This is a genomic window from Castellaniella hirudinis (assembly GCF_042651965.1).
Lineage (GTDB): Bacteria > Pseudomonadota > Gammaproteobacteria > Burkholderiales > Burkholderiaceae_B > Castellaniella > Castellaniella hirudinis.
Window position 1 is genome coordinate 1 of record NZ_JBHSDY010000011.1, and the last position, 115,343, is coordinate 115,343.

Sequence of the window (115,343 nt, forward strand, 5' to 3'; positions counted from 1 at the left end):
CCCGGTAGAATTTGAGAGACGCCATTTTTTGAAAACCGGGACTGTCTAGAAAATCCGGGTCGATTCAAAGCATGAGTTAAAATAACTCACGTCCCTCTAGCATGGGGCAGTAGTGTAGGCTACAAAATCGCTGCGGGTCGGGGCTGGAACCCCCTCTCGCAGCACTCTCAAAGACACAGACGTCTAGGAAAATCCCTGTACGTCCAGCCGTGTCGCCACAACTCTACCCGCAAACAAAAAATCCTTCAGCGACACTTGCGTCGCCGTACCCCCTCGATGTGGGGTTAAACATGGGGTTAAATTCCCACAATAAAAAAACCGCCTAGGTTGTTGGCCCCTAGGCGGTTTCTAACCTGTTGAAACAACAGGGTAATTCTGGCGCGGCTGGCAGGATTCGAACCCACGACCCCTTGGTTCGTAGCCAAGTACTCTATCCAACTGAGCTACAGCCGCTAAAGAAGCAAGATTATAACGTGCTTTTCAAGGCTTGTCATCTCGCTGTTGCCGGTGCTTTTTCAAGCATGATTTCCGGCATTTTTTCCAATTATCCCAGGCGGATCAGGGTGCCGTCATCCGGCGCCATCAGCCATGCCTGAACTGGAAAGCGCGAAATCATACCACGGATCGTGTCGGCGGGCATTTGGGCAAAGGCCGTGGACAGCGCATCGGCGGTCGTGGCGTCGGGCGCGCGCACGGTGACGCTGCGCCAGCGCGGCGTGGCCTGGCCCGTGTGCGGATCGAACAGGTGCGTGTAGCGCCCGCCGGCGTCCAGCGGCGTGCCGTAGCCGCCTGAGGTGGCCAGCGCCTGATTCGACAAGTCGATGGTCTCCAGGACGCGGCTGGGTTCCCGGGGGTCGGCGATACCGGCGCGCCAGGGGCGGCCGGGTCCGGGCGAGCCCAGGCTCCGGGCTTCGCCCAGGTCGATCATGGCGTGTTCCAGGCCGTTGGCGCGCAGCAGTTCAGTCACCCGGTCGGTGATGTAGCCCTGGGCGATGCCGTTCAGGGTCAGCGCCATGCCGGGGCGTTCCAGCACGATGGCGTCCGCCTCGATGCGGATGGCGCGGTAGTCCACCTTGGCCAGCGCGGCCCGCAGTTCGGCGGGATCGGGAGGCAGCGGCAGGCCGGCGAGCACGCGGGCGGCGTACAGGTCCCACAGTGTCTGCACGCTGGGGTCGAACAGGCCGCCGGTCCGGTCGCCGAAGGCGATGGACTGGGACAGCAGGCGGCTCAGGTCCAGGGGCGGCGCGTCCAGGCGGCCGGCGCGATTCAGGCGCACCAGGGCGCTGTCCTCGCGGTACAGGCTGAAGACCTGTTCCAGGCGATGGACTTCGGCCACGGCCATGCGCACCAGCCGTTCGGCGTGGGCGCGGTCGGGGTGCAGCAGTTGCAACTGCGCGTCGGCGCCCAGCGCGACGCCGCGCCAGGTGACCGGCTCCGGCAGGGCGCCCGGGGTGTTCAGGGCGGCGCGCAGAGAGCCCGGTCCGACCAGGGCGGCGCTGGCGGCGAGGATGCCGAGGAAACGGCGGCGAGGGGTGTTCATGAGGAGGCTCCGACGGGTTCCAGGTCCGCGCGGGGGGCGAGTTCGGGGGCGCGCAGGACATAGTCTTCCGGCATGTTCTGGAAGCTGACGATGCGCCCGCCGTGCCGCTCGGCGAAGGCGCGGGCATCCTCCAGCCGGGCAAAAGGCAGGGCGTCGGGCGCGCCCATGCCGCCCACCGCGCCGCTTTCGATCAGGTAATGGGCCGTCGTGGCGTCGATCCAGGCGTCCGCAGGCGGATTGCCGTCCGCGCCCGCGCGGCCCATGTCCTGCACGTAGATGGCGAGGACGGTCTTGGGCTCTTCGGGCAGGATGGTGTAGGCAAAGACTTCGCGGATGGTGGAAAACCAGACCGGGACGTCCCGGTCGCGCAACAGGATCTGGCCCTTGGGACCGATGTGTTCGTAGAGATTCATGCCGCAATAGTGGCCGACAGCCTCATCGGTCATCGCCACGGGAGTAGGTGGGGGAGAGGACGCGTCCTGCCGGCCGCCGCAGCCGGCCAGCAGGGCCGCCAGCCCCAGCGCCGCACCGGCCAAAGCCAGCCGCAGTGCGCCCGACGGGTGTGATGAAGCAGGGGCTTGATGAGCAAAAGTCACAGCGCCCTCCGGTTGAAAGCCAGGGACGCCAGGCCGAAGGGGACCGCGATCCACAAAAGCTGGGCCAGCAGCAGGACGCTGGTGGACAGCGTCGCCTGCTCGCTCAGGCCGGCCATGCCGGCGAACATGGCGATGTTCTCGTGGCCGGTCAGGTTCAGCAGGCGATAGACGTCGGTCGGGTTGAACAGCAGGATGGCATTGAGCAGCGGGGCCGTGATGACCCGGCCCTGGTCGGCGACCAGCACGCCCAGCAGCGCCATGTCGTAGATCACCACCAGGAACAGCCAGACGCCGATGGCGATGCCGGCGGCCGTGGCGCGTTCCTGGACCAGCGCGCTGATCAGGTAGCCCAGCGACAGAAAGCAGGCGCCCAGCAGGATGCTGGCGAGGATCAGCAGGGCGAAGGGCGTCCAGGCCGCCAGGTCCAGCCCGCCGTGCGCCAGTTGCAGCGTCAGCCCGGCGATGCCGTAGCCTGCGCCCGTGGCCAGCGCCAGGATGGCCAGGTGGCCCAGGAACTTGCCCATCATCACCTGGCGGCGAGCGACCGGATAGCTGAGCAGCAGGGCCATGGTGCCGCGTTCGATCTCGCCCACGATGGCGTCGTAGGACAGCAGCATGGCGATCAGCGGGATCAGGAAGATCGACAGGCTGGACAGGCTGACGACCGTGACGGTCAGGGGATCGACCTTGACGGTGCCGGTCGGCGCGCTGCCCAGGAAGCCCAGCGACAGGGCCAGCATGGCCAGCAGCGCGGTGATCGCCAGCACCCAGCGGTTGCGCAGGCCGTCGCGGATTTCCTTGCGGATCAGGATCAGGGTCGGATTCATGCGTCCTCCCGGCGCAGGAATTGCGCGTACATTTCGTCGAGCCCGGGATGTTCCAGTTCGATGTCGCGGATGTCGGGCATGGCCTGGGCGTCGCGCAGCCGGCGCAGCTTGTCGGCCTCGGCGCAGGTGAGTTCGATGCGGCCGGCGCCGAGGCGCCGCCAGCCTTCGGGGAGCTGGATGGGATCCGTGTCCAGCGTCAGGCGGATGCGGACCGGCAGGTCGGCTTCGCGGCGCAGATCGCCCAGAGAGCCGTCGGCGATCTTGCCGCCCTTGCGCATGACGATGACGCGGTCGGCCAGTCCTTCGAGTTCGGCCAGGGCGTGGGTGGACAGCAGGATGGCGGCCCCGGCGTCGCGCAGTTCGCGCACGATATCGTAGAACAGCAGCCGGGAGGCCGGGTCCAGGCCGGTGGTGGGCTCGTCCAGCAGCAGCACCCGGGGTGAACCGAGCAGGGCCTGGGCCAGGGCCAGGCGCTGGCGCATGCCTTTGGAATAGCCGCCCACGCGCCGTTTGGCGGCTTCGGCGATGCCGACGCGCGACAGCAGGGCGGCGTTGCCGTCGGTGGGCAGGCCTTTCAGGCGGGCGTAGAAGGCCAGGGTCTCGGCGCCCGTCAGCGAAGGATGCAGGGCCACGGTTTCCGGCAGATAGCCGATGTGGCGGCGGGCGCGGGCGGCGGCCGGCGTGCCGGCGGTTTCACCCAGGACGCGCACCGAGCCGGCCTCCGGACGGATCAGGCCCAGGATCAGCTTGATCAGGGTGCTTTTGCCGGCGCCGTTGTGGCCGGCCAGGATCACGCATTCGCCGGGTTCGATGAACAGGCTGACGCTGTCCACGGCCTTCAGCGCGGCGTAGCGTTTGGTGACCGATCTCAGTTCGATCGGGGGCGCCGTAACGGTCATGGCAGGGCCTCGAATTTTTTCAGGGTCGGCGTGGCCGGCACCCCCATCAGGGGGGCGCTGTCGATCACGCCGCCGGGCAGGATCGCGGGAAACTGGGACTGGGCCCAGCGGACGATGGACACGGCCGGGCTGTTCAGCAGCAGCCGCGCATTGGGCGCGCGCCAGACGACCTGATCGATCAGGCCGTTGGGGCGGTAGGCGGTGTCGGCGATGCCGTCACCATCCAGGTCGAAGGCGGACAGGTCGGACCAGTAGTTGCCGCGTCCTTCCTGCGACCATTCCAGGAAGCGGGTGCCGACGTATTTCACCTGGTTCTGGTTGCCGACGAAGGCATTGCCATGGATGCGGTTGCCCTCGGAACCGGTGTAATGCACGCCGATGCCGCAGTCCTGGAAATGGTTGTCGGCCAGTTCGTTCAAGTTGGCGTTGTAGACGAACACGCATTTTTCGGCGCGCACGATGACGTTGCCGTCGATCACGGAATCGTCCGTGGCGTTGAGCATCAGGCCCTGATGCGCGTTGTCGACGGCGATGTTGCCGCGCACGGTCAGGCGGCGCGAGAACATGATGGCGTAGCCGATCTCGTTGCCGCGCGACACGTTGTCGCTGACCTCGCTGTCGTTGGTGTACATATAGTGCACCGCGTAGCGCAGCTTGTGGAAGACGTTGCGGCTGAAGGTGTTCTCGCGGCTGTTGTTCGAGAAGATGCCGTCGCGGCCTTCGGAAATATCGTTGTCCAGCACCTTGGAGCCTGGGGCGTTCCAGACGGTCACGCCGTTGCCGCGTTCGTTGACGCGCAATCCGGTGTTGCCGACGATGCGGTTGCGTTCCACCAGGGCGTCGTGCGCGCCCCACAGGTAAACGCCGACGGAGTTGTCGATGATGTCGTTGTCCGCGACGTGGGCGCGGGCAGCGGTCTTGTCCAGGAAAATGCCGGCGTCCATGTCGGGCAGGCTCAGGCCCGAATGGCGGACGGTCAGGTGGCGCAGGGTGACGTCCTCGGCCTGGACCCAGATCGTGCGGCCGGTGCGCTCGCCCAGGATGCGGGCGCTGCGGTCCTCCGGGCCTTGCAGGGTCAGGGGCTTGGCGATCACCAGGTTGCCGGAGTAGTCCCCCGGCGCCAGACGCAGCACGTCGCCCGGCGCCGCCGCCGCGACGGCGGCCCGCAGGTCGGAACCCGCGGGCACGTCGATCTCGGCAGCGGCCGCCACGGCGCTGGCGATCGAAATCATCAGCGCAGTCGTAACAGAAACCAGGGCGGTCGGGTGACGCATGGACATCAAACCTTCAATGAACATCAGGCCTTCTTCGGCTTCACGTACATCTGGCCCGACATTTCCATGTGCAGCGCGTGGCAGAACCACTGGCAGTAGTACCAGTGCACGCCGGGGCGCGAGGCCGTGAAGGTGACCGAGGACGTCGCCTGGGGTCCGATTTCCATGGCGATGCCGTAGCCGGTCATGGTGAAGCCGTGGGTCAGGTCCTCGATGCGCTCCATATTGGTGACCACGACGGTGACTTCGTCGCCCTCGTTGACCTCGAAGCTGGGCAGGCTGAACACCGGCGCGATGGCGACCATGTAGACGCGCACCTTGTTGCCGTCGCGGATCACGTTGGCGGCGGATTCCAGGGTGACGCCGTCCTTGGCGGCCATCTGGCGGGCGTCTTCCCACATGGGGTCGTTGCGGTCCCAGATGTGCAGCGGGCGGACCTTGGAACGGTGCACCAGCAGCATGTCGTGCGGCTCGGCGAAGCTGGGGCCGTCGTGCACCAGCTTCATCTCGTCGCCGGAGATGTCGATCAACTGATCGTTTTCCGGCTTCAGGGGGCCGACGTTCAGGAAGCGGTCCTTGGAGAACTTGTTCAGCGACACCAGCCACTTGCCGTCGGCTTCCTTGGTTTCGCCCATGGTGGTGTGGTTGTGGCCGGGCTGGTAGTGCACGTCCAGCTTCTGGATGATGGGATCGACCTTTTCGCCCTGGTAGGCCTGCTTGGCCTTCTCGATGTTCCACTTGCACATCTGGCTGTCGATGAACAGCGTGGTGTAGGCGTTGCCGCGGCCGTCGAAGGCCGTGTGCAGGGGGCCCAGGCCCAGTTGCGGTTCGGCGACGACCACGTCGCGTTCCTTGATCTTGCCGGCGAACAGGTCGTCGAGCTTGCGCACGTCGATGACGGTGACGGTGGGCGAGAGCTTGCCGTTGAACACCACGTGGATGCCGTCGGGCGCGGCATTGCAGCCGTGCGGCGAGTTGGGCACCGGGATGTAGCGCGTGTATTTCGAGCCCTTGCGGCCGTCGATGACGGGCACGCCGTTCATTTCCTTGTAGTCGCCGTTCTTGACGGCTTCTTCGATGAGCTTGATGTTGAACACCACCGCCCAGTCCTGCTCGTTGGCGGACATCTCGGTGACGCTCAGGCCCTTCTCGGAGTTGTAGCAGGTGGCGAAGGAGTACTTGCCCTGGTAGTCGGCGTCGCCGTTGTCCAGGTTGCCGTCGACCATGACCTGCCAGGCCACTTTCATGGTCTCGCCGTCCACGGCGGTGTAGATGGCCCAGAAGTTCTTCTTCGGGTCGTCCATCACGGAGCCGTCGTTGGGCAGCGGCACGATGTGCTCGCCGTTGCAGAAGACGTAGCCGGTCTTCGGATAGCGTTGCGGACGCAGGCCGTGGATGCCGTCGGCGTTGGGGATCTCGATGATCTTGTCGGTCTTCATCACATCGCAGCGGATGCGGGCCACGCGGGTGTTGGCCTTGTCGTTGATGTAGATGTAGCGACCATCGTAGGTGTTGTCCGTGAAGGACATGTGGGGATGGTGCGCGTCGCCGTTGGGCAGCACGCCGCCGATGGACTCGGAGAACTTGAGCGTGGCCGGCGTCAGGCCCTCGTTCAGGATCTTGCGGCTTTCATTGGTGCGGCCCCAGCCCGTGGCGCTGCACATGTTGAAGACCGGGATGCGCATCAGTTCGCGCATGGACGGCAGGCCCAGGATGCGGACTTCGCCCGACTGGCCGCCGGAATTGAAGGCATAGTATTCGTCCAGATCACCGGGGGCGACTTCGACGCTCTGATGGCCTTTCTGCTTGTCGTCCTTGGCGTTGGCCGTCAGGTGGGTGGCGCCGACGGCGGCGGCCCCCGTCAGTGCGGCGGTGCCGAGGAATCCTCGCCGGCTCAGGCCGGATTTGTCGCTGGTGTGGTCGGACATGGTGTACTCCCTAGGGTTGTAGGCATAGCGTCCAGGCTCGGTGGCCGGGTGCGGGCGCTATGGGTTCGACGAAACGGGTTCAGATTCGGACGGGTCGCGCGGGCGCACGGTCGGCTTGCGGCTGGCGACGATTTCGCCCGGGATGCCGGCGTCCGGCGGCGGCGCCTTGTGGCGCTTGAGCTTGGCGTTCTTCTGGATCAGGTGCGGGCAGCGCTTGTCGTTGTGATAGAGCTGCTGGCAGTTCAGGCACTGGATGCACTCGTTCGGGTTGATGTCGCCTTCCGGGTTGATGGCCTGCACGGGGCAGTCCACGGCGCAGAGCTGGCAGGGGTTGCCGCAGGTCTTGTAGCGGCGCAGCCAGTCGAAGATCCGCAGCCGCGCCGGGATCGCCAGGGCCGCGCCCAGCGGGCACAGGTAGCGGCAGTAGAAGCGTTCGATGAACAGCCCCGCCAGCAGCAGCACGGCGGCGAAGATCACGAAGGGCCAGTCGCGCACGAACTTCAGGATGATCGCGGTCTTGAAGGGTTCGACTTCGGCGAATTTTTCCGCCGTGCCCAGCTCGTACAGCGAGATGCCGAACAGCACCAGGAAAATCAGATACTTCAAGCCGGCCAGCCGGGTGTTCAGGCCGTGCGGCACCTTGATCTGGGGCACGCGCAGTTTCCGCGCGGCCTGGTTGGTCAGCTCCTGCAGGGCGCCGAAGGGACACAGCCAGCCGCAGAACGCCCCCCGGTTCCAGAACAGCAGGGACATGGCCGTGGCGATCCACAGGATGAACACGATCGGGTCCATCAGGAAATATTCCCAACTGAAGTCCGTGCGCAGCGAGGTGGTGAAGGTGAGCACGTTGACGACCGAGAGTTGCGCCTGGGCGTACCAGCCGATCCAGAACAGCGTGAAGATCAGGAACACTGTGCGGAAGCGCCGGTAAAAGACCTCGTGCTTGACGATCTGGTTCTGGAAGAAGAACACCATGATCAGGGTCAGCAGCGCGATCGAGACGATGACGATCTGCACGGTCTTGGCGACCCAGATCTGTTTCCACAGCGGCGGCGCTGCGTCGGCTTCGTCGTCGGACGGAGCGGCCTGGGCGGCGTCCGCCGGGGCGCCGGCCTGCGCGGCCGGTGCCGGCGCCACCGCGTCGAGCCTGGTGTAGGCCTGCGGCAGGGTGTAGTTCAGGTTGAAGGCGGTGAACGCCTTTTCCTTGACGTTGATGACGCGTTGCACCATCAGTTGCAGGCGCCAGGGCTCGGTCGGGTCGAAGACGGCGTCCGTGGGTACGGTGAACAGCGCGATTTCCTTGAACCGGGGGACGCCGGCCGCCATCAGATCGGCCAGACGCTGGTGATCCAGGTCGGTGAAGTGGAAGCTGTTTTCTTCCTGGACGACCTCGATGCGGTCGAAGACCCCGCCGCGCACATAGCCCGAACCCTTGAAGGAATAGGGACCGTTGCCGGCGATCAGCACGGCTTGCTGGCCGGGCTTGAGCCGGTCGCGCAGGTAGTTGTATTCGGCGTCGCCCAGCAGGCTGCGGCCGATACCGGGGGCGCTGACCAGGGCGGCGTACAGGTCGATGAAGGTGTCGTCGGGTTCGCCCGGCTCGGGGCGGTCGGCGGCGCCCGCGCGGCCGCTTTCCTCGAAGGCGCGGTTGACGTCGGCCACGCTGACGCGCAGATTGGACACCGCGCCGGCGGCCAGCAAGGCGTCCCAGGACTGGATGTCCGCCTTTTCCATGTCCACACTGCGCTTCTGTTCCGGCGCGGCCTGGGCGGCGCCGCCTTCGCGGCCGATGCCGTGGTGGCGCGCCACGGCCATGACCGATCGCGTCAGGCTGTCGCCGATGACCATCAGGGTCACGGTGGCGCCGCTGATGATGTCCACCGGCGGCGGGGCGCCCGGACGCGGCGGCTCCTTGACGTAGTTCTTGCCGACGTAGCCGTCGATGAAGGCCTGCACTTTGGTTTCGGGGATGCCGATCAGCACGATGGGCTCGTGGTGCTCGACCAGCCGGGCGCTGAGGATCGTGCCGTCCGGGGACAGTCCCACCAGCACGTCGATGGGCTTGCTGGAATAGCCCCGGGTGTTGACGGCGTCCGTGGTCACGTAGGCGTAGCCCGCCAGGGTGTCGCCCTTGTAGGCGCGGGCGATCACGGGCTTGCCTTCCGGCGGGCCGAAGCGGTCCGCGCCCGGGACGATGTCGCCGGGCTGGAACTTGCCCAGGAAGGCCTCCAGCCGCGAGCCGACGCCGACCGAGGTGCCGCTCTGGCCGAACTTGTATGCCTGTTGCGCGCCGGGGGCCGCGGCATGGGTCGCCCCGGCCGGCGAGGCGATCATACAGGACCACAACAGGAGCAGGGAGGCGGCCCAGATCAGGCCGGAGGACCATGACTGTCGAGGTGTGGCGAAGCGGCGCATGAAGGGAGGCGGATGGGTGACTGGAAGATGTCACCATCCTAGCCTTGGGGGTTAACCCTGGCCTTGCGCCGGATCAAGAAAGTCTTAAACGGGGCTGAATGTGCGGGTCGGGCGCTCGACGGAGGGCGCCCGCGGGCTACCCCGCGCGGGGGCGCCTCTTACCCTTTGTTTTTCGGCTTCGGCGCCCGGCTGACGGCCGGGTGGCCCGGCACGAAGAAGCGCAAGGGCTTGGCGGCCCACTCGCCCGCGTAGTCCACCCCGATGCGCGGGCCGGCGGCGACTTCGGCGGGCGCGGGGGCGTCGTCCCGGGCGAGCCACAGCGTGTCGCCGCACAGGTCGATGCCGTAGTGGTCCATCGTGACGCCCATGGCGCGGCACAGCCGGCCGGGGCCGCTGGTCGAGGCGTCCAGGTCCTGCACGGGAGCCAGGGCGCGCAGCAGTACGGCCGTGCCGCTGCCCTCGGGGCCGGTGACCACGTTCATGCAGTGGTACATGCCGTAGATCAGGTAGACGTAGGCGTGGCCCGGCGGGCCGAACATGGCTTTGGTGCGCGCCGTGCGTCCGCGCGAGGTGTGGGCCGCCAGATCACCGGGGCCCAGATAGGCTTCGACCTCGACGATGCGGCCGATGCGCCGGCCGTCCGGCGTGGCGTGCACCAGCAGGCGGCCCAGCAGGTCGCGGGCCACGGTTTCGGCGGGGCGGTCGTAAAACGTACGGTCCAGCCGCAGGCAGTCGCCCTGGATCGGGTCGGCAGGCGTGACGAGCTTGGCAAGCTGGGCGGGACTGAGCATGATGTGTCCGGGGGCGTGAATCTTAGCTTTGGCCTGCTGCGATCGACAGCCGATCCAGCAGACCGGCCTGTTCGGCCGGCGGCAGGAACGAGGCTTTCAGACTATTGGCGGCCAGCGTGACCAGTTCGTCGCGCGACAGGTCCAGGGCGTCGGCGCTGGCGATGTAGTTGTCCAGCACGTAGCCGCCGAAATAAGCCGGGTCGTCGGAATTCACGGTCACGACGGCGCCCGCCCGCAGCAGCTTGGCCAGATTGTGGTTGCGCAGATGATGGACCACGCCCAGTTTCAGGTTCGACAGGGGGCAGACTGTCAGGGGCACGCGGCGCCGGATCAGGTCCTGCAGCAGCGCGGGGTCTTCGCTGCTGCGCACGCCGTGGTCGATGCGGGCGACCTTGAGGGTGTCCAGGGCGCTGCGCACGTAGGCGGGCGGGCCTTCTTCGCCCGCATGGGCCACCAGACGAAAGCCCAATTCGGCGCAGCGGCCGTAGACCCGGGCGAATTTTTCCGGCGGATTGCCGCGTTCGGACGAATCCAGGCCGATGCCGATCCACAGATCGGCGTAGGCCTCGCGCAGCGGCAGGGCGGCCTCCAGCGTGGCGAAGGCCTCGTCCTCGGACAGGTGGCGCAGAAAGCTGAGCAGCAGATAGCTGCTGATCCCGAGCGTGTCGCGGGCCTCGCGCAAGGCGCGGGCCAGTCCGGCGAACACGGTCTCCAGCGCGATGCCGCGTTGGGTGTGGGTCTGGGGGTCGAACATGAGTTCGGCGTGGACGACGCCGTCGGCCTGGGCGTGGCGCAGATAGGCCATGGTCAGGTCGTAGAAGTCCTGCTCCGTGACCAGGACGCCGGCGCCGGCGTAATACAGATCCAGGAAGGACTGCAGGTCCGTGAACTGGTAGGCGTCGCGCACGGCCTGGACGTCGGCGTAGGGCAGGACGATGCCGTTGCGTCCGGCCAGCTCGAACATCATTTCCGGTTCGAGCGTGCCCTCGATGTGCAGGTGCAGTTCGGCCTTGGGCAGGGCGCGCAGCCATGCGTGCCATTCGTGATCGGGAGAGGCGGCCATCGGAGCTCCAGTCGGGCTAGACAGGGTTTTATTATAGGCAGGGGGAGCGACAGGCCGCCCAGGCGAGCGTCAGCCAGGACATGATCATCAGCAGTCCGCCGATGGGCGTGACGGCGCCCAGGGCGCGCAGGTCCGTCAGCACCAGCGCGTACAGGCTGCCGCTGAAGACGATCAGGCCGGCCAGCATCAGGCCGCCCGCCCAGGCGGCCGGCGTCGGGGCCAGGCGCGGCCACAGGGCGGCGATCAGCAGCAGCCCGGCGCCATGGATCAATTGGTAGTGGGCGGCCGTGCGCCAGACTTCCAGCAGATCGGGCGCGACCAGACGTTTCAGCCCGTGGGCGCCGAAGGCGCCGGTCGCCACACCCAGCGCCAGGGCCAGGGCGCCGCACAGAATCAGGATACGAGGAGTCACAGCAAGTCTCCGGGACGAAGGACGGATCGATTGTATCCGCGTCCGTATCCGCGCCTGTCGTGAATGCTTACGAGACGGGGCGCCGCAGCCTGGGCGTCGCCGGGGATCGCGGGTAGACTGGGGTCGTACATGGCAGGAGGACATCGGATGCATCTCGAAGACAGGGCGGCGCAGACGAATGGGGCTCAGGCGGCGTCCGGGGCCGGCCAGCCCGGGACCGACAATCAGGTGCCGGATCTGCCTGATTGCAATCTGTACCTGACGGACGAGGCCCTGGTCGAAGGCGTGCGCCGCGAAGGGGCCGGGGACCGCGAGGCCGAACTGGAAACCTGGGGCGCCCGGCTGGGCCGCGCCGATCTGTCCAGGCTGGCGGCCGAGATCAACCGCCAGGAGCCGGCGCTGCGGTCCTTCGATCGCCGGGGCGCGCGTATCGACGTGGTGGACTTCCATCCCGGGTGGTCGGAATTCCTGTCCCTGGCCTTCGCCCAGGGCATGCACGGCAGCGCCTGGACCGAACCGGGGCCGGGCGCCCAGGTCGCCCGGGCGGCGCACTACCTGATGCACGGCCAGATCGAGGCCGGTTCCTTGTGTCCGGCGACCATGACCAGCGCCGCCATTCCGCTGCTGGCGCGCGAGCCCTGGTTCGCCGCGATCCAGCCCCTGCTGGCCAGCCGCGAGTATGACGGGCGTGACGTCCCGGTGACTGAAAAACGCGCCATGATGATCGGCATGGGCATGACCGAACGGCAAGGCGGTTCGGACCTGCGCGCCAATCTGAGCCATGCCGAGCCGCTGGGCGAGGGCTGGTTCCGCCTGACGGGCCACAAATGGTTCCTGTCCTCGCCCATGTCGGACGTCCATCTGGTGCTGGCGCGCGACGGCGACGGCCATTCCTGCTTTTACATGCCCCGCTGGCTGGACGACGGCCGTCGCAATCCGGTGCGCCTGCTGCGGCTCAAGGACAAGCTGGGCAACCGTTCCAACGCCAGCGCCGAGGCCGAATTCGAGGGGGCGGCGGGGCGCCGGGTCGGCGAGCCCGGCCGGGGCATCGCCACGCTGGTCGAGATGGCGTCCTACACCCGCCTGGACTGCGTGTTGGGCAGCACGGCGCTGATGCGCCAGGCGCTGGTCCAGGGCATCCACCATGCCCGCTATCGGCGGGCTTTCGGCCGCCTGCTGATCGACCAGCCCCTGATGCGGCAGGTGCTGGCGGATCTGGCCCTGGAAAGCGAGGCCGCCACCGCCCTGGCGCTGCGCCTGGCGGGCGCCTTCGATCGCCCTGAACAGCCTGCCGAACAGGCGCTGCGCCGCCTGTTGGTGCCGGCGGCGAAGTTCTGGGTCTGCAAGCGGGCCATAGCCGTCACCGCCGAATGCATGGAAGTCTGGGGCGGCAACGGCTATGTCGAGGACGGCCCCATGCCTCGCCTGTACCGCGAGGCGCCGGTGAACTCCATCTGGGAAGGCTCCGGCAACGTCATGTGTCTGGACGTGCTGAGGGCCGCCCGGCAAGAGCCGCAGTTCGTCGCCCAGGCGGTCGACGGGCTGGCGCGGGCGCATGCCGGCGAACCGGCCCTGCGGGCTGCTGCCGACCGCCTGCTGGCCGTCCTGGCGCTCGATGCGGACGGGCAGCAGGCGATGGCCCGGATGGTGGCCCGGGATCTGGTGCTGCTGGTCCAGGCGGATCTGCTGCTGCGCCATGCGCCGCCGGGCGTGGCGCGGGCCTTCGTGGACAGCCGCCTGGGCGCGGATGGCGGGGATGCGTTCGGCGCCCGGCCGGTGATGCTGGCGTCCGACACACTGCTGCGGCGGGCCTGGCCGGATTGACCATTACAATGGGCGCATGATTTCTTTTCTGCTTCCATGCGCCCGACGCCCCGCCGCTGTTCCGGCTTTGGCGTTGCTGAGCGCCGGTGTGTGCATCGCGCTGGCGGTTCCGGCCGTCTTTGCGGCGGGACCCTATCCCTTGTCGGGCCGGGTCGTGGACGTGTCCGACGGCGACACCCTGACACTGCTGGTCGGGCGGGACCGTCATCGGGTGCGGCTGGCGAGCATCGATGCGCCGGAAACCGGCCATGGCCGCAAGCGGCCCGGCCAGCCCTATGGCCAGGCGGCCCGCAAGGCCCTGGCTGATCTGGTGGCCGGCAAGACGCTGACGCTGCAGTGCTACGAGCAGGACCGCTACGAACGCGACGTCTGCGACGTGCCGTTGCCTGGCGGCCGCACGGCCAACCGCGTCATGGTCGAGACCGGCCTGGCCTGGGCCAACCAGCAGGGCGGCGGCAAATACCTGCGGGACGACTCCCTGTCCGACCTGGAGCGCCAGGCGCGCGATCAGCGCCTGGGTCTGTGGCGCCAGGTCGGCGCCATCGCGCCCTGGGAATGGCGCTGGCAATGCTGGGATGCGCTTGAAAACGGCCGACCCACCTCCATCTGTTGATCATGGCACTCAAAGTATTCGACCTCTCGTGCGAGCATGACCACGTCTTCGAAGGCTGGTTCTCGTCCCAGGACAGCTACCAGGACCAGTTGTCCCAGGGGCTGGTGCGCTGCCCTGTCTGTCACAGCGATCAGATCACGCGCCGGGTTTCGGCGCCGCACCTGAACGTCAGCCACCTGCGGGCCGAACCCGCGCCGCGTGCCGGCCAGGCTCCGCGTGAGGAATCCGCGCCCCAGGGACGGGCCGCCGTCGCGGCGCCGTCCGGCGACCAGATGACCCGCCTGCAGGCCGAAGTCCTGCGCCAGATCCGCCGCATCGTGCGCCAGACCGATGATGTCGGCGCCGGTTTCGCCGACGAGGCCCGCCGCATGCACAGCGGTGAAATCGAAGAACGCCCCATCCGCGGCACGGCTTCGGCCGAGGAATGCCGCGAACTGGTGGACGAAGGCATCTCCATCATGCCGATCCCCGACATCCTGGACGACGATCGGCTGCAGTAGGCCGGCGGGATGCGCGGCTGGCCTGAGCGGGTCTGCCGCACGCCGGATCGCCATGAAAAAACCGGGCCTGGGCCCGGTTTTTTTACGCACAACGCAGCGATTACATCACGCGGCTGCGGTATTCGTTGGTGCGGGTGTCGATTTCGATCTTGTCGCCGATGTTGCAGAACAGCGGCACGGCCAGTTCGTAGCCGGTGTTGATCTTGGCGGGCTTCAGGACCTTGCCGGACGTATCGCCCTTGACGGCGGGTTCGGTGTAGGTGATCTCGCGCACGATGATGGTGGGCAGTTCCACCGAGATGGCGCGGCCGTCGTAGAACACGACTTCGACCGTCATGCCTTCTTCGAGGTAGTTCAGCGCGTCGCCCATGCTGTCGGCTTCGACTTCGTGCTGGTTGTATTCCTCGTCCATGAAGGCGTACATCGGGTCGGCGAAGTAGGAATAGGTGCATTCCTTGTTTTCGAGCATGACCTGCTCGAACTTTTCGTCGGCCTTGTAGACGGATTCGCTGGCGCTGCCGGTCAGCAGGTTCTTGAACTTGAGCTTGACGACGGCGGCGTTACGGCCGGACTTGTTGTATTCGGCTTTCTGGACGACGAGGGGATCGTTGCCGACCATCACGACGTTGCCAACGCGCAGTTCCTGTGCGATTTTCATGGGAAAACTCCGGGGATATCTGCCCCGAGCCAAAACGCATTCCGAGGCAATGCTGAAAAAAAACTAACTATATATTCTAACCGAAGGCGCGCCGTGGGGGCGATTCCTTAGGCAAAAATCCAGCAAATCTTGACCCAGATCGGGTCGATCGGCCAGTTCGGCGCACCAGGTGCGGCTGCGCGCGCGCCAGTCGGACCAGGCCGGTTCCGCCAGCGCAGCCGGCAGCGCCCGGGCCACGGCCGCGTCATCCAGCCGGTTCCAGGAGCGGATCAGTTCAGCGGCGGGGGCGGGCCAGCGCGCCCGGTCCAGCCAGGCCTCCAGCTTGTCCAGATGGGCGTCTTCCGCCTGGCGGTAGATCTGCCAGACCAGGGGCGAGCCGGCCCAGAGCGCCCGCACCAGGGAATCCTCGCCGCGCACGAAATTCAGGTCGCAGCAGCCCAGCAGCTCGTCGAAGCGGGCCTGGGGCACGAAAGGAATGGACACAATGCGCAGGCCGCCCTGGTCGCGCAGTGCAGCCGGGGGGCGGTCGCCGGGGGAGAGCAGCCGGACGGGCCGCTCCAGCCCGGCCAACGCCGCCTGCAGGCCCGCCAGCGGCGCGTCGGGGTAGCAGAACAGCAGCACGGTCAGGGCGTCGTCATCGGCGGGGGGCAGCGCATCGGCACGTCCGGTCAGCGCGCGCAGGCGTTCGCCGCGATCCTGTGCCTGCGCGGCTTCGTGCCGCGCCAGCAGGTCCGGTTCGCGCAGCAGCCCGCCGGTGGCCGGCGTGAAGCCGGGAAAGAAAAAGAATTTCGGCACTCCGTTGGCCTGCGGCGAGGGCAGGCCGTGGCAGCCTTCCACCCAGGGTTCGGCGCTGAGGTATTCCAGATTGATCCACAGGCAGTCGCGTCCGGCCATGGCGGCCTCAAAGGCCGGGGGCAGGGCGCAGGCAAAGGCTTCGATCACGACGCCGCCCCGGGGCGGCCGGGCCTGCCCGGCCCGGTCCCAGGCGCTGATCTGCACGCCGTCCAGGGTCTGCACGGCCGCCTGCGCGTCCAGCGCCGGCAGCAGCCGCGCCAGGACCTCGGGCCGGTCGATCCACAGGCGCACGGACTGGCCCAGCGCGGCCAGCCGACGGGCCAATCGCCAGCACACGCCTGCGTCGCCGAAGTTGTCGACGACGCGGCAGAACAGGTCAAAAGACAGAGAACCAGACACAGTCAGCCTCTACGGGTGAATCTGTGCCTGCCGAATCCGAGCCGCCTGCAAGCGATCAAGAGGGATGTCACGACCGGACGCCGTCTCAGTGAAACTGAACCGGCTCCGGATCGATTTCTTCCGGCAGCTCGGGATGCTGCATGTCGCCCAGCATATTGGGGAAGTAGGGCGTGCCGCAGTCCTCGCAGAATTCCATGGGCTGCAGGCCGGGCAGGCGGCGGATGTCCTGGACGCCGCATTCGCGCAGCAGGGCCGCGATCGTATCCCAGGTGTCGGCCTGGCCTTCGACGTCCACGTCGGGCTGGGATTCCTCGCGGCTGAGCGCGGGCCAGACACAGCCGTAAATCACGTCATTGCTCTGGCGGGTGCAGAAGCCGATGCGGTATTCCTCGATGGTCTGCTCGCCGCAAGCGATCAGTGCGGCGCGCAGGTCCGTGCCCGGGATGTGGGCGGCGGTCTGCAGCCAGGTGGCCGCGGCCTTGAGGGTCAGGGGGCGGATGCCCTGGTCGGCCTGGCGCGTGCCGGTGTAATAGGCCTCGGGACGCAGGTATTCCAGTTGGCAGCCGGTGAAGGCAGGCTCCAGGATGCGCGCGCAGCCCTCGGCCCAGCGTTCGGCGACGGCGTCCTGGGTGAGGGATTCGGCGGGCAGGGGGGATTGCCATTGGAAGACGGCTTCGCCGCGCGGCACGACCACGGCGCCGACCAGGAAGAACACGTCGGCCAGGAGGTCTTCCGGGGCTTCGGCGTCGCGCAGCGTGGGGCCGTCGCGACGCTGCCCCAGGGCGCGGTGTGCCAGCGCCTGAGTCCACGAGCGGGTTTCCTGGAACGATTGCGGCAGACGGTCGAAGCGGATCAGCGAGGGCAGCAAGGCAACCCGGGCCTGGGCGCCCAGCACGATTTCGCCCAGCAGGGTTTCGAGCGCCTGCAACTGGTCCGCGCTCAATTGGCCGTTCGGCAGCCGGTAGCGGGTCCAGGCCAGGACCGGCGCCGAGATCAGCAGCGTGTCGCAGTCCTGGTCGTCCGGACCGGGCATCAATGATTCGGAACGGGCTTCGGCCAGTTCGACCAGGATTTCGTAGGCCGCCGAACGCTGTTCGAGCAGCACGTCCAGCGCGGATTCCACGGCGCGCCCGTGACGCGCGCCCAGGGCCTTGTCCAGGGCTTCGCCCAGGCGGCTTTCCCAGTAGGTGTCTTCCAGGTGGCTGCCCGAGCGCGACAGCGACTCAGCCAGGGAAATCAGGGTCTGCGACGTACGTGACAGAGAGGATGAGCGGGAACGAGGGGCCATGGTGAACCGACAAACAGAGTAAACCTTAGTGTACCTGTACTGGGTTCAGGCTGAAGGGCGGGCCGGGTGCGTTTCATGCCGCTGTTGCCCCTTTCCTGATCCGAGGCCGGTCGCTAGAATCTTCAAAGCCATCAGCGGGATAACCGAAGCGCCAGCTCGAAACCCGATGTCCACAGTGTGCCGGCCCGGGGCCGGATCGTGCATCGGAGGATTTCCATGAGTATCCGCGTCTGGCTGCTCGCCCTGACGACTTTTGTGACCGGGCTGGCGGAAAATATCACGGTCGGCATTCTGCCTGCCTTGTCCGGGGGGCTGCACGTGACCCTGGGCGTCGCGGGCCAGCTCACCACGATCTTCTCTCTGGGCTTCGCCGCCGCCGCGCCTGCCGCGCCGTTGTTCGCCGGCCGCTGGCCCTTGCGCAATGTCTTGGGGGGCGCGTTGCTGCTGTTTGCCCTGTGCAATGTGGCGGCCGCACTCGCGCCCGGCTACGAGGTGCTGCTGGCCGCGCGCATCGGGATGGCGGCCGCCAGTGCGCTGACCTGCTGGGCGGCCACGCTGTTGGCCACCCGGCTCGTGCCTGCCGCCTATCGCGGCCGCGCCATCGGCGTGATTTTCATGGGGATCAGCGGTTCCCTGGTGCTGGGGGTGCCGGTGGGCATGCTGCTGGCCGAGGCGCTGGGCTGGCGCAGCGTGTTCGCGGGCCTGGCCGGGCTGGCCTGCGTCGCGTTGTGCGTGACCCGGCCGGGCTTGCCCGACTGGCGCGGCGGCGAGCGGATCGCGGCCTCCGTCTACGTGCGGCATCTGCGTGACGGCCGGCTCGCGGGGGCGCAGGCGGTTTCAGTCCTGATGATCGCCGGCCATTTCACCGTGTTCGCTTATCTGGCGCCCTATGCGGTGCGGGTGGCGATGGTGCCGGAGGCCTGGCTGGCGCTCTTGTTCGCCGCCTTCGGCGTTGCGGGGGTGTCGGGAGGCTATCTGGGCGGATGGCTGGCCGATGCGCTGGGTCCGCGCCGCGCCGTCGTGCTGACGCCGCTGCTGTATCTGTCCAGCCTGCTGGCGCTGCCCTGGTGCGCGTCGACGCCGTGGGCCTTTGTGCCCGCAATGATGGTCTGGGGCGGCCTGAGCTGGATGATCTCCCCCGTGGTGCAAAGCTACCTGGCGGCCGCGGGGCCTGCCACGCTGCAGGCTGGTCTGAGCCTGAACCTGTCCGCCATGCATCTGGGCGTAGGGCTGGGCACGGCGGCCGGCGGTCTGGTCGTTACCTATGCGTCCTTGTCGTCAGTCCCTTGGACAGGCGCCGCGCTGGCCGCCGTGGCGGTGATGTGCGCCGCCACGGCGGCGTGGTCGACGAATCCGGGGCGTGGCGCTGAAGATGCCGCTGTGGTCCGGAAATGAAAAAAGCCCGGAACCGAGGTTCCGGGCTTTTCAAGGCGCGGCCTGAAAGAATCAGGCGTCCACGGTATTGGCCACCGCCGTGAAGTCTTCGATCTGGTCGAAGTTCATGTAGCGGTAGATGGACTCGCTGTCCTTGCTCAGCAGGCCCATGGACTCCAGGTATTCCTCGCGGGTGGGGATGCGGCCCAGGCCGGAGCAGATCGCGGCCATTTCGGCCGAACCCAGGAACACGTTGGAGTTCTTGCCCAGACGGTTGGGGAAGTTGCGCGTGCTGGTCGAGAACACCGTGGCGCCTTCGCGCACCTGGGCCTGGTTGCCCATGCACAGCGAGCAGCCCGGCATTTCCATGCGCGCGCCGGCCGTGCCGAAGGTGCCGTAGTGGCCTTCCTTGGTCAGTTCGCTGGCGTCCATCTTGGTCGGCGGGGCGACCCAGAGCTTGGACGGCAGGTCGCGCTTGCCCTTGAGCAGCGTGGCGGCGGCGCGGAAGTGGCCGATGTTGGTCATGCAACTGCCGATGAAGACCTCGTCGATGGCGGTGCCGGCCACGTCGGACAGCGTCTTGACGTCGTCCGGATCGTTCGGGCAGGCCACGATGGGCTCGTGGATGTCCGCCAGGTCGATGTCGATGACGGCCGCGTATTCGGCATTGGCGTCGGGTTCGACCAGTTGCGGGTCGGCCAGCCAGGCTTCCATGTTCTTGATGCGGCGCGCCAGGGTGCGGGCGTCCTGGTAGCCGTTGGCGATCATCCACTTCAACAGCGTGATGTTGCTGTTCAGGTACTCGATGACCGGTTCCTTGTTCAGGCGCACGGTGCAGGCGGCGGCGGAGCGTTCGGCCGAAGCGTCGGACAGTTCGAAAGCCTGTTCGATCTTCAGGTTCGGCAGCCCTTCGATTTCGAGGATGCGGCCGGAGAAGATGTTCTTCTTGCCCTTCTTTTCGACGGTCAGCAGGCCTTGCTTGATCGCGTACAGCGGGATGGCGTTGACCAGATCGCGCAGCGTGACGCCGGGCTGCATTTCGCCCTTGAAGCGCACCAGCACGGACTCAGGCATGTCCAGCGGCATGACGCCGGTGGCGGCGGCGAAGGCGACCAGACCGGAGCCGGCCGGGAAGCTGATGCCGATCGGGAAACGGGTGTGCGAGTCGCCGCCGGTGCCGACCGTGTCGGGCATCAGCATGCGGTTCAGCCACGAGTGGATGATGCCGTCGCCCGGGCGCAGCGCCACGCCGCCGCGCGTGCTGATGAAGGCGGGCAGTTCGTGGTGGGTCTTGACGTCCACGGGCTTGGGGTAGGCGGCGGTGTGGCAGAAGGACTGCATCACCAGGTCGGCCGAGAAGCCCACGCAGGCCAGGTCCTTGAGTTCGTCGCGGGTCATGGGGCCGGTGGTGTCCTGGCTGCCGACCGAGGTCATGCGCGGTTCGCAGTAGGTGCCGGGGCGCACGCCCTGGCCTTCGGGCAGACCGCAGGCGCGGCCGACCAGCTTCTGCGCCAGGGAATAGCCCTTGCCGCTGTCGGCGGGGGATTCGGGCAGGCGGAACAGCGTCGTGGGCGGCAGGCCCAGGGACGCGCGCGCCTTGGCCGTCAGGCCGCGGCCGATGATCAGCGGGATGCGGCCGCCGGCGCGGACTTCGTCCAGCAGCACGTCGGATTTCAGTTGGAACTCGGAGATGACCTGGCCGTTTTTCAGGGCCTTGCCTTCGTAGGGGCGCAGTTCGATGACGTCGCCCATGTTCATGGCGGACACGTCCAGTTCGATGGGCAAGGCGCCGGAGTCTTCCATGGTGTTGTAGAAGATCGGGGCGATCTTGCTGCCCAGACAGACGCCGCCGAAGCGCTTGTTCGGCACGAAGGGGATGTCTTCGCCGGTGTACCAGATGACGGAGTTGGTGGCCGATTTGCGCGAGGAACCGGTGCCGACCACGTCGCCGACGTAGGCGACCAGGTGGCCCTTGGCCTTGAGTTCTTCGATCAGCTTGATCGGACCGACCTGGCCCGGGGCGTCGGGCGTGATGCCGTCGCGCGGGTTTTTCAGCATCGCCAGCGCGTGCAGCGGGATGTCCGGGCGGCTCCAGGCGTCGGGGGCGGGCGACAGGTCGTCGGTATTGGTTTCGCCGGTGACCTTCAGCACGGTCAGGGTCAGGCTTTGCGGGACTTCGGGGCGGCTGGTGAACCACTCGGCGTCGGCCCAGCTTTGCAGCACGGCCTGGGCGTGGACGTTGCCGGCCTTGGCTTTTTCTTCGATGTCGTGGAAGGCGTCGAAGACCAGCAGGGTCTTTTTCAGGCCTTCGGCGGCGACCGGCGCCTGGTCGGCGTGGTCCAGCAGTTCGATCAGTGCGCCGATGTTGAAGCCGCCCAGCATGGTGCCCAGCAGTTCGGTGGCGCGGCGGGCGTCGATCAGGGGGCAGGATTCTTTGCCCAGCGCGACGGCGGCCAGATAGGATGCCTTGACCTGGGCGGCGTCGTCCACGCCGGCGGGGACGCGGTGCGTGAACAGGTCCAGCAGGAATTCGGCTTCGCCGGCGGGCGGGTTTTTCAGCAGTTCGATCAGGTCGGCGGTCTGCTTGGCCGTCAGGGGAAGCGGCGGGATGCCGATCGCCTCGCGGGCGGCGGCTTCGGTGCGGTAAGAGTCCAGCATGGAATAATGCCCCAGGAGAGAGGGTTGGAGAACGCGGCTATTTTACCGGTAAGCCCGGTGATCAGGCAATAGTCTTATATAAGATATAAGACCGAAGCCATGAACCGCAGCCTCCAACCCGCCGGGGGCTATTCCAGGCTGCTTAGAAGCGGTAGCCGACCCCGACGGTGGCGACCCAGGGGTTGATCTTGGCCGTGCCGATGTCCGTGCCGTTCAGGTGGACCTTGGAACGGATGTCGATGTAGCGCAGATCGGCGTTCAGGAACCAGCGCTCGTTCAGCTTGTAGTCCACGCCGACCTGAGCCGCGACACCCCAGGAATCCTTCAGGCTGAGGTCGTTGCCGGCCAGCGCGCCGTGGGTCTTGGTGTCGAAGAAGGTCGTGTAGTTCAGACCCACGCCCACATAGGGTTGGAAGGTGGCGTCCGGCAGGAAGTGCCATTGCAGGCTGAGGGTCGGCGGCAGATGCTGGGTCGAGCCGATCTCGCCCATGCCCTTGGCGTTGATGGAGTGCTTGAAGGGGAAGGCGCCCAGCAGTTCGATCCCGATGTTGCGCGTGGCCATGTAGGTCAGGGTGAAGCTGGGACGGGTGCTGCCGTCGATGTCCAGCTTGACCGTGCCGCCGGCCAGGGTGCCGTTGTCGGACTTGGGTTCGACGTGCGTGACGCCGACCTTCAGCAGGATGTCACCCGCTTCGTGGGCCAGCGCGGGGGCGGCGGCGATCGAGCCGGCAGCCAGGGCGCAGGCGAGGGCGGTGTGACGAAGGCGGAATGACATGGGGTTCTCCCTACATACGGTGTGGTTATGGAAAACCGTATTGTGGGGAAACCCCGAACTTGATGACTTAATCAGGATCAAGGAAACAGTGATTTTTCGCTTATTTATTAGCGTTTAAAGATTCAAACCACCAGATCCTGATATTCCGGGTGGCGCCGCACGAAGGCAGCGACATACGAACACACGGGGCGGACCCGCCAACCGCGCGCCCGGGCCGTGTCCAGCCCGAAGCGCGCCAGGTCGGCGGCAATGCCGCGACCGCCCACGGCGGCCGGTACCCCCGTGTGCGTGAACGACGCGACCGTGCCGTCCAGGACGTAGTCCAGCACGCAGAGATGACCGTCCTCCGTCCATTCGAAACGGTGGGCGGCCTCGTCGTGACGGATGGCGCGGGCGGGGGCCTCAGATGACATACAGATCCACGTACTCGTGCACCGGCATGGCTTCCAGTTTCGCCTGGTCCAGCGACACGTCCAGGATGCGCTGCTGCTGGCGGGCCGGGAACTGGCGGGCCAGGTTCGTGCGGAACTTGGCTTCCAGCAGCGGGATGCCGTCGGTGCGGCGGCGCTTGTGGCCGATCGGGTATTCGCAGACGATCTCGTCGAGCCTGGAGCCGTCCGTGAATTCGACCGTCAGCGCGTTGGCGATGGAGCGCTTTTCCGGATCGTGGTAGTCGGCGGTGAAGGCCGGGTCTTCCACGCAGACCATCTTGTCGCGCAGGGCGTCGATGCGCGGGTCGGCGGCCACGGCGTCCTCGTAGTCGCCGGCGGTCAGGCGGCCGAACAGGATGGGCACGGCCACCATGTACTGGATGCAGTGGTCACGGTCGGCGGGGTTGTCCAGCGGGCCCTTCTTGTCGATGATGCGGATGCAGGCCTCGTGGGTGCGGATCGTGATCTTCTTGATGTCGGCGTCGGTCTTGCCCAGGGACTTCAGCTTCGCGTGGATGTCCATGGCGCATTCCACTGCGGTCTGCGAGTGGAATTCGGCCGGGAAGGAGATCTTGAACAGCACGTTTTCCATCACGTAGCTGCCGTAGGGGCGCTGGAACTTGAAGGGCTGGCCCTTGAACAGCACGTCGTAAAAGCCCCAGACCGGCGCGCTCAGCACGGACGGGTAGCCCATTTCGCCGGTGCGGGCGATCAGCGCCAGGCGCACGGCGCGGCTGGTGGCGTCGCCCGCCGCCCAGGACTTGCGGCTGCCGGTGTTGGGCGCGTGGCGGTAGGTGCGCAGGCTCTGGCCGTCCACCCAGGCCAGGGACACGGCGTTGATGGCTTCTTCGCGCGACAGGCCCAGCATCTGGGACACCACGGCGGTGGAGGCGACCTTCACCAGCACCACGTGATCCAGGCCGACCTTGTTGAAGGAGTTTTCCAGCGCGATGCAGCCCTGGATTTCGTGCGCCTTGATGATGCCTTCGAGCACGGCGCGCATGGTCAGCGGCGCCTTGCCGGCGGCCACGGCGTTGCGCGACAGCCAATCGGCCACGGCCAGGACGCCGCCCAGATTGTCGGATGGATGGCCCCATTCGGCCGCCAGCCAGGTGTCGTTGAAGTCCAGCCAGCGGATCATGCAGCCGATGTTGAAGGCGGCCTGCACCGGGTCGAGCTGGAACTGCGTGCCGGGGACCTTGGCGCCGTTGGGCACCACGGTGCCGGGGACGATGGGGCCCATGAGCTTGCGGCAGGCCGGGTATTCCAGGGCTTCCAGACCGCAGCCCAGGGTGTCGATCAGACAATTGCGGGCGGTTTCGAGCGCCAGTGCGCTCTCGATCTTGTAGTCGAAGACGTAATCGACGATATCCACCAGGACCTGGTCGGGTTGGGGACGGACGTTGGAAATGGGTGCAGACATGTGGGTTCCTGAAAGAAGTGCGGCTTACTTGCGCTTGGACAGGGGAACGAACTTGCGGTCTTCCGGACCGACGTAGTTGGCCGTCGGGCGGATGATCTTGTTGTCGATGCGCTGCTCGATGATGTGCGCCGACCAGCCGGCGGTGCGGGCGATCACGAACAGGGGGGTGAACATGGCGGTGGGCACGCCCATCATGTGATAGGACACGGCCGAGAACCAGTCCAGGTTGGGGAACATCTTCTTGGCGTCCCACATCACCGACTCCAGGCGCTCGGCAATGTCGTACATCTTGGTCGAGCCGGCGGACTTGGACAGTTTGCGGGCCACGGACTTGATGACCTGGTTGCGCGGGTCGGACACGGTGTAGACCGGGTGGCCGAAGCCGATCACGACTTCCTTGGCTTCGACGCGGCGGCGGATGTCGGCCTCGGCCTCGTCCGGGGTGTCGTAGCGTTTCTGGATTTCGAAGGCGACCTCGTTGGCGCCGCCGTGTTTCGGGCCGCGCAGCGCGCCGATGGCGCCGGTGATGGCCGAATACATGTCCGAGCCCGTGCCGGCGATGACGCGGCCGGTGAAGGTCGAGGCATTGAATTCGTGTTCCGCGTACAGGATCAGCGAGGTGTGCATCGCATGGACCCATTCCTTGGACGGGGTCTCGCCATGCAGCAGATGCAGGAAATGGCCGCCGATGCTGTCGTCATCGGTCTCGACGTTGATGACGCGGCCGTTGTGGCTGTAGTGGTACCAGTACAGCAGGGCCGAACCCAGGCTGGCCATCAGGCGGTCGGCGATGTCGCGCGCGTCCGGCAGATTGTGGTCGTCCTTTTCAGGCAGCACGCAGCCCAGCACCGAGGCGGCGGTGCGCATCACGTCCATCGGGTGGCTGGCGGCGGGCAGGGCTTCCAGGGCGACCTGGACCTGGGCGGGCAGGCCGCGCAGACGGCGCAGCTTTTCCTTGTAGGCCTTGAGTTCGGCCGAGGTCGGCAGCTTGCCGTGGATCAGCAGGTGGGCGACTTCTTCGAATTCGCAGGTGTCGGCGATGTCCAGGATGTCATAGCCGCGATAGTGCAGGTCGTTGCCGCTGCGGCCGACCGTGCACAGCGCGGTGTTGCCGGCGACGATGCCCGACAGGGCGACGGATTTCTTGGGTTTCGGGCCGGCGGGTGCCGCGGGTGCAGCGGCGGGAGCAGCAGCGGCAGCGGCCTGGACGGCGGGCGCCCTGGGCGTAGCGGGCTTGCGCGCAGGGGCCTTCTTTGCCGCCGGGGTTTTCTTGGCAGTCGCGGTGTTCTTGGTCGCCATCAGCGATCTCCTTGGATGAGGTGTTCGGTTCGGAGGCGGGGTCCGGTCAGGACGCCTTGTTCTTGCCCTGCTGGAACAGGGCGTCGAGCTGGTTTTCGTAGCGGTGGTAGCCGATGCGGTCGTAGAGCTCTTCGCGCGTCTGCATCTGGTCGATCACCGCGTGCTGGTGGCCGTCGCGGCGGATGGCCTGGTAGACGGCCTCGGCCGCCTTGTTCATGGCGCGGAAGGCCGACAGCGGATAGAGCACCATGCCGACGCCGGCGCCCTTGAGTTCTTCGACGGTGAACAGCGGCGTCTGGCCGAATTCGGTGATGTTGGCCAGCACCGGGACGTTCAGGCTGCCGGCAAATTTCTGGTAGGTGCCCAGATCGTAGGATGCTTCGGCGAAGATCGCATCGGCGCCGGCTTCGACGCAGGCGTGCGCGCGCTCCAGGGCCGCGTCCACGCCGTGGACGGCGATCGCGTCGGTGCGCGCGATGATGTAGAAATCGCTGTCGGTGCGGGCGTCCACGGCGGCCTTCACGCGGTCGGCCATTTCTTCGGTGCTGACGATTTCCTTGCCGGGCCGGTGGCCGCAGCGCTTGGCGCCGACCTGATCCTCGATGTGGCAGCCGGCGGCGCCGAACTTGATCAGGGATTTGACGGTGCGGGCGATGTTGAAGGCCGAGGGCCCGAAGCCGGTGTCGATGTCCACCAGCAGCGGCAGGTCGCAGACGTCGGTGATGCGGCGCACGTCGGTCAGCACGTCATCGAGCGTGTTGATGCCCAGATCGGGCAGGCCGAGCGAACCGGCGGCCACGCCGCCGCCCGATACGTAGATGGCGCGGTAGCCGGCGCGTTTGGCCAGCAGGGCGTGATTGGCGTTGATGGCCCCCACGATCTGCAGGGGGGATTCTTCGATCAGCGCCTGGCGCAGCAGTGCGCCGGGAGAAGCGGGACGGGTCATGGTGGACGCTCCGGTGGGCCGCCGTCTCCAGGCGCGCCCGGGTTTGCGGCAAGACGCCCCGGGTAGGGGCGGGTTCCGGTCAATGGCAGGAGCATTCTGGCCGCACGGGCCCCGCCTGTCTGTCATCGGCCGGACATTCGGCGGCGGGCGCGGCGGCCGGGCCGCTGCGCGTCCGCCGCCAGGGGCTTACTTCAGCAGGTCGGCGACGCCGTCGCGTTCTTCGAGCAGTTCGTTCAGGGTGAAGTCCATGCGTTCGCGCGAGAATGCATCGATCTCCAGACCGGCGACACGGGTGTATTCGCCATTGGCCGTGGTGACCGGCACGCCGTAGATGATGCCTTCGGGGATGCCGTAGGAGCCGTCCGAGGGGATGCCCATGGTGACCCACTTGCCGTTGCTGCCCAGCACCCAGTCATGGATGTGGTCGATGGCGGCGTTGGCCGCCGAGGCCGCCGAGGACAGGCCGCGCGCAGCGATGATGGCCGCGCCGCGCTTGCCCACGGTGGGGATGAAGGTGTCGGCGATCCAGGCGGCATCGTTGACCAGGGCCTGGGCGGGCTGGCCGCCGATGGTGGCGAAGCGCGTGTCCGGGTACATGGTGGGCGAGTGGTTGCCCCACACGACCAGCTTTTCGATGTCGGCCACGGCCTTGCCGGTCTTGGCGGCGAGTTGCGACAGCGCGCGGTTGTGGTCCAGGCGCAGCATGGCGGTGAAGTTCTTGGCCGGCAGGTCCGGGGCGGACTTCATGGCGATGTAGGCGTTGGTGTTGGCCGGGTTGCCGACCACCAGCACCTTGACGTCGCGGCTGGCGACTTCATTCAAGGCCTTGCCCTGGGCGGTGAAGATCTGGGCGTTGACCTGCAGCAGGTCTTTGCGTTCCATGCCGGGGCCGCGCGGGCGGGCGCCGACCAGCAGGGCGACGTCGACGTCCTTGAAGGCGGTGCGCGGATCGCTGTGAGCGCTCATGCCGGCCAGCAGCGGGAAGGCGCAGTCGTCCAGTTCCATCATCACGCCTTGCAAGGCCTTTTGGGCCTTTTCGTCGGGAATTTCCAGAAGCTGCAGGATGACGGGCTGGTCCTTGCCGAGCATTTCGCCCGAGGCGATGCGGAATAGCAAGGCATAGCCGATCTGGCCGGCGGCGCCGGTGACCGCGACGCGCATGGCGGGTTTGGACATGGTGATTCTCCGATAGGGTGAGAGGATAGCTGGGGGTGTACGAAATCGCCGAAAAGAGTAGTGTATTCCACCCCTCAGCGTCAAGAGTCTTATATCTTATATAAGACACAAGAGTATTAGACATCCGGCCCCGGAAGTGCGAAAATGCGTCGTCTCATCTTGTAGCATAGCCGCACTGCAGCATTCCTGACCGACATGTCCGAATCCCCCCCGATTGATCGCCAGCAGACGCCGAGCCGCGCTCCCCACAGCGCTGCGTTCAGCCCGCTGTATCAGCAGATCAAGGGCCTGATCCTGCAGGGACTGGACCGGGGCGAATGGAAGCCCGGCGAATCGATCCCCAGCGAACTCGAGCTGGCCGCCCGTTTCCAGGTCAGCCAGGGCACCGTGCGCAAGGCGATCGACGAACTGGCCGCCGAAAACCTGCTGATCCGCCGCCAGGGCAAGGGCACTTTCGTCGCCACGCACAACGAAGCCAAGGTGCGCTACCGTTTTCTGCGGCTGACGCCCGACGAGGGCCGGCCCGGCGTGTCCAGCAGCCAGATCCTGGACTGCCGCCGCGCCAAGGCATCGGCCGAGATCGCCGCCGCGCTGGATCTGCGCGCCGGGGATGCGGTCGTGAACATGCGCCGCGCGCTGTCTTTCGACGACGTGCCCACCATTCTGGACGATATCTGGCTGCCCGGCAGCATCTTCAAGGGCCTGACCCTGGAATCGCTGCTGCGCTATCGGGGGCCGGTGTACGCCCTGTTTGAAACCGAATTCGGCGTCAGCATGGTGCGCGCCGAAGAAAAAATCCGTGCCGTGGCGGCGACCGAGGCTCAGGCCGAACTGCTGCGGGTCCAGCCCGGCAGCCCGCTGCTGCAGGTCGAACGCATTGCCTATACCTATGGCGACCGTCCCATGGAGTTGCGCCGCGGCCATTACGTCACCGAGCGCTACCATTACCGCAACAGTTTGAATTGACACGCGGATGGGCGAAAATGCCAGGTGTATCCCGAATTCTTTCCATCTTCCAACTACGAGGCCATCATGTCTGAATCAGCTTCAAAGCCGCGCCCGCAGTTCCGTAACCTGGGGTTGAGCGACCTCATGAGTTACCGGCTGCCTCCGGCTGCCAAGGCATCCATCCTGCACCGGGTCAGCGGCGCGCTGCTGTTCCTGGCGCTGCCGCTGGTGATCGTGCCGCTGTTCGCGCAAAGCGTGCAGTCGCCCGCGACCTTCGCCGCCATGAAGGAATGGGTCGCCAACCCGGTCTGTAAGATCGTGCTGCTGGTGCTGATGTGGGGCTACTTCCACCACTTCTGCGCGGGCATCCGCTATCTGACGCTGGACCTGCACGTCGGCAACGCGCGCGAACCCTCGCAGCGCTCCGGCGCCCTGGTCATCGGCGTGGCGCTGGCACTGACCGTGGTCTTCGGTCTGAAACTCTTTGGAGCATGGTAATGGCTCAAGAACGCATCGGTCGCAAGCGCCTGGTCGTCGGCGCGCACTACGGCACGCGCGACTTCATCGTCCAGCGCGCCACCGCCGTCATCATGGCGGTCTACACCCTGGTCCTGGTGCTGTACGCAGTCCTTGGCAGCAGCCTGGATTTCGAATCCTGGCGCGCCTTCTTCGCCTTCACCGTCGGCACGCTGCCGGTCGGGCAACTGCTGGCCACGCTGGCCTTCCTGTCGCTTGCCTGGCACGCCTGGATCGGCGTGCGCGACATCTGGATGGACTACGTGCATTCCGACGGCCTGCGCCTGTTCCTGCAGGTCCTGACGATCCTGTGGCTGGTGGCCGCAGTGATCTTCTTCGGTCAAATTCTCTGGAGTCTCTAACGTGGCCGCTGTCAATAAATCCCTTCCGCGCCGCCAGTTCGATGTGGTGGTCGTCGGCGCCGGCGGAGCCGGCCTGCGTTGCGCCTTGCAATTGGCCCAGGCCGGCCTGTCCGTGGCCGTGCTGTCCAAGGTCTTCCCGACGCGTTCGCACACCGTGGCCGCCCAGGGCGGCGTCAGCGCTTCGCTGGGCAATATGAGCGAAGACCACTGGCAATGGCATATGTACGATACCGTCAAGGGCTCCGACTGGCTCGGCGACCAGGACGCGATCGAATTCATGGTCCGCGAAGCGCCCAATGCCGTGTACGAGCTCGAACACTTCGGCATGCCCTTCGACCGCAATCCGGACGGCACCATTTATCAACGCCCGTTCGGCGGCCACACCTCGCACTTCGGTGAAAAGCCCGTCCAGCGCGCCTGTGCCGCGGCTGACCGCACCGGCCACGCGATGCTGCACACGCTCTACCAGCGCAACGTCGCCGCCCGCACGAACTTCTTCGTCGAATGGATGGCGCTCGATCTGCTGCGCAACAACGACGGCGACGTGCTGGGCGTGACCGCCATGGAAATGGAAACCGGCGAAATCTACGTCCTGGAAGCCAAGCACACCGTGCTGGCCACCGGCGGGGCCGGTCGGATCTGGGCGGCTTCGACCAATGCCTTCATCAACACCGGCGACGGCCTGGGCATGGCCGCGCGTGCGGGCATCCCGTTGCAGGACATGGAATTCTGGCAATTCCACCCCACCGGCGTGGCCGGGGCCGGCGTGCTGATCACCGAAGGCGTGCGCGGCGAAGGCGGCATCCTGCTGAACAAGGACGGCGAGCGCTTCATGGAACGCTACGCGCCGCAGCTCAAGGACCTGGCGCCGCGTGACTTCGTCTCGCGCTCGATGGACCAGGAAATCAAGGAAGGCCGCGGCTGCGGCGATGGCAGCTACGTGGTGCTGAAGCTCGACCACCTGGGTGCGGAAACCATCCAGAAGCGTCTGCCCTCGATCCGCGAAATCGCCATCAAGTTCGCCAACATCGACCCGATCAAGGACCCGATCCCCGTCGTGCCGACGATCCATTACCAGATGGGCGGCATTCCGGCCAACTATCACGGCCAGGTCGTCACCCGCGTCAACGGCCAGGAAAAGATCGTCAACGGTCTGTACGCCGTCGGCGAATGCGCGGCGACCTCGGTGCACGGCGCCAACCGCCTGGGCACCAATTCCCTGCTGGACCTGATCGTGTTCGGCCGCTCGGCCGGCAACTTCATCGTCGATCAGCACCCGGAACGCACGCACAGCCACCAGCCGCTGCCGGACACCGACATCGAGGCCTCGCTGGATCGCGTCAACCGCCTGGAAACCCGCACCTCGGGCGAAAAGGCCCAGGACGTGGCCAACAAGATGCGCATGACCATGCAGGCCCACTGCGGCGTGTTCCGCAAGCTGGATCTGCTGAAGGAAGGCGCGGAAATGATCGCCGACCTGGTGCCGGAAGTCCAGGACATCTATTTCGCCGACAAGTCCAAGGTCTTCAATACCGCCCGCATCGAGGCCCTGGAAGTCTCCAACATGATTGAGGTGGCCCGCGCCACGACGACCTCGGCGGCCGCCCGCCTGGAATCGCGCGGGGCCCACGCCCTCGAGGAATACCCGGAACGCGACGACGTGGACTGGCTCAAGCACACGCTGTGGTTCGCCGGGGACAACCGCCTCGAATACACTCCGGTGCGCATGCAGCCCCTGACCGTGGACAGCATCCCGCCCAAGCCGCGTACCTTCTAATCTGGATATCGTCATGAGTCAAAAACGCATCGTGAAATTCGAGATCTACCGCTACGATCCGGACAAGGACGAACGGCCTTACATGCAGAAGTTCGAGGTCGAGCTGCAACCGACCGACAAGATGCTGCTGGACGCGATCCTGCGCATCAAGAACGATCTGGACGACAGCCTGGCCCTGCGCCGGTCCTGCCGCGAGGGTGTGTGCGGGTCCGACGCCATGAACATCAATGGCAAGAACGGCCTGGCCTGCACGACCAACCTGCTGTCGCTCAAGGAGCCCATCGTCCTCAAGCCGCTGCCCGGCCTGCCCGTGGTGCGCGACCTGATCGTGGACATGACCTTCTTCTTCGACCAGTATCATTCGATCAAGCCGTTCCTGATCAACGACACGCCGCCGCCCGAAAAGGAACGCCTGCAGTCGCCTGAGGAACGCGAGGAACTCAACGGTCTGTACGAGTGCATTCTGTGCGGTTCCTGCTCCACCGCCTGTCCGTCCTTCTGGTGGAATCCGGACAAGTTCGTCGGCCCGGCCGGCCTGCTTCAGGCCTACCGCTTCATCGCCGATTCGCGCGACGAAGCCACCGGCGAACGTCTGGACAACCTGGAGGATCCGTATCGCCTGTTCCGCTGCCATACGATCATGAACTGTACGGACGTCTGCCCCAAGGGCCTGAATCCGTCGGCCGCGATCGGCAAGATCAAGGAAATGCTCGTGCGTCGCACGGTCTAGGATTCGGACATGTCCGGCGACCTGACCGTGTTGGATCGCGCCCGCCTGCGTTGGCGGGCACGTCGCGGCCTGCTCGAAAACGATCTCATCATCACGCGCTTCCTGGATGCCCACGAAACGCAGTTGACCGAGACCGACGTGCAGGCCTTGACGCTGCTTTTCGAAATGGTCGATACCGAATTGCTCGACGTCCTGTTGGGACGTACGGACCTGTCGGGTCCCTACGACACGCCCGACATCCGTCGGCTCGTCGAGCAGATGAAAGCGCTGTAACTTAAAGGAAGATTCACATGCAGCTATCCGATAAAAAAGCCACGCTCTCGTTCTCCGACGGCAGCCCCTCGGTTGAATTCCCGGTTTACCAGGGTACGGTCGGCCCGGACGTGGTCGACATCCGCAAGCTTTACGGTCAGACGGGGATGTTCACCTACGACCCCGGCTTCATGGCGACGGCCGCCTGCGAATCCGCCATCACCTACATCGATGGCGACAAGGGCCAGTTGCTGTATCGCGGCTACCCGATCGACCAGTTGGCGACCAACTGCGATTTCCTGTCGGTCGCCTATCTGATCATGAACGGCGAACTGCCTTCGCCGGACCAGAAGCGCGACTTTGACAATCTGGTCACGCACCACACCCTGGTGCACGAGCAGATGCACACCTTCCTGCAGGGCTTCCGTCGCGATGCGCACCCGATGGCGGTGCTGACGGGTCTGGTGGGCGCGCTGTCGGCCTTCTATCATGACTCCACCGACATCACCAACCCGCGTCACCGCGAGGTCTCCGCGATCCGCCTGATCGCCAAGCTGCCGACCCTGGTCGCCATGGCGTACAAGCATTCCCTGGGCCAGCCCTTCATCTACCCGCAGAACGACCTGTCCTACACGGGCAATTTCCTGCGCATGATGTTCGCCACGCCTTGCGACGACTACCAGGTCAACGACGTGGTGGAACGCGCGCTGGACCGCATCTTCATCCTGCACGCCGACCACGAACAAAACGCCTCCACCTCCACGGTGCGTCTGTGCGGTTCCTCGGGCACCAATCCGTTTGCCGCCATCGCGGCCGGCGTGGCCTGCCTGTGGGGCCCGGCGCACGGCGGCGCCAACGAAGCCTGCCTGAACATGCTCGAAAGCATCCAGGCCCAAGGCGGCGTGGCCAAGGTCGGCGAGTTCATGGAAAAGGTCAAGGACAAGAATTCGGGCGTGCGCCTGATGGGCTTTGGTCACCGGGTCTACAAAAACTATGACCCGCGCGCCAAGCTGATGCAGGAAACCTGCCGCGAAGTCCTGGGCGCCCTGGGCCTGGAAAACGACCCGCTGTTCAAGCTGGCCATGGAACTGGAACGCATCGCCCTGGAAGACAAGTACTTCGTGGATCGCAAGCTGTACCCGAACGTGGACTTCTACTCGGGCATCGTGCAGCGCGCCATCGGCATCCCCACGTCGCTGTTCACGGCGATCTTCGCCCTGGCCCGCACGGTGGGCTGGATCGCCCAATGGAACGAAATGCTGTCCGATCCCGACTACAAGATCGGTCGTCCGCGCCAGTTGTATACCGGCGCCGCCGTGCGCAACGTGAAGTAATCCAGCGTCACCCTTGGGCCTTCAGGGCCCAGGTCGGGTCGATGGCCGCCAGTTCGCGCAGGGCTTTATGCGCGGCTTCGCGGGCCCTCTCGATCTGATCATCGTCCTGGCCCGCGTCATCGCGGGCCAAAATTTTTCGGGCCGTCTCCAGGTGCAGTTGCCAGGCCTGCCGGGCCAGTTCCGGCTCCCAGTCGGCCAGTTTGCGCTGCCGGCATTCGTGGGTCAGGGACGCCGCCAGCGCCAGCGGATCGGGCAGCGTGTCGTCGGACAAGGCCAGTTCGGCCTGCCATAAGCGCGCCTGGAATCGGTCGCGCCCGCTCCAGCTGGATTCGACCAGCGTCTGGTAGCAGGCCGCCGCTTCGTGGCGGCGACCCATGTCCAGGGCGGCGCGCGCCTGCCGCCGAGCCTGTTCCAGGCGGCTGGCGGGCAGGCCGGCTTCGCCGCCGCCGGCCTGGCGGCAGTCTTCCAGCCATTGCCGCGTCGCCTCGTCGGCGAAGGGCATACCGTCCGAAAAGCTCAGGAGTTCGATGCCGGGCAGCCGCTTGACGAAGGCCAGGGTGCTCTGGATGATGGCCTGCTGCATGGCCAGGCCCGCCGGGCCCAGCAGCGCATAGCCTCGGGCCGATTCGCGGTCCAGGTCCAGCCAGCAAGGGTGCATGGCGATGCGCGATTCACAGAATTCGATCAAGCCGTCGGCGTTGCCGCTGCGGATGATGGTGCCGAAGGCATCGCTGATGGCGACCGGCGGGGGACTCAAGGCGGTCAGGCCGTCTTGCGCCGGCGGCGGGGCGAGCAGCGGGCTGCGTGCGGCAAAGCGCACCATGTCGATCGTCAGCGGGTTCAGGCGGTCAATGGCGCGCAGGGCGCTGGCGATTGTGCTGATGTGGCTGAGCGCCGGTGCCAGCGCATTCAGCACGCCGTCCAGGTCTTCCAAGGCGCCCTGGGCCGGCGCATAGGTCGGAACGGGCGCCGGCGCGGCGCGGGCCGGCGCGGGGGCTGCCGCCGGCGCGGCCGTCGCGGGGCCGGCCGTGGAGGCCGTGCCGGGCGCGTCTGCCGATGCCGCCGCCGGAGCGTCTGTTGCGGGCTGCAGGGCGGGATCGGCGGCCGGCGCCGGGTCGGGCGAGGGCGCCGGCTCGATGACGGCCAGGCGGCGGATCTGCTGCACGAACGGTCCCAGCGGCTCGGAATCGGGATCCAGCTCGGCCAGCCGGCTGTCCAGGGTCTCGGCGGCCTGCACCAGGCTTTGGTGGGTTTCCTCGCGCAGCGGCGGCACATCGATGTTTTCGAGCCAGTTGCCGGCGCGCTCGATCCACCAGGACAAGGCGTTGCGCCGCCCTCGCAGCCGTTTGACGGGCGGTTGGGCGGTTTCCCAGTAGTGGCTGACCAGGCCTTCCTGGAGGATCAGGCCGGCGCCCAGGCCCTCGATCCCGTAGCGCATGGTCCAGGCGGTGGCGACCCAGGCGGCGACCATGAAGTCCTTCCCCTGGCTGCTGAACAGTCGTGTGCCCAGGTTTTCGACCTTTTGCCAGTCGATCTGCCCCGAACTGGTGGGGCTGGACAGTTTCTCGATTTCGGCGGCGATGGTCTCGTAGTCGGGGGTATCGCGGATATCGGCCCCGCCGGGTTCTTCCGGCGATACAGGCGCAAGCAGAGGGGTGACGTCGATGATCATCTTGGGATTCGGCGGGGTGGTGAGGACGGCGGATCACCCCAGGGCGATGAGGCTGACGGCATCGGGCTCGCCTTCAGGCAGCATGCCGCAGGCCAGCACATCGGGTTCTCCATCCAGGCGCGTGTAGTAGCTGGATTCGGGCTGCAGGCTGTTTCTGAGTCCCCAGGCGTGGAAGGACTGGCCGGCCGCCTCGAATTCGAGGCCCTGCAGTTCATATTCGTTGTGGGTGCGATCGGGCAGCCGGCCCGCAGGACCTACGGCATGGAAGTCGATGCGGGCCTGCTCGCCGGCGACGCCCGTCAGGGCGCCGCTGGCCGTTTGACCCGGCGCGGGATGGGATTCCAGCCAGATGCCCAGGCGCTCGTGGGCGTGCAGTCCCAGCCGCACCGGCCAGGCCGGCGCCACGGGGGCATGCAGGCGCGCCACCACCCGGGCCTGCCAGCGTTCGGGCTGGACGGCGGTCCAGTCGGCCAGCAGGGCGGTGCCGGGCAGCGCGGTGGGAGCCTGGGGACCGGACAGCAGGGTGTAGCCGTTGACGACGCGGCCCAGGCGGGTCTGCAGCGACAGCCGGAACAAGGCCAGGCCGCGCCGCAGCGCCGGCTGCGCGTAGCGTTCGGCCGAGCCGGTCACCAGCACCACGCCGGCATGGGCCTCGGCGGCTTCCTGGGCCGAGACCAGCCAGGACTGGGCCTCGTCGGGCCAACGTTGGCCCTTGATGGTCAGGCCGTAGGCCTGCAGTTGCGAGGCCGCCAGGCGGGCTGCCTGTTCGTCCTCGTCCAGACGGATCATCCAGACAGTGGGGGTCGCCATGGGGTTCCTATCTCTATTCGAAGCGGGCCGTGAACTGGCCGTGTGCGTCCGTATCGAGCACGGCGCGGCTGAGCGTGTCGGCCTCTGACATGCGCTCCAGCAAGGTGTTGGACAGCAGCGGCAGGATCGAGCCCCGGAGGATGAAGTCGATGTTGCGCGCGCCGGTCTCGACCTCGGTGCAGCGCTGGGTGATGGCCTGGATCGCGGCTTCGGAAATGTCGAGCGTGATCTTGTTGTTGCGCTGCATGCGCTGGACCAGCTTGTGCAGCTTCAGGCGCACGATGCCTTCCAGGGCATCGGCCCGCAGCATCATGTAGGGCACGATGGTCATGCGCGCCAGCAGCGCCGGCTTGAAATGATGGGACAGGATCGGCCGGATGGCCGCCTGGATGGCTTCGATGGGGGCCGGCTCGTCGCCTGCGCACATCTCGGTAATGACGTCCAGGCCCAGGTTGGAGGTCAGGAAGACCACGGTGTTGCGGAAATTGATCTCGCGGCCCTCGCCGTCGGAAAGCACGCCCTTGTCGAATACCTGATAGAACAGGTTGACGACGTCCAGGTGGGCTTTTTCGACTTCGTCGAGCAGCACGACGGAATAGGGACGCTGGCGCACGGCTTCGGTCAGCACGCCGCCTTCGCCGTAACCGACATAGCCCGGGGGAGAGCCCACCAGGCGGCTGACGGTGTGCTTTTCCTGAAACTCGCTCATGTTGATGGTGATCAGCGATTGCTCGCCGCCGAACATCAGATCGGCCACGGACAGCGCGGTCTCGGTCTTGCCGGTGCCCGAAGGTCCCACCAGCAGGAAGATGCCCATGGGCTGATCGGGATCGCGCAGGCCCGAGCGAGCCGATTTCAAGACTTCGGCCAGGGTGGCCATGGCGGTGTCCTGCCCCCGGATCCGCTGTTTGAGCGTGTCTTCGAGGGCCAGGGCCGTGCTGGCCTGGTCGCGCAGCATCTTGCCCAGCGGGATGCCGGTGCGGTCGGAGACGACCTTGGCGATGGTGTCGGGCGAGACGTCGATGAAGATCAGTTTTTCGTCGGCCTGCAGCGCCTCGAAGGCCTGTTCGGCCTGCACCAGTTCGGCTTCCAGGGCGGCGGCATCACGCGGCGTGCCAGTGTCCTGGCCGGCGGCGTCCGCGCCGCTGTCCTGCGTCCCGGCGCGCTGCGCGCGCAGGCGCAGAATGTGTCGGGCGGCGTCGAACTGGGCCTGGAAGCGGGCCTGCAAGGCGTCGAGTTCCGCCTGGGTGCGGGCGGCGTGCTCGTCGATTTCCTGCAGCCGGTTCGTATCGACGGCGATGCGGTTCTCGATGTCGCGCTGCAGGCCGCGTTTCTCGCGCTCCAGCATCTGCAGGGTGCGCTCGCGGTCCTCGATGAAATCGGGCTTGGACGACAGGTTCACCTTGATGCGGGCGCAGGCGGTGTCCAGCAGGTCGATGGCCTTGTCGGGCAGTTGGCGGCCCGTGATGTAGCGATCGGACAGTTCGGCGGCGGCGTGCAGGGCGTCTTCGCGGATGATGACCTGGTGCACCTGTTCGTAGCGCTCTTTCAGGCCGCGCAGGATCTGCACGGCCATGCCCACGCCGGGTTCGTCGAGTTTGACGAGCTCGAAGCGCCGGGCCAGGGCCGGATCCTTTTCGAAGTACTTTTTGTACTCGCTCCAGGTGGTGGCGGCGATGGTGCGCAGTTCGCCGCGCGCCAGCGCGGGCTTGAGCAGATTGGCCGCGTCGCTGGTGCCTGCGGAGCCCCCGGCGCCGATCAGCGTGTGGGCCTCGTCGATGAACAGGATGATGGGCGTGGGCGAGGCCTTGATTTCGTTGATGACGCCGCGCAGGCGGTTCTCGAATTCGCCCTTGACCCCCGCGCCCGCTTCCAGGGCGCCCAGGTCCAGGCCCAGCAGGGTGACGTTGCGCAGCAGTTCCGGGACGTCGTCTTCTGCGATGCGCAGCGCCAGGCCTTCGATGACGGCGGTCTTGCCGACCCCGGGGTCGCCGACGCAGATGGGATTGTTCTTGCGCCGGCGCGCCAGGATGTCCACCATCTGGCGTATTTCGGCATCGCGGCCGAAGACCGGATCGATCTTGCCTTCGCGGGCCTTGGCGGTGAAATCCTCGCAGAAGCGCTGGATGGCCGTGCCCTGGCGCTGGCCGTCGGCGCCCGCCTGGGCGCCCGGCGCGCCGCCGCTGCGCACGGCTTCGCCGGATTCGCGCGAGGCGGCTGCAACCACGCCCAGCAATTCCAGGATGCGGGGCTTGTCCAGGTCCTGCAACAGCCCGGCGTAGGTCGTGCCGGCGTAGAACGAGGCGCGCTGGACGAATGCCGCCAGCAGGGCGCCGGAACGGATGGACTGCTCGTAGAGATCGACTGAAGCGATCATCCAGGCATCGCCGAACAGGTCGGGCAGCAGGGGGGAGAATTGCGGCCGCCCCGTGTTGCCCGCCTTGAAACTTTCCAGGGCCTGGTCCAGGGCCCGCAGAACCCGGCCCGGGTCGATGTCGGCCTGTTTCAGGATCAGGTGCAGGTCGCTGCCCGGATCATCGAGCAGGCGCGCCAGCATGTGCTCTATCGTGATTTCGTAGTGTGTGCGGTTCAGGCAGAGACCGGCGGCGTTTTCCAGCGCGTCGCGGCAGGTGGGGTTCAGTCTGCTGACCAGGGACTTGAACTCGACGATAGGCATGCTGCCCCCAAAGGAATTGAGCATACCGGGCGGCGATCCGACCGTGTCCGTGCCGGGATCGCCGCCCGTGTGAGCGTGGGAATGGACGCTGCGCCTCGCCGGAACCTATGTTCCGGCGGCGCGGCGCATGGGGCGGCGGAGGTGTTGCGGCGCCGCCGCCGATGCGGGATCAGGACTTGGGCGCGTTCCAGGAATCCTGGGCTTCGATGCCGTCCGGCGTGAAAGTCTCGATGATGGTCTCGTAGGTGAAAGAGACCGCTTCCATGTGACCCATGGACTTGTTCGCCGGGTCGAGGCACATGGGGACGAATTTGTGCATCGAGGTGATGATGGCGTTCTTGATTTCGACGGTGTAGTAGAGCTCTTCTTTGCCCTGGGGCGAGATGCGGTAGTACTCGAGCTTGGCGTCGGTGAGCTGTTCACCCGAAGTCAGCGCCTGGAACAGCTTGGGCGAGGACTTGTCGATTTCCTTGGTGATGGTGAGCGGCCCGTGGATGCGCTTGCCCGTCGGCAGCCCGGTCTGGATGGACTTCGGGATCTCGATGGTGTGATCGACGGCCTGGACCAGGATCGTGTCCTCGTGGCCCTGGATGGTGCAGCTTCCGTCGATCTTGCCTTGGGTTTGTCCCGTCAAAGTGAAGTAGCCTGGCATTGGCATAGTAATGGTCTCCTAACCGTATTGCTCGTAGCGTGAGTGCTGCCTGTTGCGCAGCGAGGGTGGACGCCGGGGGGCATCCGTCATTTGCGGTCCAGCTTGCCCACCAGCGAGAGCGTAAAAGAGGCTCCCATGTACTTGAAGTGGGGGCGCACGAGCATGGACACGCGATACCAGCCGGGGTCGCCTTCGACGTCCTCGACGTTGATCTGTGCCGTGCGCAACGGCCGACGACTGCGGACTTCAGGCCCCGGGGCGTCCATGTCGGCCACGTACTGACGGATCCAGTTGTTGAGCTCGCCTTCGAGGTCGGCGCGTTCTTTCCAGGTGCCGATGTTTTCGCGCTGGAGCACTTTGATGTAGTGCGCCAGGCGGCTGACCACGAAGATGTAGGGCAGTTGCGTGCCCAGCTTGTAGTTGGTTTCGGCTTCTTTGCCTTCCTTGGTGTTGCCGAAGAATTTCGGTTTCTGGCAGGAATTGGCCGAGAAGAACGCCGCATTGTCGCTGTTCTTGCGCATGGCCAGGCCGATGAAGCCTTGTTCGGCCAGTTCGAATTCGCGCCGTTCGGAAATCAGGACCTCGGTGGGGATCTTGGTCTGGATCTCGCCCATCGCTTCGTAGTTGTAGATGGGCAGATCGCCCACCGTGCCGCCGCCTTGCGGGCCGATGATGTTGGCGCTCCAGCGGTAGTCGGCGAAGCTGGCGGTCAGGCGGGAGGCGAAGGCGAAGGCCGCGTTGCCCCACAGGAAGGCGCCGTTGCCGGCCGAGACGTCTTCCTCGTAGTTGAACTTCTTGGACGGCGTGGTGTCGTTGCCGTAGGGCGTGCGCAGCAGGAAGTGCGGCAGCACCAGGCCGACGTTGCGCGCGTCCTCGCTTTCGCGAAAGCCGTTCCACTTGGTGTATTGCGGCATTTCGAAGATCGAAGACAGATCCTTCAGGTCGGGCAGCTTGGCGAAGTCGTCCAGGCCGAAGAACTGGGCGCCCGCTGCGGCGATGAAGGGCGCGTGCGACATCGAGGCCACGCTGGCGCAGTATTGCAGCAGCTTGACGTCCGACGAGCCGGGACCGAATTCGTAGTTGGCGATGATGGCGCCAAAGGGCTGTCCGCCGAACTGGCCGAATTCCGCCGTGTAGCAGTTCTTGTACAGACCGGATTTGGTGACCTCGGGCGAGTCTTCAAAATCACTGAGCAGATCGTCCTTGCTGACGTTCATGATCTGGATTTTGATGTTCTCGCGGAAGTTCGTGCGGTCGATCAGGAATTTCAGCGAGCGCCAGGAAGATTCCAGCCGCTGGAAGTCCGGGTGGTGCAGGATCTCGTCGACCTGGCGGCAGAGCTTTTTATCGAGCTCGGCGATCATGTCGTCGGCCAGCGAGGCCGTGATGCGGTCCGTGGCGCGGGAAGGATCGAGCAGGGTGGAGATGAAGGTCTGGATGCCCTGGCGGGTGATGGCGTAGGATTCGTCGCCCGGGCGTACCCGGGTGGTTTCCAGAAGCTGGTCGATGAGAGAGCCGCTGGAGGCCTCGCCGGCCGCGGCTTCTTCTTGTTTGGTGGTTTCGTCGCTCATTGTCTCAATCCTGTGTTACGCGCCGTGCTTGGCGGTGTGGTGTGCAGTGGACCGCGGCATCATTTGTCTTCGATGCCGAGTTCCTTGAGCAGCTTGTCGCGCGCGCCTTCGTCCTGAACGAGTTCCTGGAGTTTCTTGCGGAAGTCGGGGATGTTGCCCAGGGGACCCTTGAGGGCCTTGAGCGCGCCGCGCAGTTCGACGATGCTGCGCAATTCGGGGACTTTCTCGACGATGCTGTCGGGTTGGAAATCCGCCAGGGAGTCGAATTTCAGGTTGACCGCGATGTTGTCCTCGGAGTCGGGTTCGAGGCGGTTGGCCACCGAAAGGTCCAGCGACAGGTTCTGCGCCTTGAGGACGTCGTTGTAATTGTCTTTGTCGACGTTGATGGGCGCGCGGTCCTCGACACTGCGGTCATCCTCGCGCTGGGTGAAATCACCCAGGATCAGCAGCTTGAGGGGGAGCTCGACCTCGGTCTGGGCATCGCCGGTCGCGGGTTTGTAGGTGATGTTGACGCGTTCCTTGGGGGCGACGGATCCTTCTGTGGCCATGACGATCTCCTGTTCGTGGCGTGCCGGATCGGATGCCGGGATGCGTGGTTCCTGCGTGGAAGCCAGGCAATCCCGCTGGCATTCGGGCTTATTTGTGGGTGTATATGCTTTGTTTCACTGGTTGAATTTTGTCGTATGCAGTACAGAGTGTCAATGTTTGAAAACTAAACCAGAGAAAACCCGAATGCCTCAAGAGGCGCGGGCAGGGCCGGTTTCGACGGGGCCGGCGGTTGCGCCTGCGGGCGGCAGTTTCAAGATCTGGCCCTTCATGATCAGGTCCGTGTTCTTGAGGTGGTTGAGCTGCTGCAAGGTCTGGACGTCGGTTTCGTATTGGCGCGCCAGCGAATACAGCGTGTCGCCGTCTTTGACGCGGTGGGTGCGTTCGGGCATCTGCTTGACGACCGGCGGCGGGGGCGGGGGCGGAGCGATGCGCTTCTGGGCGCGTTGCTGGATGTACAGCGGCAAGGGCGTGGCGGTCTTTTCGGGCGGACCTTCGGTCCAGCACTGGCCGATCCGCTCGGGCACCTTGATGGCCAGGCGCGCGGGCGTGGCGCCGACCACGGGCGTCGAGGTGTCGGCCAGATAATCCAGGTTGCTCGCCATGTTCAGCAACTGTTCCTGACCCGAGAAGTCATAGCGCACATGGATGGTGCGCACGTCCAGGGCTTCCAGTTGATCGCTCACCTGAGGGAAGTCCTCGGGGGTGAAGATGCGCTCGCCGTCCTGGAATTCGGCGATGAAGCGCGCCATGCCCATCGGACCCGGATAACGCTGGGTCAGCGTGAGGTCGTCGATGAAGATGCGCAGGGTCACGTCGCCGCACTGGTCGGGTGACCAGTCGAAGCTGTTGGTCACCGACATATTGAAGTTGTCGAGCGTGATTTCCTGCTGGGCGCACTGGATCGACAGGGTGACCGAATAAGGCTTGGCCTTGGCGCCTTCGTTGACGCCGATGGGCCGGGCGGTGATCAGGATGGTGGCGGATTTGCCCTTGGAGGATTCGGCCAGTTGCGAACGCACGACGGCTTCGACGCGGGTGTCCACCGAGCGGTTGAGGAAGGGCATGAAGGTGCTGGAGAACGGCAGTTCGTAGTCCTGATGGCGGGCCGGGACGAACTGGCTGGCCTTCTGCAGGACGAAGGGCTTGGCCGGTCCGTCCACAAAGGCCCAGACCGATCCTTTGTCGCCGAAGAGCTGGTCGTTGGTCTCGCGGGCGCTGACGGCCATCTGGGTCTTCCAGAGGACTTTTTCTTCCCATTCTTTCTGGGCGTAGCACGAAGCCTGTTCCAGCGCGTAGCGCGTCAGGACGCGCAAGGGACCGCCGATCAGTTTCCAGATCACCTGGTCGTCGGGCAGGTCAAAGCCCGAGGCCTTGCGGAAGGCGTTCAGGCTGTCCTGCGTGGTCTGCAGCGCCGAGGTGGTGGTCTCGGGGTTGACGCCCAGATTGAAGTAGTCGGCCATCATCTGGTAGGACTGGCCGGTGCCCTGCAGGGCCAGCGAGGCGGCGATGTCGAACTGGTGCGCGTAGTCGGCATAGGCCTGGACCCCCCGGATGGAGCGCCGGATGGTCGAACTGGCCGAGGCCGAGCGGTTGCCGCTGATCGGGCGCACGACGCGCTCGCCCACGGTGTTGATGGTCTCGACCAATGCCTTGGCCTTGTCCACCGACACCCCCTGGCTGGCTGCGCGCCGCATGGCCGGGAATTCGCGGGCGAACAGCATCAGGCCGGGCAGGTCTTCGTCCGGGATGCCGGCGAATTCCTCGCGCAGCCGGTCGATGAAGGCGTAGTAGGGGCTGGTGTCGGTATCGACCTTGGTGACCAGGTCGCGCCAGGCCGGTTCGTTGGCCAGCAGCAGTTCGCCGTCGTCGAAGGACCAGGCGAAGCTCTGCCAGGCGTTGAAGCGTTCGGTCTGGTACCAGGCCTCGAAGGCGCCGCGCTTGAACTGATAGTTGGTCGAGTTGCTCAGGGCCTGCTCGATTTCGTTCAGGAAGCCTTCGATCTTGCGCCGGCCCGCCAGCGTGAGTGCGGGCGGGATGCTGACGGCATTGGGGCCCTGGGACCCCGGCAGCCAGAATGCGCGCAGGGTCACGGGGCGGAGGTCCCGCTGCTTGTTGGCCCAGGTCACCAGCCACGCAAAACGCTCGGTCTGGGTGATGGCGCTCGATAGCGCCCTGCGGTCGGCCTCGAGGCCTTGCAGCAGCACGGGATCGTCGGGATCGCTCCAGGCTTTGTAGGCGGCGGACATGTGGGCCGGCGCCTGGGTCAGGTTGGCCGGCAGCTCCAGCCCGAGTATTTCGGAGAGCTGCTCGGGGGCCTGCGGCATTTTCAGGAGCTGATCATAGTCCGCGCCGTCGATGCGCGCCTGCGTCATGTTGATGCTGCGCGTCAGGGTGAGCAGGGCCTCGGCGTAGTCGGTCGAGCCCTCTGCCGTCTTGTCCCGCAGCGTCGGCAGAATGTCTTCGAGACGGTTTCTCTGCAGCAGTTCACGGAACCCCCGGACGTAGGTGGCCTTGATGTCGTCCTCGAGCTGTCTGAGATCGGGACTGAACGCCAGCCAGCGGGTTTGCCAGTTGCGCTCATGATTTTCGATCAGCTCGATCAGCCGCAGCAGTTCCTGGAGGGTGACCAGGCGCTGTTCGGCGGGCTGGTCGCCGATCAGGACGCCCATGGGGTAGGCGTCGCGGATGTTGGTCAGGCTGCTGCGTGTCTGGTGGTAGGACAGCATCAGGAACAGCAGGGCGGCCGCGAAGGTGCAGATCCAGAACACCGCCGCCAGATTGCGCGTGGCCAGCCGCCAGCGGTCGACGATGATGGTGGGGCGGAATGTGCCGCGATCGGCGGGCAGCACGCGCTCGAAAAAGTCCTGCAGGAAGGTGCCTTTTTCGGTGACCTGCGGCGCGTCCGTATTCTGGATCAGGCTGCCGAGCAGGCTGGGCAGGACCCCGCCGTCCTGGCGCGCGCTGCTCAGGAACAGGCCGCGCAGCAGGGGCTGCTCGAGATAGGGATTGTTGCCCATGCAGGCCGCCAGGAATCGCTTGAGCCCGCCCCGCAGGCGTTCGATTTCCTCGGGCAGGAGCAGCAGGGGGGCGCTCAGTTCGACCCCCTTGACGCCCATGTCCAGGCGCAACTGCTTCAGGCGCGCGGTGATCTGGTCGAGCGCCTGATCCGAGAAGCGGGCCTCGGCGCCGTCGCCGTCTTCGAGCGGGCCGACGTAGCCCATGGCCTGTCCCAGCGCTTCGGCGGGCAGGGTCTGCGCCCACTGCTCGAAGCCGTAGATCCGGTCGCACTTGGTGATCAGCAGGAAGATCGGGAAGCGTTTGTCGAACAGGCGGATCAACTGGTCGATGCGTTCGCGGATCACGTGGCCGTGGTGCTCGAGCGCATCGTCGCCCTGGAGCAGTTGTTCGGCGTTGATGGCGAGCACGAGACCGTTCAGGCCCTCTTTGAGGCGGTACTTGGCGAGCAGTTCGAGCATGCGCTCCCACTCGGCGTGGTCCTCGGGCGTGCCCGAGGCCGACACGTAGCGGCCCGCCGTGTCGATGACCACGGCCCGGTTGAAGAACCACCAGTCGCAGTTGACGGTCTGCGTGATCGGTTCGAAGTGGTGGCCGCCTTTGTTCAGCGAGCCCAGGCGCGAACGGGTGAGGGCCGTGGTCTTGCCTACGCCCGATTCGCCGATGACCATGTACCAGGGCAGGGCGTAGACGGGGTTGCCGAAGCGCCGCAGGCTGGAGCGCCGCAGCGTGGCGATGGCCTCTTTCCATTTGTGCGTGAGATCGGCTTGTGCGTTGGACTTGTCCTGCACGAGCCGGCCCGCCGCCTCGGAGGCGGCGAGCTTGACCCGCGAGCGCGACACCAGCCACAGGCGCTTGGCCAGCTTGATGCCGAAATAGGCGCCGATCACGCCGAAGAAGATCGCCAGGCCGCCCCAGGCCGGCCAGGACAGATACAGCATGACCACCCAGCTGAACAGGGCCAGGGCAATGAGCTGGAGCAGCCTGAAGAGCAGGTTCTTCATAGATTGACCGCCTCGCGGAACGTCTGGACCGCGTGGGTCAGGTTGGCGTGCATCACCAGCCCGACCGCGAGCAGGATCAGCGGCGGCAGGAGGATGAACAGGATGCGCCGCATGGGCAGGCGATCGAAGAATCCGCGGGAACCGGTCGCGGCGCCGCCCTTCTGGTTATAGGCCAGCGGGAAGAGATCGTGGCTGTTCTGGGCCAGGGCGGGGTCGTGCTGCTGCAGCAGGCGGTATTGTTCGATCCGGATGCCGGCCAGGCCGGAGGCGTCGGGCGAGATGCTGTAGCGTCCCTCGAAGCCCAGGCAGAGGCACAGCAGATAGACTTCGCGCAGGGCCGAGTCCTTGGCCTCGATGCCTTCGAGGCGTTCGAAGAATTCGCGGCCCGCCAGGCCGGTCTTGAAATAGCGTCGTTGCAGCAGGAAGCGCTGCCAGGCGTGCTCGTTGTCCCAGGCCCGCGAGCGCGCGATGCGCTCGTCGATCCAGGCGGCGACTGCGAACAGCGCGTCCTGGAAGCGGGACAGTTCGATGCCGTCCTTCAGGGCCCGCACCCGGGCCTGGTTGATGAGCCCGTCGATTTCGCCGGACAGCGCTTCGGGCGTACGTCCCGAGCCCGGGCCGAAGGCCTGCACGAAGGCGGTCAGCGGGATGAAGTAGTCGGTGAGCGTCATCGGTCAGCCTCGCAGAATGACGACCTGGGCGCGCAGATCCGCCGGGGACTCGGGCCAGAACAGGCCGATCTCGGCCGCCTGTTCGATGAGTTCCCATTCGTCGCTCATCTGTTCGATGCGGAAATAGCGCGCATTGGCGCGCTTGGGCATGCCTTGAGGCGGCGTCGAGACCTCGATCATGTCGATGCCGGGCAGGGCGTGGTCGATCATCTTGGGCAGGGCCTCGGGGGTGGCCAGGCGCGCGACCCGGAGGAAGTCCTGGCCGCCGTCCTCGCCGATTTCCGAGGTCTGGATCACGAGGTAGAAGCGGTTGCGCGAGCCGAAATATTCGCGCGGGATGGCGCCCACCAGGTAGTTGTCCTGGGGTTCCAGGGTGACGCGGAATTCGGGGCCGACGGAGATTTCGCTGAGCAGGCGGTTGATCAGGCGGCGCGCGGCGTGAAAGCAGGCGTACAGCCGCTGGTGATCGTAGGGCGGCAGGCCCTCTGCGTCGCCGGGCGCGTCGCGGCGGCGGCCCACGGCGTCGTACTGGTCGGAGAAGGTGCTGATCTCGCCCACGCATTGCCGCAGGATGCCATAGACTTCCCAGGGGTGGATCTGATCGGTCTCGGTCAGATGGATCAGCGTGGGCACCATCCGGTTCAGCGCCTGCAGCGATTGCATCAGGATGAAGAAGTCGGCGTCCAGGTCCTGATGCAGCATGTCGCGCGGCGCCTTGTATTCGGCGAGCTGGCGCATGCGCCCGGACATGTCGTCGCGGATGTCTCGCACCAGATCCTGCAGGGCTTGGGAGCCCGACATGGCGTAGCAGGGCGGCACGCTGTCGGCGCTGAGCTTGACCGTTTCGTTGTCGCGGATCAGGCTGCCGATCGGAATCAGGTCGTATTCGTCCAGGGCTTCGAGTTCGGGGCCGAAGAAAATGCGCACCGCGTTCATCACCACGGGAATGTGCGCGGTCGGACCTTCGCCGTAGAAATCGGGCGTGGGCTGGCCGTTGGCTTCGGAGACGTAACGCGTCTGGACGGCAGCGGCGTCGCTGAACGTATCCACGACGGTGGCGTTGGGCGTGACGATGGAAAATTTCTTCAGGCCCAGGTAGACGTCGAGCGGCTGGTCGGTGTTGGTCCAGATCTTGTCAAAGGACCGCGGCGGAATGACGGCGTTGCCCGGGAATTCGACGTAGGTGTTCTGGGCGAAGATCAGGCGGGCGCGGCGGACCTCGACCGTGTGGGCCGACAGGGACTCGGGCGCGCATTCGAGTTCGCCCACGCCCCAGAAATGCGGGGTGATGAGGTCGAACAGGGGCTTCTTCAGGAATTGCTGGTGCAGTTCCTGGCGCTGGAAATGCTGGGGCTGCAGAAACAGCCCCTGATGCCAGTAAGTTGCCGTCCGGAAGTCCATTGAAGATCCTTATTCTTTCCTGAGCTTTCTGGCGGCGCCGGTGGATGCTTCGGCGTCGGTCAGGGTTTTTTCGTTGACTTCGATTTCAAGTGTCGCGGTCTCCAGCGGCACGGTTTCGACATTGGGTTTCTTGTCGGCATCGAAGGTGAGGCTCTGCGCATTGGCGATGCGCGCGCGTCCAAGCTGCAGACGCAAGGCCAGATGTGCCGGTTGAGCCGTGTAGGTGGTGCTGACCCAGCCGCTGCTGTCGATATTCAGCGGGATGCGAAAGAGCCGCGCCGAAGTCGCCGGGTTGAACACGTAATATCCCGCCACGATACCCACATATTTGGCGTCTTGCACACGGTCGATATCCAGGATGGTCCGCTTGCCCGGACTGACGACGTAGCGATCGAGCTGGAGGACGTCCTGGCCCGCATCGCCCGTGGCAAGGATGGTTTTCAGTTTGTCGGCATTGCCCAGCAGCGCCATGAAGGCCTTGGCGTCCTCGATCTGGAACACGCCCATGACCAGCGTGTGCGGCTGGTTGACGTAGGCATTCAGGTTGTCGTCGGAGGCCAGTTCGATCTGGATGGCTTTGGCGGCGTACTCCCAACTGACTTCGGCCTTGGCTTCTTTCTGGGTATTGCCGCCCATGGCGGAATTCACGCTCGAACAGCCCTGGACCAGGAGCAGCGTGCCGGCCAGGGCGAGTAACAACAGTTGTCGTTTGTCAGGCATTCGAGTCGGAAGCTTGCAAGGTCCGGGGTATGAAAATAAACTGCCTTGGTACTGGAATTCGCCCCCCGAGTGAGTGGGATTATAGCCCATGCCCATCCGCCGTATCCCCAGCCTCCGGCATCGCACCCTAGGGAAATCATGTATTTGCATGATTTACTCGATGTCTTTTCTAGCTTTGAGCACGGCGGCTGCACAGACCGGTCCGGGCCCGGCGTACGGTGCGCGACAGATTGGGCCGGACGGCAAAGTGCCGGTCCTGGCGGTCACACATGAAACAATCGCCAAAACACGGAAAGAAGATGTCTGCTGGGATACCATCGTCAGCGACCGCGAGCGGGCTCGACAGCAATACGAGAACCAGTCCTGGGCGGTCAAATACTGGAAACCCATCCTGGGCGGTGTGCTGGGCGGCCTGGTCGGCTTTCAATTCACCCGCAATTACACCGATCACAGCAAAAAATGGATCTATCCGACGGTGGCCGGCGGCATCGGCGTCGGCGCGGTCGCGGGGCCGGGCATGGTGGCCGGTTCCTATGGACTGGGGACATTGGCCTATACGTACTGGCCGGGCAAGCTGCCCCTGGTGGCCGCAGCCTCGCTGATCGGCGGGATCCTGGGCGACGGCCTGTTCAACTGGCTGTTTCCGGACGATCCGTCCAAGGACCTGATGGCGCCGACGCAGCCCGGGCAGTTCCTGGCCGAGCAGCGTTTCTACATCCAGACCACCTGCGTGCCCAGGGTGCGCGTGGAATACACCGTATCGCCTTTTTTTCGCGTGACCTACGAATATCTGGGGGAACGCCGCAGCGCGCTGTTCCATCACTATCCCGGTGACAAGATTGCGCTGGACGCCGCGGGCCGGCCGGTCAAGGAGTTCAGGCCCGAACCCTGAGAGGCACCCGGGGATGCCGGGGACGGCGCCGCCGGGTCTGCGCGGCGCACGGCTGATCAACTGCAGTCGACCTTGAACTGGCTGGGTTTGATCAGCGTGCCGAAGGTGTTGCCTTTGTTTGATTTGGCGCTGTCGCCCAGGCGCACCACGGGCTTGCCCTGGAACTTGACCTTGAAGCTGGCGGTGACGAACTGGCATTCGCCCATGATGCCGCCCGAGACCAGGCCGCCGCCGGCGGTGCCGGCGGTGTCGCCGTTGCTCAGGGGGATCTTGGAGGACTTGACGACGGCCGGCGCCCCGTCGACCAGCACCTTGGTGGTGGGCGGGTTGGCCAGGCTCGTCATCGCCTGATTGGGATAGGGGAGCGGGATGGGGCCGGCCGGCGACGGCGTCTTGCAGACGTCGGGGAAGCAGAAGATCTGGGCGGATTTGATGGTGGCGGCGAAGGGCATGGTGTGTTCAACCCAGGTCGATTTTCTGGCCGTCGATCTTGACGAAGCCTTTGGCTTGCGCGGTGATGTGGCCGGCCTTGAGCCGGTGGTCGTCGCGCACCGTGGTGCGGCTGCGGCCCGCGCGGGTCTCGTCCAGGCCGTCGACGCTGCGGAAGCTTTCGAGCGCGCGTGACAGCAGCCGCCCTACCTTGGACGACAGGGTCTTGGCCGCGTATTCGATGCGCACGGCGCGGGCTTCCAGGGTGTCGAACCAGCCTTGCCAGTGCTTGACGGTGGTGTTGGCGCTGACGGCGGCGACGTCGAGGTGGCCCGTCTGCAAGGACAGGGTTTCGCGGCCCGCCAGTTGCAGGGACTTGGTCTGCCAGCAGACCTCGCCGTCGCGGCTGTGGATGTGGCCGCCGCCCGGCAGGTTCAGGCTGGAGTCCTGCGGCCCCGGGCGTTCGAGGATGGCGAGGATGTGGCCGTTGTCCTGGGCCGGGTCGTGGGACAGCAGCACGGTATCGCCCGCCCGGGGTTCGATCAGGCAGCTATAGGCTTGCCGGGCCTGGGGGCAGGCGGGGTCTTCGAGCAGGAACACGCCGTCCCGCACGTCACTGACGCGGGTGCTGAAGGTGCGCGTTTCCGTGGCGTGGCGGACGGGTCTGAGGGAATGAACGTTGGCGGCCATGGTGGACTCCGGCGGCGATTACTGTGGGGGCGCCCAGTGGTCCTGGGGAGGTGCCCAATTTTCAGCTTGGAGGCGCTCCGGGTTGGTGCGAAGCGCGTCGTTGAATGTGGTGCCGTCCCAGAGGGTTTTTTCTTCTGACAGTCCGTGCAGGTTGCAGATGTTCAGTGCGCCGTTGCGGAAACTGGCCTGGTCCAGCACCATGTGCGACAAATCGCAGAGCTTGATCGAGGCCCCGTCCCAAACGCTGCTGCGTGCCTGGATGCCGACCAGGGTGCAGGTGGTAAAGCGGGTATCGGTGCAACGTGCTGCGTTGAGGGTCGCCTGGGTAAAATCGCAGAGTTCAAACTGGGCGTCGGAGAGGTCGGCGGCGCTCATGTCCGCCAGCGCCAGGCTGACGTTTTCGGCATGCACGCCTTTGAAGCTCGCGCCCATCAACTTGGATTTGGCGAATTGCGTCTGAGACAAGGAGGCATTCGAGAAATCGGCATTTTGAAGATCGGCCTCGATGAAGAGCGTCAAGGTCAGGTCGCACTCCGGGAAACGCTGGCCCGCCAGCCGCGCATTCATCAACATGGCCTGTTCCAGTGTGTTGCCCCGGAAGGTCGCCTGGCTGAGATCTGTCTCGATCGCCATGAAGCGTGCCATATTCGCGCCCGAGAAATCGACGGCTTCGAGCGTGCTGCGGTTGATCTTGGCCAAGGACAGATCCGCCCCGCCGAGAGTGGTCCGGCGCAGTTCGCATTCGTCCAGCATGGCGGCGGATAAATCGGCTTTTTCGGCCTGGACATCGTTGAGGCTGGTCCCGGCCAGGCTGGCGGTTGTGAAACTGGCCTCTGTCAGCCGTGTCTGGTCGAGCCGGCATGCGACCAGCGAGGCCCCTTCAAAATTGGCCTGTGTCAGGTTGGCACCGGTAAAGTCGCAGTTCTGCAGATCGGCGCCACTGAAATTGGTCTCGCTGAGATCGGCATTTTTGAAATCGACCTGACGGAAGATGATGGTCGAGAAGTCGGTACGGGCCAACAGGGCGTCGGACAAATCGGCATTTTCGAGCACGCCGTCAATGATCCGTGGAGCTGGAGTGGGAGGCATGGCAGTTTTGATCCGTTGAGTTCGTCGGCTCAGAGACTGAGAGTCGTGGCGCCCAGATTGGCGTCTTGCAGGTTGGCTTCGTCCAGGATGGCGTTCATGAAGTTCGCAGCATACAAATTGCTGGCCTGAAGCGCGCAGTGGCCCAGGTTGGTGTGGATGAACGAAGCTTCCATGAGGTTGGACCGGCTGAGATTGGCGTGGCGCAGATCGGCGCGATCAAATACGGCTGAACGCAGGTCTGATCCATGCATGAGGACACTGGTCAGGGAGGTGTCCGAGAAATCAGCCTGTTGGGCTTTGATGCCGACGAGCGTGGCGCCATCCAGGGTGGCGCCCATCCAACAGATCTCGTCCAGGATGGCCTCTTGCAGATTGGCCCCTGACCATATGGTGCCTGGGCCGGCCTGGCTCGCACTGAGGTCACAGCGAGGGAGGCTGGTGTTGGTGAGATCCGCCTGTGTAAAGTTGCCGGCGACGCAACTTGCATGGTCGAATCTGGCCTGCTTCAGCCGGGTTCCCGAAAAATCCGCCCGGTCGAGGCTGGCGGATTGGAAATCGGCGCCTTCGAGATTGGCGTGAGAGAAATCGGCATTCGTCGCCTGGACTCGGGCGGCCTTGACGCGCTGGAGCCAGGCCCGGCTCAGGTTGGTCTGATGCAGGCTGGCGCCCGTGAGATCCGCGCCGGAGAAGTTGGCTTCATTGCAGTCGCTGCCGTCCAGTCGGGCACCCTGGAGGTTGGCGCCCGCGAAGCTGGCCTGGTCCAGAGTCGCTTGCGTCAATTGACCGCCTGCGAGGTTGGCGGCATCGAAGGTGGCGCCCTGGAGGTTGGCGCCCTCCAGCGTGGCGCCCTGCAACTGTGCGCCCCGCAGATTGGCCCCCATCAGCATGGCATTGGAAAAGTCCATGCCTGCCAGATCAAGACCAGCCAGATTGGCCTGGCTGAGGTCCAGGCCGCTGCAGGTCCGCCCTTGAGACATGTGGGCTAAAACGGTCTGGCGATTGTGTGAGGCCAGATGTTCGTCGCCGAGTGCTGCCGTGTGGCCCGATTCGATAGGCGCGATGGGGGCTTCCTGGGCGGTTTGCACCCGGCTGGGGCCGAGCGCTTCGAGCCCGGGGCGTGGCGATGGTGAGTGGCTGAGGGCGTCCTCGCTCGTCAGCAATGCCAACAGGCCTTCGATTTCGTTCAGAAAACCGCTCAGCGATCCATTGCGCTGTGCAATGATCTGCGCGAATCGTCGTGTGTGCGGATTTTCCTGTAGCTGGCGTTGCAGGCTGGCCTCGTCGATGTCATGCGATTCGAGTGCCTGCTGGAACAAGGCCTTTTGCTCGCGGACCTTTTCCAGCAGTTCCTGGCCTGACAGGTCGGCGTATTCGTCCTGGAGCGTGTCGAGGTCCGGGATGTTCCGGAAGGCTTCGGGCGCCGCCAGACGCAGGCAGCGTTCCGTGTAGTGTTCGATCGGAAGTTCGGGCGTGTCCTGCGGCTCGAACTCTGCGTAGAAGCAATTGACGTCCCTGGCCTCCGGCAGATTGACGGTGATGGCCGCGCGGTAGATCACCAGCCCCAGATTTTGCTCCGGCAGCAGCCAGAGCGTATCCGCATGGACGTACAGTTCGAGAAAACCGGGCTCGCCGTCCGGCTTGGTTTGATGGATGAAGAATCGCGGGCGCAGCGCCGGCACCTGGCCATGGAGGTCCGGGTGTTCGGGGTGCATGTTGCGGACGAGGATCTGCTCGCCGCCCTTCCAATAACCCTGGATTTGCTGGTCTTCGGGCGCAGCCTGGAAAAAGCGAGGATCGACCTCCGCAGGCAGATGGGGCCACCGGTTTTTGAGCCAATCCTCGCTGAAGTCGCCCAGATGGCCCGCCCGTTGCGGGCCGTCCGGCGGCAAGGGGCCCAGGCAGGCAGGCGCCGGATGGTCCGACGCCGAGGCGATCAATTGGCCGGGATACTCGATATTGGGCAATTCGGCGCCGTCCGTGACGTCCGCTCCCTTGCCCTGTGCGTTGGCGGGGACCTCGGCGCCGCCGAATGCATGAGCCAGGGTGACCGGCATCCGGTCGAAGGGCCGGGGGGATGAGATATGGCCGCCCGGGCCATAGCGCCTTTCACCGAACACGGCCAATTGCTTGCTCAACGTACCGGCCTGGACGTGCACGGCCACGGGCTGCATGAGATGCCCCTTGGGGGGATAACAACATCCGGCGACGAGCAGCTCGCCTCGTTGTTTGGGCCATCCTTCGTCGAACACGTCCTCTTTGCCCAGCACTTGCTGGATGGCGGACCACAGTGAGCCGAGTGCCGGCGGCTCGGGATGCCCGGATGCCGACAGAGCGAATGGTGTGATCAGCCCAAGTGAAAGGACGGTCTGGCCGGGTTGGGGACTGAACAGATGGTGGATGAGCTCGGTACTGTCCGGCTTGAAGGTCTTCAGGGAAGGCAGGATGGCGTTCATGGGCTACTTTGTGCCGGACTCGCTTGTCTTGGCGGCGACTTCGTCGACGGTCGTCCGAACCGCGATCAGGGATTCCTTGAGGGTTGTCAGCGCCTGTTCTTGCAGTTGCTGTTTGGTGCTCAGTGTCTTGAGGGCAAGTGCGTCGCTGTTGAGCTGAGCATCCCACAACGTGGCCTTGCTCTTGATGCTGGTGAGCTCTGCCGAAGTCAGTTGGGGCGCGCCAGGTTCCAGGATCGTCAGCGCCCCTCCGATCTTGACGCCGGAACTGCTGAGTTTGATGCTGATGCTGCCGAATTTGAGTTCGACCCCGGCGGTTTTGCATATGAGCTGGTTGCCTCCGGTGCCAAAAGAGCTCGCTTTGGCTTCTAGGCTCATTGCCGAGCCGCCGCCGCCGATGGCCGTGATCTTGCCGGCCCCCGCATCCAGTGACATCGTGGTGCCTGCCTTGGCTTTCAGCCGGACACCGTCCTTGTCTATTTCAGCCACAGAGGCTTTGTCTTTGACCTGCAGGGTGTGCTTCTTGGCGATGTGCCTGGCGTTATCCGACGCGACGTGGACGGCATTCTTGCCCCAGGACTTGATGTCGCCGTCGGCATAGAGTTTTAAACGGGCGCCGGGTACGTTGGCCCTGCCTGGCTGCTTGTCGAAGCCGATGATGGATGGGCTGTCATCGACCATATTGAAACCCAGGTTCTGGGTGGAGGTGCTCAGATCGATGCCGCTTTCATCCAGCGTGGCCCCCGAAGAGGCGGTCTTGCCTAGCGGTGCGATCCCCAGAAATGCGGCGGACTGCTTGTCCAGGGACAGCACGGCGTTCGGGGCGGCGTTGGTCTGGCTCTTCTTGTAGCGTGCATAGATGAGGAGGAACATGGCTGCGAGATTCGCGATGATCGTGAGGGCTGAGGATAGATAGCCCATCGGGAATGTGCGAAACCCATGCAGCGCATCGGAAACTTCAGCGTCTTTGGGGATCTCGACTTCCCCTTTGTCATTTAATTTACCGTTGACCGTCTGGTCGATCAGCCGGCCCAGGGCCAGAACGGCAAAGGAGACCGCTACCGCCGACTGGGCGCCGACCAGAATCCAGGTCAGGAACTCTAGCCGCTTGAGGGTGGCGACGTCCGTGGCGTCGGCTGCGCCGACACCGGTTACCGCGCTGTCTGCATAGAATTCGTTGAATTTCTTGGCGATGGAAAAAGAATTCTGTTTTTTGATCGTAAAGGATTCGCCGACCGCGACATCGACGCCGGCATTCAGCGCCAGGGCGGTCTTGATGCCGATCGCAAGAGAGGAACTGGCGCCGATGGAGAAATCGGTTTTGACCCCGTAGGTGAACGACGCCGAGGATTGCGCGACGACTTTGGTCTCGCCTTTGCCAACCCACAGGTTGACATAGCCATTCGTGAATTCGCGTTTGCCTGACATGCGTTGAGCCTCTTGGCGATGAAAAAAGAATGCGGTTTTTTTTGATTAAACAGATCGCGCCGACCGCGGCGGAAACGCGGGCGCCGACGGAGCGATCGATTTTGCCCCTGTTCTGACGGCCCTGCTCAGGGGGTCGCCTTGACGACGTCGGATGGATTGCTCAGCGGGCTGGGCGGACTGCTGCTGGCGGAATCGGGGAAGTCGCCAAGGTAAATCATCGAGTTTCCGACCGGCGAATACATCGTGATGGCTTGCTTGCCCGGGGTGTCGATCATCTGCAGCGCATTGCCCCCCACCGTCCGGATGCCGTTGGTGGCTGCATTCCGGTCGCGGATGATGCTGGGGGTCTCGGAATTCGGGACCGCGCTCAGGATGATGGGCTGATCGGGGTCGCCCTGCAAGAACGCCAGCAGCACCTCGGTGCCCTTGAGCAGCGGGAAATGCATGCCTTCGTATTTGCCGGCATACGGTGTCGCCATGCGCAGCCACGACGAGCCCTTGTTGGCGGCCTTGTCGGAATAGTCGTACAGCAACTGGACCTTGTACTGGCCGTATTCGTTGAGCTCGGCCAGCTCGCCGCTGCCTTCGGCGTCGATGACGGCGCTGAGCACCCCGTCGATGCTGGGGCGCGGGGTGAGTCTTTCGGGGCGATATTGCAGATTCGAGGCGATGGCCTGGAACGTGCAGTGGTAGATCGACCCCTGCTCGCCGTCGTTGTAGGCGGTGTTCTGGCCGGCGAGGACGACGCCTGCCTGGGTGCCTTGGTGGGTGACCTCGGTGACCAGATAACGGGCGTTGAAGTCCTTGCGGAAGTGGCTGTTGACGTCCAGGAAATGGCCGCAGCGCACGCCGATCGCCGGGGTTTCGCCCGAAAACACCGTACCCCGTGCCGCGATTGCCTCGGCGCAGATCTGCGACAGGCGCTGGGCATCGGCCTCGGTGCGCAGGTTCTGGCCATACAGCATGTATTCCCCGTTGCCGCCGCCCTGAATCTGCGTATCGGATTTGAGGTTGTCCCCCAGGCTGGCGCGCCGATAGTTGAAGTCCTGCACCAGTGCGGCGCCGGGCAGGTGGGTCTTGCGGCAGGTAAAGGCCGTCACGCAACTGTCCTGGCGGTCGGTCTGCACCTGCTCGGGCGGGGTGTAGCGCAGGTCCAGGGCCTGGGGCGGCTGGGCTTCTTTGTAGTCGACGATGGTCAGCACCTCGCCGGCGGCGTTGCTGTCGTGGTCGAAGTAATAGTAGAGGCCTTCCTGTTCCATCCAGCGCGAGATGAAGGCCAGGTCGCTTTCCTGGTATTGGCAGGTGAAGCTGCGGCCTCGGTAGACAGAGGGGTCTTTGAGCTTGAGGGCGATGTCGGGGCCGCGCAGCGCGTTGCGTTCGAGCACCGTCTGGATGATTTCAGGCACCGACTGTTCGCTGAGGTAGATTTCATTGAGCCGGTTCAGCCCGGCGCGCCAGAGGCGCGGCACGAGGGTGGCGCGGTAGAAGTAATAGCGGTCCACGCCGCCCAGCTGCTCGAATCGTGCGAGCATGCCGCGATAGGGGATGGAGGTGTTCAGGTCGCGCGAACGGATCGTCAGGGTTGCGGCGGCGTTCAGGGCCGCGTCCAGGTCCATGTCCGGGTCGTCGCTGACCAGCGTAATGTCGAATTCGAACATCCGCGAGATCGCCTCGCGGCCCTCGAAGCGGACGACGCGCAAGGGGATGTCGGAACTGTCGAGTTCGAAAGTAAAAAGCAGTTCCTTGTCGGAAATCGCCATCGGATCACCTTCTTTTTGCTGTCTCTCTCAGTTTCAAAGCTTACACCAAGATGCGGACGCGGGTCTTTACTTAGCCCGTTCCTTTTTAGATGTCAAGATTTTTTGGGCCGGCAAATCGGCCCTGAAAACCGGGCCTGGAAATCGGATCTACAACGTGAACCCCGGCACGCCGTGGACCGTGGTGTCCTCGCTCATCAGCCAACTGTCGCGGCCCAGGGACGCCCAGGACGCGCCGCCCAGGGGCAGCGGGCGCGCCACGTCGGGCTTGAGCCCGATTTCGAGGTGGATGTGCAGGGGATCGAGCAGGTAATACCGCACGATGAAGCGCAGCTTGGCGAATTCTTCGCCGCCGGGCAGCAGCTTCAGGAACAGCTCGCTGCCGACCTCGGTGATGCGCAGCGTCAGGTTGCCGGTGCGGCATTTGATCTGGGCGCCGAGGTGGGTGTCTTCGCCCAGGCCGCAGGCCTGCCCGCCCAGAACCGTGCGCTGGTCCTGGGGGATGGGCTGCCAGCGCTCGTCCTGCTGGACGATGTCCACGCGTGTGCCGGGATACAGGGCGGCGACGATGGTCTGCAGCCCCATGGCCGAACGTGGATACTGGCTGAACAGGCCCGCGAAGCGCAAAAGCTGCGCGACCCCGGGGCGGTCCATGTAGCGCAGCGGCCGGTTGACGCCCACAAAGGTGTGGAAGATTTCCAGCAGCCGGCGGTCGTCGAATTCCTTGATGCGGATGTGGGCCCGCGATTTCAGCCAGGCCCGGAAAAACAGCGGGTAGATGGTCTGGCTGATGATGTCCAGGAAGTCACGATTGCTGTGGCGGCCTTCGTGCTGCTCGTCGAGCAGGTCCTCGGTGTAGAAGGTGGGCAGCGGCGAGGTGACGCCGTACAGGCCCAGGAAGTTGGCCGTCAGGCGGTATTCCGCCGTGCCGACTTCACGGATTTCACTCAGGTCGTTGCCGGGAAAATCCAGGCTGAGATTGGGACGGACCTTGATGGACGGGTTCTGGGCGCCCTCGCGGTGCGCAAGCAGGCGCAGCAGGCGATAGGCCTGCGAGAACGAGAAACGCTCGCCGCTGGCGAGCAGCCGGGATTTCATAGCACCGGCTTGCGACCCATGCGCATCGGCCATTTGAACAAGGTCCCCGTGTTCTTATCGTGCATCTCGAAACGTGTGTAGGAGTTGATGCCCGCGTAGCAGGCGAGGAAGCGGTCCAGGACGCAGCCCCACAGGTACATCGCCCCGGGGCTGGGCCAGTTCTTTTCCTCGGAGGCCAGCAGGACGTGCTGGCCTTGCATCATGGAGCCGCGCACCAGGCGGGTTTCGCGGGTGATGGTCAGGTCGAGCAGGCCGTCAATCTGGCGCTCGTTGGCGCTGCGCACGCCGCTGTCGTACGAGCAGGTCGAGTTGTACAGCCGCAGGATGGCGCGCAGGTTCTCGATGCTGGAGAGCGACAGCAGGTTCAGCGTGGTGTGGCTGATCACGTCCCAGAGCAGTTTCTCGCCGTGCGGCGGATCAATCGCGGCGGTGATGGGCGTGATGTTGCGAAAGGCAAAGCGTTCGGGCGAGGTGCCGGTTGCGCGCGATACGTCACCCAGCTTGAGGGTTTCGGGCAGGTTCCGGTTCGTGCAGGTCAGTCGCAGCGACAGGGTCTCGTTGGCAGGGGTTTCGTCGGCCTCGTAGACCACCGACAGATAGGTGTCGATGGTGCGGCCCACCATGGCGGGCCGCATCGAGGTGCGGTAGCTGGCCTGCGCCTCCTGGCGCGAATGCGTCAGCAGCGAGAAGGGCACGTAGCGCTTGGGTTCGGCGCCGCCCTGGCGGTAACCGCTGACCGCGTCGATCGAGTAGATCTGATAATGCTGGCGCTGCGCCCCGTGGGGCTGGATCAGATATTCCGACATCTCGTGGTCGAGATTGATGGGCTCGGCCTCGACGGGGAACAGATTGACGGCGGGCGTCACGTTCAGCGCGAAATGGCGCGCCGTGACCTGCGGCATGGTGAAGCTGTTTCTGTGAAAGGCGATTTCGATGCGGAACCGGCTGCCCTGGAGCAGGCCGCGGCCTTTGTGCAGGTCGGTGAACTCGACGAACAGGAACTTTTGCGGCAGGAACAGCAGTTCCTGCATCCAGCTGAAGGCCGGGAAGGCATTGTCGGGGTAGGGCAGCAGCGATTCGTCAAAGCCGGGCAGGGACAGCGCGGTCGACAGGGTGACGGCGTGGCCTTGCTGGTCGAGCAGCCGCACACTCTTGACCTGATGGCCCAGCAGCATGAACAGGTTGGCGGCCTCGGCCTGTTCATCGGCGAGGAACAGGCGCAGGCGTTCGGGCAGCATCAGGCCCTGGGCGTCCTCGGGCGCCTGGAACTGCAGGCGCAGGGTGTGCGAGCCGTCGGCCTGCCGTTCGCTGGCGGCGGTTTCGAGCGACAACTGGGGGATGTGCAGCGCGGCCGTGGTGCGGAACCGGCAACTGACGCCTTCCACCGGCGTCGAGCCGATCTCGGTGCCCTCGGGGATGGCGGCCGTTTCGGACAGCGGGGCCTTGGGCGTGAACGCGATCATGGTCGAGGCCGGCAGGGGCCGCAGGAACTGCGGCACCAGGATGCTGGCCAGTTCCTGGACGATCTCGGGGAATTCGTCGTCCAGTTTCTGGCGCGTCAGGCCGTTGAGAAAGGCGACGCCTTCGAGCAGGCGTTCGACGTCGGCGTCGGTCGACACCGAGCCGAGCATGGGCGCGACGGCGGGATTGGCCTGGGCAAATTCCAGGGAGTGGGCTCGCAGACGCGCGAGTTCGGTGGTGTAGAACCGATTGAAGCTGGTGGCCATGGCCTGGTGATCCGTTCCTTGCGTACGTCCATAGGCCCGGCGCTCGGGGCGGGCTGCGGAGGACCATACTGCATGAACCTGTTTCCTGGTGTCAAGCAGGCCCGGCCTGCCTTTGCGGGTGCGGGCGCCGCGCCGGCCCTGGAGATTCCCGGACGGGTCGGGTACGATGAACCCCTTTTCCGCCATCAGATAAAGCACGGCACGCCATGAGTCAGGTCCGTTTGCTGGAACGATTGTCCGCGCTCGAAGACCCCGCCCACGTCGCCGGCGCATCGCCGGACCGGCGGCTGCGCGAGTCCGTGGTCCGGCACCTGGATCGCCTGCTCAATACCCGGGCCGGGTCCGTGCCCATCGACCACGATTACGGCCTGCCCGACATGAGCAACATCGCCGGCTCGTTCGCGCTGGGCACGACCGAGTCGCTGAGCGAAGCCATCCTCCGCCAGATCGTCCGCTACGAGCCGCGCCTGAAGAACCCGCGCATCACGGTTGAGCCGGAACAGCGCGAGGTCATCACCTTGCGCTTCGAGCTGCGGGGCCAGCTCGAGTCCGACCGCGCCGACGCGCCGGACCAGACGTTCGTCATGATCCTGCGGGTGAATTCGTCGGGCCGGGTCTTCGTCGAGCCGCAGGCCTCGACCTAGCGGGGGCGCTCAGGCGGCTTGCTGCGTCACCGCATCCTGCAGCAGGCCGCGCGCCCGCCGGTTGGACAGGTAGATGTTGTCGCGCACCGGCTGCGCGCCGGTCTTCACGCTGTCGACCCAGTCCTGGGTGGACATCACCGCCGCGAAACGCGATTGCAGCACTACGCTGAACACGCGGTGGATGTCTTCGGCGCTGGCGTATCCGGCCTGGTTGCGGTAGGGCACTGAACCCGAGGCATCGTGCAGGAATTCGACTGCGGTGCCGTGGTGCAGGGCGTGGTTGATGGTCGAGGCATCGCAATTGTGCGTCATATAGCCGGCCACCGTCAGCGTGTCGATGCCGCGCGCCTGCAGCCAGGCCGCCAGATCGGTTTCCGGGTAGGCGCTGGGCAGCGTCTTGCGCAGGTAATGGTCGTGCGGGCGCGAGGCGACCACGGGATGCAGTTGCCAGCCCTCGGAGTCGACGGCGAACAGCGGCGAACTGGCGGGCGAGGTCTGCTGCACCACGATCACCGGGATGCCGGCCGCCTGCGCCGTGTCCATGGCGAGGCCGATGTGGGCAATGGTGAGCGACGGGTCCGGATATTCGATCGGCAGGCCGCCGGTGAAATATTCGTTTTGCGCATCGATGACGATCAAGGCGCGCTTCGGGGCGGTGTGGGCGGTCATGGCGGGATTCCTGAAAATCGATGAGGGGAGGGCGTGTTGAACGCCCATGGACAGCATCTTCGCGCACGGCTATGCTTCCAACAAGTGTCCTGAATAACCGTTATCGAAAGGATCGGGCCAACCTGCCCTGCTGCCATGCCGCCCCGGAAAATCGCCGTTCTGGCCTTTGATCACATCAGCCCGTTCCACTTGTCCGTGCCGTGCCTGGTGTTTGAAAACCGCGCCGGCCAACCCGAGCACGAACTGTGGATCTGCGCCGCAGAATCCGCCCCCGCGGGCGGCCTGCGCACCACGGCCGGCTTCACGGTGCAGACCTCTTTGACGTTGGCCGATGCGGTTCAGGCCGACGTGCTGATCGTGCCGTCGTGGCGCGATCCGGACGAATGTCCGCCCGCGGCGATGCTCGATGCCGTGCGCGCGGCCCGCGCACGCGGCGCGACCGTGGTCGGCCTGTGCCTGGGGGCGTTCGTCCTGGCCGAAGCCGGCATCCTCGACGGCCACGAGGCGGCCACGCACTGGAGCGCGGTCGAGAAGCTCTCGCGACGTTACCCGCATGTGAAACTGAGGCCCGACGTGCTGTACCAGGACGCCGACGAGGGCCGCCTGGTGACCTCTGCCGGCACGGCCGCCGGCCTGGACTGCTGCCTGCATCTGCTGCGCCGCTGGCACGGCGCGGACGTGGCCAACCTCGTGGCGCGGCGGCTGGTGGCGGCCCCGCACCGGCAGGGCGGGCAGGCGCAATACATCGAGCAGCCCTTGCATGACGCGCCGGGCGGCGATCGCTTGTCCGATCTGTTGAATTGGGTGGCGGCCCATCCGTCCGAACCGCACACGCTCGATTCGCTGGCCGGGCGCGCCGCGATGAGCCGCCGCAATTTCACGCGGCGATTCCGGGATCTGACCGGCACGACGGTCGGGCAATGGCTGCTGGGGCAGCGCCTGGCCTATGCGCAGCGCCTGCTGGAGACCACGCACCAGTCCGTGGAAACCGTCGCGCAGCAGGCGGGCTTCGGCAGCGCGGCCTCGCTGCGCCAGCATTTTAGCCAGGCGTATCGGACCTCGCCCAGCGCGTATCGCGCGCTGTTTGCGCGGGTATGAAAAAGCCGGCCGCCTTGTAAGGGGCGGCCGGCTCCAGGCGCAGGGCAGGGCGATCAGATCGCCTGGCCTGCCTCTTGCTGGGCGTCCACCACGGCCAGGGCCGTCATGTTGACGATGCGACGCACCGTGGAGCTGGTGGTCAGGATGTGCACCGGGCGCGCCGCGCCCAGCAGCACCGGACCCATGGCCACGCCGTGGCTGCCCGTCATCTTCAACATGTTGTAGGTGATGTTGCCCGCGTCCAGATTGGGCATGATCAGCAGGTTGGCCGGTCCCTTCAGGCGCGTGTCGGGGTAGGCATGGACGCGGATGTTCTCGGACAGGGCCGAGTCCGCGTGCATTTCGCCGTCGACTTCCAGTTCGGGCGCGCGCTGTTCGATCAGGCGCCGGGCCTCGGCCATCTTGCGGGAGGACGCCGTGGGGCGGCTGCCGAAGTTGGAGTGCGAGAGCAGGGCGACCTTGGGCACGATGCCGAAACGGCGGACTTCCTCGGCGGCCAGGATCGTCATGTCGGCGATCTGTTCGGCGGTGGGGTCTTCGTTGACGTGCGTGTCGCAGATGAACAGGGTCTGGGTCGGTAGCATCAGCACGTTCATGGCCGCGTAGGTGCGGGCCGTGGGCTTGAGGCCGATGATCTCTTCGACGTATTTCAACTGATTGTCGAAGCGGCTGGCCACCCCGCAGATCATCGCGTCGGCGTCGCCGCGTTGCAGCAGCATCACCCCGATCAGGGAGTTGTGCTTGCGCACCATGGCCTTGGCGATGTCGGGCGTGACGCCGTCGCGGCCGCGCAGCTTGTAGTAGGCGTTCCAGGTCTCGTTGAAGCGCGTGTCGTCCTCGGGATTGACGATTTCCACGTTCTGGCCGGGCACCAGGCGCAGGCTGAACTTCTGGATGCGCATGTCGATCACGGCGGGACGGCCGATCAGGATCGGCTGGGCGAAGCCTTCGTCCAGCACCGTCTGGGCGGCGCGCAGCACGCGTTCGTCCTCGCCGTCGGCGTAGATCACGCGCTTGGGCGCGGACTTGGCCTGGCGGAACAGCGGGCGCATCAACTGGCCGGAGTGGTAGACGATGCTCATCAGGGACTGGCGGTAGGCGTCCATGTCCTCGATGGGGCGGCGGGCCACGCCGGAGTCCGCGGCGGCCTGGGCGATGGCCGGAGCGATCTTGACGATCAGGCGCGGGTCGAAGGGTTTGGGAATGATGTATTCCGGGCCGAAGGTCAGGTCCTGGTCGACGTAGACGCTCGCCACTTCGGCGCTGCTTTCAGCCTGGGCCAGTTCGGCGATGGCCTTGACGCAGGCCAGCTTCATCTCTTCGTTGATGACGGTGGCGCCGCAGTCCATGGCGCCGCGGAAGATGAAGGGGAAGCACAGGACGTTGTTGACCTGGTTCGGATAGTCCGAACGGCCCGTGGCGACGATGCAGTCGGGCCGGGCGGCCTTGGCGTCCTCCGGGCGGATTTCCGGGTCGGGGTTGGCCAGGGCCAGGATCAGCGGGCGGTCGGCCATGGAGCGCACCATGTCCTGGGTCAGCACGCCAGGGGCCGAGCAGCCCAGGAACACGTCGGCGCCCTTGCAGACGTCGGCCAGGGTGCGGGCGTCGGTCGCTTGGGCGTAGCGGGCCTTGTTGGCCTCCATCTTTTCATCGCGGCCCTGCCAGATCACGCCGCGTGAATCGACCACGTAGATGTTCTTTTGCGAAACGCCGAGCTTGACCATCAGGTCCAGGCAGGCGATGGCGGCGGCGCCCGCGCCCGAACACACCAGCTTGACCTGGCCGATGTCCTTGTCCACGACCTTCAGGCCGTTCAGGACGGCGGCCGAGGAAATGATGGCGGTGCCGTGCTGGTCGTCGTGGAAGACGGGGATCTTCATGCGCTCGCGCAGCTTCTTCTCAATATAGAAGCATTCCGGCGCCTTGATGTCTTCCAGGTTGACCCCGCCCAGGGTCGGTTCCAGCGCAGCGATGATGTCGACCAGTTTGTCCGGGTCGTTTTCGTTCAGCTCGATGTCGAACACATCGATGCCGGCGAACTTCTTGAACAGGCAGCCCTTGCCTTCCATGACGGGCTTGGCCGCCAGCGGGCCGATATTGCCCAGGCCGAGCACGGCGGTGCCGTTGGTGACCACGCCCACCAGATTGGCGCGCGAGGTGTACTTGGCTGCAGCGGATTCGCCCTCGGCATGGATGACCATGCTGGCGGTCGCCACGCCCGGGGAATAGGCCAGGCTCAGGTCGTCCTGGTTGGCCAGGGGCTTGGTCGGGACGACGGAGATTTTGCCGGGGGTGGGAAATGCGTGGTAATCGAGCGCCATCTTGGCGCGGTCGTCTTTCAGGTCCATGGCTGCCTGTGCTCCTGAGGGTTTGTGTCGTTTGTATTGTGACTGAAGTTGCTGAAATGCTGTGCGGCGTGGGGCATGTGTTTGTTAATCCCAACGCCAATCGGGCGAAAAGCAGCCTGGAATGGGCGTTTTCGGCCGATCAGTTTAAACCTATGCCATCGGACGGGTATACTTTGCCCTTAATACGGCTTATGCAAGGCGTCGTACTGTTTGCCTTCTGCCCCTGCTATCCGCTCATCGGTCTGGCCGAGTCGCGGAAGGTTTCTCAATCTGCATCGTTCGGGTGAAGCACCCGTCAGGTGAAGCGCACAATGTCCACGGAACAAGAACTCCAGTCCAATTCCTATTTGTTCGGCGCCAATGCGCCCTACGTAGAAGACCTCTACGAAGCCTATCTGAACGACCCAGGTTCCATTCCGGACCAGTGGCGCTCCTACTTCGATCAGTTGCAGCATCTGCCTGCCGCTGACGGTCGTGAGGCCACCCGCGATCAGGCCCACGCCCCGATCGTCGCCTCTTTCGCCCAGCGCGCCCGCGAAAACACCCTCCAGATCCGCCCCGCGCAAGCCTCCGACCAGTCCCTGGCCATTGCCGGCAAGCAGGTCTACGTCCAGTCCATCATCGCCGCTTACCGCACGCTGGGTTCCCGCATCGCCCAGCTCGATCCGCTGAAGCGCCGCGATCGTCCGGACATCCCGGAACTGGACCCGACCTTCTACGGCCTGTCCGAGGCCGACCTGGATCAGATCTATTCGGCCACGAACACGTATTTCACCAAGGCCGATACGATGACCATGCGGGACATCCTCAAGGCCCTGCGCGACACGTATTGCCAGAACATCGGCGCCGAATTCATGCACATCGCCGATCCGGCGGTCAAGCGCTGGATTCAGGAACGCCTGGAATCCACGCTGGGCGTCGGTGAGTTCACCACTGAACAGAAACGCAACATCCTGCAGCAGGTGACCGAGGCCGAAGGCCTGGAACGCTTCCTGCACACCAAATACGTCGGCCAGAAGCGCTTCTCTCTGGAAGGCGGCGAAAGCTTCATCGCCTCGATGGACGAGGTCGTGAACCACGCCGGTGAAAACGGCGTCCAGGAAATCGTCGTCGGCATGGCTCACCGCGGCCGCCTGAACATGCTGGTCAACATCATGGGCAAGATGCCCGGCGACCTGTTTGCCGAATTCGAAGGCAAGCACGCCCAGGGCCTGAGCGACGGCGACGTCAAATACCACAACGGCTTTTCCAGCGACCTGTCCACGCGCGGCGGCCCGGTCCACCTGTCGCTGGCGTTCAACCCCTCGCACCTGGAAATCGTCAACCCGGTGGTCGAAGGCAGCGTGCGCGCCCGCCAGGACCGCCGCGACGACGAGGCCGGCGACCAGGTCCTGCCGGTGCTGGTGCACGGCGACGCGGCCTTTGCCGGCCAGGGCGTCGTGATGGAAACCCTGAACCTGGCCCAGACGCGCGGCTACGGTACGGGCGGCACGCTGCACATCGTCATCAACAACCAGATCGGCTTCACGACCTCGGACCCGCGCGACACGCGTTCCACGCTGTATTGCACGGACGTGGTCAAGATGATCGAAGCCCCGGTCTTCCACGTCAACGGCGACGATCCCGAAGCCGTGGTCTTCGCCACCCGCCTGGCCCTGGACTACCGCCAGCAGTTCAAGCACGACGTGGTCGTGGACATCGTCTGCTTCCGCAAGCTGGGTCACAACGAACAGGACACGCCGTCCCTGACCCAGCCGCTGATGTACAAGAGTATCGGCGTTCACCCGGGTACGCGCAAGCTCTACGGCGACCGTCTGGTGGCCCAGGGCGTGCTGGCTGCCGAAGAACCCGATCAACTGGTCAAGGACTACCGCCAGTTGATGGAAGACGGCCAGCGCACGGTCGAACCCGTGCTGACCGACTACAAGAACAAGTACTCCACCGACTGGTCGCCGTTCCTGGGCGCCAAATGGACGGACCATGCCGACACCGGCATCCCCCTGGCGGAACTGACCCGCATCGGTGAACGGCTGACCCAGGTGCCGGACAGCTTTACCGTGCACCCGCTGGTCAAGAAGCTGCTGGGCGACCGCCTGGCCATGGCGCGCGGCGAGCACCCGGTGGACTGGGGCATGGGCGAGCACCTGGCCTTTGCCACCCTGGTGGCCAACGGCTATGCCATCCGCATCACCGGCCAGGACTCCGGCCGCGGCACCTTTACCCACCGTCACGCCGTGCTGCACGACCAGAAGCGCGAGCGCTGGGATGACGGCACCTACGTGCCCCTGCAGAACGTGTCCGACAGCCAGGCGCCGTTCACGGTGATCGACTCCGTGCTGTCCGAAGCCGCCGTGCTGGGCTTCGAATACGGCTACGCCACCGCCGAACCCAATGTGCTGACCATCTGGGAAGCCCAGTTCGGCGACTTCGCCAACGGCGCCCAGGTCGTGATCGACCAGTTCATCTCGTCGGGCGAGGCCAAGTGGGGCCGCCAGTGCGGCCTGACGCTGATGCTGCCGCACGGCTACGAAGGCCAGGGTCCGGAGCACTCCTCGGCGCGCATCGAGCGTTTCCTGCAACTGTGTGCGGACAACAATATGCAGGTCGTGCAGCCCACCAACGGCGCGCAGATCTTCCACGTGTTGCGCCGCCAGATGATCCGCCCCTTCCGCAAGCCGCTGGTCATCTTCACGCCCAAGTCGCTGCTGCGCAACAAGAACGCCACTTCGCCCCTGAGCGATCTGGCCACCGGCGGCTTCCAGCCCGTGATCGGCGAAGTCGACGCGAACATCGCGCCGGCCGACGTGAAGCGCGTGCTGCTGTGCTCCGGCAAGGTCTACTACGACCTGACGCATGCGCGCACCGAACTGGACCGCAAGGACGTGGCCATCATGCGCGTCGAACAGCTCTATCCCTTCGCCCACAAGTCCTTCCAGGCCGAACTGCAGAAATACCCCAACGCCACGGAACTGGTCTGGGTGCAGGACGAGCCGCAGAACCAGGGCCCGTGGTTCTACGTGCAGCACCATCTGTACGAGAACATGAGCGACGGCCAGAAGCTCGGCTACGCCGGCCGTCCGGCCTCGGCCTCGCCCGCCGTCGGCTACCTGGCCAAGCACCAGGAACAGCAGCGCGCCCTGATCGAGCAGGCCTTTGCGCCCAAGCTGAAAAGCTTCTCGCTGATCAAGTAATCCGACCTCCTTCAAATACAGAAATACAGACTACACGGAAAAAATATCATGGCCATTACCGAAGTCCTCGTTCCGCAGCTTTCCGAATCAGTGTCGGAAGCCACTCTGCTCAACTGGAAGAAGCAGCCCGGCGAAGCCGTGCAGGCCGATGAAATCCTGATCGAAGTCGAAACCGACAAGGTCGTGCTCGAAGTCCCGGCCCCCGCCTCGGGCGTGCTGGCTGAAATCGTCAAGGGTGACGGCAGCACCGTCACCTCGGGCGAAGTCCTGGCCCGCATCGACACCGACGCCAAGGCTGCCGTTGCGGCGCCGGCCGCTGCCGCCGCGCCCGCGCCGGCTGCCGCCGAGGCGGCCAAGCCCGCCGCCAAGTCTTCGGTGGCGTCTCCGGCCGCCGGCAAGATCCTGTCCGAAAAGGGCATCGACCCCGCCACGATCGAAGGCACGGGCCGCGCCGGCCGCGTGACCAAGGCCGACGCCCTGGGCGCCACGCAAGCCCCGGCGGCTCCCGCCGCCCCGTCCGCTCCGGTGCCGGTCAGCCTGGACGGCCGCCCCGAACAGCGCGTGCCCATGAGCCGCCTGCGCGCCCGCGTGGCCGAACGCCTGATCCAGTCCCAGACCGAAAACGCCATCCTGACGACCTTCAACGAGGTCAACATGCAGGCGGTGATCGATCTGCGCAAGAAATACAAGGACTCCTTCGAAAAGGAACACGGCGTCAAGCTGGGCTTCATGTCCTTCTTCGTCAAGGCCGCCGTGGCGGCGCTCAAGCGCTACCCGGTCGTCAACGCCTCGGTGGACGGCAAGGACATCATCTACCACGGCTACTTCGACATCGGCATCGCCGTGGGCAGCCCGCGCGGCCTGGTGGTGCCCATCCTGCGTAACGCCGACCAGCTCAGCATCGCGGAAATCGAAAAACAGATCGCTGATTTCGGCCAGCGTGCCCAAGCGGGTAAACTGGGCCTCGAAGAACTGACCGGCGGCACTTTCTCCATCTCCAACGGCGGCGTGTTCGGTTCGATGCTCTCGACCCCGATCATCAACCCGCCCCAGTCGGCCATCCTCGGCATCCACGCCACCAAGGATCGCCCGGTGGTGGAAAACGGCCAGATCGTGATCCGTCCGATCAACTATCTGGCGCTGTCCTACGACCACCGCATCATCGACGGCCGCGAAGCCGTCCTGGCCCTGGTGGCCATGAAGGAAGCCCTGGAAGATCCCCAGCGCCTGCTGCTGGGCGTCTGATCCCGGACAGTGCTTCACTTCGCGCGCGCCCCCCAGGGGCGCGCCCGGCGGGCATGCGTTTGGTTTCAACGTATGCCCGCTCATCCTTTTGAGAATTGAGAACTCATCATGGCAAAACAATTCGATGTGATCGTGATCGGCGCCGGTCCCGGCGGCTATATCGCCGCCATCCGCGCCGCCCAGCTGGGCCTGTCCGTGGCCTGCGTGGACGCCTGGACCAGCCCGGCGGGCAAGCCCGCGCCCGGCGGCACCTGCACCAACGTCGGCTGCATCCCGTCCAAGGCCCTGCTGCAGTCGTCCGAGCACTACGAGCAATTGAACCATCACTTCGCCGAGCACGGCATCACGGCCAAGGGCGTCAGCCTGGACCTGGACAAGCTGATCGGTCGCAAGGACACGGTGGTCCAGCAGAACAACGCCGGCATCCTGTTCCTGTTCAAGAAGAACAAAGTGTCCTTCTTCCACGGCACCGGGACCCTGGCCGCCAAGACGGACTTCGGCTGGTCGGTGAAAGTCGCCGGCAAGACCGACGAAGATCTCGAAGGCCGCCACGTGATCGTCGCCACCGGTTCCAGCGCGCGTGCGCTGCCCGGCGTGCCCTTCGACGAAGCGCAGATTCTGTCGAATGACGGCGCGTTGCGCATCCCCGCCGTGCCCAAGAAGCTCGGCATCATCGGCGCGGGCGTCATCGGTCTGGAAATGGGCAGCGTCTGGCGCCGCCTGGGTGCGGAAGTCACCATCCTGGAAGCCATGCCCGAGTTCCTCGGCGCAGTGGACCGCGACGTGGCCAAGGAAGCCCAAAAAGCATTCGCCAAGCAGGGCCTGGACATCCAGACCGGCGTGCGCATCGGCGAGGTCAAGGCCTCCGCCAAGGGCGTCAACGTCCAGTACACGGACGCGGCCGGCGCCGAACAGAAGCTGGCGGTCAATCACCTGATCGTGTCCATCGGCCGGGTGCCCAACACCCAGGGCCTGGGCGCCGAGGTGGTGGGCCTGAAGCTGGACGAGCGCGGTTTCGTGGTCGTCGACGAAGACTGCCGCAGCAACCTGACGAACGTCTGGGCGGTGGGTGACGTGGTGCGCGGCCCGATGCTGGCGCACAAGGCCGAAGAAGAAGGCGTGGCGGTGGCCGAGCGGATCGCCGGCCAGCACGGGCACGTCAATTTCGGCACCATCCCCTGGGTCATCTACACCTCGCCCGAAGTCGCCTGGGTCGGCAAGACCGAACAGACGCTCAAGGCCGAGGGCCGTGACTACAAGGCGGGCAGCTTCCCCTTCATGGCCAACGGCCGCGCGCGTGCGCTGGGCGACACCACCGGCTTCGTCAAGATCCTGGCGGACGCCAAGACCGACGAGGTCCTGGGGGTGCACATCGTCGGCCCGATGGCCTCCGAACTGATCGCCGAAGCCGTGACCATCATGGAATTCCGCGGCGCCGCCGAGGACATCGCGCGCATCTGCCATGCGCACCCGACCCTGTCCGAAGCCGTCAAGGAAGCCGCCCTGGCCGTCGACAAGCGCACGCTGAACCTGTAAGCCGCTGACGATGGATGTCAGCGCGTATTACGCGCAAGCCCTGAGCGAGCGGGGCTTCGTCGCTGACGAAGCCCAGCGCGCGGCGGTCGAGCGCCTGCAGCAATACTATGACGACTGGATCGAGTTCAAGCGCCAGCGCTCGAACGGCCTGAAAAAGCTGTTCCTGCGTCCGGCCGTGCCGCGCGGGGTCTACCTGTGGGGCGGCGTCGGACGCGGCAAGAGCTTTTTGATGGACGCGTTCTACATGACCGTGCCCGTCAAACGCAAAGTGCGCCTGCACTTTCACGAGTTCATGCGCGGGGTCCACCGGGAAATCCGCGCCGTCAGCGGCGAGGCCGACCCGCTGGACCACGTGGCGCGCAAGGTCGCCGCGCGCTATCGCCTGATCTGCTTCGACGAGTTTCATATCTCGGACGTGGCCGACGCCATGATCCTGTACCGGCTGCTGATGCGTCTGTTCGAGCACGGCACGTCGTTCGTCATGACCTCGAACTACGAACCGTCCACGCTGTACCCGGACGGTCTGCACCGCGACCGCATCCTGCCGGCCATCGCCCTGATCCAGGAAAAGATGGACGTGATGAACGTCGATGCGGGCGTGGACTACCGGCGCCGCACGCTGGCGCAACTGCGCACCTACATCACGCCCATCGTGGCCGCGACCCACGATGAATTGCGCTCGGCCTTCGAGCGCCTGGCCGACACCGCTGAACAGAAGCCCGTCCTGCAGATCGAGAACCGCGAGGTCAAGGCGGTGGCCTTGGCCGGGACCGTGGTCTGGTTCGATTTTCAGGCCTTGTGCGGCACGCCGCGCTCGCAAAACGATTATCTGGATCTGGCGGATCGCTTCCAGACCGTGATCGTGTCCGACGTGCCGCGCATGAGCCCGCGCCAGGCGTCCGAGGCACGCCGTTTCACCTGGCTGGTGGACGTGCTCTACGACCACAAGGTCAAGCTGATCCTGTCGGCCCAGTGCCCGGCCGATGCGCTTTATACTCAAGGGCCGATGTCGAATGAATTTTCCCGTACCGTGTCGCGTCTGATGGAAATGCAATCGCGCGAATACCTGGCCGAAACGCGCCGGGTCTCGGTCGTTCTGTAGGGGCGGGACACGCCCCGGTCGCCTGGAACCCCCTCTGGAAACCCCATGAGCACACCCGTCACCCGCGTCTTGACCGGCATCACGCCGTCGGGCACCCCCCACTTGGGCAATTACGCCGGCGCCATCCGTCCGGCGATCCAGGCCAGCACCGAGCCGGGCGTGGATGCCTTTTTCTTCATGGCCGATTATCACGCGCTGATCAAGTGTGATGACCCCGCGCGCATTGCGCGTTCGCGCCTGGAGATCGCCGCGACCTGGGTCGCCGCCGGCCTGGATACGGACCGGACGACTTTCTACCGCCAATCGGACGTGCCGGAAATTCCGGAGCTGTGCTGGATGCTGAACTGCGTCACGGCCAAGGGCCTGATGAACCGCGCGCATGCGTACAAGGCTGCCGTGGATGCCAACGGCGTCAAGGGTGTCGAACCGGACGACGGCGTCAGCATGGGCTTGTTTTCCTACCCGGTGCTGATGGCCGCCGACATTCTGATGTTCAACGCCCACCGCGTGCCGGTGGGGCGCGACCAGGTCCAGCACCTGGAAATGGCGCGCGACATCGCCCAGCGCTTCAACCATCTGTATGGCCGGGGCGAAGCCTTGTTCGTGCTGCCGGAGGTCCAGGTCGACGAGGCCGTCGCCACGCTGCCGGGCCTGGATGGGCGCAAGATGTCCAAGAGCTATGACAACACCATCCCCTTGTTCGAGGGCGGGGCCAAGGCCCTGAAGTCCGCCGTGGCGCGGATCGTCACCGATTCGCGCGCGCCCGGCGAGCCCAAGGATGCCGAGGGCTCGCATCTGTATATGTTGTACCAGGCCTTTGCCACGTCCGCGCAGGCAGCGGATTTCCGCACCGCCCTGGAAGGCGGCCTGGGCTGGGGCGAGGCCAAGCAGGCGCTGTGCGAGCGGATCGAGGCCCAGATCGGCCCGATGCGCGAACACTACGCGGATCTGATGGCCCATCCCGAGCGGATCGAGGACATTCTGCAGGCCGGCGCGGCCAAGGCCCGGCGCACCGCGACCCCCATGATGGCGCGTTTGCGCGAAGCCGTGGGTCTGCGCATGACGGCCGGGACCGGCGCTGCGCAGACGGCCGGGGCGTCCGTGCGCGCGAGCCGCGCCCGGATCGTGTCCTTCCGCGACGAGGACGGCCGGTTCCGCCAGCGCCTGTTCGGCGCCGACGGCGCCGAGCTGCTGCTGTCCGAGCCCTTTGGCGACCCCAAGGTCCTGAACGCGCTGGGCCGGTCTTTCGCCGGACGGGACCTGTCGGGCCTGGCGCCCGGGGCCGACGGCCAGGTTGCGCTGGAGGCCGACAGCCTGTGCTGGGCGCGTGTCCCGGCGGATCGCCTGGCGGCGGTGCGGGACGCCCTGGCGCAACTCTGAGCGCCGCCTTCAGGCGGCGCAGCCGGGTCGGCTTCAGGCCTGACTGCGTTCGGCATTCAGCCAGAGCTGGTCGAACAGGTATTCCTGGATGTGGGCGAATTCCTCGCTCTGGATGACCAGCCCGAAGTTCTCCCGCCGCGAGGAAATCAGGCTGACGCAGTCGTCGTGGATGAACATGGTCATGGAAAAGTTCGTCAGCGCGGGTGCGTAGCGCAGTTCCCGCTGGATGGCCGGGTTGGTGCCCCAGATGTTGCTGACTTCCTCGGTGCGGGTGCGGATCACGCGCAGTTCGATGCCCCGGCGGATGCGTTCCTGACTGAACTTGTCGACTTCCTCGAAGCCCGGGGTCTCCAGCATTTCGGCCATGGACAGACAGGCGCGCACCACGCCTGATTTGCATTCGAGCGTGTTGTGCAGCACGGTGCGGATCCCGGCTTCGCCTTCGTACAAGCGCACTTTGGGCCGGATGGGCGAGGCATTGTGCAGCGCGGTCAGTTCCGGGATCAGGTCGCGCAGGTGCGCCAGCCGCGTCTCGTGGCGCTTGAGCAGTTGCTCGGGCGGTTCGGGGACGACAATGATGCGCCCCTGTTTCTCGTGTCGGGTGACCAGGCCGTTTTCCACCAGACGGGCCAGCACGTCATAAGCGGTCGTGCGGCCGATGCCGGCCTGCTTGGCGATCAGGTGCACCGGGGCTTCTCCGGTTTCCAGGGCGGCCAGATACAGTTTCGCTTCCTTGCCGGTGATGCCGATCGCAGCCAGGCGCTCTCTCAGATAAAACATCGGCCTTTTTCCTTGTTGAAAAGGTGGGGGATAGACAGGCCGAGCGTATCACGACGGAGTGTCGAAAATGATCGACAGTCTATTGTTTGAAGTCGTATCGGGCTGAATTTATTTCTCTATCAGATTGAATAATATGTGATTTTATGAATTGTTCGATTTGACGAATAATTCAGACTGCTCCGTCATCTTGACGTCCTTGGGCGCCTCTCTAGACTGTTCTGTCTACGTTGTTTTCCGTCTGATCGCTTGAGGTGTTCCATGCGTTACAAAGCAGCAGTCGTCCAGGCCGGTTCGGTCCCTTTTCATCCGGAAGCGTCGGTGGACAAGGCCTGCGGCCTGATCGCCGAGGCCGGGCGGGAAGGGGCGCGCCTGATCGTCTTTCCCGAGGCCTTCATTTCGGGCTATCCGAAGGGGTGTCATTTCGGCGCGCCCGTCGGCTACCGGACCCCGGAGGGGCGCGAGGATTTCTTCCGCTACCAGGCCGGTGCGATTACGGTGCCGGGGCCCGAAACCGATCGCCTGGGCGAGGCCGCCCGCGAGGCCGGCGCCTTCGTCGTCATAGGCGTGATCGAACGGGACGGCGGCACCCTGTACTGCACCGTGATCTTCTTCGGGGCGGACGGCGCGTATCTGGGCAAGCACCGCAAGCTGATGCCCACGGTGGCCGAGCGGGTCGTCTGGGGCTTTGGCGACGGCTCGACCCTGCCGGTGTTCAACACGGAACTGGGCAATGTCGGTTCGGTCATCTGCTGGGAAAACTACATGCCGGCCCTGCGCCTGGCGATGTACGGCAAGGGCGTCAACATCTATTGCGCGCCCACGGCCGACGATCGCGACGTCTGGCTGGCCTCGATGCGGCATATCGCCCAGGAAGGGCGCTGCTTCGTGTTTTCCGCCTGCCAGTACATCACGCGCGGCGCCTATGACGAGGACTACCGCTGCGCGCGGGGCGATGAGCCCGGCACGGTGCTGCTGCGCGGCAACAGTGTCATCGTCGATCCGATGGGCGAGATCATTGCCGGGCCGTATGCCGAAGGGGAAACCATTCTCTACGCCGACGTCGACCTGGATCTGATCCAGCACACCAAGTTCGAATTCGACGTCGTGGGGCATTATGCCCGCCCGGACATTTTCTCGCTGCAGGTCAACGAGCAGCCCCTGTCGCCCGTGCGCTATATGAACGGGACCGCGCCGAAAGCCTGAGCGCCGGCCGCTGACCACTCAATTCTGGAATTCTGGAGGATACAACCATGAAGCGCATCAACCACACGTCCGGCACGCGTCTCACCACCCTGGTCGCCGCCTTGTCTGCGGGCTTGTTCTGCGCCGGCGCCGCCCAGGCGCAGGCCGGCGCCTTTTCCGATGGCGTCGTGAAAATCGGCGTGCTGACCGATTTGTCGGGCGTCTATTCCGACGTGGGCGGCAAGGGCTCGATCATCGCGGCGGAAATGGCCGTCAAGGATTTCGGCGGTTCGCTCGACGGGACGCCGGTCGAGGTGGTGTCGGCGGATCACCAGAGCAAGGCGGACGAGGGCGCGCTGGTGGCCCGCACCTGGTTCGACCGCGAGCAGGTCGATACCATCGTCGGGATGAACAATTCGTCGGTCGCCCTGGCGGTGGTCAATATCGCCAAGGCCGACAACAAGATCGTCATCAACACCGGCGCGGGCACGACCGCGCTGACGAACGAGAGCTGCGCGCCGACGTCCATCCACTACAACTACGACACGTATGCGCTGTCGCACGGCACCGCCAAGTACGTCGTCAAGAACGGCGGCGATTCCTGGTATTTCGTGACGGCCGATTATTCATTCGGCAAACAGCTGGAAAAGGATGCCACCGCCGTGATCAAGGAAAACGGCGGCAAGGTGCTCGGGTCCGCCCGCCACCCGATCAATACCGGCGACTTTTCCTCGTACCTGATGTCGGCCCAGGCCTCGGGCGCGAAGATCGTCGGCCTGGCCAATGCGGGCAAGGACACCATCAACGCCATCAAGACCGCACACCAGTTCGGCGTGACGGAAAACCAGGACCTGGCCGGTCTGCTGGTGTTCATCCAGGACATCCATAGCCTCGGCCTGGACGTGGCCAAGGGCCTGTACATCACCACGGGCTTTTACTGGGACCGCAACGAAGAGACGCGCGCCTGGTCCAAACGCTTCTACGAACAGGCGGGCAAGATGCCGTCCATGAATCACGCGGCGACGTATTCGGCGACGCTGCATTACCTGAAGGCGGTGCAGGCCGCCAGGACGGACGCGACCGACGCCGTGAACCAGCAGATGCGCAAGACGCCGGTCGATGACTTTTATTCCCGGGGCGGCGTCATCCGGCCGGATGGGCGGATGATCCACGATATGTACCTGGTGCAGGTGAAGTCGCCGGCGGAATCGAAATATCCCTGGGACTACTACAAGGTCATCGCCACGATTCCTCAGGACGATGCCTTCATGCCCTTGTCCGAGAGCAGTTGCGCTTTGCTCAAGCAGTGATGCTGCGCGCGGGTGATCCCGCGCGTGTCATCCTGCGTGCGCTCCAGGAGCGGCCCGGCTGAACGCCGGGCCGCTCAGTCGTCCAGCCGCACGGTCTTGGCCTCGACGCGGCCGCGCAGCCATTCCAGGGCCAGCAGCAGCGCCGTCGAGAACAGGATCAGGATGGTGGCGACGGCGGCGATCACCGGGCTGATGTTCTCGCGGATGCCGGTGAACATCTGGCGCGGCAGGGTGACCTGTTCGGGACCGGCCAGGAACAGCGTGATGACGATTTCGTCGAACGCCGTGGCGAAGGCGAACAGGGCGCCGGCGATGACGCCGGGCGCGATGATGGGCAGCGTCACCTTGAAGAAGGACTGGACGGGGCCGGCGCCCAGGCTGTAGCTGGCGCGCAGCAGATTGGGGTCGAAGCCCTGCAGCGTGGCCGACACGGTGGTGACCACGAAAGGCGCGCCGATCGCGGCCAGGGCCAGGATCAGGCCGCCGTAGCTGTTGACCAGGCCGTAGGGCGCGAAGAACAGGTAGATGCCCAGGCCGGTCACCACCAGCGGCACGATCATCGGCGAAATCAGCACCGCCATCAGCAGGCCTTTGCCGCGAAACTGCGCGCGGTGCAGACCGGCGGCGGCCAGCGTGCCCAGCACTGTGGCCAGCAGCGTGGCGGCCGGGGCGATGATGAAGCTGTTGGTGGTCGCCCGGGCCCAGTCGTCCGAATGGAACAGCGCCTCGTACCAGCGCAGCGAGAACGACTCGATGGGGTAGAGCAGCATCGAGCTCTGGTTGAACGACAGCGGGACGATCACCAGGATCGGCAGCAGCAGGAATACCAGCAGCAGCGCGCACAGGATGCGCAGCGCGTAGTGCCAGGTGCGCTCGGTCAGCGACAGGTAGGGCGGGAATTCGGTCTTGAACATTTTCGCGTCCTCAGTTCAGGGCCAGTTCCTTGCCGGAGATCCGGCGGTACAGGGCGTAGAGCAGCAGGGTGGCCACCAGCAGGATCAGGCCCAGCGCGCTGGCCATGCCCCAGTTGATGGTCTGATTGGTGAAGTAGGCGACGTAGTAGCTGATCATCTGGTCGCCGGCGCCGCCCAGCAGGGCCGGCGTGATGTAGTAGCCGATGGCGATGATGAACACCAGCAGCGAGCCGGCGGCGATGCCGGGGTAGGTCTGCGGCACGTACACGCGCCAGAAGGCGGCGAAGGGATGGCTGCCCAGCGAAATCGCGGCGCGCTGGTAGCTGGGCGGCACCGACTGCATGACGCTGTACAGGGGCAGCACCATGAAGGGCAGCAGGATGTGGACCATGGCGATGTAGACGCCCAGGCGGTTGAACAGCAGGGGCAGGGGCTCGGAGATCAGGCCCAGGCCGCCCAGCGCGCTATTGATCAGGCCCTCGCGCTGCAGCAGCACCACCCAGGCGGCGATGCGCACCAGCACCGAGGTCCAGAAAGGGATCAGGATGCAGATCAGGACCAGATTGGCGCGCCGCTTGGGCAGGCGCGTGATCCAGTAGGCCAGGGGGTAGCCCAGCGCCAGCGCGATCAGCGTGACCACCAGGCTGATGACGAAGGTGCGCGAGAAGATTTCCTGGAAGGCCGAGGTGCCGGCCGGCGCCGCGACCACGTGGCCCTGGGGGTCGAGCTTCAGATCCAGCGAGGCCAGCAGGTAATAAGGCGTCCAGTGCTGGTTGTTGTTGGCGATGACCGTCCAGTAGGCGGGCTCGGCCCAGCGCTTGTCCAGTTCGGTCAGTTGCGCGCGCGCGTCGGCGGCGTCGGCCGCCTGGATCGGCATGTGGCGCAGGGTCTTGAAGATCAGCGAGCGATAGCCGGCGATCTCGTAGTTCAGGCGGCGGGCCAGTTCGCCCGCGGCAGGGGTGTTTTTGGCGTGCGCCAGATCCTGGGTCAGCGCTTCGAAGGCGGTGTCGGGCGGCGTGGCGCCGCCGTCCCATTGGGACAGCGCCTGCAGGGTGCGAGGCAGGGTGTCGATGACTTCGGGGTTGTCGGCGGCCCGGGTCAGCAGGGCGGCGATCGGAATCACGAAGATCGCCAGCAGGAACAGGGCCAGCGGCCCGACCAGCAGGAGGGCGCGTCCGGTCTGGCGCCGCTGCGTGGCGCGCATCGAGCGCCGGATGGCGCCGGGGTCGTCTAGGGTCGTGTCCATGGCGGAGTTCCTTGGTCAAGCGCAGGGGCCGGCGCCCGGCCGGCCCCCAGGCGAATCAACGCTTGGGTCAGCGGGCGGCCCAGGCCGTGAAGCGCTGTTCCAGTTCTTCGCCGTGGTCGGTCCAGAACTCCAGATCGTTGAACAGGGCGTTGCGGGCGTTGGCCGGAGAGTTGGGCACGTTGGCCAGCACTTCGGGCTTGAGCATGCTGATGGCCTCTTTGCTGACCGGGCCGTAGGCGATGTGCTCGGAGTAGGACGCCTGCGCCTTGGGCGAGCTGGCATAGCGGATGAACTCGATCGCCTGGTCCTTGTTCGGCGAGCCGACCGGGATGACCCAGTAGTCGAAGTCGTAGACGCTGCCGGCCCAGACGACCTTCAGGGGCCGTCCTTCGCGCTGCGCGGCGTCGATGCGGCCGTTGTAGGCGGCGGACATGACGACGTCGCCGGCCGACAGCATCTGCGGCGGCTGGGCGCCGGCTTCCCACCACTGGATGTGAGGCTTGAGCTCGTCGAGCTTCTTGAAGGCGCGGTCCACGCCTTCGGGCGTCGCCAGCACTTTGTAGACGTCCTGCGGCGGCACGCCGTCGGCCATCAGGGCGAATTCGACGTTGTAGTGCGCGCCCTTGCGCAGGCCGCGCTTGCCGGGGAATTTTTTCACGTCCCAGAAATCGGCCCAGCCGGTCGGCGGCGTCTTCAGGGTATCGGCGTTGTAGGCCAGGACGGTGGACCAGACGAAAGTGCCTACGCCGCAGTATTTCAGGGCGCCTCGCACCATGTCGGCCTTGTTCAGGACGGTGCTCCAGTCGATGTTCTCGTACAGGCCTTCGTCGCAGCCGCGGCCCAGATCGCCGGTTTCGACTTCGACGGCGTCCCAGACGACGTTCTTGGACTGGACCATGGCTTTGACCTTGGCCTGTTCGCCGTTGTAGGCGACGGGGATGATCTTCTTGCCGGTTTCTTTTTCGTAGGGCTGGATGAATGCGGCGGTCTGGGCGTCGCCGTTGGCGCCGCCGAAGTTCACGACCGTCAGGTCGCGGGCCTGGGCGGGCGCCTGGGCCAGGGCCAGGGGCAGCGCGAGCGCCAGGGCCGTCAGCAGAGTCTGGTTTTTCATGGAATGTCTCCTGTGTTGTCGTGGGAATGTCAGGGGAGGAAAACGCGGACGTGCCCGGGATCGATCCGCAGGGGGATGCGGGTTCCGGGGGCATGCGACCCGGCGTCCGCGGCCAGGGGCATTTTGACGAAGAAGGTGTCGCCGCCGTCCAGGCGGCAGCGCAGGCGCACGTGGTCGCCGAAGTAGACCTCGTCGACCGTCTGGGCCTGGAAGCCGTTGTCGCTGCCCGCCGGGGCCGGCTGGACGCGTTCCGGGCGCATCGCCACGATGCAGGGAGCGCCGGCTTGCAGGCCCTGGACGTTGAGCCCGCGCAGCAGCGTGCCGCCGGCCAGTTCGACCTGGCAGCGTTCGCCCTCGACGGCGCACACGGTGCCGGGGAACTGGTTGCTGTCGCCGACGAAACCCGCGACGAAGCGGTTGCACGGGGTTTCGTACAGCGTGTCGGCGGCGCAGACTTGCTGGATGACGCCCTGGTTGAACACCGCGATGCGGTTGCTCATGGTCAGGGCTTCGCTCTGGTCATGGGTGACGTAGACGAAGGTGATGCCCAGTTGCCGGTGCAGCGCCTTGAGTTCGAGCTGCATGTGTTCGCGCAACTGCTTGTCCAGCGCGCCCAGCGGCTCGTCCATGAGGACGATCTGGGGCTGGAAGACCAGCGCGCGCGCCAGGGCGATGCGCTGCTGCTGGCCGCCCGAGAGCTGGGCGGGGTAGCGTTTGGCGAAGTCCTGCATCTGCACCATGGACAGGGCCTCGTGGATGCGTTGCGCGCGCTGCGCGGCGGGCATCTTGCGGACCTTCAGCGGGTATTCCAGATTGCGCTCGACCGTCATGTGGGGAAACAGCGCGTAGTTCTGGAACACCATGCCCAGGTTGCGATGGTGCGGCGGGACGTCGTTCAGGCGGCGTCCTTCCAGGAAGATGTCGCCCCGCGTCGGGGATTCGAAACCGGCGAGCATCATCAGACAGGTGGTCTTGCCCGAGCCGGAGGGACCGAGCAGGGACAGGAACTCGCCGGGGTGGATGTCCAGATTGAGGTCCCGGACGACCAGATTGCTGCCGTCGTAGGATTTCTGGACGCTCTGGAAACGGACCAGGGGTTCGGGGGCGGGAACTGCGGACATCAGGGGCAACCTCCGGGATGGATGAGGGGGAGCCAGAGCGGGTCGGGGGCTGGGGGTGCGAGCGGACCCTAGGCCATGGCTTCCTTGAGGATAGCCAAACCTTCTTCCAGCAGGCCATCCGGGATTGTCAGGGGAAACAGGAAGCGGATGACGTTGCCGTAAGCGCCGCAGGTGAGCAGGATCAAGCCGTGCTCCAGGGCGCGGCGCTGGATGCGGGCGGCGCTGTCGGGGTCGGGGCTGCCGTCGGGATGGCGGAATTCGGCGGCGACCATGGCGCCCAGGCCGCGGATCTCGGCCACGCGCGGGTGCGCGAAGCCGGCCAAGGCCTGGCGCAGGCGCGCGCCCAGGGTCTCGGCGCGCGCGATCAGGTGTTCTTCGTCGATGATGTCCAGCACGGCCAGGGCGGCGGCGATGGCCAGCGGGTTGCCCGCGTAGGTGCCGCCCAGCGAGCCGCGCGGCGCGGCGTCCATCAGCTCGGCCCGGCCGCAGACGCCGGACAGCGGCATGCCGCCGGCCAAGCTCTTGGCCATGGTGATCAGGTCGGGCGCCACGCCCGAATGCTCGATGGCGAACATCTTGCCCGTGCGGGCGAAACCGGTCTGGACTTCGTCGACGATCAGCAGCATGCCGTGGGCGTCGCAGCGTTCGCGCAGCGCCCGCAGCAGTTCCGGCGGGGCGACGTTGAAACCGCCTTCGCCCTGGACCGGCTCGATGACGATGGCCGCCACCCGGCTCGGGCTGATGTCGGCCTTGAACAGCAGGTCCAGCGCGCGCAGGGAGTCCTGCGTGGTGATGCCGTCCAGCGGGGTGGGGAAGGGGATGTGATAGACCTCGGCCGGCAGCGGGCCGAAATCCTGCTTGTAGGGGGCGACTTTGCCGGTCAGGGCCATGCCCATGAAGGTGCGGCCGTGGAAGGCGCCGGAAAAGGCGATGACTCCGGTGCGACCGGTGGCGGCGCGCGCGATCTTGACGGCGTTTTCCAGGGCTTCGGCGCCGGTGGTGAAGAAAGCGGTTTTCTTGGGATGGTCGCCGGGCGTCAGGCGGTTGATGCGCTCGGCCAGTTCCACGTAGGAGCCATAGGGGGCGACCTGGAAGGCCGTGTGGGTGAAGGCGTCCAGTTGGGCGCGGATGGCGTCCACGATGCGCGGGTGGCGGTGGCCGGTGTTGGCCACGGCGATGCCGGCGGCAAAGTCGATGTAGCGCCGGCCTTCCACGTCCCACAGTTCGGCGTTCAGGGCGCGCCGGGCGTAGAAATCGCAGGTGATGCCGATGCCGTTGGGGATGGCGGCGTTCTTGCGGGCCTGCCAGTCCTGGTTGTGTTGCGTCATGCTTGTCTCCTGTTGAGCGGGGTGTTCCCGCTCTGCTTTTTTTTCACTATACTGATCTTTTGGTTTGTCAAATAGATCCATTTAGATAAATTTAATGGAGCCAATTTGGAAGCGTTCATCCTCTCTGAATGGTTGCAGCAACACTTCGTTCCAAGCGAAGATAGTCCTGCTTATCATCGCTTGTATCGACTGATCTGTAGAGCCATTCTAGAAGGGCATCTGGCCGCAGGCGCCCGCCTGCCGTCGACGCGCGACCTGGCGGCCGAGCTGGGCATCGCCCGCAATACGGTGCTGCAGGTCTACGACCAGTTGGCCGAGGAAGGCTATGTGAACGCGGGCGTCGGCCGGGGCACCTATGTCGAAGACATCCGCCAGGACCTGTTCGACCCTCCGGCCGAGGATGGCGAGGACGCGCCGATCGATGAACACGCCGCGCCGGTGCATGATCTTTCGCGCCGAGGACGCCGGCTGGTGTCCAGCCTGGGCTTTTCCAACCGCCAGGCGGGCGCCTTCATGCCCGGCATTCCGGACGTGCGGGAATTTCCCTTGAAGACCTGGTCGCGCATCCAGAACCGGCAGTGGCGCGCCGGCCCCTGGGATCTGATGCGGTATGCGCCGGCCGGCGGCTATGGCCCGCTGCGTCAGGCGATTTCGGATTACCTGGGCAGCGTGCGCTCCGTGCGCAGCACGGCCCAGCAGGTCGTCATGACCACGGGTATCCACCAGGGCATCGACATCGCGGCGCGGCTGTTGTGCGACCCGGGCGACACGGTCTGGGTCGAAGAACCCGCGTATTGGGGCGTGCGCAATCTGCTGACGTCCTCCGGGCTGCGCCTGGTGCCGATCCGGGTGGACGACGAGGGCATCTGGCCGGGCGAGGCCGAGCGGGCCCGTCCGCCCCGGCTGATCGTCGTCGCGCCTTCGCACCAGTATCCCCTGGGCACGGTGATGAGCCTGGCGCGGCGGCACATGCTGCTGGACTACGCGCGCCAGGTCTCGTGCTGGATCCTGGAAGACGACTACGACAGCGAATTCCGCTATGACATGCGGCCCTTGTCGTCCCTGCAGGGCATGGACGAGGCCGGCCGGGTGCTGTATGCGGGCAGCTTCAGCAAGACCCTGTGTCCGGGCCTGCGGGTCGGCTTTCTGGTGGTGCCGCAGGCGCTGGCAAGCGCCTTCGCCGATTCGGTGGCGGAACTGTACCGCGAGGGCAACATGATGACCCACGCCGTGCTGGCGGACTTCATCCGCGAAGGCCATCTCAGCTCGCACATCCGCCGCGTGCGGCGGCGCTATGCGGAACGGCGCGCCTGCCTGATCGAGGAAATCCGCCGCCATTTCGGCGACGCGCTGGACGTCATCGGCGTCGAGGCCGGACTGCACCTGATCCTGGCGCTGCCGGACGGGGTCGACGACACCCTGGTGGTGCGCGATGCCTTGCAGCAAGGCGTGGTCACACGCGCCCTGAGCACCTATTACACGGAGCGGGAGAACGCCCGCCCCGGCCTGTTGCTGGGTTACGCCGGGGCGACGCCCGAGGAAATCCGGCCCGCCTTCGACACGCTCGCGCGTGTGATCGGCGCTTATCTTTGATCTTCGACCTGCGGAAAAAAAGGAACCCGTCATGACGACCCCGAACCACCTGGCGCACAGCGATGTCGCCTATCAGTTGCACGCCTACACCAATGCCCAGCGGCACCGCGAGGAGGGGCCGTGCATCATGGATCGCGGCCATGGCATCCACGTGTACGACACCACCGGCAAGGAGTACATCGAGGGCATGGCGGGACTGTGGAGCGTGGCGGTGGGCTTCAGCGAGCCCCGGCTGGCGCGGGTGGCTTTCGAGCAGATGCAGCGTCTGCCCTTCTATCACACCTTCAGCCACAAATCGAACGTGCCCTCGATCGAACTGGCGGAAAAACTGATCGATCTGACGGGCGGGCGCATGGCGCAGGCCTTCTTCACGAATTCGGGCTCCGAGGCCAACGACACCATCGTCAAGATGGTCTGGTACTACAACAATGCCCTGGGCCGTCCCGAGAAGAAGAAGATCATCGCCCGCCAGCGCGGCTATCACGGCGTGACCGTGGCCTCGGCCAGCCTGACGGGCCTGGCGGGCAATCACCGCAGTTTCGATCTGCCCTTGCCGCGCATCCTGCACACACGCTGCCCCTACCTGTACCGCGAAGGCCTGCCGGGCGAGACTGAAACCGGCTTCGCCGACCGGCTGGCGGCTGAACTGGAAGCGATGATCCTGGCCGAGGGCCCGGAGACGGTGGCGGCCTTCATCGGCGAGCCCGTCATGGGCGCGGGCGGAGTGATCGTGCCGCCCGAGACCTACTGGCCGAAGATGCAGGCCGTGTGCCGCAAGTACGACGTGCTGCTGATCGCCGACGAGGTCATCACCGGCTTCGGGCGCACGGGGCGGATGTTCGCCTCGGACCTGTTCGGCATCGAGCCCGATTTCATGACGCTGTCCAAGCAGCTCACGTCTTCGTACCAGCCGCTGGCCGCCGTGCTGATGAACGAACGCGTGGCCTCGGTGATTACGCGCCACAGCGGCGAACTGGGCACTTTCGGCCACGGCTACACCGCCAGCGGCCACCCGGTGGCCTCGGCGGTGGCGCTGGAGAACATCCGCATCATCGAGGAACGCGGCCTGGTGGACAACGCGGCTGCCGCGGGCGACGTGCTGCAGCGCCGGCTGCGGGAACTGGCGGATCACCCGCTGGTGGGTGAAGTGCGGGGCATCGGCCTGATCGCGGCGGTGGAACTGGTGGCCGACAAGGCTTCGAAGACGCCCTTCGATCCCCTGGGCAAGGCCGGCGCGCAGGTCGTGCGCCTGGCGCAGGACAACGGCCTGATCCTGCGCGGCATCCAGGACAGCGTGGCCTTCTGCCCGCCGCTCATCATCACCGAAGCGCAGGTGAATACGCTGGCGGATCGCTTCGCGCAGTCGCTGGATCAGGCGGCGAAGGCCTTGTAATCCGTTGCTGCGTCTGCCCGACCAGCCAGTCGCGGAAATGCGTCAGGGCGGGCAGGGTGGCCTTGCGCTCGGGGATGATCAGGTGAAAGGCCCGCTGGCCGGGGCCGCTGTGCGGATTCAGCACGGTCAGCGTGCCCTGGGCCAGTTCCTGCTGGATCAGAAAGGGCGGGATCAGCGCCACGCCCAGTCCGTCGCCGGCGGCCTGGGCCAGCATGGAAAACAGTTCCAGCCGCATGCCCGCCAGGGGGGCGGGGGCCGCGACGCCGGCCGAGGCGAACCATTCGCGCCAGGCGGTGGGCCGGGTGCTCTGCTGCAGCAAGGGCAGGGCGGCGATGCCGGCCGCGTCCAGCGGATCGGCGGCCAGACGGGGGCTGCAGACCGGCACGGGATTTTCCCGCAGCAGGAAATGGGCCTGGGTGCCCGGCCAGCGCGGATCGCCCGAGTAGATGGCGGCGTCGAACTCGGTGTCCTCGAACAGAAACGGATGGGTGCGGGTCGCCATATTGATCTGCAGGCCCGGGCGCTCGGCGCGCAGCGCCGTCAGGCGCGGCAGCAGCCAGCGGGTGGCGAAGGTCGGCACCACGGCCAGTTCCAGCACGCCGCCGCCCTGATGGGCCATGACGGCCTGGGTGTCGCGCTCCAACGCGTCCAGTTGCCGGCGCACCACACGGCTGTAGCGTTCGCCCGCATCGGTCAGGCGCACGCCCCGGCGCGCGCGCTGGAACAGCGGCACGCCGACCAGGGCCTCCAGGCCGGCGACCTGGCGGCAGATGGCGCCCTGTGTCAGCGACAGTTCCTGGGCGGCGCGCGTGAAGCTTTCGTGCCGCGCGGCGGCCTCGAAGGCCTGCAATGCCTGGGTGCTGGGCAAGCGTTTGCGCATATCGGATTAAGTGCGGATCGAGTACGGAGTGAATAAAAATCACGAATAGCGTAGTTTATATCGATTGTGTGTTGAAAAATATCTCGTTAGGATGCGTGAACATCACTGATTTAGTCCTATTCTTTTCCGGAGACCCCCATGTCCGCTTCCCGTCCCCAGTTCCAATGGCTCGATCCCCTGCTGCTGGACCAGCAGTTGACCGACACGGAGCGCATGGTGCGTGATGCCGCCCGCGCCTATGCCCAGGACCGTCTGCTGCCCCGCGTCCAGGAAGCCTTCCGTCATGAAAAGACCGACCCGGCGATCTTCCGTGAAATGGGTGAACTGGGCCTGCTGGGCGCCACGATTCCCGAACAGTACGGCGGCGCGGGCATGAACTATGTCTGCTACGGCCTGATCGCCCGCGAGGTCGAGCGGGTCGACTCCGGCTACCGCTCGATGATGAGCGTGCAAAGCTCGCTGGTCATGGTGCCCATCAATGCCTTCGGCACCGAGGCGCAAAAACAAAAATACCTGCCGAAGCTGGCTGCGGGCGAATGGATCGGCTGCTTCGGCCTGACCGAACCCGACCACGGTTCGGACCCGGGTTCCATGGCGACGCGGGCGAAGAAAGTGCCGGGCGGCTACAGCCTGACGGGCGCCAAGACCTGGATCACCAACAGCCCGATCGCCGACGTGTTCGTGGTCTGGGCCAAGGATGAAGCCGGCGACATCCGCGGCTTCATCCTGGAAAAGGGCTGGAAGGGCCTGTCCGCCCCCGCGATCCACGGCAAGGTCGGCCTGCGCGCCTCGATCACCGGCGAGATCGTGCTGGACGAGGTCTTCGTGCCGGAAGAAAACATCTTCCCCGAGGTGCGTGGCCTGAAGGGTCCCTTCACCTGCCTGAATTCGGCGCGTTTCGGCATCGCCTGGGGCGCCCTGGGCGCGGCCGAGGCCTGCTATGAAACCGCGCGCCAGTACGTGCTGGACCGCAAGCAATTCGGCCGCCCGCTGGCCGCCAACCAGTTGATCCAGAAAAAACTGGCCGACATGCTGACCGAAATCACCCTGGGCCTGCAGGCCGTGCTGCGCGTCGGCCGCCTCAAGGACGAGGATCAGGCGCCGGTGGAAATCACCTCCATCATCAAGCGCAATTCCTGCGGCAAGGCCCTGGACATCGCCCGCACCGCGCGCGACATGCTGGGCGGCAACGGCATTTCCGACGAGTTCTGCATCGCCCGCCATCTGGTCAACCTGGAAGTCGTCAACACCTACGAGGGCACGCACGACGTGCACGCCCTGATCCTGGGGCGGGCCATCACCGGCATCGCCGCCTTCGCCAACTGACGGCCGTGGCGCGCGAGACCGCCGGCGCCGCCGGACACACCGCGGGTCCGGGCGCTGCGCCCCGGGGGGCGCTGTCGCACATCCGCGTCCTGGACCTGTCGCGCATCCTGGCCGGTCCCTGGGCCACCCAGATCCTGGGCGACCTGGGCGCGGACGTGATCAAGATCGAGCGCCCCGGCGAGGGGGACGACACGCGTGGCTGGGGGCCGCCGTGGATGCCGGACGGGCAGGGCGCGGATTCGCGCGTCGCGGCCTACTATCTGTGCGCCAATCGCAACAAGCGTTCGGTGACGGTGGACATGGCCAGCGCCGAGGGGCAGGATCTGATCCGCCGCCTGGCCTGCCAGTCCGACGTGCTGGTGGAAAACTTCAAGGCGGGCGGGCTGGCGCGCTACGGCCTGGATTACGACAGCCTGCATGCGCTCAACCCGCGCCTGGTGTACTGCTCCATCACCGGTTTCGGCCAGACGGGGCCTTATGCGGCGCGCGCGGGCTACGATTTTCTGGTGCAGGGCCTGGGCGGCCTGATGAGCGTCACCGGCCGGCCCGACGGCGAGCCGGGCGGCGGGCCGATGAAGGCCGGGGTGGCGCTGACCGACATCCTGACCGGCTTGTATGCGTCCAACGCCATTCAGGCCGCGCTGGCGGCGCGTGAGCACACCGGCGCCGGCCAGCACGTGGACATGGCGCTGCTGGACGTGCAGGTCGCCTGCCTGGCGAACCAGGCCATGAATTATCTGGCCACCGGGCGCAGCCCGGGACGGCTGGGCAACGCGCATCCCAGTATCGTGCCGTATCAGGATTTCCCCACGGCCGATGGCTATATGATCCTGGCGATCGGCAACGACGGCCAGTTCGCCCGTTTTTGTGAAGAAGCCGGCCGGCCGGATCTGGCGCAGGATGCCCGTTTTGCCACCAACCGGGCGCGGGTGGAACATCGGGGCGAACTGATCCCCATCCTGCGTCACCTGACCACGGCCCGCACCACGGCCGCCTGGATTGCGGCGCTGGAATCCCGCGCCGTGCCCTGCGGTCCGATCAACGCGATCGAGCAGGTGTTCGAAGACGCCCAGGTGCGCGCGCGCGGCCTGCGCATCGAGATGCCGCATCCGGAAACCGGCGCGGTGCCGCTGGTGGCCAGTCCGATCCGCTTGTCGGACACGCCGGTGGACTACCGCCTGCCGCCTCCGCCGCTGGGGGCGCACACGGCCGACGTGCTGACCGAGGTCCTGGGCCTGGCGCAGGACGAGGTCGAAGCCCTGCGGGCGCGCGGCGTGGTCTGAGGGGCGGTGCCCCGGCCCCGTCCGGCCGCCTGCCGGATCGCTCTTATCCGAAGACGTCGATCGCCTTCTGGATGACGGCGGCCAGGGCCGCCAGAAAGCCCAGGCCCAGCAGGACGATGCCCGGGTTCCGGTCGCGGAAACCAAAGCCGATGAACATCGCGATGATCCCCAGGATGAAGAGGACCAGGAGCAGGTTGCTGTGAAAGAACATGATGTAGCGCTCGAAGTCGGTTGATGTTTAGGGTGCGGGGGACGGATGGGCGGCGGCCCGCCGCGGCCCTCAGTACATGTGTTGGCCGCCGTTCATGGCCAGGTTGCTGCCCGTCATGAACGCAGCCAGGTCGCTGCACACGAATGCGACCAGCGCGCCGATTTCTTCCGGCCGGCCCAGCCGGCCGAGCGGGATCTGGGCAATGATCTGATTTTCCAGCACGTCGCGGGGGACGGCGGCGACCATCGCCGTGTCCATATAACCCGGAGAGACGGTGTTGACGGTGACGCCCTTGCGCGCCAGTTCCAGGGCCAGCGACTTGGTGAAGCCATGGATGCCGGCCTTGGCTGCGGCGTAGTTGGTCTGGCCGAACTGGCCCTTGCTGCCGTTCACCGAAGCGATGTTCACGATGCGGCCCCAGCCGGTCTCGGCCATGCCGTCCACAAAGGGATGGGTGACGTTGAACATCGAATCCAGATTGGTGCGCAGCACGCTGTCCCAGGCGGCTTTCACCATCTTTCGGAAGGTGCCGTCGCGGGTGATGCCGGCGTTGTTCACCAGGATGTCCACCCGGTGGCCATCGGCCCGGATGCGCTCCGCCATGGCCAGGCACGAAGCCTCGTCGGCGACGTCGGCGGCATAGGCCTGGAAGGTGTAGCCGTCGGCAGCCTGGGCCTGCAGCCAGGCCGGCACGTGGGTGTTGTCGGGCGAGTGCGCGACCAGGACGGTGTGGCCCTGGTCGTGCAGCGCGCGGGCGATTGCCTGGCCGAGGCCGCTGGTGCCGCCGGTGACGAGCGCAGTATGGGAAGTGGTCATGATGAGCTCCTTGGAGTGAGATCAGGCCATGCTGCCGATGGCGGAACGGAATCGGCGCAGCGACAGATGGAACATGATGGAACCGATGATCAGCAGCGCCGCGAACGAGGGCCAGACGACGTCGAATCCGGCCCCCCGGTACAGGATGGCCTGCCCCAGTTCGACGAAGTGCGTGGTCGGCGCGGCCAGCATCAGGTTCTGGACGAGTTGCGGCATGCTTTCGCGCGGGGTCGTGCCGCCCGAGAGCATCTGCAGCGGCAGCAGAATCAGGATCATCAGCATGCCGAATTGGGGCATGTTGCGCGCCAGGGTGGCCAGGTAGATGCCCAGGGCGGTCATGGCGAACAGGTGCAGGCCGGCGCCGGCGAAGAACAGCGGCAGCGAGCCTTCGATCGGCACGCCCAGCAGGCCGCGGACAACGCCGTTGAGCGACAGCGCGGCGGCAAGCAGCACCACCAGGCTCATGGACCAGACTTTGGCGAGCATGATCTGGGCGGGCGTGACGGGCATGACCAGCAGGTGTTCGATCGTGCCGTGTTCGCGTTCGCGGATCAGGGCGGCGCCGGTCAGGATCAGGGACAGCATGGTGATCTGGTTGATGATTTCCATCAGGCTGCCGAACCAGGCTTTTTCCAGGGCGGGGTTGAAGCGCGCGCGCAGCGACAATTCCACCGGCGAGGCCATCGCCGGGTTGCGCCCGCGCAGAAAGGCCTGGATCTCGCCCTGGATGATCTGCTGGATGTTGCCGTTGCCGGTGAACGCCTGGCTCATACGGGTGGCATCCACGTTGATCTGGATTTCGGCCGGCCGCCCGGCCAGCACGTCGCGCTGGAAGTCGGGGGGGATGTTCAGCACGAAAGAGTAGCGGCCGATGTCCAGGCCGGGGTCCACTGCTTCTTGGCCGATCAGGGCGGGCGGCAGAAACTGGGGCGGATAGAACGCGGCCGTGATTTGCCGGGACAGCGGCGTATGGTCCTCGTCCACGATGGCAATCGATACGTGGTGCAGCGTTTCGGGCATGGCCGTGGCCGAGGTATAGACCGATACGGTGAAGGAAAAGGCGATCAGCACCAGCATGACGGGGTCGCGCCACAGGCTCCAGAGCTCTTTGACGCCCAGCCGCCGGATCGTTCCCAGGGAATGAAGAGGGCTCATGTCAGCGGTCCTGCTTGCGAAGGAGGGCGATGGCCGCGCCCAGGATGACCGGAATGGACAGCATCATGGGCCAGATCGAGGGCCAGAGATCCTGGAATTCCAGCGCCTTGTTGAAGATGCCCCGGCTGATGGTGAACATATGGGCGGCCGGGTAGATCTGGCCGACGATCCAGCCGGGGCCTTCCAGCGAACTGACCGGGTCCATCAGGCCCGAGAACTGGATGGCCGGGAGCAAGGTGGCGATCATGGTGAAGAACATGGCGGCGATCTGGCTGCGCGTCAGGGCCGAGGCCAGCAGGCCCAGGCCGGTGGAGGCCAGGCAATACAGGACGCCGGTCAAGGCCAGGGTGGCGAGGCTGCCCTTGATCGGCACGTCGAAGACCGTGATCGACAGCAGGCACATGGCCGCGAAATTCAGCAGCGCCAGGCCGATGTAGGGAATCTGCTTGCCCAGCAGGAATTCCGTGCGCGTCACCGGGGTGACGTACAGATTGATGATCGAACCGACCTCTTTTTCGCGCACCACGGCCAGAGCCGTCAGCATGGCCGGCAGCATCATCAACAGCAGCGGGATGACCACGGGCACCATGGCCGGCAGGCTGCGCACGTCCGGGTTGTAGCGAAAGCGCGTTTCCAGCGCCGCCGGCGCGGCGGCGGATGCGCCCAGGCGTTCCAGGGCCTGCTGCGCCAGCCATTGCTGGTGCATGCCCTGGACGTAGCCTTTGACGGTCTCGGCGCGCTGCGGCATGGCGCCGTCGATCCAGGCGCCGATCTCGGTGGTGCGCCCGCGCAGCAGATCACGGCCGAAACCGGGCGGAATTTCGAGCGCCAGGGACAGTTCGCCGCTGCGCATGCGGCGGTCCATATCGGCTTCGTCCAGGATAGGGGGATGTTCGACGAAATAGCGCGAGCCCGACAGGTTCAGCGCATAGTCGCGGCTGAGCGTGCTCTGATCCCGGTCCAGCACCCCGAAGCTCAGGTTTTCCACGTCCAGGCTGATGCCAAAGCCCATGACGCACATCAGCACCAGGGAACCCAGCAGCGCCAGCGTGCCGCGCACCGGATCGCGCAGCAGCTCCATGGCTTCGCGCTGCGTGGTGCTGAACAGGCGGGCGAGGCTGAAGGAGGGCATGCGGCGTGCGGCGGGCGCTTCGCCGTCCGGGGCTCGGCCCGCCGTCCCGGACGCGGCAGGCGCCTCGGGCGCTTCGGACGTCTCTTCGGGGGCTCCGCCGGCTTCCAGCAGATAGCCGATGAAGGCTTCTTCCAGGGTGGCGGCGCCGCGCCGGCGCACCAGTTCGGCCGGCCTGTCGCTGTCGAGCACGCGGCCGGCGTGCATCATGGACATGCGGTCGCAGCGCTCGGCCTCGTTCATGAAGTGGGTGGAAATGAAGATCGTCACCCGGTCGCGCCGCGACAGCGTGATCAGCAGGCGCCAGAATTCGTCGCGGGCGATGGGATCCACGCCCGAGGTCGGTTCGTCCAGGATCAGCAGTTCCGGCTTGTGCACCATGGCCACGGCCAGCGACAGGCGCTGGCGGATGCCCAGCGGCAGGCTGTCGGGCAGCGCGTCCTGCACCTCGCCCAGGCCGAAACGCGCCACCATGGCCTGGACGCGCTCGGCGATGCGGTCGGGCGCGACGTGGAACAGGCGGGCGTGCAGGACCAGGTTCTGGCGCACCGTCAGTTCGCTGTAGAGCGAGAAGGCCTGCGACATGTACCCGACCCGGCGGCGCACGTCCAGATCGTCGGGGTCGATCTCGCGGCCGAACAGCCAGGCCCGGCCTTCGCTGGCGGGCAGCAGGCCGGTCAGCATCTTCATGGTGGTGGACTTGCCGCAGCCGTTGGAGCCCAGGAAGCCGAAGATCTCGCCCCGGCGGATGCGGAAGTCGACGTGGTCCACGGCCACGAAGTCGCCAAAACGCATGGTCAGGCCCTGGGCTTCGATGGCGATGTCCTCGGCGCCCTCGTCGGGCAGCGGCGGGATGTCCACGGGCGCATAGCCTGCGCGCTTGGCGGCCGGCAGCAGATGGATGAACGCCGATTCCAGCGAGGCTTGTCCCGTGGCCTGCAACAGTTCGGCGGGTGTGCCGGTGGACAGGACGCGGCCTTCGTCCATGGCCACCAGCCAGTCGAAGCGCTGGGCTTCGTCCATGTAGGCGGTGGCGACGATCACGCTCATGGCGCCGCCCTGGGACGAGCCGGCGCGGATGCGGGCGATCAGGTCCCAGAACTGGGCGCGGGCCAGGGGGTCCACTCCGGTCGTCGGCTCGTCCAGAATCAGGAAGTCGGGGTCGTGGATCAGGGCGCAGCACAGGCTGAGCTTCTGCTTCATGCCGCCCGACAGCTTGCCGGCCGGGCGCGCCAGGAAGGGGTGCAGCCCGGTGCTGCGGGTCAGGCTGTCGATCCGCCGCCGCCGCTCGGCGGCGCCGTGGCCGAACAGCCGCGCAAAGAATTGCAGGTTTTCTTCGACCGAAAGGGTCGGATAGAGGTTTTTCCCCAGCCCTTGCGGCATGTAGGCGATGCGCGGGCAGGTCCGGTCGCGGTGGCTGCGTGCCGTCATGTCGCCGCCCAGGACTTCGACCCGGCCGTCCTGGATGATCCGGGCGCCGGCCAGGATCGAGAGCAGGGTGGACTTGCCCACCCCGTCCGGGCCGATCAGGCCGATCATGCGGCCGGCCGGGATGTCGAGGTCGATGTGATCCAGCGCCAGGGTCTTGCCATAGCGGTGACTGAGGCCCTGGACCCGGGCGACGAGCGCATCCTGCGTCATGGGCTTACCCGGGCAGGCGGACGGTCAGGCTGTCGGGCCAGGGCTGCGTGGCGTCGGTGCGTATCCAGGCGACACCGGGCAGTCCGGTCTTGACCTGTTCCAGGTGCTTTTTCAGCAGGTCCCTGGGCAGGCGCGCCTTGACGCGGAACATGAGCTTTTGACGCTCGCTGGCCGTTTCCACGGTCTTGGGCGTGAACTGCGACCGGCCGGCGACGAAGGCGATTTCGGCGGGGATGACATATTCCGGCGCCGCGTCCAGGATGATGCGGACTTCGCTGCCCAGCGCCAGGCGGCCGGCGACGGCTTCGGGCATGAAGAAGGTCATGGTCACGTCGGACAGGTCCAGCATGTTCAGCACGCGGCCGCCCGCGCCCAGCACTTCGCCCGGCTGCGCGACGCGCAACTGGATGCGGCCGTCGCGCGGGGCTTTGAGGCGGCTGTCTTCCAGGTCGGCCTGGATGCGTGCCACGGTGGCCTGGGCGGCGGCCACGGCGGATTCGGCGCCGACCCGGTCGGCCTGCGCGGCGGCAACGCCGGCCTGAGCGGAGATGACCTGGGCTTGCGCAGCGGCCAGGCCCGCCTCGGCGCTGTGCAGCCGGGCCTGGTCATCGTCCAGTTCCTGTCGCGAGGCGCCGCCGCGTTCAACCAGCGAGCGCGAGCGGTTCAGGCGCTGCCTGGCGGCGAACAGATCGCTTTCGCGTTGCTTGACGACGGCTTGCGCGGCGGCGACGTCGCTTTCCCGCAGGGCGATCTGGGCCTGGGCGGCGATGGCGGCGTGTTCGGCCTGGCGGTGGCGGGCCCGGGCCTCGTCAAGCTGGGCCTGCAGGGAGTCCGGATTCATCAGGGCCAGGGTTTGTCCGGCCTGGATGAAATCTCCTTCGTCGACCAGGATCTGCTCGACCCGGCCGGGCAGTTTGGTGGCGATGTCGATTTCGGTCGCTTCGATGCGGCCGTTGCCCTGCATGAAGCCGGGGCCGGGGCCGCTGTCCCGGGACCAGCGCCAGGCGCCGTAGGCGCCCAGGGCGAGGGCGGCGATCAGGAGAAGCGGCAGGGGTTTCTTGAGATCGGTCAGGGTCATGATGCGTGGGGAGCGGTCAGGGTGGAAGGAGTGTCCAGGGGGCGGCCCGCCCCGCCGCCCAGGGCGGCGTACAGGGCCACCTGGCTGGACAGCCAGGCGCGGCGGATTTCGACCAGTTGCTGCTGGGCGTTCAGCAGGTCGCGCTGGGCGTCCAGGACCTCCAGGTAGGGCGCGGCGCCGCTGTCATAGCGCAACTGGGCCAGTTCGGCCCGCGCGGCCTGGGTGCGCGCCATGCGGATCTGGACGTCGAGCTGTTCGGCCAGGCCCTGGCGGGCCGACAAGGCGTCGGCCACTTCGCGGAAGGCGGTCTGGATGCTGCGTTCGTAGGTGGCCACCGCCATGTCGCGGCGGACTTCGGCCACGTCCAGATTGGCTTGCAGGCGTCCCGCCGTGAAGATCGGGATGCTGATGACCGGGGCGAAGGTCCAGGCCTTGCTGCCGCTTTCGAACAGCCCGTCGAGTTCGGCGCTGGCCGAGCCGATGCCCGAGGTCAGGGCGATGCGCGGCAGAAAGGCGGCGCGGGCGGCGCCGATCCGGGCATGCGCGGCGCGCAACTGGTATTCGGCGGCGCGGATGTCCGGGCGGGCCACCAGGACTTCGGACGGCAGGCCGGGTTCCAGCCGGGTCAGGCCGGTGGTGTCCAGATCGACGCTGCGGGTCGGGGCCGGGCCCGGGTCCGTGCCCGTCAGCAGCGTCAGCGCGTGGGCGGCGGCGGCCCGTTCCTGGCGCAGCCGGACTTGCAGGGACTCGGCCTGGATCAGCAGGGTGCGCACCTGGGTCAGTTCCAGTTCCGAGGACGAACCGACGGCGGTGCGTTGCTGGAAGATATCCAGCGAGCGTTGGCGGTTGCGCACGGCCTCGTCGGCCAGGAAGGCGCGCTGGTCCAGTTCCCGCAGCGCCAGCACCGAGTCGGCCACCTGGCGCACCAGCGCCACCTGGACGGCCTGCCGGGCGGCGTCGGTGGCCAGCCAGTCGTCCAGCGCCGCGTCTTTCAGGTTGCGGATCCGGCTCCAGAAATCGAGCTCCCAGTCGCTCAGGCCGATGCTGGCCTGGTAGCGGGATTGGATCTGCGGCTGGCCCGAAAGGTTCAGGTCGCCGGGTGTGCGGCCGCGTTCGGCCTGACCCTGGGCGCCGACCGAGGGCAGCAGGTCGGCGCGCTGGATGCGGTAGGCGGCTTCGGCTTCGCGCACGCGCAGCGCGGCCAGCCGCAGGTCGCGGTTGTGCTCCAGCGCCAGGCCGATCAGCCGGCGCATGTCGGCGTCCTCGAAGTAATGGGACCAGTCCAGGTCGCGCAGCGCACGGGCGATGGCGGCCTGGGGTTCAGCCGGAGCGTCGGCCGGCCAGGCGTCGGCCACGGGCAGCGCCGGGGTTTGCGTTTCGGGGGCCAGGCTGACGCAGGCCGAGAGGGCCAGCAAGACGGCGGCCCCCAGGGTGCGCAGCAGGGGCCGTGCGCCGGTGGCAAAGCCTGCCTGCCCGCACGCGACGCGGGCAGGCGGATGGAACGAAGGATGCCGGGGCATGATGATTCAGGTCTCCAATACGTAGCGCCCGGGGGCGTCTTCCAGAGCAGGGCGGCCGGGGATGCCCAGGGCGGGCGGGGCTTCGGGCGCGCCCGAGCGATCCGCCAGCCAGTGCGACCAGGCCGTCCACCAGGACCCGTCCCGGACGGGCGTGGCGGCCATCCAGTCGTCGGGCGACAGAAAGGGATCGCCGGGCTGACGGACGCGGATGCGATAGGTGCGCCGGGGATGGCCGGGTTCGTTGACGATGCCGGCGTTGTGGCCGCCGCTGGTCAGGACGAAACTCAGTTCGCCCGGCAGGAACTGGTGCAGCTTGTAGACCGAGCGCCAGGGGGCGACGTGGTCGGTGACGGTGCCCACGGCAAAGACCGGCAGGCGGATGTCGCCGATCGATACGGGGCGGCCGTCCACGGGGTAGCGGCCGGCGCTCAGATCGTTGTCCAGGTACAGGCGCTGCAGGTATTGCGAATGCATCCGGGCCGGCATGCGGGTGGTGTCGCCGTTCCAGGCCATCAGGTCGTTGATGGGCCTCCGGTCGCCCAGCAAGTATTCGTGAATGACGCGCGACCAGAGCAGGTCGTAGGAGCGCAGCATCTGGAAGGCGCCCGCCATCTGGTCCGCGTTGAAATAGCCCTGGCGCTGCATCTGCGCTTCCAGCATGTGGACCTGGGCTTCGTCGATGAACAGGCCGAGTTCCCCGGGTTCGCTGAAATCCACCTGGGCCGTGAACAGGCTGATGCTGGCGAGTCGCGCGTCGCCGTCACGCGCCATGGCCGCCGCTGCGATCGACAGCAGTGTGCCGCCCAGGCAATAGCCGGTGGCGTGGACGCGGCGTTCGGGCTGGATGCGCCCGATGGCGTCCAGGGCGGCGAAGAAGCCGTCGCGCAGATAGTCGTCCATGCCCAGCGCGGCGTCCTGGTCGGTGGGGTTCTTCCAGGAGATGCAGTAGACGGTGTACCCTTGGTCGCGCAGGAATCGGACCAGGGAATTATGGGGCGACAGGTCCAGGATGTAGTACTTCATGATCCAGGCCGGCACCAGCAGGACCGGCTCCGGGCGCACGGTCCGGGTGGTGGGTGCGTACTGGATCAGTTCGGCCAGCCGATTGCGCAGCACGACCTTGCCCGGGGTGACGGCTACGTCGCGCCCGACGCGGAAGGCGTCACCGCCCGCGACCGGCATCCCGGCCTGATGGCGGACGATGTCTTCCAGCAGGTGGCCGCCGCCGCGCAGCAGGTTCATGCCGTTTTCGGCGCGGGTACGGTCGAGCGCCACCGGATTGGTCCAGAGCTGATTGCCGGGCGACATCATGTCCAGCCACTGGCGCGCCCAGAACGAGATTTGCTGCGCGTGGTGCGGATCGACGCCGTGCAGGCCGGAGGTGGCTTCCTCCCACCAGGCCTGGGTCAGCAGGAAGCCCTGGTGCAGCAGGTTGTAGGGCCAGCGGCACCAGGTCGGGTCGCTGAAGCGGCGGTCGCTTTCAGGCGGCGCCACGCAGACCCGGGACGGATCCCCGGCGGCCTTCAAACAATCGTACAGATAGTGCGCCAGTTCCTGCTGGTGGCGGACGGCCAGGCGCAGCAGTTCGGTCTGCTTGCCTGGCGAGGCGGCCAGGTGCATGGCCCAGTCCAGCCATGCCAGGCTGAGCGAGGCGGGCGAGAGCGAGGCGAATGCACGCGCCTGGCTGGCGTGGGCATAGTGGTCGGTGGCCTGGGCGGCGGCCCGGGTGTCGATGGCGCGATCCTTCACGGTTGATGACATAACAATCCCCCTTAACGACTTTGTAGTCGATAATTCATGGAGCCGTTATGATGCAGATCAAGAACGCCGCCAGGCTTTTCTTCCAGAATTCCTTGCCATGCCGAAATTGCCGTCCTCATCCCGATCCGCTGCCGCAGGCCCCGCACAGGACGTCCCGGGCCGCACGCCCAGGAACCGACGCCTGCCCGCCCATGAACGCCGCGAGCAGATTCTGGATGCGGCTTTGCATGAATTCTCGGAACGCGGCTTTGGCGCCGCGCGAATGGACGACATCGCTGCCCGGGCCGGCCTGTCCAAGGGCGGCCTGTACGCGCACTTTGGCAGCAAGGACGCCGTGTTCCAGGCGCTGATGCAGCGCATGCTGCTGCCCAGTCTGTTGTTTGACGATCGGTCGCCGCAGGCGCCGGCGCGGCTGTCAAGGACGTCGCTGGCGGCCCAGGTGGATGGTTTTCTGGAGGGGGCCTACGCGCGCCTGGAGGATGATCGTTTCATCCGCACGCTGCACTTGCTGATTGCCGAAGGGCCGCGCGCGCCGGAGGCCATCGCAGGCTGGCGCGCCGACCATCTGCGCCTGCTGCACGAACAGCAGGCCGGCATGCGGCGCGCGGTCGAGAGCGGTGTGATGCGTGACAGCGCATTGACCGAGATGGTGCATCTGATCCATGCCCCGATCCTGCTGGCCGCTGTCCTGAAAATGCTGCAGGACGATACGCATGTGAGCGGCATCCTGCCCCGGCTGCGGGCGGCGCATCGCCGCCTGCTGCTGGAATTGCTGCCGCCCGAGTCCGGCTGAGGCCGGTCCGGGTCGGCGTGATCAGCGCTTGAGCCGCGCGAAAGCCTCGGCCATGGCGCCCTGGGGCGCGACGGCCGGCTTTTCACTGCGTCCGCCCCGCTGGCCGGGGCGTCCGCCCGGACGTCCCGCGCCGGCGGCGCCGCCCGAGGTGCGCGGCTCCGGATCATCCTTGCGCATGCTCAGGGCGATGCGCTTGCGCGCCACGTCCACTTCCAGCACGCGCACCTGCACCGTCTGGCCCACGCGCACCACGTCGCGCGGGTCCTTGACGAATTTGTCAGCCAGGGCGGACACGTGCACCAGGCCGTCCTGGTGGACGCCGATGTCCACGAAGGCGCCGAAATTGGCGACGTTGCTGACCACGCCTTCCAGCATCATGCCGGGGACCAGGTCCTTGATGTCCTGGATGCCTTCCTTGAACTTCGCCGTCTTGAATTCGGGGCGCGGGTCGCGGCCCGGCTTTTCCAGTTCGGCGAAGATGTCGCGCACCGTGGGCAGGCCGAAGCGTTCATCGGTGAAGTCCGCCGGGGACAGGCCTTTCAGGGAATCGGCATGGCCCATCAGCGCTGCGGCAGGCTGACCGGCCTTCAGCAGAATGCGCTCGACCACGGGGTAGGCTTCGGGGTGTACGGCGGAGGCGTCCAGGGGGTTGTCGGACCCCGGCACGCGCAGAAAACCGGCGGCCTGCTCGAAGGCCTTGTCGCCGAAGCGGGGCACCTCGCGCAGCGCCTTGCGGTTGCGGAAGGCGCCGTTGGCCTCGCGCCATTGCACGATGTTGCGCGCCAGGGACTGGTTCAGCCCGGACACGCGCGTCAGCAGTGGCGCCGAGGCCGTATTCACGTCCACGCCGACGGCGTTCACGCAATCCTCGACCACCGCATCCAGGGACCGGGCCAGCTCGCGCTGGTTGACGTCGTGCTGGTACTGGCCCACGCCGATGGCTTTGGGTTCGATCTTGACCAGTTCCGCCAGCGGATCCTGCAGGCGGCGGGCGATGGAGACCGCGCCGCGCAGGCTGACGTCCAGTTCGGGGAACTCCAGGGCCGCCAGTTCGGAGGCTGAGTAGACCGAGGCGCCGGCCTCGGACACGACCACGCGCTCAAACACCAGTTCAGGGTGGCGCTCGCGCAGCGCGGCGGCCAGGCGCTCGGTCTCGCGCGAAGCGGTGCCGTTGCCGATGGCGATCAGGTCGATCTTGTGGCGTGCGACCAGGGCGGCCAGGGTTTTCAGGCTGCCCTCGACGTCGCGGCGCGGCTCGAAGGGGTAGATGGTGGCGGTGTCCAGCAGCTTGCCGGTGGCGTCGATGGCGGCGACCTTGACGCCGGTGCGGATGCCGGGGTCCAGGCCCAGCACGGTCTTCGGACCGGCGGGCGCGGCCAGCAGCAGGTCCTTCAGATTGGCGGCGAACACGCGGATGGCCTCGGCCTCGGCCGTTTCTCGCAGCCGCCCGATCAGTTCGGTCTCGAAACCGGTCAGCAGCTTGACCCGCCAGGTCCAGCGGCAGACTTCGGCCAGCCAGTGCTGGCGGGGCGTGGCGCGGGCGTCGAAGCGCGCATCCAGGCCCAGCAGGCCGGCTGCGCGCGCGACAAAGGGGTGCGGGGTTTCGGCTTCGCGTTCGGGGTCCAGACCCAGGCGCAGGTCCAGCACGCCTTGCTGGCGGCCGCGCAGCAGCGCCAGAATGCGGTGCGAGGGCAGGGTGCGCAGGGCTTCGCTGAAGTCGAACCAGTCGCGGAAGTTCGCTCCTTCGGTTTCCTTGCCGGCCACGACCTGGGCATAGATGCGGCCGCTGTTCCAGAGTTCGGTGCGCAGCGTGTCCAGCAGCGCGGCGTCTTCCGCGAAGCGCTCGGCCAGGATGTCGCGTGCGCCGTTCAGGGCGGCGCGCACGTCCTCGAAGCCGGCCTCGGCGTTCAGATAGCCCGCCGCCAGGGTCTCGGGGTCGGCGGCCGCGTCGCTCAGCAGCGCGTCGGCCAGAGGCTCCAGGCCGGCTTCGCGGGCGATCTGGGCGCGCGTGCGGCGCTTGGGTTTGTAGGGGGCGTACAAGTCCTCCAGCCGCTGCTTGCTGTCGGCTTCCAGGATCCGGGCGCGCAGGGCGTCATCCAGTTTGCCCTGGCCGGCGATGGAGTCCAGGATCGCCACGCGGCGGCCTTCCAGTTCGCGGATATACAGCAGGCGCACTTCCAGTTGGCGCAGCACCGTGTCGTCCAGTCCGCCGGTGACTTCTTTGCGGTAGCGGGCGATGAAGGGCACGGTGGCGCCGGAATCCAGCAGGTCCACCGCGGCCGCGACCTGGGCGGGGCGGGCGTCGAGTTCCGCCGTCAGCAGCCGCAGGACGCGGGCGGGATCGACGGCATGGGTCTGGGAATCGGGGCTGGTCTGAGTCATGAGTGTCGTCAAGCAAAGTGCCGGTACAAGCGGCGCATTTTGCCACACCCGACCCGCCGGGCCGGAACGCCTGGCGTATCATCCGGGATTGAACCGCATCCACGCCGCGCCCCCGCACCATGTTTTCCAACGATCTTGCCGAAGTCTTCGGCCCCGACGGCCCGCTGGCCCGCCAGTTGCCGGGCTACGTGCCGCGTACGGCCCAGCTCGAACTGTCGGAGGCCATCCGCGACACCCTGGACAGCAGCGGCGTATTGATCGCCGAGGCCGGCACGGGCACGGGCAAGACCTGGGCCTATCTGGCGCCGGCGTTCCTGTCGGGCGGCAAGGTGCTGGTGTCCACCGGCACCCGGACCCTGCAAGACCAATTGTTCCGCCGCGACATCCCGCGCCTGCGCGCCGCCCTGGCCCTGCCTGTGGACGTGGCGCTGCTCAAGGGCCGCGGCAATTACGTCTGCCACTATCACCTGGAGCGCCTGGAGCAGGACGAGCGCGGCCTGAAGTCGCGTGACGAAATGCCCCAGTTGCGCGCCATCCGCCGCTTTACCCGCGAAAGCGACAGCGGCGACCGCGCCGACCTGCCCGAAGTGCCGGAGACCGCCGACATCTGGAGCCGGGTGACTTCGACCCGGGAAAACTGCCTGGGCCAGGACTGCCCCTTCGTGCGCGACTGCTTTCTGCTGAAAGCGCGCCGCCACGCCCAGGAGGCCGACGTGGTGGTGGTCAACCATGCCTTGTTCATGGCGGATCTGGCGCTGCGGGAAGAGGGCATCGCCGATCTGCTGCCCGAAACCCAGCTGGTGGTCTTTGACGAGGCGCATCAACTGCCCGATACCGCCACCCGCTTTCTGGGGCAAAGCCTGTCCCTGCACCAGGTGCTGGACTGCGCCCGCCAGACCGAGGCGGCCGGCTTGGCGCACGCCCGCGAGACCGTCCGTTGGAGCGAACTGTGCCAGGCCCTGGACGCCGCCGCGCGCGACCTGCGCCTGGTCAGCGCCCCGGTGGGCAAGCTGCCGGGCGGCCGGGCGACCTTTGACCAGATCCCCGAGGCCGAGGCCTTCGACCAGTCCCTGGACCGTCTGGCGGACGCGCTGGACGCCTTGACCGAATCCCTGGGCGCCCAGGAAGAACGCCACCCGGATCTGGCGGCCGCAGCCCGCACGGCGCGCACCTTGCGCGCCCGGCTGTGGCAGTGGGCGCATCCCGGGCGCGGCGAGGCGGAACAGGAAGACGAGGCTGCCGTGCGCTGGATCGAGCACAGCACGCACTCCGTGCGCTTGCAACGCGCGCCTTTGTCGGTCGCGCGGATCTTTTCGGGCTTCCGGCGGCCGGGACAGACCTGGGTGCTGGCTTCGGCCACGCTGTCGGTGCGCGGCGATTTTCAGCATTTCCAGCGCCAGTTGGGGCTGGGCAGCGCCGAAACACGCAGTTGGGCTTCGCCTTTCGATTATCCGGCGCAAGGCCTGCTGTACGTGCCCAAGACCCTGCCCTTGCCCAGCGACCCCGGTTTCACCGAGGCCTTCGCGCAGGCCCTGTTGCCGCTGGTGGATGCCTGCGCGGGCGGGGTGCTGGTGCTGTGCACTACGCTGCGCGCGGTCGATCGCGTGGCCGATGTGCTGCTGCGCGGCATGCTGGCCTCGGATCGGACGGTGATGCGCCAGGGCGAGGCCTCGCGCGGGGTGTTGCTGGAACGCTTCCGCTCGGCCGGCAATGCCGTGCTGGTGGGCAGCACCAGTTTCTGGGAAGGCATCGACGTGCCGGGCGATGCGCTGACGCTGGTGGCGATCGACAAGCTGCCGTTCGCGCCGCCCGACGATCCGGTGCTGGAAGCGCGCCTGAACGTCTGCCGCACCGAGGGCGGCAATCCCTTCATGGAATACCAGTTGCCGCAGGCGGCGCTGCTGCTCAAGCAGGGCGCGGGGCGCCTGATCCGTTCCGAGACCGACTGGGGCGTGCTGATGGTGGGCGACGGCCGTCTGGTGGACAAGCCCTACGGGCGGCTGCTGTGGCAGGGCCTGCCGCCCTTTGCCCGGACCCGGGATGCCCGCGTGGCGCTGGAGTTTTTGGCGAATCCGCCGAGTGGGGCGGAGCCGCCCGCAGCGGACTGAACTGCAGGAGTTCAGTCTGGAGCAGCCCCTGATCCAGGGGCGGTGGGCGTGTCATCCAGGGCCTGCAGCGTTTTGCAGCCCCGGGTGTTCAAGGCCACGAATGCTTCCCACGACATGAGCGGCTGATAGTGCAAAGCGTATTGCCGATCGACGCGGCAGATATCGGGCCGTTGATCATAGATGCGGCACTGGCGGGTGGTCTGCTCGTAGAATTTGCAGACCCCATCGCCGCGATCCAGGTCTGCGGTTGCCGCCAAGTTGCCCACGTGCTCGCAACACTTGCCGCATTGCGAGCAGGGGAAGGGCGCCCGTGCATCAGGCATGGCTTTTCAGCATGCGCAGGGCGTCATCAACGTGGGCGAGGTCCTGGCTGACGGCCTGTTGCTGAGCGCTGAGGCTTTCGCGCATGGTCGCCAGACTATTGTTCACCTGGGTGAAATGGCTTTGGATATGGTCATCCACCATCTTGGTGCTGGCGGTGCTGAATTCCCAGGCCAGGCTCTGGCAGACATCCCGGATGGCTTCTTCCTGACGCTCTCGGGCCTGCTCTTGCTGGCGCGCTTCATCGCGCAGACGGGTTTCTTCGGGGTCGTCGCCCAGCAAGGATTTGCCCACTTGCCAAGCCGTGAGTACGGCTCCCAGAGTAGGCATCACTTTACTGAAAACCTGTCCGGAGATTTTGTTCATCGTCGCTGGGCCGATCCCCTTGAAAAGTGCTGGGAGCAGCTCTTTGCCCACCTGCATGGCCTGGACGAGATGTTCAGGCTTGACGATAGCGCTCAGTTGCTGCAAGCCGAGTTGAAGTTTGGCAGGATCAATCGTCCAGGATTCTGTCTGCCCGAGAGGCTGGCCGTTGGGTGCGCTGGTGTTCGGGCTGTCGACATGAGGAGCGTGGGTTGCCCCGGGGATCGACACCGATTCTTGCAGCGTATTCAAGAGCCTGGCTGAATCCGCCATCAGGCTGTTCAGTCCGACTTCCAGTTCGTGGGCGATTTCGGCATGGGCCGTCTGCACCAGGGATTCAATCCCCGCTTGCGCCTGTGCTGGATCCGCAGAAATGAGGGAAAACGCCTTTTTCTCGATCAAGGCTGTCCTGATTTCAATCAGGTTTTTCAGCACGCTTCTCAGTTGCGTCTGGCGATCCCCCATCTGCTTGAAGAACTGATTGACTTCTTCGATCGAAGCATCCTGTGTTTGAGCCTTGCTTTGGGCTTTGATTTTTGCGAGCGTGGCTTCCAGAAAGATGACCAGCTCGGACACGAAGCCCGCCGTGATGGCGGTATCGTCAATCGAGTCCAGAAATTGGTTCAATTCGGCTTCAAAGCGGGGAAAGCCAGAGCGCGCCAGCAACGCTTGCTTTTGTTCGAGCTTGGCTTTCAGCGCAGTCTTGGCATTGACTTCCAGGATGGGGATGTCGGCCAGGATGTGGTTCAAGCCGTCTTCTTCTGCCAGTTCCTGAATGCGTGTGCGCAATTCGTTCTTGATGCGCTCGGCATCCTGGGGTTCCAGGGCGTGTTTGCAGTTCAACACCACAAAGACCTGCTTTTTGCGCGCGATCAGTTTCAGCAGCGTGTTCAGGGTCTTGGCTTCTTCGACCACGCCCAAGGGGTTGACCACGAAAATGACGGCATCGGCTGAGTACAGCTGTGCCTCGGTGATTTGCTGATGTTCAATGGGCGCATCGATCCCCGGGGTGTCGAGGATCTCGTAGTTGCGCCACCGGTAGCCTTGGACGCGGGCGGTTTCTGGTTTGTCTGCAATCGGGGCGCGGTCTTCTTCGCCCAGCAGCGCATTGATCAAGCTGCTTTTGCCCGCGTTGTAGACCCCGTAGACCATGATGGTGGCGCTGGGGGACTGGCGTTTGTCAGCCACCATCTTCTGGATGGTCTGATAGCTGGCGTCCGAGCGGTAGCGTTGACAAATATCTGCTACCTGGTCGAAAGCGGCATAGGCTGTGGAAAGTACGGTGTTTTGCATCATTAATCCTTGCTCAGGTCGTCCAATTGGCGGGACAGCGAACTGATCTCTGACTTGAGTGAGGTGCAGTAAGTCAGCATGCTGTCGCGTGTGGGGGCGTATAGTTTTTCGACGGTGGCGTGCAATATATTCGGGAAACCATCTGCGTAAATCTGGATGGCCGAGGTTCGGCGCTCTTCGATGTTGTCACCTACCACGACTTCGTGGGTTCGATAGTCGCTCTTGGCCGATGATCCTGCCAGCCCGGCCGAACTGCCCAGAGATGCGCCTAGCGCAGCGCCTGCGGGGCCGCCCACCAGAAAGCCGATCCCTCCGCCCAGGAGGGTGCCGCCCAAAGAAAACCACTTTTTATTGCCTTTCCGGACGCCCGCGAAATATTCTCGCGTTTCCAGTTGTTCTTGGTATGCCGGGATTTTGGCCAGGCTGCTGGCCTTGAAGGCGTCTTTGAAACGGTCAGCTTGCTGTTGAGCGATTTTTTCGATGATCTGCAGCGTCAGGGGCTCAAGAACTTCTACCAGTTTTTTGCTGACGAGCGTGTCAACATTCTGGGGATTGCCCTGGTTGAACAACTGATTGATGTAGCTGCTCATCTGCCGCCTTCCCTCTTGGCCAAGAGACCGCAGGTCTTTTTCGATCTCATCCTCTTGGGTGTCGATTTCTTGGGCAAACTGATTGATCAGGGTCTTGATGCCCTCAAGATCGTTTTGTGTCGTGCGGATGGAACTGCGCAGCGCGCCCATGGGGGCATGCAGTTTCAGCTTCAGTGCTTCGCCTTCGGCAATGTCCTTCAGTTCTGTAAAAAGACGGCCCATGCCGCTGTCAGCAATGGCTTGCGATGTGGGATTGATTTCCGCGTAGCGGGTCGAGATTGGCAGCACGTCAGCCAGTACGCTGTCAGGCAGATTGTGCTGCGTCTTGAGCTTTTCCAGCTCATCGCTGACATACGTGATTTGGCTTTTTTGGGCATGGTCGCTTTTCATGATGACCGTGGTGATCACATTGCCCTCGCTGTCTTCGTCCTCATCTGTGGTGTCGCTGCCGGTCAGCAGCACCATGAATTTTTTATGGCCTGTCAACAGGTTTGTGATTTCTTTCATGTCGGATGCCCGGCCCGGCGCATTTGAGTGCATGGTGTACAGGATCAGGTCGGCATGTTGCACATATTCTTTAGCCAGATCACCATTTTCGTTATTGACCGAGTGCAGCCCGGGGGAATCCACCCAGGTCAGGCCGGGCAGTGTGAATCCCTGGATGGTGCTGGTGGCCTCTGTCGCACCGACGCGAAATTGCTGCTTGTGGATGGCCTCGTTTTCCTGATCGCCACTGGCCACGCTGGTCTTCTGTGTCGCGAAATAGTCGGGCCGCAATGTGGCCTGGGCTTTCATCACGGCTGTCGGGTCGCTGTGTCCCCAGGCCATGTAGTTGCCCAGAGAGCTTTTTCCGGATTTGACCTTGCCATAGATGAACACCAGCAGGCTGTCGTTAAAGCCTGCACGAAATTCTGTGCCTTTTCTGCGTGCGTCAACCTGGTCTTCCCAGACTGCGAACTGTTTATTGACACTATCGCGAGTTTTTTCGATGGAGTCATGCAGCGGGTTTTCCGGGCTGACAGATCGCTCCAGTTGATCACTCAGTTCCTTGTTTCTATCTTTGAAGGTAGTCCGCAGCCCATCGAACTTCGATGCCTTTTCTGCGATATCGGATTTCTGCAACGAGAATTTTTTCTCAAGATGATGGAACGCTGCAATCAGATCATCGCGTGTGGTGTTATCGTGCATTGAATTAATCCATTCCCATTAGTTTTTGCCGCATGCCTGCATATTTTTTCAGACGTGCAGAGGCTTGCTTGAACTCGATCCATGCCGTTTTGTCGGCGCCCTGCAGTTCGTAGCTTTCTTCCCGGATGGATTCCAGGGCCAGCAGATTGCGGACGAGCGCCTCCTGTTGTGCGTCGGTGTTCGCGCCCCCAGCGGTCTGGAAGGACAGGATCGTCGTGACGGCCTCGGCGTAGTCGGAACTTGAAACCAGGTTGGTGTCCGCCAGAGCGTCTTTGAGTGTGGATGCCTTGACGGCAGCAGGAATGCCGCTGACTGGCAAGTCCAGCGTTTGTGCTGCTTGCTTGAACTGCCGGGTGGCTGTGGATCTCAGTTCAGTCTTCAGGTTGCTGATTTTTTCCCTGAGGCTGTTGCGCTGGCGTTGTTCTTCCGCCTCGCGCTCTTGGCGGCGACGTTCTGCTGCGCCGTCATCACTCGATGAGGAGGGCTCATCGTCGTCACTCAGGGCCTTGACGACCGCGCCGACGGCAAGTGCAGCGCCTGCGGCAATCAACCAGGGAAGTGCCATGATCTGTCCTTTGCTTAAATATTTTCAAGTTCGCGCTGGGCGCGAGCGATGGCTTTTTCTGTGTGTTGATACTCGTCACGCAGGTTTTGCATGATTTTGTTGAATCGAACGACCTTCTTTTGATAGATTTTCTTGATCTCCAGCATCCGGGCCTGTTCAGAGGCCATGGCTTGGCCCAGTCTGTCGAGCAGTTCATCCTTCTTTGCCTGTGCTCGTTGGGCACGCAACTGTTCCTGGTCAGGCTGGATGTCCTCAACCAATGTCTCCAGGTGTTCCGCCAGTTCCGGGATGCCGCTCTTTTTGATCAGGGTTTGCTTGTTTTCTGCCGCCCCTTTCTGGTAGCGCGTGTTGGACAGCAGAAAGCACTGGGGCATGATGCCAAAGCCTTTTTCGATCTGATCCAGTACCCGGTCGCGGATCTTTTCAAGGGCCTGGTCCTTGTTTTTGTCCAACTGCGTCAGCACAATGATCAGACGCCGATCTGCTTCAGCACCGTATTCCAGGCAGATCTGGTCCAGGAAACGGATTTCCTCCTGGTCCAGCTCGCCTTGCGGGGCATGCACGAAAAGAATCACATCGGCGGAATCCAAACCTTTGTAGGCTTCCTGGGTGTCCTCGTCATCGATGCCCAGGCCCGGTGTGTCCAACAGGATGTAGTGATCGGTTTCCAGCTCCTGGTTCACACGCGTGGTTCGGACGTCACCGGTTTCAAAGTATTCGTCGGTGACGTGTCCCGACAGCATGTTCAGCAGCGAGCTTTTCCCGGCTTTGACCAGCCCCCAGGCGGCCACGCGAGGCTTGGTGTTTTGCGCGCTGCTCCCATGGATCAGTGCTTGGTACTCTTTCTGGAGTGCTTCGAGCGTGCTGCTTGAATTGGCATCAACCATGAAATCCCTGTGAATGTATCTTTTGTGAAACCAACGTAACTCGACGTTTTTGCGAGTCTACACCAGGGCCGCGACAGCTTGTGTCGCACGGTCTCTTTTCTGGGAAAACGAGGTCGGGCGCGGCCGGGCGGAGCCGGCCGCAGATACAAAAACGGCCGAGGATTCACTCGGCCGTGGGACTGACTCGGAGAGTCTTTAGAACCAGTTGATCGGATTCCAGTGATTGACGGGCTCGTCCAGGCCCTGCTTGTAGTATTTGCTGTCCGGGAAGTTGTGGTCGAGCACGCGCTTGGCGTCGTCGCGCAGTTCCGGCAGGTTCAGCTTGTCGTAGCTGAGCATCATCAGGTACAGGGCTTTTTCCGCGACGGGCACGCCTTCGAAGTCGGTGACCACGGTCTGGGCGCGGTTGGCCGCGGCCACGTAGGCGCCCCGCTCGTAGTAGTACTGGGCGATGTGGACTTCGTTTTCGGCGATGGTATTGACCAGCCAGGCGGCGCGTTTGCGGGCGTCGGGCGTGTAGCGGCTGTCGGGGTAGCGCTTGATCAGGTCATTGAAGGCTTCGTAGGATTCGCGCAGGCCCTTGGGGTCGCGCTCGCTGGGATCCTGGCGCGTGACGCTCGACAGGATGGCGCTGGGCGGCGTGAAGGTGATCATGCCCTTCAGGTACAGCATGTAGTCCGTACCGGGGTGGTTCGGATATTGCTGCATGAAGCGGTCGATCGCGGCCTTGGCCTGTTCGGGTTCCTCGTCCTTCCAGTTGACGTAGGCCTGGTCGATCAGGGACTGCTGCGCATAGATGCCGAAGGGGTAGCGGGCCTCCAGGGCTTCCAGGTTCTTGCGCGCATCGGACCAGTTGCCCGAACTGATGTCGGTGCGGGCCTGTTCGTAGAGGCGTTCAGCGCTCCAGCCGGCGGTCGGGTCGACGTTGCCCTTGGTCGAACTGCAGCCCGCCGCCAGGGCCATGCACAGGCAAGCCAGGATCAGCCGGAGGTGGGTTGACAGGGCTTTGGGGAAAACGAAGGCATGCACGGGCACGGAACGTCCTTGATCAAGGTGTTAGCATTGTCGGCAGATTATATGATTTGTCGCCATGCCGTACACGGATATCGCCACCGAAGACTCCGGCCCCGATGCGCCCGAGGTGTTCCACCTGCCGCTCGAGGTCCTGCCGGACCGGCTGGACAAGACGCTTGCGCGCCTGATGCCGCAGCATTCGCGCAGCCGCCTGCAGTCCTGGATCGAGGACGGACACGTCGAGGTGGATGGCGTCGTGGGCAAGATCCGCACCCGGGTGGGGCCCGGCGCCTTCATCCGGGTCTGGCCCCAGCAGGCGCCCGAAGACCTGGCTTTCGTCCCCGAGGACGTGGCCTTTCGCGTCGTGGATGATTCCCCGGACTGGATCGTGGTGGACAAGCCTGCCGGTCTGGTGACCCATCCGGGCGCAGGCAACTGGCACGGCACGCTGCTCAACGGCCTCTTGTTTCGCTATCCTGAGCTGTCCCGCGTGGCCAGGGCCGGCATTGTCCACCGGCTGGACAAGGACACCTCGGGGCTGCTGGTCGTGGCGCGCACGGAAATCGCCCAGACGCAGTTGGTGCGCCAGCTGCAGGCGCGCACGGTCAAGCGTGAATATTGCGCGCTGGTGCACGGCACGCTGGCGGGGCAGGGCACGGTGGATGCGCCGATCGGCCGTGACGCCCGCGTGCCGGTCCGCATGAGTTCGGACCGACCGGTGGCGCCCAAGCCCGCCGTCACCCATTACGCCTCCCAAAGCATCGGGCGCTGCGGCGACCTGATCGTGTCCCAGGTGCTGTGCCGCCTGGAGACCGGCCGCACGCATCAGATCCGCGTCCACATGGCCCGCCTGCGGCATCCCCTGTTGGGCGACACCCTGTACGGCGGACGGCTGGAGGCCGGCGCCACGCGCCAGATGCTGCATGCGCGGGCCCTGGGTTTTGACGATCCCGTCAGCGGGCGGCCCTGCGCCTACACGGCGGAACTGCCGGACGATTTCCGCCGTGTGCAGGACGGCATCCTCTGGGAACGCAATGGCGACGACGCTGCTTGAACCCGTCCCCGGCCTGCGGGGCGTGACGGGCGAACCCTGGACCGGGGTGCGCTATTTCTCGACCTGGCGCGTCGGCGGCGTCAGCCGGGCGCCTCGGGACAGCCTCAACCTGGGGACGCACGTCGGCGACGACCCGGCCGCCGTCCGGGAAAACCGCGCGCGGTTGCGGCGCGCCCTGCCGGGCGAGCCGCTCTGGCTGGAACAGGTGCATGGGACGGCGGTGGTCGATGCCGATGCGGTGCCGGTGTCCGAGCCGGGCGGGATTGCGGCGGCAGGGCTTGATGCGTCTGCTTCGCGTGCCGGTGCCGGAGCGATTCCCTGCGCCGATGCCGCCGTGACCGCGCAGCGCGGCCGGCCCCTGGTGATCATGACCGCCGACTGCCTGCCGGTGGTGTTGGCCGACGCGGCCGGCACCGTGCTGGGCGTCGCCCACGCAGGCTGGCGCGGACTGGCGGCCGGGGTGCTGGAAAACACGCTGGACGCCCTGCGCCGCCGGGCGCCCCGGGCGTGCGGCTGGCGCGCCTGGATCGGCCCGGGCATCGGGCCGCAGGCCTTCCAGGTCGGGCCGGAAGTGCGCGAGGCTTTTCTGGATCAGGATGCCGGGCTGTCGGATTGTTTTGTACTTCAGCCCGACCATTTTGCCGCCGGGCCGCCCCAAGGCAAAATGCGCCCCCTGGGGGGGCAGCAAGCGGGCGAAGCCTGCGCAGCGTGGGGGTCTGATGACAGGCGGTGGCTGGCCGATCTGGCAGGCTTGGCGCGCGCCCGTCTGCTGCGGGCTGGCGTGGCGCATGTGGAAATCAGCGGCGAATGCACCTGGACGCAAGCGGATCGGTACTTTTCTCATCGCCGCGATCCTGGGTCGGGCCGGCAGGCGACCCTGGCGTATCTGGTTTGAATGCGGGGCGGGGTATTTTTTGATCTATGTCAATATTTGAGCAATGCCGATGCCGGCATGCGCCTTATTCGGGCTAGCGACTTACCCGAATTGACGCGATTTGCCAGAATGACAGAATAGATAAAAGGATGGCTCCGGGCGATTTCGGGGCCCCGGCAGTACAAGGGATGGTGGAATGGCTGATCGGAACACAACACAAAAGCGTGCGGCGCCCGGGGTCGCTCCCGCTCAATTGGCAGCCATTCAGACAGAATTTACTCAGGCATGGCAGTCGCTGCTGGCACAGTTCCAGCAAGGCGCGCTGACGCCGCCCGCCGACCGGCGTTTCTCGTCGGACGCCTGGGCCGGCAGTCCCCATGCGCTGTTTTCGGCGCACGCCTATCTCATCATGGCCGACGCGATGCAGCGTCTGGCGCTGGCCGCCGATCTGGACGATTTCGCCCGCGAACGCCTGAAGTTTTCGGTCATGCAATGGACCGAGGCCGCGTCACCGTCCAATTTCCTGGCGTCCAATCCCGACGCCCTGAAAGCCATGGCCGACAGCGGGGGCGAATCCCTGCAGCGGGGACTGGCGAATCTGGTGCGCGACATCACGCGGGGCCGCATCACGCAGACCGACGAATCCGCCTTTGCGCCGGGCGAAAGCCTGGCCATGACCCCGGGGACGGTGATCTACGAAAACCCCTTGATCCAGCTCATCCAGTACCGCCCGCAGACGGCCAAGGTCCGCCAGAGGCCGCTGCTGATGGTGCCGCCCTGCATCAACAAGTTCTACATCCTGGACCTGCAGCCGGCCAATTCCCTGGTGCAGCATGCCGTGCAGGCCGGCTTCGAGGTCTTCATGGTGTCCTGGCGCAATCCCTTGCCCGGGGACCAGGACGGCATCGAACTCAAAACCTGGGACGACTACGTCGAGGACGGCGTGCTGCAGGCCATTCAGGTCGTGCGCGACGTGACCCGCCAGTCGCAGATCAATGCGCTGGGCTTCTGCGTCGGCGGCACGCTGCTGTCCACCGCCCTGGCCGTGGCGCGCGCCCGGGGCGAAGACCCGGTGGCTGCGCTGACCTTGCTGACCACGTTCCTGGATTTCCGCGAGACCGGCATCCTCGACGTGTTCGTCGATGAACAGCATGCCCGCGCGCGTGAACAGCAACTGGGCGAGGGCGGCCTGCTGACGGCGGGCGAACTGTCCACCACCTTCTCGTTCCTGCGGCCCTCGGAACTGGTCTGGAACTATGTGGGTTCCAACTACCTGATGGGCGAATCGCCGCGCGCCTTCGATCTGCTGTCCTGGAACGCCGACGGGACCAATCTGCCGGGGCCGTTCTTCACCTGGTATTTCCGCAACACCTACCTGGAAAACCGCCTGGAAACCGGCCAACTGCGCGTCTGCGGTGAGCGGGTCGATTTGCGTGCCCTGGACATGCCGGCCTATCTGTATGCCTCGCGCGAAGACCACATCGTGCCTTGGACCTCGGCCTATGCCTCGACGCGCTTGCTGAGCGGGCCGTTGCGCTTCGTGCTGGGTGAATCCGGCCACATCGCGGGGGTGGTCAATCCGCCCGAACGCGGCCGGCGCGGTTATTGGTCCCAGGACCAGGATGCCGTGCCGTCGGGCGATCCCGAGACCTGGCTCGAACAGGCGGACCACGCCAAGGGCAGCTGGTGGCCCGACTGGCTGGATTGGCTGGCTGGGCATTCCGGGGATTGGAAGGCGGCCCGCCGCACTTTGGGTAATCGAAGGTACTCTGCCATAGAACCCGCCCCCGGGCGCTATGTCAAAGTCAAAGCAGTCTGATTCAAGTCGAGAAAGCAGTCCAAAAAGGAGAACATCATGAGCGGCAAACTGGCTTACGTGACGGGGGGCATGGGCGGTATCGGAACATCGATCTGCCAGCGTCTCGCAAAAGAAGGCTTCACGGTGGTGGCCGGTTGCGGACCCAGCCGGGATCACGCCAAATGGCTGGCCGAGCAGGCTGCGCTGGGCTACAAGTTCAACGCTTCGGTCGGCAATGTGTCCGACTGGGATTCCACGGTCGAGGCCTTCGTCAAGATCAAGGAACAATTCGGTCCGGTCGATGTGCTGGTGAACAACGCCGGCATCACCCGCGACGGCCTCTTTCGCAAGATGAACCAGGAAGACTGGCGCGCCGTCATCGACACCAACCTGAACAGCCTGTTCAACGTGACCAAGCAGGTCATCGATGACATGGTGGACCGCCAGTGGGGGCGGATCATCAACATCAGCTCGGTCAACGGCCAAAAGGGCCAGTTCGGCCAGACCAACTATTCCACCGCCAAGGCCGGCATCCACGGCTTCACCATGGCGCTGGCACAGGAGGTCGCCAGCAAGGGCGTCACCGTCAACACCATTTCCCCGGGCTATATCGGCACCGACATGGTGCGTGCCATCCGACCCGACGTGCTGGAAAAGATCGTCGCCACCATCCCGGTCAAGCGTCTGGGCACGCCGGAAGAAATCGGCTCCATCGTTGCCTGGCTGGCATCCGATGATTCAGGCTTTGCCACCGGGGCGGATTTCTCCCTGAACGGCGGCCTGCACATGGGTTGATCATGGCACGGAACACCACTTCTTCTCCCCAGGCGGAACGGCTGATCAAGAAATATCCGAACCGCCGCCTGTACGATACGCAGTCCAGCGCCTACATCACGCTGGCCGACATCAAGCAGCTCGTCCTGGAAAACGCGGTGTTCAAGGTCGTCGACGCCAAGACCGGCGACGACCTCACCCGCAGCATCCTGCTCCAGATCATCCTGGAAGAGGAATCCGGCGGTGTGCCCATGTTCTCGGCCGAGGCTTTGGCGCAGATCATCCGTTTCTACGGCCACGCCATGCAAGGCGTGATGGGGACGTTCCTGGAAAAGAACATCCAGGTGCTGATGGACATTCAGGATCGGATGGCCGAACAGTCCCAGGGTCTGTACCAGCAGCATTTCGGGCCCGAGGCCTGGGCCCAGCTGATGAACATGCAGACGCCGGCCTTGCAGAACATGATGAATAACTACATCGAGCAAAGCCGCGGCCTGTTCATCCAGATGCAGGATCAGATGCAGGACCAGACGCGCAACATGTTCTCGGCCTTTCCGTTCCCCGGGCAGCCGCCCGAGGGCGGAAAAAAGAAGAAGTGATCGCAGGCCGGGCGAAACGCCCGGCCTGCGATCACCGTCGGACTGATCACGGGGCCGATCGCCGGCACGATCCCGAATTTTCTTGATTCAGCTCCATTTCCGGGCGATCTCCCGGTGCTATATTAACGAGAATCATTCTTCTTACTAGCACGGAGATCGTTCATGATGAACAAGCTGCTCGTCGCGCTGGCCGGCATCGGCCTGGCCTCTTCCGCCTTGGCGGCCGAATACCCCATCGGCGAACCTAGCGAACTCAACGGCCTGGAGGTGGCGGCGGTCTACCTGCAGCCCATCGAAATGGAGCCGGCCGGCATCATGCGCGCCGCGAAGGACTCCGACGTCCACCTGGAAGCCGACATCCACGCCACGGCCGACAACAAGAACGGCCTGCCCGAAGGCGCCTGGGCGCCGTACCTGAACATCCAGTACGTGCTGCAGAAGCAGGGCAGCGACAAGGTCCTGAAGGGCGACCTGATGCCCATGGTGGCCAACGACGGCCCGCACTACGGCGACAACGTCAAACTCGAAGGTCCGGGCAAATACAATCTGACCTTCATCGTCGGTTCGCCCGAAACCGCGCACAACAACCACTTCGGCCGCCACGTCGACAAGGAAACCGGTGTG

General features: G+C 65.6%; 95 protein-coding genes and 1 tRNA gene (1 of these 96 running past the window's edge). 34 read left to right on the forward strand and 62 right to left on the reverse strand.

The features are described from left to right. Positions 1-376: 376 nt before the first annotated feature. The 11 genes from ACFO0J_RS16525 to ACFO0J_RS16575 all read right to left on the reverse strand — a co-directional run bounded on the left by ACFO0J_RS16525 (position 377) and on the right by ACFO0J_RS16575 (position 11,745). Positions 377-453 (reverse strand) — tRNA-Arg (locus ACFO0J_RS16525). Positions 454-544: 91 nt separating this feature from the next. Next, positions 545-1,540, reverse strand: coding sequence for an FAD:protein FMN transferase (locus ACFO0J_RS16530; protein WP_376814188.1), 996 nt, complete (start codon positions 1,538-1,540; stop codon positions 545-547). Next, positions 1,537-2,136, reverse strand: a complete 600-nt coding sequence (locus ACFO0J_RS16535) for a nitrous oxide reductase accessory protein NosL (protein ID WP_376814189.1) — start codon at positions 2,134-2,136, stop codon at positions 1,537-1,539. The genes ACFO0J_RS16530 and ACFO0J_RS16535 overlap by 4 nt, the downstream gene beginning before the upstream one ends. Continuing rightward, positions 2,133-2,963 carry an ABC transporter permease gene (locus tag ACFO0J_RS16540; protein WP_376814190.1) on the reverse strand — a complete coding sequence of 277 codons (831 nt, stop codon included), beginning with the start codon at positions 2,961-2,963 and terminating at the stop codon, positions 2,133-2,135. Before ACFO0J_RS16540 ends, ACFO0J_RS16535 begins: the two co-directional genes overlap by 4 nt. Continuing rightward, on the reverse strand, positions 2,960-3,862 hold the full coding sequence (locus tag ACFO0J_RS16545) for an ABC transporter ATP-binding protein (RefSeq protein ID WP_376814191.1): 903 nt from the start codon (positions 3,860-3,862) through the stop codon (positions 2,960-2,962). Before ACFO0J_RS16545 ends, ACFO0J_RS16540 begins: the two co-directional genes overlap by 4 nt. Further along, a complete protein-coding gene (locus ACFO0J_RS16550; RefSeq protein ID WP_376814192.1) occupies positions 3,859-5,136 on the reverse strand; it encodes a nitrous oxide reductase family maturation protein NosD in 1,278 nt (425 codons plus the stop codon). Before ACFO0J_RS16550 ends, ACFO0J_RS16545 begins: the two co-directional genes overlap by 4 nt. A gap of 23 nt (positions 5,137-5,159) precedes the next feature. Further along, on the reverse strand, positions 5,160-7,064 hold the full coding sequence (nosZ, locus tag ACFO0J_RS16555) for a TAT-dependent nitrous-oxide reductase (protein WP_376814193.1): 1,905 nt from the start codon (positions 7,062-7,064) through the stop codon (positions 5,160-5,162). A 57-nt stretch (positions 7,065-7,121) separates the two neighbouring features. Next, the gene (locus ACFO0J_RS16560) at positions 7,122-9,479 is read right to left on the reverse strand and encodes a 4Fe-4S binding protein (protein ID WP_376814194.1); all 2,358 of its coding nucleotides are present in this window, start codon (positions 9,477-9,479) and stop codon (positions 7,122-7,124) included. A 158-nt stretch (positions 9,480-9,637) separates the two neighbouring features. Then, the gene (locus ACFO0J_RS16565; RefSeq protein WP_376814195.1) at positions 9,638-10,270 is read right to left on the reverse strand and encodes a DNA-3-methyladenine glycosylase; all 633 of its coding nucleotides are present in this window, start codon (positions 10,268-10,270) and stop codon (positions 9,638-9,640) included. Positions 10,271-10,292: 22 nt separating this feature from the next. Next, positions 10,293-11,333, reverse strand: coding sequence for an adenosine deaminase (locus ACFO0J_RS16570; RefSeq protein WP_376814196.1), 1,041 nt, complete (start codon positions 11,331-11,333; stop codon positions 10,293-10,295). A 31-nt stretch (positions 11,334-11,364) separates the two neighbouring features. Continuing rightward, positions 11,365-11,745 carry a DUF423 domain-containing protein gene (locus tag ACFO0J_RS16575; RefSeq protein WP_376814197.1) on the reverse strand — a complete coding sequence of 127 codons (381 nt, stop codon included), beginning with the start codon at positions 11,743-11,745 and terminating at the stop codon, positions 11,365-11,367. A gap of 147 nt (positions 11,746-11,892) precedes the next feature. Between ACFO0J_RS16575 and ACFO0J_RS16580 the strand changes: the two genes are divergently transcribed. The 3 genes from ACFO0J_RS16580 to ACFO0J_RS16590 all read left to right on the forward strand — a co-directional run bounded on the left by ACFO0J_RS16580 (position 11,893) and on the right by ACFO0J_RS16590 (position 14,682). Next, positions 11,893-13,569: an acyl-CoA dehydrogenase family protein gene (locus tag ACFO0J_RS16580; protein ID WP_376814198.1), complete on the forward strand. Its 1,677-nt coding sequence runs from the start codon at positions 11,893-11,895 to the stop codon at positions 13,567-13,569. Between the two features lie 67 nt (positions 13,570-13,636). Beyond that, a complete protein-coding gene (locus ACFO0J_RS16585; protein ID WP_376814199.1) occupies positions 13,637-14,182 on the forward strand; it encodes a thermonuclease family protein in 546 nt (181 codons plus the stop codon). A 2-nt stretch (positions 14,183-14,184) separates the two neighbouring features. Next, the gene (locus tag ACFO0J_RS16590) at positions 14,185-14,682 is read left to right on the forward strand and encodes a DUF1178 family protein (protein WP_376814200.1); all 498 of its coding nucleotides are present in this window, start codon (positions 14,185-14,187) and stop codon (positions 14,680-14,682) included. A 100-nt stretch (positions 14,683-14,782) separates the two neighbouring features. Here the strand turns inward: ACFO0J_RS16590 and efp are convergent, their stop codons facing one another. The 3 genes from efp to ACFO0J_RS16605 all read right to left on the reverse strand — a co-directional run bounded on the left by efp (position 14,783) and on the right by ACFO0J_RS16605 (position 17,822). Beyond that, a complete protein-coding gene (gene efp / locus ACFO0J_RS16595; RefSeq protein WP_376814201.1) occupies positions 14,783-15,340 on the reverse strand; it encodes an elongation factor P in 558 nt (185 codons plus the stop codon). 63 nt (positions 15,341-15,403) lie between these two features. Next, a complete protein-coding gene (gene earP, locus ACFO0J_RS16600) occupies positions 15,404-16,522 on the reverse strand; it encodes an elongation factor P maturation arginine rhamnosyltransferase EarP (RefSeq protein WP_376814372.1) in 1,119 nt (372 codons plus the stop codon). Positions 16,523-16,619: 97 nt separating this feature from the next. Further along, complete coding sequence (locus ACFO0J_RS16605) at positions 16,620-17,822, reverse strand: DUF2863 family protein (RefSeq protein WP_376814202.1); 1,203 nt, start codon at positions 17,820-17,822, stop codon at positions 16,620-16,622. A gap of 216 nt (positions 17,823-18,038) precedes the next feature. On the opposite strand from ACFO0J_RS16605, the gene ACFO0J_RS16610 reads away from it, so the two are divergent. Then, positions 18,039-19,217, forward strand: a complete 1,179-nt coding sequence (locus ACFO0J_RS16610) for an MFS transporter (protein ID WP_376814203.1) — start codon at positions 18,039-18,041, stop codon at positions 19,215-19,217. A 51-nt stretch (positions 19,218-19,268) separates the two neighbouring features. Here the strand turns inward: ACFO0J_RS16610 and acnB are convergent, their stop codons facing one another. The 7 genes from acnB to ACFO0J_RS16645 form a co-directional block, all read right to left on the reverse strand. Further along, positions 19,269-21,854 carry a bifunctional aconitate hydratase 2/2-methylisocitrate dehydratase gene (acnB, locus tag ACFO0J_RS16615; protein WP_376814204.1) on the reverse strand — a complete coding sequence of 862 codons (2,586 nt, stop codon included), beginning with the start codon at positions 21,852-21,854 and terminating at the stop codon, positions 19,269-19,271. Between the two features lie 142 nt (positions 21,855-21,996). Further along, on the reverse strand, positions 21,997-22,629 hold the full coding sequence (locus ACFO0J_RS16620) for an OmpW/AlkL family protein (protein WP_376814205.1): 633 nt from the start codon (positions 22,627-22,629) through the stop codon (positions 21,997-21,999). A 122-nt stretch (positions 22,630-22,751) separates the two neighbouring features. Further along, a complete protein-coding gene (locus tag ACFO0J_RS16625; RefSeq protein WP_376814206.1) occupies positions 22,752-23,042 on the reverse strand; it encodes a GNAT family N-acetyltransferase in 291 nt (96 codons plus the stop codon). Continuing rightward, positions 23,032-24,483: a bifunctional 2-methylcitrate dehydratase/aconitate hydratase gene (locus ACFO0J_RS16630; protein ID WP_376814207.1), complete on the reverse strand. Its 1,452-nt coding sequence runs from the start codon at positions 24,481-24,483 to the stop codon at positions 23,032-23,034. The genes ACFO0J_RS16625 and ACFO0J_RS16630 overlap by 11 nt, the downstream gene beginning before the upstream one ends. A 24-nt stretch (positions 24,484-24,507) precedes the next feature. After that, positions 24,508-25,782 carry a bifunctional 2-methylcitrate synthase/citrate synthase gene (gene prpC, locus ACFO0J_RS16635; protein WP_376814208.1) on the reverse strand — a complete coding sequence of 425 codons (1,275 nt, stop codon included), beginning with the start codon at positions 25,780-25,782 and terminating at the stop codon, positions 24,508-24,510. 46 nt (positions 25,783-25,828) lie between these two features. Beyond that, entirely contained in the window at positions 25,829-26,728 is a 900-nt protein-coding gene (gene prpB / locus ACFO0J_RS16640) for a methylisocitrate lyase (RefSeq protein ID WP_376814209.1), read from the reverse strand. 186 nt (positions 26,729-26,914) lie between these two features. Then, a complete protein-coding gene (locus tag ACFO0J_RS16645; RefSeq protein WP_376814210.1) occupies positions 26,915-27,904 on the reverse strand; it encodes a malate dehydrogenase in 990 nt (329 codons plus the stop codon). Positions 27,905-28,099: 195 nt separating this feature from the next. On the opposite strand from ACFO0J_RS16645, the gene ACFO0J_RS16650 reads away from it, so the two are divergent. The 7 genes from ACFO0J_RS16650 to gltA all read left to right on the forward strand — a co-directional run bounded on the left by ACFO0J_RS16650 (position 28,100) and on the right by gltA (position 33,823). Then, positions 28,100-28,870, forward strand: coding sequence for a GntR family transcriptional regulator (locus tag ACFO0J_RS16650; RefSeq protein WP_376814211.1), 771 nt, complete (start codon positions 28,100-28,102; stop codon positions 28,868-28,870). Between the two features lie 66 nt (positions 28,871-28,936). Beyond that, positions 28,937-29,350, forward strand: a complete 414-nt coding sequence (gene sdhC / locus ACFO0J_RS16655) for a succinate dehydrogenase, cytochrome b556 subunit (RefSeq protein WP_376814212.1) — start codon at positions 28,937-28,939, stop codon at positions 29,348-29,350. Then, on the forward strand, positions 29,350-29,730 hold the full coding sequence (gene sdhD, locus ACFO0J_RS16660; protein WP_376814213.1) for a succinate dehydrogenase, hydrophobic membrane anchor protein: 381 nt from the start codon (positions 29,350-29,352) through the stop codon (positions 29,728-29,730). The genes sdhC and sdhD overlap by 1 nt, the downstream gene beginning before the upstream one ends. A gap of 1 nt (position 29,731) precedes the next feature. Further along, positions 29,732-31,507: a succinate dehydrogenase flavoprotein subunit gene (gene sdhA / locus ACFO0J_RS16665; protein ID WP_376814214.1), complete on the forward strand. Its 1,776-nt coding sequence runs from the start codon at positions 29,732-29,734 to the stop codon at positions 31,505-31,507. Positions 31,508-31,520: 13 nt separating this feature from the next. Continuing rightward, a complete protein-coding gene (locus ACFO0J_RS16670) occupies positions 31,521-32,237 on the forward strand; it encodes a succinate dehydrogenase iron-sulfur subunit (RefSeq protein WP_376814215.1) in 717 nt (238 codons plus the stop codon). A 9-nt stretch (positions 32,238-32,246) separates the two neighbouring features. Then, positions 32,247-32,510 (forward strand): FAD assembly factor SdhE, encoded by a 264-nt coding sequence (locus ACFO0J_RS16675; protein WP_376814216.1) that lies wholly within the window; start codon positions 32,247-32,249, stop codon positions 32,508-32,510. Positions 32,511-32,527: 17 nt separating this feature from the next. Further along, positions 32,528-33,823 (forward strand): citrate synthase, encoded by a 1,296-nt coding sequence (gene gltA / locus ACFO0J_RS16680; protein WP_376814217.1) that lies wholly within the window; start codon positions 32,528-32,530, stop codon positions 33,821-33,823. A 7-nt stretch (positions 33,824-33,830) separates the two neighbouring features. On the opposite strand, the gene tssA is transcribed toward gltA, so the two are convergent. The 10 genes from tssA to tssJ all read right to left on the reverse strand — a co-directional run bounded on the left by tssA (position 33,831) and on the right by tssJ (position 48,565). After that, a complete protein-coding gene (gene tssA / locus ACFO0J_RS16685) occupies positions 33,831-35,495 on the reverse strand; it encodes a type VI secretion system protein TssA (protein WP_376814218.1) in 1,665 nt (554 codons plus the stop codon). 33 nt (positions 35,496-35,528) lie between these two features. After that, positions 35,529-36,305, reverse strand: coding sequence for a hypothetical protein (locus ACFO0J_RS16690; RefSeq protein ID WP_376814219.1), 777 nt, complete (start codon positions 36,303-36,305; stop codon positions 35,529-35,531). Between the two features lie 13 nt (positions 36,306-36,318). After that, positions 36,319-38,982: a type VI secretion system ATPase TssH gene (tssH, locus tag ACFO0J_RS16695; RefSeq protein ID WP_417281880.1), complete on the reverse strand. Its 2,664-nt coding sequence runs from the start codon at positions 38,980-38,982 to the stop codon at positions 36,319-36,321. Positions 38,983-39,151: 169 nt separating this feature from the next. Continuing rightward, positions 39,152-39,640: an Hcp family type VI secretion system effector gene (locus ACFO0J_RS16700; protein WP_376814221.1), complete on the reverse strand. Its 489-nt coding sequence runs from the start codon at positions 39,638-39,640 to the stop codon at positions 39,152-39,154. Positions 39,641-39,720: 80 nt separating this feature from the next. After that, complete coding sequence (gene tssC / locus ACFO0J_RS16705; protein WP_376814222.1) at positions 39,721-41,205, reverse strand: type VI secretion system contractile sheath large subunit; 1,485 nt, start codon at positions 41,203-41,205, stop codon at positions 39,721-39,723. Between the two features lie 59 nt (positions 41,206-41,264). Then, a complete protein-coding gene (tssB, locus tag ACFO0J_RS16710; RefSeq protein WP_376814223.1) occupies positions 41,265-41,753 on the reverse strand; it encodes a type VI secretion system contractile sheath small subunit in 489 nt (162 codons plus the stop codon). 189 nt (positions 41,754-41,942) lie between these two features. Further along, complete coding sequence (locus ACFO0J_RS16715) at positions 41,943-45,773, reverse strand: type VI secretion protein IcmF/TssM N-terminal domain-containing protein (RefSeq protein WP_376814224.1); 3,831 nt, start codon at positions 45,771-45,773, stop codon at positions 41,943-41,945. Then, complete coding sequence (locus tag ACFO0J_RS16720) at positions 45,770-46,444, reverse strand: DotU family type IV/VI secretion system protein (protein ID WP_376814225.1); 675 nt, start codon at positions 46,442-46,444, stop codon at positions 45,770-45,772. The genes ACFO0J_RS16715 and ACFO0J_RS16720 overlap by 4 nt, the downstream gene beginning before the upstream one ends. A 3-nt stretch (positions 46,445-46,447) precedes the next feature. After that, positions 46,448-47,845 carry a type VI secretion system baseplate subunit TssK gene (gene tssK, locus ACFO0J_RS16725; protein WP_376814226.1) on the reverse strand — a complete coding sequence of 466 codons (1,398 nt, stop codon included), beginning with the start codon at positions 47,843-47,845 and terminating at the stop codon, positions 46,448-46,450. A 9-nt stretch (positions 47,846-47,854) separates the two neighbouring features. Continuing rightward, entirely contained in the window at positions 47,855-48,565 is a 711-nt protein-coding gene (gene tssJ / locus ACFO0J_RS16730) for a type VI secretion system lipoprotein TssJ (RefSeq protein WP_376814227.1), read from the reverse strand. 160 nt (positions 48,566-48,725) lie between these two features. Here tssJ and ACFO0J_RS16735 point away from each other — a divergent pair, with 160 nt between their 5' ends. After that, positions 48,726-49,457: a hypothetical protein gene (locus ACFO0J_RS16735; RefSeq protein WP_376814228.1), complete on the forward strand. Its 732-nt coding sequence runs from the start codon at positions 48,726-48,728 to the stop codon at positions 49,455-49,457. 56 nt (positions 49,458-49,513) lie between these two features. Here the strand turns inward: ACFO0J_RS16735 and ACFO0J_RS16740 are convergent, their stop codons facing one another. The 8 genes from ACFO0J_RS16740 to tssF form a co-directional block, all read right to left on the reverse strand. After that, positions 49,514-49,909 carry a DUF4150 domain-containing protein gene (locus ACFO0J_RS16740; protein WP_376814229.1) on the reverse strand — a complete coding sequence of 132 codons (396 nt, stop codon included), beginning with the start codon at positions 49,907-49,909 and terminating at the stop codon, positions 49,514-49,516. A gap of 7 nt (positions 49,910-49,916) precedes the next feature. Beyond that, positions 49,917-50,576, reverse strand: coding sequence for a DUF3540 domain-containing protein (locus ACFO0J_RS16745; protein WP_376814230.1), 660 nt, complete (start codon positions 50,574-50,576; stop codon positions 49,917-49,919). Between the two features lie 18 nt (positions 50,577-50,594). Then, positions 50,595-51,665 (reverse strand): pentapeptide repeat-containing protein, encoded by a 1,071-nt coding sequence (locus ACFO0J_RS16750; protein ID WP_376814231.1) that lies wholly within the window; start codon positions 51,663-51,665, stop codon positions 50,595-50,597. Positions 51,666-51,694: 29 nt separating this feature from the next. Then, on the reverse strand, positions 51,695-54,118 hold the full coding sequence (locus ACFO0J_RS16755; protein WP_376814232.1) for a DUF2169 family type VI secretion system accessory protein: 2,424 nt from the start codon (positions 54,116-54,118) through the stop codon (positions 51,695-51,697). 3 nt (positions 54,119-54,121) lie between these two features. Further along, positions 54,122-55,543, reverse strand: coding sequence for a hypothetical protein (locus ACFO0J_RS16760; RefSeq protein WP_376814233.1), 1,422 nt, complete (start codon positions 55,541-55,543; stop codon positions 54,122-54,124). 125 nt (positions 55,544-55,668) lie between these two features. After that, the gene (locus ACFO0J_RS16765) at positions 55,669-57,303 is read right to left on the reverse strand and encodes a type VI secretion system Vgr family protein (protein ID WP_376814234.1); all 1,635 of its coding nucleotides are present in this window, start codon (positions 57,301-57,303) and stop codon (positions 55,669-55,671) included. A gap of 147 nt (positions 57,304-57,450) precedes the next feature. Continuing rightward, on the reverse strand, positions 57,451-58,398 hold the full coding sequence (gene tssG, locus ACFO0J_RS16770; protein WP_376814235.1) for a type VI secretion system baseplate subunit TssG: 948 nt from the start codon (positions 58,396-58,398) through the stop codon (positions 57,451-57,453). Then, entirely contained in the window at positions 58,395-60,125 is a 1,731-nt protein-coding gene (gene tssF / locus ACFO0J_RS16775; protein WP_376814236.1) for a type VI secretion system baseplate subunit TssF, read from the reverse strand. The genes tssG and tssF overlap by 4 nt, the downstream gene beginning before the upstream one ends. 72 nt (positions 60,126-60,197) lie before the next feature. On the opposite strand from tssF, the gene ACFO0J_RS16780 reads away from it, so the two are divergent. Next, on the forward strand, positions 60,198-60,335 hold the full coding sequence (locus ACFO0J_RS16780; RefSeq protein WP_376814237.1) for a hypothetical protein: 138 nt from the start codon (positions 60,198-60,200) through the stop codon (positions 60,333-60,335). Beyond that, on the forward strand, positions 60,332-60,769 hold the full coding sequence (gene tssE / locus ACFO0J_RS16785) for a type VI secretion system baseplate subunit TssE (RefSeq protein WP_376814238.1): 438 nt from the start codon (positions 60,332-60,334) through the stop codon (positions 60,767-60,769). The genes ACFO0J_RS16780 and tssE overlap by 4 nt, the downstream gene beginning before the upstream one ends. A gap of 9 nt (positions 60,770-60,778) precedes the next feature. Here tssE and ACFO0J_RS16790 read toward each other — a convergent pair whose 3' ends face one another. Continuing rightward, complete coding sequence (locus ACFO0J_RS16790) at positions 60,779-61,438, reverse strand: cysteine hydrolase family protein (protein WP_376814239.1); 660 nt, start codon at positions 61,436-61,438, stop codon at positions 60,779-60,781. A gap of 135 nt (positions 61,439-61,573) precedes the next feature. On the opposite strand from ACFO0J_RS16790, the gene ACFO0J_RS16795 reads away from it, so the two are divergent. Beyond that, positions 61,574-62,536 carry a GlxA family transcriptional regulator gene (locus ACFO0J_RS16795; RefSeq protein ID WP_376814240.1) on the forward strand — a complete coding sequence of 321 codons (963 nt, stop codon included), beginning with the start codon at positions 61,574-61,576 and terminating at the stop codon, positions 62,534-62,536. 53 nt (positions 62,537-62,589) lie between these two features. Here ACFO0J_RS16795 and ACFO0J_RS16800 read toward each other — a convergent pair whose 3' ends face one another. Continuing rightward, a complete protein-coding gene (locus tag ACFO0J_RS16800) occupies positions 62,590-64,884 on the reverse strand; it encodes an NADP-dependent malic enzyme (protein WP_376814241.1) in 2,295 nt (764 codons plus the stop codon). A 311-nt stretch (positions 64,885-65,195) separates the two neighbouring features. Between ACFO0J_RS16800 and ACFO0J_RS16805 the strand changes: the two genes are divergently transcribed. The 5 genes from ACFO0J_RS16805 (at position 65,196) to ACFO0J_RS16825 (ending at position 73,338) form a co-directional block, all read left to right on the forward strand. Continuing rightward, positions 65,196-68,075 carry a 2-oxoglutarate dehydrogenase E1 component gene (locus ACFO0J_RS16805; RefSeq protein WP_376814242.1) on the forward strand — a complete coding sequence of 960 codons (2,880 nt, stop codon included), beginning with the start codon at positions 65,196-65,198 and terminating at the stop codon, positions 68,073-68,075. Between the two features lie 48 nt (positions 68,076-68,123). Beyond that, on the forward strand, positions 68,124-69,320 hold the full coding sequence (gene odhB / locus ACFO0J_RS16810; protein ID WP_376814243.1) for a 2-oxoglutarate dehydrogenase complex dihydrolipoyllysine-residue succinyltransferase: 1,197 nt from the start codon (positions 68,124-68,126) through the stop codon (positions 69,318-69,320). A 108-nt stretch (positions 69,321-69,428) separates the two neighbouring features. After that, on the forward strand, positions 69,429-70,856 hold the full coding sequence (lpdA, locus tag ACFO0J_RS16815) for a dihydrolipoyl dehydrogenase (protein ID WP_376814244.1): 1,428 nt from the start codon (positions 69,429-69,431) through the stop codon (positions 70,854-70,856). A gap of 10 nt (positions 70,857-70,866) precedes the next feature. Further along, positions 70,867-71,958: a cell division protein ZapE gene (zapE, locus tag ACFO0J_RS16820; RefSeq protein WP_376814245.1), complete on the forward strand. Its 1,092-nt coding sequence runs from the start codon at positions 70,867-70,869 to the stop codon at positions 71,956-71,958. A 45-nt stretch (positions 71,959-72,003) separates the two neighbouring features. After that, on the forward strand, positions 72,004-73,338 hold the full coding sequence (locus ACFO0J_RS16825; RefSeq protein ID WP_376814246.1) for a tryptophan--tRNA ligase: 1,335 nt from the start codon (positions 72,004-72,006) through the stop codon (positions 73,336-73,338). Positions 73,339-73,371: 33 nt separating this feature from the next. Here ACFO0J_RS16825 and ACFO0J_RS16830 read toward each other — a convergent pair whose 3' ends face one another. Then, complete coding sequence (locus ACFO0J_RS16830; RefSeq protein ID WP_376814247.1) at positions 73,372-74,118, reverse strand: TrmB family transcriptional regulator; 747 nt, start codon at positions 74,116-74,118, stop codon at positions 73,372-73,374. Positions 74,119-74,376: 258 nt separating this feature from the next. Here ACFO0J_RS16830 and ACFO0J_RS16835 point away from each other — a divergent pair, with 258 nt between their 5' ends. After that, positions 74,377-75,321, forward strand: a complete 945-nt coding sequence (locus ACFO0J_RS16835) for a carbon-nitrogen hydrolase family protein (RefSeq protein WP_376814248.1) — start codon at positions 74,377-74,379, stop codon at positions 75,319-75,321. 47 nt (positions 75,322-75,368) lie between these two features. Then, positions 75,369-76,610 (forward strand): ABC transporter substrate-binding protein, encoded by a 1,242-nt coding sequence (locus ACFO0J_RS16840; protein ID WP_376814249.1) that lies wholly within the window; start codon positions 75,369-75,371, stop codon positions 76,608-76,610. Positions 76,611-76,684: 74 nt separating this feature from the next. Here the strand turns inward: ACFO0J_RS16840 and ACFO0J_RS16845 are convergent, their stop codons facing one another. The 5 genes from ACFO0J_RS16845 to gabT form a co-directional block, all read right to left on the reverse strand. Beyond that, positions 76,685-77,524, reverse strand: coding sequence for an ABC transporter permease (locus ACFO0J_RS16845; protein WP_376814250.1), 840 nt, complete (start codon positions 77,522-77,524; stop codon positions 76,685-76,687). 10 nt (positions 77,525-77,534) lie between these two features. Then, entirely contained in the window at positions 77,535-78,770 is a 1,236-nt protein-coding gene (locus tag ACFO0J_RS16850; protein WP_376814251.1) for an ABC transporter permease, read from the reverse strand. A 67-nt stretch (positions 78,771-78,837) separates the two neighbouring features. Further along, on the reverse strand, positions 78,838-79,881 hold the full coding sequence (locus ACFO0J_RS16855) for an ABC transporter substrate-binding protein (protein WP_376814252.1): 1,044 nt from the start codon (positions 79,879-79,881) through the stop codon (positions 78,838-78,840). A gap of 29 nt (positions 79,882-79,910) precedes the next feature. Next, positions 79,911-81,002, reverse strand: coding sequence for an ABC transporter ATP-binding protein (locus ACFO0J_RS16860; RefSeq protein ID WP_376814253.1), 1,092 nt, complete (start codon positions 81,000-81,002; stop codon positions 79,911-79,913). Positions 81,003-81,070: 68 nt separating this feature from the next. Then, positions 81,071-82,330 carry a 4-aminobutyrate--2-oxoglutarate transaminase gene (gabT, locus tag ACFO0J_RS16865; protein ID WP_376814254.1) on the reverse strand — a complete coding sequence of 420 codons (1,260 nt, stop codon included), beginning with the start codon at positions 82,328-82,330 and terminating at the stop codon, positions 81,071-81,073. A gap of 105 nt (positions 82,331-82,435) precedes the next feature. Between gabT and pdxR the strand changes: the two genes are divergently transcribed. Further along, on the forward strand, positions 82,436-83,923 hold the full coding sequence (gene pdxR / locus ACFO0J_RS16870; protein WP_376814255.1) for a MocR-like pyridoxine biosynthesis transcription factor PdxR: 1,488 nt from the start codon (positions 82,436-82,438) through the stop codon (positions 83,921-83,923). A gap of 31 nt (positions 83,924-83,954) precedes the next feature. Next, positions 83,955-85,316, forward strand: coding sequence for an aspartate aminotransferase family protein (locus ACFO0J_RS16875; protein ID WP_376814256.1), 1,362 nt, complete (start codon positions 83,955-83,957; stop codon positions 85,314-85,316). Here the strand turns inward: ACFO0J_RS16875 and ACFO0J_RS16880 are convergent. Then, positions 85,243-86,196: a LysR family transcriptional regulator gene (locus ACFO0J_RS16880; RefSeq protein WP_376814257.1), complete on the reverse strand. Its 954-nt coding sequence runs from the start codon at positions 86,194-86,196 to the stop codon at positions 85,243-85,245. The genes ACFO0J_RS16875 and ACFO0J_RS16880 overlap by 74 nt on opposite strands. A gap of 138 nt (positions 86,197-86,334) precedes the next feature. Here ACFO0J_RS16880 and ACFO0J_RS16885 point away from each other — a divergent pair, with 138 nt between their 5' ends. Further along, positions 86,335-87,522 carry an acyl-CoA dehydrogenase gene (locus ACFO0J_RS16885; RefSeq protein WP_376814258.1) on the forward strand — a complete coding sequence of 396 codons (1,188 nt, stop codon included), beginning with the start codon at positions 86,335-86,337 and terminating at the stop codon, positions 87,520-87,522. A gap of 5 nt (positions 87,523-87,527) precedes the next feature. After that, positions 87,528-88,805, forward strand: a complete 1,278-nt coding sequence (locus ACFO0J_RS16890) for a CaiB/BaiF CoA transferase family protein (protein WP_376814259.1) — start codon at positions 87,528-87,530, stop codon at positions 88,803-88,805. Positions 88,806-88,848: 43 nt separating this feature from the next. Here the strand turns inward: ACFO0J_RS16890 and ACFO0J_RS16895 are convergent, their stop codons facing one another. From ACFO0J_RS16895 to ACFO0J_RS16925, 7 genes are all read right to left on the reverse strand, one after another. Further along, positions 88,849-89,016, reverse strand: coding sequence for a hypothetical protein (locus ACFO0J_RS16895; RefSeq protein ID WP_376814260.1), 168 nt, complete (start codon positions 89,014-89,016; stop codon positions 88,849-88,851). A gap of 69 nt (positions 89,017-89,085) precedes the next feature. Further along, entirely contained in the window at positions 89,086-89,832 is a 747-nt protein-coding gene (phbB, locus tag ACFO0J_RS16900) for an acetoacetyl-CoA reductase (RefSeq protein ID WP_376814261.1), read from the reverse strand. A 21-nt stretch (positions 89,833-89,853) separates the two neighbouring features. Then, on the reverse strand, positions 89,854-90,987 hold the full coding sequence (locus ACFO0J_RS16905; protein WP_376814262.1) for an ABC transporter permease: 1,134 nt from the start codon (positions 90,985-90,987) through the stop codon (positions 89,854-89,856). A gap of 1 nt (position 90,988) precedes the next feature. Further along, on the reverse strand, positions 90,989-93,757 hold the full coding sequence (gene rbbA, locus ACFO0J_RS16910) for a ribosome-associated ATPase/putative transporter RbbA (RefSeq protein WP_376814263.1): 2,769 nt from the start codon (positions 93,755-93,757) through the stop codon (positions 90,989-90,991). A gap of 4 nt (positions 93,758-93,761) precedes the next feature. Further along, a complete protein-coding gene (locus ACFO0J_RS16915; RefSeq protein ID WP_376814264.1) occupies positions 93,762-94,835 on the reverse strand; it encodes an HlyD family secretion protein in 1,074 nt (357 codons plus the stop codon). Continuing rightward, a complete protein-coding gene (locus ACFO0J_RS16920) occupies positions 94,832-96,355 on the reverse strand; it encodes an efflux transporter outer membrane subunit (RefSeq protein ID WP_376814265.1) in 1,524 nt (507 codons plus the stop codon). Before ACFO0J_RS16920 ends, ACFO0J_RS16915 begins: the two co-directional genes overlap by 4 nt. Positions 96,356-96,361: 6 nt before the next feature. Next, a complete protein-coding gene (locus tag ACFO0J_RS16925; RefSeq protein WP_376814266.1) occupies positions 96,362-98,116 on the reverse strand; it encodes a PHA/PHB synthase family protein in 1,755 nt (584 codons plus the stop codon). Between the two features lie 97 nt (positions 98,117-98,213). On the opposite strand from ACFO0J_RS16925, the gene ACFO0J_RS16930 reads away from it, so the two are divergent. After that, complete coding sequence (locus tag ACFO0J_RS16930) at positions 98,214-98,909, forward strand: TetR/AcrR family transcriptional regulator (RefSeq protein ID WP_376814267.1); 696 nt, start codon at positions 98,214-98,216, stop codon at positions 98,907-98,909. A gap of 21 nt (positions 98,910-98,930) precedes the next feature. Here ACFO0J_RS16930 and ACFO0J_RS16935 read toward each other — a convergent pair whose 3' ends face one another. Continuing rightward, entirely contained in the window at positions 98,931-101,291 is a 2,361-nt protein-coding gene (locus ACFO0J_RS16935; RefSeq protein WP_376814268.1) for a Tex family protein, read from the reverse strand. Positions 101,292-101,410: 119 nt separating this feature from the next. On the opposite strand from ACFO0J_RS16935, the gene ACFO0J_RS16940 reads away from it, so the two are divergent. Further along, complete coding sequence (locus ACFO0J_RS16940; protein ID WP_376814269.1) at positions 101,411-103,399, forward strand: ATP-dependent DNA helicase; 1,989 nt, start codon at positions 101,411-101,413, stop codon at positions 103,397-103,399. 11 nt (positions 103,400-103,410) lie between these two features. Here the strand turns inward: ACFO0J_RS16940 and ACFO0J_RS16945 are convergent, their stop codons facing one another. From ACFO0J_RS16945 to ACFO0J_RS16970, 6 genes are all read right to left on the reverse strand, one after another. Continuing rightward, positions 103,411-103,722, reverse strand: a complete 312-nt coding sequence (locus ACFO0J_RS16945) for a YkgJ family cysteine cluster protein (RefSeq protein ID WP_376814270.1) — start codon at positions 103,720-103,722, stop codon at positions 103,411-103,413. Beyond that, on the reverse strand, positions 103,715-105,379 hold the full coding sequence (locus ACFO0J_RS16950; protein ID WP_376814271.1) for a dynamin family protein: 1,665 nt from the start codon (positions 105,377-105,379) through the stop codon (positions 103,715-103,717). The genes ACFO0J_RS16945 and ACFO0J_RS16950 overlap by 8 nt, the downstream gene beginning before the upstream one ends. Beyond that, positions 105,379-107,154 (reverse strand): dynamin family protein, encoded by a 1,776-nt coding sequence (locus ACFO0J_RS16955; protein ID WP_376814272.1) that lies wholly within the window; start codon positions 107,152-107,154, stop codon positions 105,379-105,381. Before ACFO0J_RS16955 ends, ACFO0J_RS16950 begins: the two co-directional genes overlap by 1 nt. 4 nt (positions 107,155-107,158) lie before the next feature. Then, positions 107,159-107,719 (reverse strand): hypothetical protein, encoded by a 561-nt coding sequence (locus tag ACFO0J_RS16960; protein ID WP_376814273.1) that lies wholly within the window; start codon positions 107,717-107,719, stop codon positions 107,159-107,161. Between the two features lie 14 nt (positions 107,720-107,733). Beyond that, positions 107,734-108,606 (reverse strand): GTPase, encoded by an 873-nt coding sequence (locus ACFO0J_RS16965; RefSeq protein WP_376814274.1) that lies wholly within the window; start codon positions 108,604-108,606, stop codon positions 107,734-107,736. 195 nt (positions 108,607-108,801) lie between these two features. After that, on the reverse strand, positions 108,802-109,608 hold the full coding sequence (locus tag ACFO0J_RS16970) for an outer membrane protein assembly factor BamD (RefSeq protein ID WP_376814373.1): 807 nt from the start codon (positions 109,606-109,608) through the stop codon (positions 108,802-108,804). A gap of 88 nt (positions 109,609-109,696) precedes the next feature. On the opposite strand from ACFO0J_RS16970, the gene ACFO0J_RS16975 reads away from it, so the two are divergent. The 6 genes from ACFO0J_RS16975 to ACFO0J_RS17000 form a co-directional block, all read left to right on the forward strand. After that, a complete protein-coding gene (locus tag ACFO0J_RS16975) occupies positions 109,697-110,674 on the forward strand; it encodes an RluA family pseudouridine synthase (RefSeq protein WP_376814275.1) in 978 nt (325 codons plus the stop codon). Further along, the gene (pgeF, locus tag ACFO0J_RS16980) at positions 110,655-111,569 is read left to right on the forward strand and encodes a peptidoglycan editing factor PgeF (protein ID WP_376814276.1); all 915 of its coding nucleotides are present in this window, start codon (positions 110,655-110,657) and stop codon (positions 111,567-111,569) included. The genes ACFO0J_RS16975 and pgeF overlap by 20 nt, the downstream gene beginning before the upstream one ends. Positions 111,570-111,744: 175 nt before the next feature. Next, positions 111,745-113,367, forward strand: coding sequence for a PHA/PHB synthase family protein (locus ACFO0J_RS16985; RefSeq protein WP_376814277.1), 1,623 nt, complete (start codon positions 111,745-111,747; stop codon positions 113,365-113,367). Positions 113,368-113,403: 36 nt separating this feature from the next. After that, the gene (gene phbB / locus ACFO0J_RS16990) at positions 113,404-114,141 is read left to right on the forward strand and encodes an acetoacetyl-CoA reductase (protein ID WP_376814278.1); all 738 of its coding nucleotides are present in this window, start codon (positions 113,404-113,406) and stop codon (positions 114,139-114,141) included. Between the two features lie 2 nt (positions 114,142-114,143). Beyond that, positions 114,144-114,719, forward strand: a complete 576-nt coding sequence (gene phaR / locus ACFO0J_RS16995; protein WP_376814279.1) for a polyhydroxyalkanoate synthesis repressor PhaR — start codon at positions 114,144-114,146, stop codon at positions 114,717-114,719. A 162-nt stretch (positions 114,720-114,881) separates the two neighbouring features. Further along, positions 114,882-115,343: the 5' portion of an iron transporter gene (locus tag ACFO0J_RS17000; RefSeq protein ID WP_376814280.1), read on the forward strand. 75 nt of this gene lie beyond the right edge of the window; the window shows 462 of its 537 coding nt (coding positions 1-462); it begins with the start codon at positions 114,882-114,884; its stop codon lies off the right edge, out of view.

Coding starts and splice junctions, on each gene's coding strand:
- ACFO0J_RS16530 (WP_376814188.1), bottom strand. CDS start 1,540: ATGAACACCCCTCGCCGCCGTTTCCTCGGCATCCTCGCCGCCAGCGCC.
- ACFO0J_RS16540 (WP_376814190.1), bottom strand. CDS start 2,963: ATGAATCCGACCCTGATCCTGATCCGCAAGGAAATCCGCGACGGCCTG.
- ACFO0J_RS16545 (WP_376814191.1), bottom strand. CDS start 3,862: ATGACCGTTACGGCGCCCCCGATCGAACTGAGATCGGTCACCAAACGC.
- ACFO0J_RS16550 (WP_376814192.1), bottom strand. CDS start 5,136: ATGCGTCACCCGACCGCCCTGGTTTCTGTTACGACTGCGCTGATGATT.
- nosZ (WP_376814193.1), bottom strand. CDS start 7,064: ATGTCCGACCACACCAGCGACAAATCCGGCCTGAGCCGGCGAGGATTC.
- ACFO0J_RS16560 (WP_376814194.1), bottom strand. CDS start 9,479: ATGCGCCGCTTCGCCACACCTCGACAGTCATGGTCCTCCGGCCTGATC.
- ACFO0J_RS16565 (WP_376814195.1), bottom strand. CDS start 10,270: ATGCTCAGTCCCGCCCAGCTTGCCAAGCTCGTCACGCCTGCCGACCCG.
- ACFO0J_RS16570 (WP_376814196.1), bottom strand. CDS start 11,333: ATGGCCGCCTCTCCCGATCACGAATGGCACGCATGGCTGCGCGCCCTG.
- ACFO0J_RS16580 (WP_376814198.1), top strand. CDS start 11,893: ATGCATCTCGAAGACAGGGCGGCGCAGACGAATGGGGCTCAGGCGGCG.
- ACFO0J_RS16590 (WP_376814200.1), top strand. CDS start 14,185: ATGGCACTCAAAGTATTCGACCTCTCGTGCGAGCATGACCACGTCTTC.
- efp (WP_376814201.1), bottom strand. CDS start 15,340: ATGAAAATCGCACAGGAACTGCGCGTTGGCAACGTCGTGATGGTCGGC.
- ACFO0J_RS16605 (WP_376814202.1), bottom strand. CDS start 17,822: ATGGCCCCTCGTTCCCGCTCATCCTCTCTGTCACGTACGTCGCAGACC.
- ACFO0J_RS16610 (WP_376814203.1), top strand. CDS start 18,039: ATGAGTATCCGCGTCTGGCTGCTCGCCCTGACGACTTTTGTGACCGGG.
- acnB (WP_376814204.1), bottom strand. CDS start 21,854: ATGCTGGACTCTTACCGCACCGAAGCCGCCGCCCGCGAGGCGATCGGC.
- ACFO0J_RS16620 (WP_376814205.1), bottom strand. CDS start 22,629: ATGTCATTCCGCCTTCGTCACACCGCCCTCGCCTGCGCCCTGGCTGCC.
- ACFO0J_RS16625 (WP_376814206.1), bottom strand. CDS start 23,042: ATGTCATCTGAGGCCCCCGCCCGCGCCATCCGTCACGACGAGGCCGCC.
- ACFO0J_RS16630 (WP_376814207.1), bottom strand. CDS start 24,483: ATGTCTGCACCCATTTCCAACGTCCGTCCCCAACCCGACCAGGTCCTG.
- prpC (WP_376814208.1), bottom strand. CDS start 25,782: ATGGCGACCAAGAACACCGCGACTGCCAAGAAAACCCCGGCGGCAAAG.
- prpB (WP_376814209.1), bottom strand. CDS start 26,728: ATGACCCGTCCCGCTTCTCCCGGCGCACTGCTGCGCCAGGCGCTGATC.
- ACFO0J_RS16645 (WP_376814210.1), bottom strand. CDS start 27,904: ATGTCCAAACCCGCCATGCGCGTCGCGGTCACCGGCGCCGCCGGCCAG.
- ACFO0J_RS16650 (WP_376814211.1), top strand. CDS start 28,100: ATGTCCGAATCCCCCCCGATTGATCGCCAGCAGACGCCGAGCCGCGCT.
- sdhC (WP_376814212.1), top strand. CDS start 28,937: ATGTCTGAATCAGCTTCAAAGCCGCGCCCGCAGTTCCGTAACCTGGGG.
- sdhD (WP_376814213.1), top strand. CDS start 29,350: ATGGCTCAAGAACGCATCGGTCGCAAGCGCCTGGTCGTCGGCGCGCAC.
- ACFO0J_RS16670 (WP_376814215.1), top strand. CDS start 31,521: ATGAGTCAAAAACGCATCGTGAAATTCGAGATCTACCGCTACGATCCG.
- ACFO0J_RS16675 (WP_376814216.1), top strand. CDS start 32,247: ATGTCCGGCGACCTGACCGTGTTGGATCGCGCCCGCCTGCGTTGGCGG.
- gltA (WP_376814217.1), top strand. CDS start 32,528: ATGCAGCTATCCGATAAAAAAGCCACGCTCTCGTTCTCCGACGGCAGC.
- tssA (WP_376814218.1), bottom strand. CDS start 35,495: ATGATCATCGACGTCACCCCTCTGCTTGCGCCTGTATCGCCGGAAGAA.
- ACFO0J_RS16690 (WP_376814219.1), bottom strand. CDS start 36,305: ATGGCGACCCCCACTGTCTGGATGATCCGTCTGGACGAGGACGAACAG.
- tssH (WP_417281880.1), bottom strand. CDS start 38,982: ATGCCTATCGTCGAGTTCAAGTCCCTGGTCAGCAGACTGAACCCCACC.
- ACFO0J_RS16700 (WP_376814221.1), bottom strand. CDS start 39,640: ATGCCAATGCCAGGCTACTTCACTTTGACGGGACAAACCCAAGGCAAG.
- tssC (WP_376814222.1), bottom strand. CDS start 41,205: ATGAGCGACGAAACCACCAAACAAGAAGAAGCCGCGGCCGGCGAGGCC.
- tssB (WP_376814223.1), bottom strand. CDS start 41,753: ATGGCCACAGAAGGATCCGTCGCCCCCAAGGAACGCGTCAACATCACC.
- ACFO0J_RS16715 (WP_376814224.1), bottom strand. CDS start 45,773: ATGAAGAACCTGCTCTTCAGGCTGCTCCAGCTCATTGCCCTGGCCCTG.
- ACFO0J_RS16720 (WP_376814225.1), bottom strand. CDS start 46,444: ATGACGCTCACCGACTACTTCATCCCGCTGACCGCCTTCGTGCAGGCC.
- tssK (WP_376814226.1), bottom strand. CDS start 47,845: ATGGACTTCCGGACGGCAACTTACTGGCATCAGGGGCTGTTTCTGCAG.
- tssJ (WP_376814227.1), bottom strand. CDS start 48,565: ATGCCTGACAAACGACAACTGTTGTTACTCGCCCTGGCCGGCACGCTG.
- ACFO0J_RS16735 (WP_376814228.1), top strand. CDS start 48,726: ATGTCTTTTCTAGCTTTGAGCACGGCGGCTGCACAGACCGGTCCGGGC.
- ACFO0J_RS16740 (WP_376814229.1), bottom strand. CDS start 49,909: ATGCCCTTCGCCGCCACCATCAAATCCGCCCAGATCTTCTGCTTCCCC.
- ACFO0J_RS16745 (WP_376814230.1), bottom strand. CDS start 50,576: ATGGCCGCCAACGTTCATTCCCTCAGACCCGTCCGCCACGCCACGGAA.
- ACFO0J_RS16750 (WP_376814231.1), bottom strand. CDS start 51,665: ATGCCTCCCACTCCAGCTCCACGGATCATTGACGGCGTGCTCGAAAAT.
- ACFO0J_RS16755 (WP_376814232.1), bottom strand. CDS start 54,118: ATGAACGCCATCCTGCCTTCCCTGAAGACCTTCAAGCCGGACAGTACC.
- ACFO0J_RS16760 (WP_376814233.1), bottom strand. CDS start 55,543: ATGTCAGGCAAACGCGAATTCACGAATGGCTATGTCAACCTGTGGGTT.
- ACFO0J_RS16765 (WP_376814234.1), bottom strand. CDS start 57,303: ATGGCGATTTCCGACAAGGAACTGCTTTTTACTTTCGAACTCGACAGT.
- tssG (WP_376814235.1), bottom strand. CDS start 58,398: ATGAAATCCCGGCTGCTCGCCAGCGGCGAGCGTTTCTCGTTCTCGCAG.
- tssF (WP_376814236.1), bottom strand. CDS start 60,125: ATGGCCACCAGCTTCAATCGGTTCTACACCACCGAACTCGCGCGTCTG.
- ACFO0J_RS16780 (WP_376814237.1), top strand. CDS start 60,198: ATGAACCTGTTTCCTGGTGTCAAGCAGGCCCGGCCTGCCTTTGCGGGT.
- tssE (WP_376814238.1), top strand. CDS start 60,332: ATGAGTCAGGTCCGTTTGCTGGAACGATTGTCCGCGCTCGAAGACCCC.
- ACFO0J_RS16790 (WP_376814239.1), bottom strand. CDS start 61,438: ATGACCGCCCACACCGCCCCGAAGCGCGCCTTGATCGTCATCGATGCG.
- ACFO0J_RS16795 (WP_376814240.1), top strand. CDS start 61,574: ATGCCGCCCCGGAAAATCGCCGTTCTGGCCTTTGATCACATCAGCCCG.
- ACFO0J_RS16800 (WP_376814241.1), bottom strand. CDS start 64,884: ATGGACCTGAAAGACGACCGCGCCAAGATGGCGCTCGATTACCACGCA.
- ACFO0J_RS16805 (WP_376814242.1), top strand. CDS start 65,196: ATGTCCACGGAACAAGAACTCCAGTCCAATTCCTATTTGTTCGGCGCC.
- odhB (WP_376814243.1), top strand. CDS start 68,124: ATGGCCATTACCGAAGTCCTCGTTCCGCAGCTTTCCGAATCAGTGTCG.
- lpdA (WP_376814244.1), top strand. CDS start 69,429: ATGGCAAAACAATTCGATGTGATCGTGATCGGCGCCGGTCCCGGCGGC.
- zapE (WP_376814245.1), top strand. CDS start 70,867: ATGGATGTCAGCGCGTATTACGCGCAAGCCCTGAGCGAGCGGGGCTTC.
- ACFO0J_RS16825 (WP_376814246.1), top strand. CDS start 72,004: ATGAGCACACCCGTCACCCGCGTCTTGACCGGCATCACGCCGTCGGGC.
- ACFO0J_RS16830 (WP_376814247.1), bottom strand. CDS start 74,118: ATGTTTTATCTGAGAGAGCGCCTGGCTGCGATCGGCATCACCGGCAAG.
- ACFO0J_RS16835 (WP_376814248.1), top strand. CDS start 74,377: ATGCGTTACAAAGCAGCAGTCGTCCAGGCCGGTTCGGTCCCTTTTCAT.
- ACFO0J_RS16840 (WP_376814249.1), top strand. CDS start 75,369: ATGAAGCGCATCAACCACACGTCCGGCACGCGTCTCACCACCCTGGTC.
- ACFO0J_RS16845 (WP_376814250.1), bottom strand. CDS start 77,524: ATGTTCAAGACCGAATTCCCGCCCTACCTGTCGCTGACCGAGCGCACC.
- ACFO0J_RS16850 (WP_376814251.1), bottom strand. CDS start 78,770: ATGGACACGACCCTAGACGACCCCGGCGCCATCCGGCGCTCGATGCGC.
- ACFO0J_RS16855 (WP_376814252.1), bottom strand. CDS start 79,881: ATGAAAAACCAGACTCTGCTGACGGCCCTGGCGCTCGCGCTGCCCCTG.
- ACFO0J_RS16860 (WP_376814253.1), bottom strand. CDS start 81,002: ATGTCCGCAGTTCCCGCCCCCGAACCCCTGGTCCGTTTCCAGAGCGTC.
- gabT (WP_376814254.1), bottom strand. CDS start 82,330: ATGACGCAACACAACCAGGACTGGCAGGCCCGCAAGAACGCCGCCATC.
- ACFO0J_RS16875 (WP_376814256.1), top strand. CDS start 83,955: ATGACGACCCCGAACCACCTGGCGCACAGCGATGTCGCCTATCAGTTG.
- ACFO0J_RS16880 (WP_376814257.1), bottom strand. CDS start 86,196: ATGCGCAAACGCTTGCCCAGCACCCAGGCATTGCAGGCCTTCGAGGCC.
- ACFO0J_RS16885 (WP_376814258.1), top strand. CDS start 86,335: ATGTCCGCTTCCCGTCCCCAGTTCCAATGGCTCGATCCCCTGCTGCTG.
- ACFO0J_RS16895 (WP_376814260.1), bottom strand. CDS start 89,016: ATGTTCTTTCACAGCAACCTGCTCCTGGTCCTCTTCATCCTGGGGATC.
- phbB (WP_376814261.1), bottom strand. CDS start 89,832: ATGACCACTTCCCATACTGCGCTCGTCACCGGCGGCACCAGCGGCCTC.
- ACFO0J_RS16905 (WP_376814262.1), bottom strand. CDS start 90,987: ATGAGCCCTCTTCATTCCCTGGGAACGATCCGGCGGCTGGGCGTCAAA.
- rbbA (WP_376814263.1), bottom strand. CDS start 93,757: ATGACGCAGGATGCGCTCGTCGCCCGGGTCCAGGGCCTCAGTCACCGC.
- ACFO0J_RS16915 (WP_376814264.1), bottom strand. CDS start 94,835: ATGACCCTGACCGATCTCAAGAAACCCCTGCCGCTTCTCCTGATCGCC.
- ACFO0J_RS16920 (WP_376814265.1), bottom strand. CDS start 96,355: ATGCCCCGGCATCCTTCGTTCCATCCGCCTGCCCGCGTCGCGTGCGGG.
- ACFO0J_RS16925 (WP_376814266.1), bottom strand. CDS start 98,116: ATGTCATCAACCGTGAAGGATCGCGCCATCGACACCCGGGCCGCCGCC.
- ACFO0J_RS16930 (WP_376814267.1), top strand. CDS start 98,214: ATGCCGAAATTGCCGTCCTCATCCCGATCCGCTGCCGCAGGCCCCGCA.
- ACFO0J_RS16935 (WP_376814268.1), bottom strand. CDS start 101,291: ATGACTCAGACCAGCCCCGATTCCCAGACCCATGCCGTCGATCCCGCC.
- ACFO0J_RS16940 (WP_376814269.1), top strand. CDS start 101,411: ATGTTTTCCAACGATCTTGCCGAAGTCTTCGGCCCCGACGGCCCGCTG.
- ACFO0J_RS16945 (WP_376814270.1), bottom strand. CDS start 103,722: ATGCCTGATGCACGGGCGCCCTTCCCCTGCTCGCAATGCGGCAAGTGT.
- ACFO0J_RS16950 (WP_376814271.1), bottom strand. CDS start 105,379: ATGATGCAAAACACCGTACTTTCCACAGCCTATGCCGCTTTCGACCAG.
- ACFO0J_RS16955 (WP_376814272.1), bottom strand. CDS start 107,154: ATGCACGATAACACCACACGCGATGATCTGATTGCAGCGTTCCATCAT.
- ACFO0J_RS16960 (WP_376814273.1), bottom strand. CDS start 107,719: ATGGCACTTCCCTGGTTGATTGCCGCAGGCGCTGCACTTGCCGTCGGC.
- ACFO0J_RS16965 (WP_376814274.1), bottom strand. CDS start 108,606: ATGGTTGATGCCAATTCAAGCAGCACGCTCGAAGCACTCCAGAAAGAG.
- ACFO0J_RS16975 (WP_376814275.1), top strand. CDS start 109,697: ATGCCGTACACGGATATCGCCACCGAAGACTCCGGCCCCGATGCGCCC.
- pgeF (WP_376814276.1), top strand. CDS start 110,655: ATGGCGACGACGCTGCTTGAACCCGTCCCCGGCCTGCGGGGCGTGACG.
- ACFO0J_RS16985 (WP_376814277.1), top strand. CDS start 111,745: ATGGCTGATCGGAACACAACACAAAAGCGTGCGGCGCCCGGGGTCGCT.
- phbB (WP_376814278.1), top strand. CDS start 113,404: ATGAGCGGCAAACTGGCTTACGTGACGGGGGGCATGGGCGGTATCGGA.
- phaR (WP_376814279.1), top strand. CDS start 114,144: ATGGCACGGAACACCACTTCTTCTCCCCAGGCGGAACGGCTGATCAAG.